This is a genomic window from Mesorhizobium sp. M1399, assembly GCF_040317735.1.
Classification (GTDB): Bacteria; Pseudomonadota; Alphaproteobacteria; order Rhizobiales; family Rhizobiaceae; genus Mesorhizobium.
Genome location: NZ_JAMYKZ010000011.1, coordinates 112,213 through 227,555 on the forward strand (window position 1 = coordinate 112,213; position 115,343 = coordinate 227,555).

At 61.6% G+C, this 115,343-nt stretch carries 103 protein-coding genes, 6 pseudogenes and 1 riboswitch (2 of these 110 only partly in view); of the genes and pseudogenes, 43 read left to right on the forward strand and 66 right to left on the reverse strand.

Translation table 11 applies throughout. The features are described 5' to 3' along the window. Positions 1-852, reverse strand: partial view of a P-type conjugative transfer ATPase TrbB gene (gene trbB / locus NKH05_RS20385; protein ID WP_352589139.1) — the 5' portion only. 165 nt of this gene lie to the left of the window's left edge; only the first 852 of its 1,017 coding nucleotides appear in the window; its start codon is at positions 850-852; its stop codon lies beyond the left edge, outside the window. A 520-nt stretch (positions 853-1,372) separates the two neighbouring features. Between trbB and NKH05_RS20390 the strand changes: the two genes are divergently transcribed. Then, on the forward strand, positions 1,373-1,630 hold the full coding sequence (locus NKH05_RS20390; RefSeq protein ID WP_352814174.1) for a type II toxin-antitoxin system VapB family antitoxin: 258 nt from the start codon (positions 1,373-1,375) through the stop codon (positions 1,628-1,630). Next, positions 1,630-2,016 (forward strand): type II toxin-antitoxin system VapC family toxin, encoded by a 387-nt coding sequence (locus NKH05_RS20395; protein ID WP_352589137.1) that lies wholly within the window; start codon positions 1,630-1,632, stop codon positions 2,014-2,016. Before NKH05_RS20390 ends, NKH05_RS20395 begins: the two co-directional genes overlap by 1 nt. 227 nt (positions 2,017-2,243) lie before the next feature. On the opposite strand, the gene NKH05_RS20400 is transcribed toward NKH05_RS20395, so the two are convergent. Then, positions 2,244-3,284 carry a GSU2403 family nucleotidyltransferase fold protein gene (locus NKH05_RS20400; protein ID WP_352589134.1) on the reverse strand — a complete coding sequence of 347 codons (1,041 nt, stop codon included), beginning with the start codon at positions 3,282-3,284 and terminating at the stop codon, positions 2,244-2,246. Between the two features lie 268 nt (positions 3,285-3,552). On the opposite strand from NKH05_RS20400, the gene NKH05_RS20405 reads away from it, so the two are divergent. Continuing rightward, positions 3,553-3,813 carry a DUF3072 domain-containing protein gene (locus tag NKH05_RS20405; RefSeq protein WP_352884942.1) on the forward strand — a complete coding sequence of 87 codons (261 nt, stop codon included), beginning with the start codon at positions 3,553-3,555 and terminating at the stop codon, positions 3,811-3,813. 241 nt (positions 3,814-4,054) lie between these two features. Here the strand turns inward: NKH05_RS20405 and NKH05_RS20410 are convergent, their stop codons facing one another. Both NKH05_RS20410 and NKH05_RS20415 read right to left on the reverse strand, forming a co-directional pair. Further along, positions 4,055-4,180 (reverse strand): hypothetical protein, encoded by a 126-nt coding sequence (locus NKH05_RS20410; protein WP_352589128.1) that lies wholly within the window; start codon positions 4,178-4,180, stop codon positions 4,055-4,057. Between the two features lie 409 nt (positions 4,181-4,589). Next, positions 4,590-4,790: a DUF2905 domain-containing protein gene (locus NKH05_RS20415; RefSeq protein WP_352589125.1), complete on the reverse strand. Its 201-nt coding sequence runs from the start codon at positions 4,788-4,790 to the stop codon at positions 4,590-4,592. An 857-nt stretch (positions 4,791-5,647) separates the two neighbouring features. Here NKH05_RS20415 and NKH05_RS20420 point away from each other — a divergent pair. Next, a complete protein-coding gene (locus NKH05_RS20420) occupies positions 5,648-6,532 on the forward strand; it encodes a hypothetical protein (RefSeq protein ID WP_352589260.1) in 885 nt (294 codons plus the stop codon). A gap of 1,603 nt (positions 6,533-8,135) precedes the next feature. On the opposite strand, the gene NKH05_RS20425 is transcribed toward NKH05_RS20420, so the two are convergent. The 4 genes from NKH05_RS20425 to NKH05_RS20440 all read right to left on the reverse strand — a co-directional run bounded on the left by NKH05_RS20425 (position 8,136) and on the right by NKH05_RS20440 (position 12,105). After that, entirely contained in the window at positions 8,136-8,312 is a 177-nt protein-coding gene (locus NKH05_RS20425; protein WP_352479403.1) for a hypothetical protein, read from the reverse strand. Positions 8,313-8,694: 382 nt separating this feature from the next. After that, positions 8,695-9,150 carry a CopG family transcriptional regulator gene (locus tag NKH05_RS20430; protein ID WP_352661268.1) on the reverse strand — a complete coding sequence of 152 codons (456 nt, stop codon included), beginning with the start codon at positions 9,148-9,150 and terminating at the stop codon, positions 8,695-8,697. Then, positions 9,134-11,131, reverse strand: a complete 1,998-nt coding sequence (locus NKH05_RS20435; protein WP_352589119.1) for a conjugal transfer protein TraG — start codon at positions 11,129-11,131, stop codon at positions 9,134-9,136. The genes NKH05_RS20430 and NKH05_RS20435 overlap by 17 nt, the downstream gene beginning before the upstream one ends. Positions 11,132-11,649: 518 nt before the next feature. Beyond that, on the reverse strand, positions 11,650-12,105 hold the full coding sequence (locus NKH05_RS20440) for a YybH family protein (protein ID WP_051409569.1): 456 nt from the start codon (positions 12,103-12,105) through the stop codon (positions 11,650-11,652). Positions 12,106-13,254: 1,149 nt separating this feature from the next. Between NKH05_RS20440 and NKH05_RS20445 the strand changes: the two genes are divergently transcribed. The 8 genes and pseudogenes from NKH05_RS20445 to NKH05_RS20480 form a co-directional block, all read left to right on the forward strand. Beyond that, the gene (locus NKH05_RS20445) at positions 13,255-14,799 is read left to right on the forward strand and encodes a Fic family protein (protein WP_023717068.1); all 1,545 of its coding nucleotides are present in this window, start codon (positions 13,255-13,257) and stop codon (positions 14,797-14,799) included. A 182-nt stretch (positions 14,800-14,981) separates the two neighbouring features. After that, positions 14,982-15,098: riboswitch (TPP riboswitch) on the forward strand. Positions 15,099-15,201: 103 nt separating this feature from the next. Next, positions 15,202-17,037, forward strand: a complete 1,836-nt coding sequence (gene thiC / locus NKH05_RS20450; RefSeq protein WP_023717067.1) for a phosphomethylpyrimidine synthase ThiC — start codon at positions 15,202-15,204, stop codon at positions 17,035-17,037. Beyond that, the gene (gene thiO / locus NKH05_RS20455) at positions 17,034-18,035 is read left to right on the forward strand and encodes a glycine oxidase ThiO (RefSeq protein WP_353025955.1); all 1,002 of its coding nucleotides are present in this window, start codon (positions 17,034-17,036) and stop codon (positions 18,033-18,035) included. The genes thiC and thiO overlap by 4 nt, the downstream gene beginning before the upstream one ends. Beyond that, positions 18,004-18,201 (forward strand): sulfur carrier protein ThiS, encoded by a 198-nt coding sequence (thiS, locus tag NKH05_RS20460; RefSeq protein WP_023717065.1) that lies wholly within the window; start codon positions 18,004-18,006, stop codon positions 18,199-18,201. The genes thiO and thiS overlap by 32 nt, the downstream gene beginning before the upstream one ends. Positions 18,202-18,204: 3 nt before the next feature. Further along, positions 18,205-18,978, forward strand: coding sequence for a thiazole synthase (locus tag NKH05_RS20465; protein ID WP_352494344.1), 774 nt, complete (start codon positions 18,205-18,207; stop codon positions 18,976-18,978). After that, complete coding sequence (locus tag NKH05_RS20470; RefSeq protein WP_023717063.1) at positions 18,975-19,580, forward strand: thiamine phosphate synthase; 606 nt, start codon at positions 18,975-18,977, stop codon at positions 19,578-19,580. Before NKH05_RS20465 ends, NKH05_RS20470 begins: the two co-directional genes overlap by 4 nt. Continuing rightward, on the forward strand, positions 19,571-20,332 hold the full coding sequence (locus tag NKH05_RS20475; protein ID WP_023717062.1) for a hydroxymethylpyrimidine/phosphomethylpyrimidine kinase: 762 nt from the start codon (positions 19,571-19,573) through the stop codon (positions 20,330-20,332). Before NKH05_RS20470 ends, NKH05_RS20475 begins: the two co-directional genes overlap by 10 nt. Continuing rightward, positions 20,328-20,471 (forward strand): annotated as a pseudogene (locus NKH05_RS20480) (ribosome small subunit-dependent GTPase A); the annotation flags it as partial. The gene NKH05_RS20475 and the pseudogene NKH05_RS20480, both read left to right, overlap by 5 nt. A 228-nt stretch (positions 20,472-20,699) precedes the next feature. On the opposite strand, the gene NKH05_RS20485 reads toward NKH05_RS20480, so the two are convergent. Together NKH05_RS20485 and NKH05_RS20490 are read right to left on the reverse strand one after the other, a co-directional pair. Beyond that, the gene (locus tag NKH05_RS20485) at positions 20,700-21,758 is read right to left on the reverse strand and encodes a tyrosine-type recombinase/integrase (RefSeq protein WP_352494345.1); all 1,059 of its coding nucleotides are present in this window, start codon (positions 21,756-21,758) and stop codon (positions 20,700-20,702) included. Then, the gene (locus NKH05_RS20490) at positions 21,755-22,186 is read right to left on the reverse strand and encodes an excisionase (RefSeq protein WP_245278500.1); all 432 of its coding nucleotides are present in this window, start codon (positions 22,184-22,186) and stop codon (positions 21,755-21,757) included. Before NKH05_RS20490 ends, NKH05_RS20485 begins: the two co-directional genes overlap by 4 nt. A 507-nt stretch (positions 22,187-22,693) precedes the next feature. On the opposite strand from NKH05_RS20490, the gene NKH05_RS20495 reads away from it, so the two are divergent. The 6 genes from NKH05_RS20495 to NKH05_RS20520 all read left to right on the forward strand — a co-directional run bounded on the left by NKH05_RS20495 (position 22,694) and on the right by NKH05_RS20520 (position 34,120). Next, positions 22,694-23,635 (forward strand): ArdC family protein, encoded by a 942-nt coding sequence (locus NKH05_RS20495; RefSeq protein WP_353025957.1) that lies wholly within the window; start codon positions 22,694-22,696, stop codon positions 23,633-23,635. Positions 23,636-23,872: 237 nt separating this feature from the next. Beyond that, positions 23,873-25,993: a ParB/RepB/Spo0J family partition protein gene (locus NKH05_RS20500; protein WP_023717058.1), complete on the forward strand. Its 2,121-nt coding sequence runs from the start codon at positions 23,873-23,875 to the stop codon at positions 25,991-25,993. A 362-nt stretch (positions 25,994-26,355) separates the two neighbouring features. Further along, entirely contained in the window at positions 26,356-30,711 is a 4,356-nt protein-coding gene (locus NKH05_RS20505) for a strawberry notch-like NTP hydrolase domain-containing protein (protein WP_353025958.1), read from the forward strand. Further along, the gene (locus NKH05_RS20510; RefSeq protein ID WP_023717056.1) at positions 30,711-31,757 is read left to right on the forward strand and encodes a DUF7146 domain-containing protein; all 1,047 of its coding nucleotides are present in this window, start codon (positions 30,711-30,713) and stop codon (positions 31,755-31,757) included. The genes NKH05_RS20505 and NKH05_RS20510 overlap by 1 nt, the downstream gene beginning before the upstream one ends. Before the next feature lie 312 nt (positions 31,758-32,069). Then, positions 32,070-33,005, forward strand: coding sequence for a DUF2493 domain-containing protein (locus NKH05_RS20515; protein ID WP_023717055.1), 936 nt, complete (start codon positions 32,070-32,072; stop codon positions 33,003-33,005). A gap of 785 nt (positions 33,006-33,790) precedes the next feature. Then, entirely contained in the window at positions 33,791-34,120 is a 330-nt protein-coding gene (locus tag NKH05_RS20520; RefSeq protein WP_023717052.1) for a DUF736 domain-containing protein, read from the forward strand. A 194-nt stretch (positions 34,121-34,314) separates the two neighbouring features. Here the strand turns inward: NKH05_RS20520 and NKH05_RS20525 are convergent, their stop codons facing one another. Then, entirely contained in the window at positions 34,315-34,530 is a 216-nt protein-coding gene (locus NKH05_RS20525) for a helix-turn-helix domain-containing protein (RefSeq protein ID WP_023717051.1), read from the reverse strand. A 126-nt stretch (positions 34,531-34,656) separates the two neighbouring features. Between NKH05_RS20525 and NKH05_RS20530 the strand changes: the two genes are divergently transcribed. The 9 genes from NKH05_RS20530 (at position 34,657) to NKH05_RS20570 (ending at position 40,679) form a co-directional block, all read left to right on the forward strand. After that, entirely contained in the window at positions 34,657-34,935 is a 279-nt protein-coding gene (locus tag NKH05_RS20530) for a DNA -binding domain-containing protein (RefSeq protein ID WP_023717050.1), read from the forward strand. Between the two features lie 167 nt (positions 34,936-35,102). After that, positions 35,103-35,288, forward strand: a complete 186-nt coding sequence (locus tag NKH05_RS20535; RefSeq protein WP_352483886.1) for a transcriptional regulator domain-containing protein — start codon at positions 35,103-35,105, stop codon at positions 35,286-35,288. Positions 35,289-35,334: 46 nt separating this feature from the next. Beyond that, complete coding sequence (locus NKH05_RS20540; RefSeq protein WP_353025960.1) at positions 35,335-35,859, forward strand: DUF2285 domain-containing protein; 525 nt, start codon at positions 35,335-35,337, stop codon at positions 35,857-35,859. 114 nt (positions 35,860-35,973) lie between these two features. After that, complete coding sequence (locus NKH05_RS20545; protein WP_023717048.1) at positions 35,974-36,264, forward strand: helix-turn-helix transcriptional regulator; 291 nt, start codon at positions 35,974-35,976, stop codon at positions 36,262-36,264. A gap of 16 nt (positions 36,265-36,280) precedes the next feature. Next, positions 36,281-36,712 (forward strand): replication initiator protein A, encoded by a 432-nt coding sequence (locus NKH05_RS20550; RefSeq protein ID WP_023717047.1) that lies wholly within the window; start codon positions 36,281-36,283, stop codon positions 36,710-36,712. Beyond that, positions 36,709-37,269: a S26 family signal peptidase gene (locus NKH05_RS20555; RefSeq protein ID WP_352494348.1), complete on the forward strand. Its 561-nt coding sequence runs from the start codon at positions 36,709-36,711 to the stop codon at positions 37,267-37,269. The genes NKH05_RS20550 and NKH05_RS20555 overlap by 4 nt, the downstream gene beginning before the upstream one ends. A gap of 45 nt (positions 37,270-37,314) precedes the next feature. Then, entirely contained in the window at positions 37,315-37,641 is a 327-nt protein-coding gene (locus NKH05_RS20560) for a DUF736 domain-containing protein (RefSeq protein WP_352494349.1), read from the forward strand. A 286-nt stretch (positions 37,642-37,927) separates the two neighbouring features. Beyond that, the gene (locus NKH05_RS20565) at positions 37,928-38,692 is read left to right on the forward strand and encodes a lytic transglycosylase domain-containing protein (protein WP_352494350.1); all 765 of its coding nucleotides are present in this window, start codon (positions 37,928-37,930) and stop codon (positions 38,690-38,692) included. A 244-nt stretch (positions 38,693-38,936) separates the two neighbouring features. Beyond that, positions 38,937-40,679, forward strand: coding sequence for a relaxase/mobilization nuclease domain-containing protein (locus tag NKH05_RS20570; RefSeq protein WP_353025962.1), 1,743 nt, complete (start codon positions 38,937-38,939; stop codon positions 40,677-40,679). A gap of 128 nt (positions 40,680-40,807) precedes the next feature. Here NKH05_RS20570 and NKH05_RS20575 read toward each other — a convergent pair whose 3' ends face one another. From NKH05_RS20575 to NKH05_RS20620, 10 genes and pseudogenes are all read right to left on the reverse strand, one after another. Continuing rightward, positions 40,808-41,857 carry an L-idonate 5-dehydrogenase gene (locus NKH05_RS20575; protein ID WP_352483861.1) on the reverse strand — a complete coding sequence of 350 codons (1,050 nt, stop codon included), beginning with the start codon at positions 41,855-41,857 and terminating at the stop codon, positions 40,808-40,810. Further along, positions 41,854-43,260 (reverse strand): TRAP transporter large permease, encoded by a 1,407-nt coding sequence (locus tag NKH05_RS20580; protein ID WP_352483860.1) that lies wholly within the window; start codon positions 43,258-43,260, stop codon positions 41,854-41,856. Before NKH05_RS20580 ends, NKH05_RS20575 begins: the two co-directional genes overlap by 4 nt. Before the next feature lie 3 nt (positions 43,261-43,263). Further along, positions 43,264-43,836, reverse strand: a complete 573-nt coding sequence (locus tag NKH05_RS20585) for a TRAP transporter small permease (protein WP_023717040.1) — start codon at positions 43,834-43,836, stop codon at positions 43,264-43,266. 143 nt (positions 43,837-43,979) lie between these two features. Next, positions 43,980-44,954 (reverse strand): sialic acid TRAP transporter substrate-binding protein SiaP, encoded by a 975-nt coding sequence (locus tag NKH05_RS20590; RefSeq protein ID WP_023717039.1) that lies wholly within the window; start codon positions 44,952-44,954, stop codon positions 43,980-43,982. Positions 44,955-45,005: 51 nt separating this feature from the next. Continuing rightward, positions 45,006-45,725, reverse strand: a complete 720-nt coding sequence (locus tag NKH05_RS20595) for a FadR/GntR family transcriptional regulator (protein WP_031193403.1) — start codon at positions 45,723-45,725, stop codon at positions 45,006-45,008. A gap of 148 nt (positions 45,726-45,873) precedes the next feature. Then, the gene (locus NKH05_RS20600; RefSeq protein WP_023717038.1) at positions 45,874-46,836 is read right to left on the reverse strand and encodes a DMT family transporter; all 963 of its coding nucleotides are present in this window, start codon (positions 46,834-46,836) and stop codon (positions 45,874-45,876) included. Between the two features lie 31 nt (positions 46,837-46,867). Then, positions 46,868-49,468, reverse strand: coding sequence for a TRAP transporter permease (locus NKH05_RS20605; protein ID WP_353025964.1), 2,601 nt, complete (start codon positions 49,466-49,468; stop codon positions 46,868-46,870). A gap of 56 nt (positions 49,469-49,524) precedes the next feature. Next, positions 49,525-50,477, reverse strand: a pseudogene (locus NKH05_RS20610) (TAXI family TRAP transporter solute-binding subunit). Positions 50,478-50,571: 94 nt separating this feature from the next. After that, entirely contained in the window at positions 50,572-51,903 is a 1,332-nt protein-coding gene (locus NKH05_RS20615; protein WP_353025966.1) for an aspartate aminotransferase family protein, read from the reverse strand. Then, positions 51,900-52,805: a MurR/RpiR family transcriptional regulator gene (locus NKH05_RS20620; protein ID WP_352589091.1), complete on the reverse strand. Its 906-nt coding sequence runs from the start codon at positions 52,803-52,805 to the stop codon at positions 51,900-51,902. Before NKH05_RS20620 ends, NKH05_RS20615 begins: the two co-directional genes overlap by 4 nt. Before the next feature lie 96 nt (positions 52,806-52,901). On the opposite strand from NKH05_RS20620, the gene NKH05_RS20625 reads away from it, so the two are divergent. Both NKH05_RS20625 and NKH05_RS20630 read left to right on the forward strand, forming a co-directional pair. Further along, entirely contained in the window at positions 52,902-53,750 is an 849-nt protein-coding gene (locus tag NKH05_RS20625; protein ID WP_353025967.1) for a beta-keto acid cleavage family enzyme, read from the forward strand. A gap of 167 nt (positions 53,751-53,917) precedes the next feature. Further along, positions 53,918-54,310, forward strand: coding sequence for a GFA family protein (locus NKH05_RS20630; protein WP_352589085.1), 393 nt, complete (start codon positions 53,918-53,920; stop codon positions 54,308-54,310). Positions 54,311-54,341: 31 nt separating this feature from the next. Here NKH05_RS20630 and NKH05_RS20635 read toward each other — a convergent pair whose 3' ends face one another. Next, positions 54,342-55,850, reverse strand: a complete 1,509-nt coding sequence (locus NKH05_RS20635; RefSeq protein ID WP_353026002.1) for a winged helix-turn-helix domain-containing tetratricopeptide repeat protein — start codon at positions 55,848-55,850, stop codon at positions 54,342-54,344. Between the two features lie 148 nt (positions 55,851-55,998). Here NKH05_RS20635 and NKH05_RS20640 point away from each other — a divergent pair, with 148 nt between their 5' ends. Next, a complete protein-coding gene (locus NKH05_RS20640; RefSeq protein ID WP_352589083.1) occupies positions 55,999-56,241 on the forward strand; it encodes a DUF1127 domain-containing protein in 243 nt (80 codons plus the stop codon). Positions 56,242-56,315: 74 nt separating this feature from the next. On the opposite strand, the gene NKH05_RS20645 is transcribed toward NKH05_RS20640, so the two are convergent. Together NKH05_RS20645 and NKH05_RS20650 are read right to left on the reverse strand one after the other, a co-directional pair. After that, the gene (locus NKH05_RS20645; RefSeq protein WP_352814192.1) at positions 56,316-56,648 is read right to left on the reverse strand and encodes a DoxX family protein; all 333 of its coding nucleotides are present in this window, start codon (positions 56,646-56,648) and stop codon (positions 56,316-56,318) included. Between the two features lie 29 nt (positions 56,649-56,677). Next, a complete protein-coding gene (locus NKH05_RS20650; protein WP_031193399.1) occupies positions 56,678-57,040 on the reverse strand; it encodes a VOC family protein in 363 nt (120 codons plus the stop codon). 210 nt (positions 57,041-57,250) lie between these two features. Here NKH05_RS20650 and NKH05_RS20655 point away from each other — a divergent pair, with 210 nt between their 5' ends. Next, the gene (locus tag NKH05_RS20655; protein WP_352958680.1) at positions 57,251-58,102 is read left to right on the forward strand and encodes an AraC family transcriptional regulator; all 852 of its coding nucleotides are present in this window, start codon (positions 57,251-57,253) and stop codon (positions 58,100-58,102) included. A 108-nt stretch (positions 58,103-58,210) separates the two neighbouring features. After that, positions 58,211-58,642 (forward strand): VOC family protein, encoded by a 432-nt coding sequence (locus tag NKH05_RS20660; protein ID WP_023717026.1) that lies wholly within the window; start codon positions 58,211-58,213, stop codon positions 58,640-58,642. Between the two features lie 127 nt (positions 58,643-58,769). Here the strand turns inward: NKH05_RS20660 and NKH05_RS20665 are convergent, their stop codons facing one another. From NKH05_RS20665 to ehuB, 5 genes are read right to left on the reverse strand one after another with little or no spacing between them, the layout of a single operon-like run. After that, the gene (locus tag NKH05_RS20665) at positions 58,770-59,513 is read right to left on the reverse strand and encodes a GntR family transcriptional regulator (protein WP_023717025.1); all 744 of its coding nucleotides are present in this window, start codon (positions 59,511-59,513) and stop codon (positions 58,770-58,772) included. Continuing rightward, a complete protein-coding gene (gene ehuA / locus NKH05_RS20670) occupies positions 59,510-60,289 on the reverse strand; it encodes an ectoine/hydroxyectoine ABC transporter ATP-binding protein EhuA (protein ID WP_023717024.1) in 780 nt (259 codons plus the stop codon). The genes NKH05_RS20665 and ehuA overlap by 4 nt, the downstream gene beginning before the upstream one ends. Further along, the gene (ehuD, locus tag NKH05_RS20675) at positions 60,286-60,945 is read right to left on the reverse strand and encodes an ectoine/hydroxyectoine ABC transporter permease subunit EhuD (protein ID WP_352547624.1); all 660 of its coding nucleotides are present in this window, start codon (positions 60,943-60,945) and stop codon (positions 60,286-60,288) included. Before ehuD ends, ehuA begins: the two co-directional genes overlap by 4 nt. Further along, a complete protein-coding gene (ehuC, locus tag NKH05_RS20680; protein WP_352483851.1) occupies positions 60,942-61,670 on the reverse strand; it encodes an ectoine/hydroxyectoine ABC transporter permease subunit EhuC in 729 nt (242 codons plus the stop codon). Before ehuC ends, ehuD begins: the two co-directional genes overlap by 4 nt. Before the next feature lie 54 nt (positions 61,671-61,724). Further along, the gene (gene ehuB, locus NKH05_RS20685) at positions 61,725-62,594 is read right to left on the reverse strand and encodes an ectoine/hydroxyectoine ABC transporter substrate-binding protein EhuB (RefSeq protein ID WP_023717021.1); all 870 of its coding nucleotides are present in this window, start codon (positions 62,592-62,594) and stop codon (positions 61,725-61,727) included. Positions 62,595-62,834: 240 nt separating this feature from the next. Here ehuB and NKH05_RS20690 point away from each other — a divergent pair, with 240 nt between their 5' ends. The 6 genes from NKH05_RS20690 (at position 62,835) to NKH05_RS20715 (ending at position 70,257) form a co-directional block, all read left to right on the forward strand. After that, on the forward strand, positions 62,835-64,025 hold the full coding sequence (locus NKH05_RS20690; protein WP_023717020.1) for a M24 family metallopeptidase: 1,191 nt from the start codon (positions 62,835-62,837) through the stop codon (positions 64,023-64,025). 74 nt (positions 64,026-64,099) lie between these two features. Continuing rightward, positions 64,100-65,248: a M24 family metallopeptidase gene (locus tag NKH05_RS20695; protein ID WP_352788284.1), complete on the forward strand. Its 1,149-nt coding sequence runs from the start codon at positions 64,100-64,102 to the stop codon at positions 65,246-65,248. Positions 65,249-65,258: 10 nt separating this feature from the next. After that, entirely contained in the window at positions 65,259-66,515 is a 1,257-nt protein-coding gene (locus NKH05_RS20700; RefSeq protein ID WP_352788286.1) for a sarcosine oxidase subunit beta family protein, read from the forward strand. Positions 66,516-66,528: 13 nt separating this feature from the next. After that, positions 66,529-66,810: a sarcosine oxidase subunit delta gene (locus tag NKH05_RS20705; RefSeq protein ID WP_023717017.1), complete on the forward strand. Its 282-nt coding sequence runs from the start codon at positions 66,529-66,531 to the stop codon at positions 66,808-66,810. Further along, positions 66,807-69,761, forward strand: a complete 2,955-nt coding sequence (locus tag NKH05_RS20710; RefSeq protein WP_352937136.1) for a sarcosine oxidase subunit alpha family protein — start codon at positions 66,807-66,809, stop codon at positions 69,759-69,761. The genes NKH05_RS20705 and NKH05_RS20710 overlap by 4 nt, the downstream gene beginning before the upstream one ends. Next, positions 69,754-70,257 carry a sarcosine oxidase subunit gamma family protein gene (locus NKH05_RS20715; protein WP_023717015.1) on the forward strand — a complete coding sequence of 168 codons (504 nt, stop codon included), beginning with the start codon at positions 69,754-69,756 and terminating at the stop codon, positions 70,255-70,257. The genes NKH05_RS20710 and NKH05_RS20715 overlap by 8 nt, the downstream gene beginning before the upstream one ends. A gap of 66 nt (positions 70,258-70,323) precedes the next feature. Here the strand turns inward: NKH05_RS20715 and NKH05_RS20720 are convergent, their stop codons facing one another. The 10 genes and pseudogenes from NKH05_RS20720 to NKH05_RS20765 form a co-directional block, all read right to left on the reverse strand. Then, positions 70,324-70,788: a cupin domain-containing protein gene (locus tag NKH05_RS20720; RefSeq protein ID WP_352937139.1), complete on the reverse strand. Its 465-nt coding sequence runs from the start codon at positions 70,786-70,788 to the stop codon at positions 70,324-70,326. A gap of 214 nt (positions 70,789-71,002) precedes the next feature. After that, positions 71,003-71,878 (reverse strand): aldose 1-epimerase, encoded by an 876-nt coding sequence (locus tag NKH05_RS20725; protein ID WP_353025970.1) that lies wholly within the window; start codon positions 71,876-71,878, stop codon positions 71,003-71,005. A 5-nt stretch (positions 71,879-71,883) separates the two neighbouring features. Next, on the reverse strand, positions 71,884-72,684 hold the full coding sequence (locus NKH05_RS20730; protein ID WP_245278497.1) for a FadR/GntR family transcriptional regulator: 801 nt from the start codon (positions 72,682-72,684) through the stop codon (positions 71,884-71,886). A 2-nt stretch (positions 72,685-72,686) separates the two neighbouring features. After that, a complete protein-coding gene (locus NKH05_RS20735; RefSeq protein ID WP_023717011.1) occupies positions 72,687-73,688 on the reverse strand; it encodes an ABC transporter permease in 1,002 nt (333 codons plus the stop codon). Further along, positions 73,685-75,205: a sugar ABC transporter ATP-binding protein gene (locus tag NKH05_RS20740; RefSeq protein WP_352788300.1), complete on the reverse strand. Its 1,521-nt coding sequence runs from the start codon at positions 75,203-75,205 to the stop codon at positions 73,685-73,687. Before NKH05_RS20740 ends, NKH05_RS20735 begins: the two co-directional genes overlap by 4 nt. A gap of 104 nt (positions 75,206-75,309) precedes the next feature. After that, positions 75,310-76,293, reverse strand: coding sequence for a substrate-binding domain-containing protein (locus NKH05_RS20745; protein WP_352494355.1), 984 nt, complete (start codon positions 76,291-76,293; stop codon positions 75,310-75,312). A 32-nt stretch (positions 76,294-76,325) separates the two neighbouring features. Beyond that, positions 76,326-77,102: an SDR family oxidoreductase gene (locus NKH05_RS20750; RefSeq protein ID WP_023717008.1), complete on the reverse strand. Its 777-nt coding sequence runs from the start codon at positions 77,100-77,102 to the stop codon at positions 76,326-76,328. A gap of 5 nt (positions 77,103-77,107) precedes the next feature. Next, positions 77,108-78,280, reverse strand: coding sequence for a galactonate dehydratase (dgoD, locus tag NKH05_RS20755; protein WP_352494356.1), 1,173 nt, complete (start codon positions 78,278-78,280; stop codon positions 77,108-77,110). Positions 78,281-78,461: 181 nt separating this feature from the next. Then, a pseudogene (locus NKH05_RS20760) lies at positions 78,462-79,515 on the reverse strand (alpha/beta fold hydrolase). A gap of 339 nt (positions 79,516-79,854) precedes the next feature. Beyond that, entirely contained in the window at positions 79,855-80,505 is a 651-nt protein-coding gene (locus NKH05_RS20765; RefSeq protein ID WP_353025972.1) for a glutathione binding-like protein, read from the reverse strand. Positions 80,506-80,862: 357 nt separating this feature from the next. Between NKH05_RS20765 and petA the strand changes: the two genes are divergently transcribed. From petA to NKH05_RS20785, 4 genes are read left to right on the forward strand one after another with little or no spacing between them, the layout of a single operon-like run. Then, the gene (petA, locus tag NKH05_RS20770; protein WP_352788416.1) at positions 80,863-81,372 is read left to right on the forward strand and encodes a ubiquinol-cytochrome c reductase iron-sulfur subunit; all 510 of its coding nucleotides are present in this window, start codon (positions 80,863-80,865) and stop codon (positions 81,370-81,372) included. Positions 81,373-81,388: 16 nt separating this feature from the next. Beyond that, complete coding sequence (locus NKH05_RS20775; protein WP_352788306.1) at positions 81,389-82,681, forward strand: cytochrome b; 1,293 nt, start codon at positions 81,389-81,391, stop codon at positions 82,679-82,681. A gap of 23 nt (positions 82,682-82,704) precedes the next feature. Continuing rightward, the gene (locus NKH05_RS20780; protein WP_352788309.1) at positions 82,705-84,222 is read left to right on the forward strand and encodes a mechanosensitive ion channel family protein; all 1,518 of its coding nucleotides are present in this window, start codon (positions 82,705-82,707) and stop codon (positions 84,220-84,222) included. Between the two features lie 26 nt (positions 84,223-84,248). Next, a complete protein-coding gene (locus NKH05_RS20785; protein ID WP_023717000.1) occupies positions 84,249-85,160 on the forward strand; it encodes a pirin family protein in 912 nt (303 codons plus the stop codon). 66 nt (positions 85,161-85,226) lie between these two features. Here the strand turns inward: NKH05_RS20785 and NKH05_RS20790 are convergent, their stop codons facing one another. The 11 genes and pseudogenes from NKH05_RS20790 to NKH05_RS20840 form a co-directional block, all read right to left on the reverse strand. After that, positions 85,227-85,658, reverse strand: a complete 432-nt coding sequence (locus NKH05_RS20790) for a DUF1810 domain-containing protein (RefSeq protein WP_023716999.1) — start codon at positions 85,656-85,658, stop codon at positions 85,227-85,229. 41 nt (positions 85,659-85,699) lie between these two features. Next, complete coding sequence (locus NKH05_RS20795; RefSeq protein WP_352483845.1) at positions 85,700-85,981, reverse strand: GNAT family N-acetyltransferase; 282 nt, start codon at positions 85,979-85,981, stop codon at positions 85,700-85,702. 55 nt (positions 85,982-86,036) lie between these two features. After that, positions 86,037-86,771: a sensor histidine kinase gene (locus NKH05_RS20800; RefSeq protein ID WP_023716997.1), complete on the reverse strand. Its 735-nt coding sequence runs from the start codon at positions 86,769-86,771 to the stop codon at positions 86,037-86,039. 128 nt (positions 86,772-86,899) lie between these two features. Further along, positions 86,900-87,337, reverse strand: a complete 438-nt coding sequence (locus tag NKH05_RS20805) for a CBS domain-containing protein (protein WP_352483844.1) — start codon at positions 87,335-87,337, stop codon at positions 86,900-86,902. A gap of 138 nt (positions 87,338-87,475) precedes the next feature. Further along, the gene (locus tag NKH05_RS20810) at positions 87,476-87,997 is read right to left on the reverse strand and encodes a carboxymuconolactone decarboxylase family protein (protein ID WP_353025974.1); all 522 of its coding nucleotides are present in this window, start codon (positions 87,995-87,997) and stop codon (positions 87,476-87,478) included. Between the two features lie 270 nt (positions 87,998-88,267). Further along, on the reverse strand, positions 88,268-88,915 hold the full coding sequence (locus NKH05_RS20815; RefSeq protein WP_352716304.1) for an HD domain-containing protein: 648 nt from the start codon (positions 88,913-88,915) through the stop codon (positions 88,268-88,270). Between the two features lie 51 nt (positions 88,916-88,966). Then, positions 88,967-89,368 (reverse strand): cupin domain-containing protein, encoded by a 402-nt coding sequence (locus tag NKH05_RS20820; protein ID WP_353025976.1) that lies wholly within the window; start codon positions 89,366-89,368, stop codon positions 88,967-88,969. A 49-nt stretch (positions 89,369-89,417) separates the two neighbouring features. Next, positions 89,418-90,176: an SDR family oxidoreductase gene (locus NKH05_RS20825; RefSeq protein ID WP_353025977.1), complete on the reverse strand. Its 759-nt coding sequence runs from the start codon at positions 90,174-90,176 to the stop codon at positions 89,418-89,420. A 64-nt stretch (positions 90,177-90,240) separates the two neighbouring features. Further along, a complete protein-coding gene (locus NKH05_RS20830; RefSeq protein ID WP_352751035.1) occupies positions 90,241-91,032 on the reverse strand; it encodes an alpha/beta fold hydrolase in 792 nt (263 codons plus the stop codon). 466 nt (positions 91,033-91,498) lie between these two features. Then, positions 91,499-92,247 (reverse strand): annotated as a pseudogene (locus NKH05_RS20835) (glucose 1-dehydrogenase). 500 nt (positions 92,248-92,747) lie between these two features. Further along, a complete protein-coding gene (locus tag NKH05_RS20840) occupies positions 92,748-93,731 on the reverse strand; it encodes an alpha/beta fold hydrolase (protein ID WP_502913251.1) in 984 nt (327 codons plus the stop codon). 756 nt (positions 93,732-94,487) lie between these two features. Between NKH05_RS20840 and NKH05_RS20845 the strand changes: the two genes are divergently transcribed. Continuing rightward, positions 94,488-95,225, forward strand: coding sequence for an alpha/beta fold hydrolase (locus NKH05_RS20845; RefSeq protein WP_353025979.1), 738 nt, complete (start codon positions 94,488-94,490; stop codon positions 95,223-95,225). 264 nt (positions 95,226-95,489) lie between these two features. On the opposite strand, the gene NKH05_RS20850 is transcribed toward NKH05_RS20845, so the two are convergent. From NKH05_RS20850 to bglB, 16 genes and pseudogenes are all read right to left on the reverse strand, one after another. Continuing rightward, the gene (locus tag NKH05_RS20850; RefSeq protein WP_353026003.1) at positions 95,490-96,194 is read right to left on the reverse strand and encodes a response regulator transcription factor; all 705 of its coding nucleotides are present in this window, start codon (positions 96,192-96,194) and stop codon (positions 95,490-95,492) included. Beyond that, positions 96,184-96,573, reverse strand: a complete 390-nt coding sequence (locus NKH05_RS20855) for a response regulator (protein WP_352483835.1) — start codon at positions 96,571-96,573, stop codon at positions 96,184-96,186. The genes NKH05_RS20850 and NKH05_RS20855 overlap by 11 nt, the downstream gene beginning before the upstream one ends. A gap of 2 nt (positions 96,574-96,575) precedes the next feature. Then, positions 96,576-97,217, reverse strand: coding sequence for a response regulator transcription factor (locus NKH05_RS20860; protein WP_352449842.1), 642 nt, complete (start codon positions 97,215-97,217; stop codon positions 96,576-96,578). Next, positions 97,214-97,609, reverse strand: a complete 396-nt coding sequence (locus NKH05_RS33170) for a sensor histidine kinase (RefSeq protein WP_502896350.1) — start codon at positions 97,607-97,609, stop codon at positions 97,214-97,216. Before NKH05_RS33170 ends, NKH05_RS20860 begins: the two co-directional genes overlap by 4 nt. A gap of 87 nt (positions 97,610-97,696) precedes the next feature. After that, a pseudogene (locus NKH05_RS33175) lies at positions 97,697-97,873 on the reverse strand (histidine kinase dimerization/phospho-acceptor domain-containing protein); the annotation flags it as partial. Positions 97,874-97,903: 30 nt separating this feature from the next. Then, positions 97,904-99,676: pseudogene (locus NKH05_RS20865) on the reverse strand (MASE1 domain-containing protein); the annotation flags it as partial. A 366-nt stretch (positions 99,677-100,042) separates the two neighbouring features. Further along, entirely contained in the window at positions 100,043-103,171 is a 3,129-nt protein-coding gene (locus tag NKH05_RS20870) for a PAS domain-containing protein (protein WP_353025981.1), read from the reverse strand. Between the two features lie 423 nt (positions 103,172-103,594). Next, a complete protein-coding gene (locus tag NKH05_RS20875; RefSeq protein ID WP_352483675.1) occupies positions 103,595-105,175 on the reverse strand; it encodes an MFS transporter in 1,581 nt (526 codons plus the stop codon). Further along, complete coding sequence (locus tag NKH05_RS20880; RefSeq protein ID WP_352483676.1) at positions 105,172-106,266, reverse strand: HlyD family secretion protein; 1,095 nt, start codon at positions 106,264-106,266, stop codon at positions 105,172-105,174. Before NKH05_RS20880 ends, NKH05_RS20875 begins: the two co-directional genes overlap by 4 nt. Before the next feature lie 507 nt (positions 106,267-106,773). Beyond that, positions 106,774-107,862: an ABC transporter ATP-binding protein gene (locus tag NKH05_RS20885; protein WP_352483677.1), complete on the reverse strand. Its 1,089-nt coding sequence runs from the start codon at positions 107,860-107,862 to the stop codon at positions 106,774-106,776. Positions 107,863-107,869: 7 nt separating this feature from the next. After that, positions 107,870-108,922, reverse strand: coding sequence for a carbohydrate ABC transporter permease (locus NKH05_RS20890; RefSeq protein ID WP_023716976.1), 1,053 nt, complete (start codon positions 108,920-108,922; stop codon positions 107,870-107,872). Beyond that, the gene (locus NKH05_RS20895; RefSeq protein WP_023716975.1) at positions 108,919-109,941 is read right to left on the reverse strand and encodes a carbohydrate ABC transporter permease; all 1,023 of its coding nucleotides are present in this window, start codon (positions 109,939-109,941) and stop codon (positions 108,919-108,921) included. The genes NKH05_RS20890 and NKH05_RS20895 overlap by 4 nt, the downstream gene beginning before the upstream one ends. Further along, positions 109,938-111,206 (reverse strand): ABC transporter substrate-binding protein, encoded by a 1,269-nt coding sequence (locus NKH05_RS20900; protein WP_352494366.1) that lies wholly within the window; start codon positions 111,204-111,206, stop codon positions 109,938-109,940. The genes NKH05_RS20895 and NKH05_RS20900 overlap by 4 nt, the downstream gene beginning before the upstream one ends. Before the next feature lie 87 nt (positions 111,207-111,293). Beyond that, entirely contained in the window at positions 111,294-113,813 is a 2,520-nt protein-coding gene (locus NKH05_RS20905; protein WP_352788339.1) for a hypothetical protein, read from the reverse strand. Next, positions 113,810-114,643 (reverse strand): 5-dehydro-4-deoxy-D-glucuronate isomerase, encoded by an 834-nt coding sequence (gene kduI / locus NKH05_RS20910; protein ID WP_051409560.1) that lies wholly within the window; start codon positions 114,641-114,643, stop codon positions 113,810-113,812. Before kduI ends, NKH05_RS20905 begins: the two co-directional genes overlap by 4 nt. After that, a protein-coding gene (gene bglB / locus NKH05_RS20915; protein ID WP_352494368.1) for a beta-galactosidase BglB crosses the window boundary here: on the reverse strand, positions 114,640-115,343 show its 3' portion. It continues 397 nt past the right edge of the window; 704 of the gene's 1,101 nt are visible here — the last part of the coding sequence; its start codon lies off the right edge, out of view — the gene reads right to left on this strand; the stop codon is at positions 114,640-114,642. Before bglB ends, kduI begins: the two co-directional genes overlap by 4 nt.

Consider the following 115,343-nt stretch of genomic DNA (forward strand, 5'->3'; position numbering starts at 1 on the left):
TATGGTTTCGCCAATCAGTGCGCGCGGAACCGTAACGACGGCCTCCTGCACGAGCTGCTCCAGTCGGCGCAGTGCGCCAATGGCAGAATTGGCGTGAATGGTGCCGATGCCGCCGGGATGGCCGGTGCCCCAGGCCTTCAACAGATCGAGCGCTTCCGCGCCGCGTACCTCGCCGATCGGAATGCGATCGGGCCGAAGTCGCAACGACGACTTCACCAGATCGGAAAGCGAGGCGACACCATCCTTGGTGCGCAGCGCCACAAGATTGGGCGCAGCACACTGCAACTCGCGCGTATCCTCGATCAGCACGACGCGGTCGGCGGATTTGGCCAGCTCCGCCAAAAGCGCGTTGACCAGCGTGGTCTTGCCCGTCGATGTGCCGCCGGCCACCAGCACGTTCTTCCGTGTCTCCACGGCAAGCTGCAGGACGTCAGCCTGGCCTTCGGTCATGATGCCGGCGGCGACATAGTCTTGAAGCGTGAACACCGCGACTGCCGGCTTGCGGATGGCGAATGTTGGTGCCGCGACAACAGGCGGCAACAGACCCTCGAACCGGTCGCCGGTTCCAGGCAGTTCAGCCGAAACGCGCGGCGAGCCCGAATGCACCTCCGCACCGACATGGTGCGCCACCAGCCTGACGATCCGTTCGCCGTCGGCCGCGATCAGGATTTCATTGCTTGCAACGAGTCCTTCGCTGAGACGATCAACCCACAGGCGACCGTCGGGATTCAGCATCACCTCGACAATGGCTGGATCGTCAAGGAAGGCTGCTATGGCCGGGCCGAGAGCGGTGCGGAGCATGCGCGCGCCGCGCGACACCACTCTCTTGCTGGCATGATGGTTGGTCGCCATGCGGGGTCCCCGTTTCTCGCCACGAACTGTTTCGTGCCGCGGTCGGGGATCATTAGAAAAGGCAGGAGCGTCGGCCTTGCAACAAGCAAAGCCGGCGATCGTGCGATGACGTGCAGAGACTTGCGAAATGCGGTGCCGCGACCGCGATAGCTCAGCAACCCGGTGCCCGACTGGCCATCGCCGCTCAAAAAGAACAGGCGGCTATATCTACGAGAAGGCATATCTGCTGCTGGCATCGACCAACAAGGATCGCTTTCGCCGATCGAGACCCACCGACCAGTGTCATCGACCGCCCGACACTTCAAGGGGTGATGTCTTCCATCAGCAGCGCCACCATCTCGTCGGCGTCCCTGCCGCGAAGTTCGGCGCCGCCGCGAGCAGCCGGTTGGCGCGACGAGCCACGTCCACACAGAGGTCGGCCCCCGGCGCGGCGCGGCTGTAGGCGAGGCTAGCAGGTATGTTGAAGAGCCTAGAGAACTATGGTAGAAATTGTCAGAAAGGTAGATTTTTGGAGTTTCTCGTGTCCCTGAACATCAAAAATCCGGCCACCGTTGCTCTCGCCGATGAACTCGCACGCCGCCAGGGTATCACTAAGACAGCAGCCATTCACCAGGCCCTTAGCGAGCGCTTGCATCGCTTGGGCTTTGGAGAGACCGCTCAGGAGCGTCTGGTGGCAGAATTGCGCGCCATCCGAGAAAGAGTGGCACGATTGCCTGAACTGGATAATCGCAGCGACGAGGAGATCATCGGGTATGACGAGCATGGAATTCCTAACTGATGGTGATCGATACCTCAGCTGTTGTAGCGATCCTTCGGAGCGAGCCTGAGGCAGCAAGGCTGGAACGAGCGCTGGTCTCCGACCCAATCCGTCTGGTCCCGGCAACCTGCGTGCTCGAGGCACGCATGGTGCTGGTCAGCAGGCGCGGCGAACACGCGTTGGCCGAGATCGATCTTTGGCTGCGCAAAATCGAGGCCGACATCATTCCTGTCGACTCCGAATTGGTTGATCTGGCGACCCAGGGTTGGCTGACCTACGGCAAGGGCCACCACCCGGCGGCACTGAATTTTGCCGATTGCCTCTCCTATGCTTTGGCAAAGCGTGCAGACGAACCGCTGCTTTTCATCGGCAAAGACTTCTCCCAAACGGATATCGAACCGGCATGAGCACGAGACTCTAAGATCATCGGCTGTCTCCAGCTTGAACCCTGTAATAGCGCCCAATCAGTTTCGATTCTGTCGGCTGGGCCTGCATCAAGGGGCGTCATGCCAATTGGTCCCAAAGCAGAGCAAGCTGGCGTCTTTCGTCCCTTCGATCTGGCGCTGCTGGGCCGCGTCTTCGATCGGTTGGAAGTTGAGGGCCAATCCAGCCGGCCAACATGTAGCTCAGACATTCACGGCCGCGACGCTGGTCGCGCGAATAAATGATGGGCTTCGTCGAAAACGGCCCTTGGTAGGACCCGAAGCTCGCTTGCTTTGTAGGGGAGATGCTCGAGATATTGCGTCGTCAGCCAGGCAACCACTTGCGCTTGGGCCAGGTCGCGACGGCGCTTGATTGGCTCGCGATCAGCTCGTTTTGAGACCCAGAATTTGTGAGCGGCAAAAATACGCGGATCGGGAACCACGAGCCGCAACGGTCCGCCTTTTTCATCGATGGCGATTGCTTCGAAAGCAGGGGCATTTTCCAACCATGCCAGGCCGGCGATCTCGGCGGGCACCAATTCGTCGTCGGCCTTCCCGACAGTTTCCCGGCTCGGCTTCCACGCCGGGTTTGCAAGCGGTTTGATCAGATCCACGAGGTATCCGTCGCGGTTCACCGCGCGGAACGTGGCGGATGAACGCTCGAAAGACCGATCGACCTTGCGCAAAAGGTTGATGAGCGCTCCATGTTCGACGTTGGCGCCAGACATGATCCGGAGGGACTGGCGCGAGTCCATGAGGAGATCGATATCTTGGGTCGATGTGATTCCGGGATCCACGAACACTCCGGCCGCCGCCTCATAGGCGTAGATCGCATTCGTGCCGGCAATACGAATGCCTTCCCCGAGAAGACCGGCGTTATCTATTGCCCTGATAATTCTTGCGGCGATCAGGGGAACACGTCCAAGTCGGAGCGCGCGATTGACAGCAGATTGGCGCTCCATCTGCTCCTGTCGCGCAGAGAGCGTTTCTTGGGCGGACGCGCGAGCTGTTTCCCAATCCGCCTTGACAGCTTCGCTCGCCGGCGAGCGCCGACCCTCTGCCTTTTGGTGTCGTACGCCAGCGGCGTCGTAGTAGCTTCGCATCAAGTGGTCAATGCCGTTCACGGTGTGCCAGACGAGGGATCCCCGAAAGCTCTTCGCCTTCCTTTGGGCCTCCTTGAGCGCAATGAAGCGTTGGTCGGAATTGACTTTTTCCCGACGCTGATCGTTATTTAATTCAACAAAATCAGCCAATTCAACAGTTACCCTGCATTTAGCTCCGAGCTGTTGCAATACACAATAGGCGGCGGAGCGGCCAGTTGCAACAGCTCTCACGTGATTCCATTGCGACTGTTGAAGTAGCTGTATTAATTAAAAAATATGACGACAGAGCAGCTTTTCTACGGCAACGCAGTCGAAGCAAAAGCGCCGCTCGGACACGGCCTTCGCTGGTTCCATTCGATCCGCAGACCGGGCCGGTGCAAACGGTGTGAGAAAGGCTACCAAAGTGGCGGAACAAATCATGATCATTTCTCATTGTGGTGATCATCAAGGGAGATTGATCATGGCCGACCGGCACAACCCAAAAATCGAGACATCGGCAAATGTCGAAAAGGACCCGGAAGATTGGGTCAGCGGAGATGACCCAATGACTCCCGCACAAGCCTCCTATTTGAAAACTCTGGCCGAACAGGCCGACGACCCTGACGCCTATGCTGGCGGCCTCAGCAAGGCGGAAGCTTCTAAACGCATTGATGTACTCCGGGAGAAGTTGGGCCTGTAGCGTCCGCTCGTGGGCTTTCGTATCCAGCGAAGGACAGCTCGAGCGGGTCGAATTTGGACAGTTTTGCTGCAGGTTGTGACCCGTGCTATTTAATTTTTCTGATTCAGCGCATTGCCGCTCGACTCGCGATCGAGACGACAGACGGCGGATGGGAGCGGCTTTTAGGGTGCAGCAGCCCGGCATCCGCCCTAAGCTCACCAAGACCTCGCGCCCGCTGGTCCAATCCTGCTGTCGAAACAGATCAGGACGTCCCGATGATGGCGATGGTCTGCAGAGACACAAAAAGGACAAGGGCGATTGCAGCGCCCCAGAAGAGAACTTTTTCGGTGCCGCGTTGCTCTTCCTCGCGAGATATGTCTTTCGCCATTGCATGCATCCTTTGCGAAGGTCAACGACTTAGCAACGTGCCGCGCGAAGACTGAGTTCCTGCAACTATCTTGCCCCTTCGGCACTGAGAGAAAGCTCTCGGAATCAAGCCTCGTGTTGTCCAACCGTCGGTTGGTGGACGCATTGCAGCTGATGCATCTAAAGTCCCTGTGATCCACGCGCACAGGGCATGCCGACCCCGAGCCCCCGCCCGGTGCAACAGCGCTTGATCGCCCCCGCCGCACCAACCTGTGCGGCGGGCTTTTTTACTCACGCGATGGAACACCGGCGCGCAGGGAAAGTTCTGCCCACGCAGCAACTCTTTCCCTCATATTTTTGCTGCCAGATCGGATATCTCCGATCGGCCCGCGTCGTTCTTATCCTCCGGCGACGCGGGCTCGCCGTCCTCGCTATCGGTTGAGTAGCCACAGAACAAACGAAAGCACGATGCTGATCAGAATCCCGGTGCCGATCGGAACATAAAACGTGAAGTTCTCACGTTGGATCACGATGTCACCGGGCAATCTGCCCAGACCGATCCGAGACACCCAAGGCCACAATAGGCCTATGGCAACTATGATCAAACCAACGACGATCAGAGTTCTGGACATGGCGGCATCCGACCGGGACTATGGTGGCTGCCCTTGGCTGGGCTCATTCTCATTGCTGTTTTGCTGTCGTTGCGCCTCAATTTCTCTTGGTTCTTCCTGTCTATCTTCGCTGTCTCGTAGTCAGCATCGCCGACTGCGCGAAGCAATTCGTCCTGGTCAGGGCCTACGGTGTCCCAAATGCTCAGAGTCGTCGATGCCTTATCACCAATCCGTCCGAATGCCGTTCTCCTCGTTGATCGCCGCCGAGGATACCTGGTATCGTTGCGGGCACCCAAAGGAACTTCTCGTCCGGCGTCTTTAATTCATGGAGGCAAACAATTCGTATGCAGTCATTGGGCAGTTGACGACGCCCTTTACGTTGAAGGTTGCGACGGTGGTCATTCTCACCTCAAGCCGATCCGCTCCATCGCACCCGCGGATTGCCGTGACAATGCCCCCTTTCCCCGCCCGGCCTGAAGTGCTTAGCTGTCGTCCTTATAAGACTTGGCGGCTTCATCGATCTTACGCCAATCGTTTCCGTGGCGCCGCACAAGCTCTCGCGCTTGGGCTGGCGACACACTTTGCGTTTCGACGATGTGGTTCACTTCCGTCTCCTCGCCTTTCAGGGGACGCGAACGAGGGCTAGTTGGCCGTCTGGCCGTTGGGTTTTCTGCATCTCGTCTGGGCATGAGTGGACCTCTCCTGGAGCAGAATAACGATCCGGCGCGGCGAAGGTTTCGCCACGCCGGGCGCGTTGAGCAGTTTCACCGATCGCCTCATTGGCTTCCCCTTGCGGCTCTGACCGTACGTTCTGGTGTTCTTGGACCCAAATGAGCTGCACCGCGTTGTTTGAGAGCAGTGCTGTGCTTTGCAATCTGATGAAAAAATCCGACGCCCCTGGTGCACCGCAGCCAGCTCCTGGTGCCGAAGCGCGCTTTCCGTACGATCGCGCGGCGGTTGAGCGGTTTCGACAGGCATTCCCGCGCGCCAGGTGGAGTGACGAGCGCAGAAGCTGGTTCGTGCCGGGAAAGACTGCCGCGCGGCGCGTCCAGCGCTGGATGGCGCAAGAGGCGGATCTACGAGTAGCATATGATGACAGCAAGGGACGGGATGCCTTCGCCTTCGATCCCCTGTCGAGCCGGTATCTGGAAATCGCGGACGACCTGCGCATCCGCACGCCATATTCGCGGACGGTCCTCGAGGAACTGCGAGCCGTTCCATGGGCGAGCTGGGACGACGAACTGCGGGCCTGGAGGGTGCCTTTCCGCTCATACGAGGAGTTGAGGCGCCATTGGCCAAGCATCGAAAGGGCCGCAGGCCGCGCAGAACCGGACGAGAGGAAACGGCGACGGGAAGCGTCCAAAGACTCCGAGGAAGATAAAGCCGCTAGATTGCGGTATGCCGAACGCAGGCGACGTCGCTATCCATTGCCTGCTGACGATTTACCCCGGCTTGGCCTTACCGTGGCGACGGAGCAATACGGCATCGTCGTCTTCACCGACATTTCGGGTGAACTCGTAGACGCCTCGGAATTAGCAGCGTTCTATCCGCATTTGATCGAGGCGGACGTCGACCATGTCTGGGGCAGATGGCGTCCGGCGACGTTGGCTGAATTGATTAGAACATGGCCCGCTCGGCGTGCTGCCGAGTTAGCGGAACGGCAACGAGGCTGGTGGCAGCCAACGCTGCCCGAGCTCAGGATCGCTCGCCAAAAAGCTCGAAGCCTGGCGCGAAGAAGGGCAAAGCTTGTGTCATCGTTCTAGCCTTTCAGGCCCGGCGCTTCCAGCGTCTGTCCGGTTGCCATTGTGATTGAAATGTCCCCCGATCGGAGCCTCCCATGTGCAACGATAGCGAACAACATATGGCCTGGCTGAATATTACCGGATGATAGCGCCGCTGGCCTTGAATATCCCGAGCCTGAAAACGAATTTGACTTGCGCTTAGGCGCACGACACCCGCATTGACTATTCGGCTCCAATAACCAGCGTGGCAGGTAAAGCCGTCAAGCGGCTTCTATGACGTTTGGAAGCCGGACCTAACGGTGGGCCTGTGTTCAACTTCCGCTCCGAGGGAGCCGTCACTTTGGGAACAGCACGCGATACCTGTTTCCGGCGTCGGCGTTCCTCCGCTCCACGCACCCTTTATGGCCATCGCCGGACCGAGAGGAAGTCCGTCGCTCCGCTAACACGTGGTTGGGCAAGCGCGCCAAGGTCATCGCTGAAATGTTAAACCATTTCTGCAGAATTTGACGCACACAAAGGCCGATCCGAGGCCAACTGGGAGTGCATACCCCAGCTTGGAATTGTGCGGAACCGTACGAAGCCGATTGCAAGCAACCAACCTGGTTGGCCGGGCATTAATTTAGCAAAGCGTGAATTAGGAAAGCATCGGGAGGAACACCATGCTGCACGTTAACATGCCTGGTGAATTTGAGGTCGGCGATGAGGTTGCGCTAGCAGGTATCGTCATCGCGATTCTCCCCAGCGGGCGCGCCAGGGTGAGCATTCCTTCGTATGACCATCCTTATACGATTGATCCGCCACCGAAAGTCCGGGCCGGCGACCGAGTGGTTCTTGTTGGGGACGTTACCCGCATCGATTGCGGAGGGAACAAACTCACTGTGCGCATTGACTGCGGCGGGGTGATTACTGTCGATAAGTCGGCGATCACTAGGCTGAGAAAGCCCCGCCGGGCTCCAACGGGTTAACGCTCCGGCGAGACAACAGCCGGTGTCGGCGCGGGGAAGATGCAAGCGCCTTTGAACAGCCCAAGGGTGCCGCGCTGTCCAGTCGGATATGGAGCGGACGAACGGATAAATGGGAGCTCGACGCTAGGGCAGGCGCCCAGCGTAGCGCGTTCCTGGCGCTTTCGGATTACCGGTGAAGCAAGTCAGATCTTCGCATTCGCGATCGTCGCTCTCGGCAACAGGCGGCGCGCCCGTCCAGGACGCGTGGCACGTGTGCGCTGTGGAAGGAGACGACCAGCACATCCCGTGTGAAGGCAACGCGGCATCCCGCTCGACGGGAACTTTTCTCTGCAGCGAGCGCTTGGTCGCCGGTCAGACGCGATGGGCGCCGGCTCGTATCCATTATGGAGATCACATGTTCGTCCCGCCACCGATGCCCGCAAAAAGTCTGCTTCGGTGCGTCGCGACGGAACTGGACGACATGGTTGCGGTGGAGTAAGCGCCCTCCCCTGGGTTAACAACCGGTCGGTGACAGCCACGGCCACATCGACAACAACCGCAACGGCAATCAAGTCGTCGCTGAAAGCCTGCAAGGTGTCTGTCACGACACAGCGTGCCGGCAAAGCTACGCCCTCGCGACAGGGATTCGTTGTAAGCTGACCCGACGGCAACGCCGGCGACTACGAGTCGAGGTCGTAGGGCTGATGGCCCAGCTCGTTGTGATGAAGCGCCTCTGCCATACACCTGATGTCGAATGCCTGGCCGCACGCCGGGCAGACGACGAAATACTCCTCCTCCCGAAGTGGCAATGCGTCGTGGTCTTGGGGGATGACGATGTCATTGTATTCGTCGGGCATTGGGTCCTCCGGAAACCCGCCCGCTATGCTGGAACGCCTGCCAGCAGGATTTGTTTCAAAGTTATTGCGCCAAGGAAAGACCTGATGTCCGGTTCGGCAGCGATACCGTGCCACCGGGCAGTTTCAAAGTGATTATCAATCTTTGGTACGGCGCGGGCAAGAACCTGTTCCTCGGGGCGGCGAGGCTCGAATTCAACCAAGCATGCGCGGTCGAAAGAACTCCAATCCGGCAAGGCACACTGCTAGCCGAGATCGACTGTGGAGACGAATGCCGAGGTCCGCCGCTCCGATGAAAGGTGATCTGATGGGTATCAGCTGCGCAAAATAGCTCCGCAATCGGGCACCGGGGTTGGGCTTTTGAAGCGCCTGTCTTGCCGGCACCTCATCCAGTTGCCGGCGGCGCTGGCGGAACATCGTCGGCTATCTCCTGCCTGAGCCTTGGTCCTTTGCTGAGCCGGCGACCGAGCGCATCGACGAAATTGTCGTAGCGCTGCAAGCCCTTGGCACGCGCCTCCGCTTGCGCCGATTCCGGCAAGGCTGGAGTCGAGTTGAGCCAAAACCGGACGAACAATGCTAGCGTCTCAATAGCAATTCCGACGTCACGCTCGACCCGCTGCACGCGTCGATCGATCTGGTCGAGGCGGCGAGTGATCGCCGCTTGCTTTCGTTCTTCGGCGTCCGGCGACAGGAACGACGCGAGCGCAGCCTCGGCGACCAGTGACAGCGAGACCTCGCGCCGCCCAGCGTAATCTGCCAGTGCCCTCATTACGTCAGGGTCGAGATAGGCAGACAGACGTCTTTTCTTGGCGTTCTTCATGCGCTCAAAGCTCAATGCCATCATTGGGGTCAAGGGCGGCCTGACGAGCTGCGCGTCTCATGGCTTGATCGACACTGCGGCGACGAACGGCGTCATCATCGGGCTCGTCCCTGTCGAGGTCGAACTCATCGTCGCAGCGTGGCGTTCGTTCCGGCGCGATGTCTTCGTGTTCGGGAAGCTCGGGCTGGCGGCGAATGCCGCCATTGGCCGGATCCTCGTCCTGCTGATCCCTGGCAAGCCTCAGCTTGCGAGATTTGCCTTCCGGCTCAGCAAGAAGTGTCGTGTCGGTCCAGTCCTCAGAGCGAGCGTTCTGCATTGTCCCTCCGGTCCTTGGCGGCGGCAAGACACGCTCGGCAAGACGCGGGTCGGCAAAGTAGCGTGCCTTCGTCGCACGGATTGGGAACTGGCCCGAGATCATAATGATCGCCTCGGTCGGGGGCAGCTGCATGATCTCGCCCGGCGTCATCAGTGCACGCGCCGTTTCCTGCCGCGAGACCATCAGATGCCCGAGCCAGGGCGACAATCTGTGCCCCGCATAGTTTTTCATGGCGCGCAACTCGGTCGCGGTCCCCAGAGAGTCTGAGACGCGCTTGGCCGTCCTCTCGTCATTCGTGGCGAAGCTCACCCGCACATGACAATTGTCGAGGATGGAATTGTTCGGTCCGTAGGCCTTCTCGATCTGATTGAGCGATTGTGCAATCAGGAACGACTTGATGCCATACCCGGCCATGAAGGCCAGCGCGCTTTCGAAGAAATCGAGCCTGCCGAGCGCGGGAAACTCGTCCAGCAGCATCAAAAGACGCTGCCGGTGATCCTTCGCGTGAAGATTTTCGGCGAGCCTGCGGCCGATCTGGTTAAGCACGAGTCGCATCAGCGGCTTTGTGCGACTGATGTCCGATGGCGGCACGACCAGATAGAGCGTCGTCGGCCGTGCCTCCTCGACAAGGTCTGCGATCCGCCAGTCACAGTATGACGTCACCTTGGCCACAACTGGATCGCGGTAGAGGCCCAGAAAACTCATGGCCGTCGAGAGCACGCCGGAACGCTCGTTCTCGGACTTGTTAAGCAGTTCCCGAGCAGCCGACGCCACGACGGGATGCGGGCCTGCATCACCCAAATGCCGCGTCAGCATCATGGCGCGCAGCGTTGCCTCGATTGGCCGCTCTGGATCAGAAAGGAAGTTCGCCACGCCTGCGAGGGTCTTGTCTTTCTCCGCATAGAGCACGTGCAGTATTGCGCCGACCAGCAACGCATGGCTGGTCTTCTCCCAGTGGTTGCGGCGTTCCAATGTGCCTTCTGGGTCGACCAGGACATCCGCCACGTTCTGCACATCTCGAACTTCCCACTCGCCCCGTCGCACCTCCAGCAGAGGATTGTAGGCTGCGGATCCAGCATTGGTCGGGTCGAACAGAAGCACCTGGCCGAAACGGGCCCGCCATCCGGCCGTCAGTTCCCAGTTTTCGCCTTTGATGTCGTGGACGATTGCCGAACCCGGCCAGGTCAGTAGTGACGGCACGACCAGGCCGACGCCTTTGCCGCTTCGGGTCGGTGCGAAACATAGCACGTGTTCCGGACCGTCGTGGCGTAGATAGTGTCGGCCCAACATACCCAGGATCACCCCATCCTGACCGATCATCCCAGCGGCCTTGATTTCGTCTCGCGTCGCCCAGCGCGCCGAGCCGTAAGTCGTGGTATCCTTTCCCTCGCGCGCCCGCCACAGCGACGTCCCGATCGCTGCGACGATAGCCATGAGGCTTCCGCTCGCCGCAATCGCCGCGCCCTCCAGGAAGACGTTCGGCGCGTAGGCGTCGTAGAAAAACCACCACCAGAAAAAGGCTGGCGGCGGATAAACGGGGTGTCCAGCCAATTCGAACCACGGCGGACCGAGTTGGCTTTGAAAGTCGAGCCGCCCTGCCGTCCACTGTGTTGCTCCCCATGTTGTCGCGACGACGATCAGAAAGGCGGTGAGTATCTGGCCCCATAAAACCTTGCTTGCCGGCATCGGTCGTTTCCCAAATGGATGATCGGAACAACCGAAAAGCTCGAATTCCTAAATCCGCAAGAAAAAAGGGGCGGTCGAAGCAGCATGGCGTACCCGCACGTGGAAAGACTTGCCCGATGCGATCTCGAATGTTGAACGAGCATAGGGGGGCTGCTTTCTTCTGGAGCCGTTCAGCCGCTACTTGCCCAATGATAGTTAGTTGTCTCGGCTCAGATGGCATTTGACGAGATGGACGGGTTCTTGGAGAACCACGGATTGCGCATGACCAAATGAACAAGAGTCCTCAGCGGCGCGCCGAGCCGGAGAACACTCTAGTCCCGGCAAGTGGTGGTCAGCCGTTCTGCTGAGCTCGAATCTTACCGCCTCCCTGATCGGTAGCGCGATAGATCCAGAGCCGACTCGATGAGCAGACCCATCAAGTCTGTTCAATTTTGTTAATCAATTCAGTCACATCAACTATTGCCATGGACTTTCGTTGGAACTGTTGCAAGCCGCGCCGGCCTCACGGATCGCGGAATCTATTGGGCCGCACCTAAGTTCCAGATGTCCCGATGCAGGCGCCATGTCCCGTCGCCCCCTTTTTTCCAAACGACAATGTACTTGCCCGCAACGGTGGAAGGGGCACCGCCTTTGCTCGGCACACTGAGCGTAAATGCGCCAACTTCGTAGGCGAGATTCCCGCTCCCTTCCACTTCCAGCGCCTTCAGGGTGAGATTCTTCATCCCGGCCTTGATTGCGCCCTGCCAGAATTCTTCCACGCCCTTGCGGTCATCGACGCGTTTGCCGTCGGGTGGCAGCAGAGCGGCATCGTCGGTATACATTTGACCTACCGCTGCTGCGTTTCCGCTGTTGAAGGCGTCCATGAATTTTACCAACGCCGCTTCGATGTCCTCACGAGCCGAGTGGGCGGCCGCAGACAATGCAGACGAAAGAAGCAGCACAGCAGCAAATGCAAATGACTGAACCAGTCTCATTTCGTCCTCCCTTGCGTACCCGACATGCCCACCCGATGAATAGCGCCGACCCGAGGGCGCCGCGGCGTTCGATGGCTAGGCGCGGATTATATTAGACTTATCTGATATGACGGCGCAAGCGCAGCTGCGACCCTCTGAACGACCAGCGTAGCAGCTGCCGGAGAGCTTCAAAGCGGCGGCTACCGCCTCACTGCCCTCCTCGTCTCGACGAAAGAGTTCGTTCGAATGATGCTTTTCCGTGGCTTTGCTCGCAAGTTTTCGTCAGCCAGCGCAGGGCCTCCTCTTACGCTCGCTGGTCGTCAAGGCCCAGCGGCCACTAGCTGACAGTCCCCCCGCAGCCAAGCCGCTGGGCCCTCGACGTGGGGAACGAGCATTGGAGACGATGTCGCGCTTTCCGTTACAGCCCGAAGGCGGGTGACAGATGACCGTGTCAGCCTCTCCACCCGAGCTACGATTTCACGCATTCGATCAGGCACAGCTCTCTCGGGCTAGCGCGCCAAGCATGAGTTAGCTCCCGAATGAGCAGGTGCCACCCAGTTCAACTTCGGCCCTTGCGCGCGCAAAGTATTGGGCGAGATCGATCGGCAGTCCGGTCGGCAAATTGGGGCAGCGATGGCGAGAATGAATGCCAGGAACTTCCCTTCGGTGCCGCTTCGTCGATCTGTTTGCCGAGAAGACGCGCGCGCTGCGTGCCGTCCCCCATACCGCAGAGAACTCACTTCAGGTCACACACACACACACACGACGCCACCGAGATCCTGCATCAGTTTTCTACTCCGACGCCGCCACGTCACCAAGATCAGTCGCGAGCGTGATCGCGGCTATCAAATCGGGATCGCGCGCCGGAGCGCTCTATGAGTGAGCCCCGAACGGCGCGGTTCTCCTCGAGCAATCCGGCTCGACGTAAGGCGGGCCATCCGTGCCGGCCTCGTGACTAAGAGACGGGCGAATGGCGGTTCCTGGACTCACCTTTTTGTCATGAAGTCGCTTCCTTGAGCCGGTGGCGGAGTTCTTGCTTGATGACTCCAGCACCGTTTAGAATCGGTTTTCGGAAAATTTGTCTTGTGGCATCAATTTTCATGGAATAGGATCATTTTTCACAGGTGTTGGCCCAGCTGAACCAAAATTCGATGAAAGGATTCGCTTTTCATGCCTCCGGTGCAAGAGCACCAATTTTCAGGTCCTGTTACCGTTTTTCAGGAAATCCGCCTTCCTGAAACGGCGACCCCGGCCGGGTACAGCGCCCTGGTCGGAGCCTACAGGCTCGCCGTGCCCTTGCCCCGTAGGTTGTTCGCCACGGGCGAGCATCATCGCATTACCGAACGGGATGGCTGGCGGATCATGACCCCCCGCCACGCCCCAAATCCTACCCTCGAAGGCCACCTGACCTTTGCGCTCAAGTACGAGGGACTGGACCTTGCCGTCCTCAAGCGGCTGTTCCAAGTGACCGGTCCCGCGCCGATCGAGGCGCTGGTCCGTGAAAGCCCGACCGGCAGTTATGCCCGCCGCATCTGGTTTTTATATGAATGGCTGAGGGGCGCCCGTATCGATCTGCCGGACGCGGCGGCCGGACGATACATTCCGGTTGTCGATCCCGAGCTGCAGTGGCCCGGACCCGACAAGACCGCTTCGCGCTACCGCGTAAGGGACAATCTCCCCGGCACGCGTGAGTTCTGCCCTCTGGTGTTCCGCACCAAGATTCTCGAAAAATTCATCGGCCTTGAACTACCGCGGCGCGCGGAGGCAATCGTAGCGGACGTGCCGCGCGACCTTCTTGCTCGGACCGCCGCCTTTCTTTTGCTCAAAGACTCGCGATCAAGCTATGCGATCGAGGGCGAGCGCCCGCCGCAAGATCGCATCCAGCGCTGGGGCCGCGCCATCGGCGAAGCCGGCCGCTGGCCGATCGATCGCGATGAGCTGCTGCGTCTGCAAAGAATTGTACTTGGCGACGCCCGTTTCGCAAGACTTGGCTTCCGAAAAGAAGGAGGTTTCGTCGGTGAGCATGACCGAGACAACGGCACGCCCTTGCCCGATCACATCAGCGCTCGGCCCGAGGACCTGCCGCGGCTAATCGATGGAATGGCGGCGTTCGATCAGGGCCCCGCGCAAAACCTTGATGCAGTCGTAGCCGCCGCAATCCTCGCCTTCGGCTTTGTCTACATTCACCCGTTCGAGGACGGAAACGGCCGCATTCACCGCTACCTAATCCACCACGTCCTTGCCATGCGCGGCTTCAATCCGCCGGGAGTGGTCTTTCCCGTCTCGGCCGCGATCCTGGACCAGATCAACGAGTACAGGGGCGTGCTCGAGAGCTATTCGCAGCGCCTTCTGCCATTGGTGGAATGGGAACCGACGCCGCAATTCAACGTCCGGGTGCTGAATGACACCGGTGATTTCTACCGGTTCTTCGATGCAACCCCGCACGCCGAATTCCTCTATGCCTGCGTTCAGCGGACGATCGAACGGGACCTTCCCGAGGAAACCGCATTTCTGCAGCGCTACGATCAGTTCCGGCAGCAGGTGGACGCCTTTATTGACATGCCCGAGCGGTTGACCGATCTGCTCTTCCGTTTTCTTCACCAGAATGATGGACATCTATCGAACCGCGCGCGCGAAAAGGAATTCGCCACGCTGACCAGTGACGAGGCAGGAAGAATCGAGGCGATCTACGCGCAAACCTTTGGTGCCCATTGAAGGTGTGATCATCAGGATCGATTTTTAGTCCGACGGTTTGTAATTCCCTTGTCCCTGCCTTCATCTCCGAGGCTTGACTTGTCGCCGAGACATGCACGATTTTTTCCGCACGGTCTGACCGGCCGCCGATCAGCCGCGGCCAGAACGCGCTTGACAAACCGGAGCCGTCCCGTCCAACCTCACGCATTCACCAGGGGAGTCCCGGCAAGGGGCTGAGATACTGCTGGCATTCGCGGCGCAGTGACCCGTTGAACCTGATCCAGTTCATACTGGCGTAGGGACGGTGCAAGCGCTTGCGGGAGTTTACGCCCGAGGTCCTGTTTCGGCAGGTCGACAGAAGCGTCTTTTCATCCTCCCGGCACAGAACTGGGTCTCCAATGCAACGAGCAAAGGAGCCTCAAGATGAATGCCCTCACCCCCGCAGTCTCGACGGGACCGCTGCCCGCCTCACGAAAAATCCACAAGCCCGGTGCCATCCACCCGCAGATCAGGGTGCCGATGCGCGAAATCTCCGTCCATCCGACGGCCGGCGAACCGCCCGTCACCGTCTACGATCCGTCCGGCCCCTATACAGACCCGACTGTCGAAACCAGCATCGAAAATGGCCTTGCACGGCTTCGCCACGAATGGATTACGGCGCGCGGCGATGTCGAGGCCTATGACGGCCGCCATGTCCGGCCGGAGGACAACGGATTCGCGACGGGCGAACGCCTGACGCCGGAATTTCCCATTCGCCATCAACCGCTCAGAGCCAAAGCAGGCAAGGCGGTGACGCAGCTTGCCTATGCGCGCGCCGGCATCATCACACCCGAAATGGAGTTCGCCGCCATCCGCGAGAACCTTGGTCGCGAGATCCTGCACGGCAAGCTTGAGCGCGACGGCGAGGCTTTCGGCGCGACACTGCCCGATTTCGTCACGCCGGATTTCGTGCGTGATGAGGTGGCGCGCGGACGCGCAATCATTCCCGCCAACATCAACCATCCCGAGAGCGAGCCGATGATCATCGGTCGCAATTTCCTGGTCAAGATCAACGCCAACATCGGCAACTCCGCCGTCACATCGTCGATGGCTGAAGAGGTCGAAAAAATGGTGTGGGCGATCCGCTGGGGCGCAGACACGGTGATGGACCTGTCGACCGGCCGCAACATCCACAACATCCGCGACTGGATCGTCCGCAACGCGCCGGTTCCGATCGGCACGGTGCCGCTCTATCAGGCGCTCGAAAAGGTCGGCGGCATCGCCGAGGACCTGACCTGGGAGGTCTACCGCGACATGCTGATCGAACAGGCCGAACAGGGCGTCGACTATTTCACCATCCATGCGGGCGTGCGGCTGCACTACATCCCGCTGACCGTTGACCGGGTCACTGGCATCGTCTCGCGCGGTGGCTCGATCATGGCCAAATGGTGCCTGCATCATCACCGGGAAAGCTTCCTCTACGAACATTTCGCCGAGATCTGCGACATTTGCCGCGCCTATGACGTGTCCTTTTCGCTGGGCGACGGCCTTCGTCCTGGCTCGATCGCCGACGCCAATGACGCAGCACAATTCGCCGAGCTGGAGACGCTCGGCGAGCTGACACAGATCGCCTGGGCGAAGGATTGCCAGGTAATGATCGAAGGCCCCGGCCACGTGCCGATGCACAAGGTCAAGGAGAACATGGACAAGCAGCTCGCCGTCTGCGGCGAGGCGCCGTTCTATACGCTTGGGCCGCTGACGACCGACATCGCGCCGGGCTACGACCACATCACCTCCGGCATCGGCGCGGCGATGATCGGTTGGTTCGGCACCGCCATGCTCTGCTACGTCACGCCCAAGGAGCATCTCGGCCTTCCCGATCGCAACGACGTCAAGATCGGCGTGATCACCTACAAGATAGCCGCCCATGCCGCCGACCTGGCAAAAGGTCATCCGGCGGCGAAAGTCAGGGATGATGCCCTTTCCCGCGCGCGCTTCGAATTCCGCTGGGAGGACCAGTTCAACCTGTCGCTCGATCCCGAAACCGCGCGGTCCTTCCACGATCAGACCTTGCCCAAGGAGGCGCACAAGCTGGCGCATTTCTGCTCGATGTGCGGGCCGAAATTCTGCTCGATGCGAATTTCCCACGACATCCGCACCGAAGCGCAGAAGGAGGGCATGGCGGCGATGGCGGCGAAATACCGCGAGGGCGGCGATCTCTACCTGCCGGCGGACGAGACCGGCGCACCGCTCATACCTCAGCCACGTGAGCCATCATGAAGGTGCTGGTCAAAGGGGCCGGCGTTGCCGGCCTCACCGCCGCCTTCGAGCTCGCCGCACGCGGCGCGGCGGTTTCCGTTGCCGAGACAAGGCCTGGCCTTGGGGGCAATGCGTCGTGGTTCGCCGGCGGCATGTTGGCGCCATGGTGCGAGCGCGAAAGCGCCGAGCAGCCGGTGCTGGATCTCGGGCGCGGTGCCGCCGACTGGTGGGATGCCGCAACCCCCGGCCAGGTGACGCGGGCCGGAACGCTGGTCGTGGCCGCGCCGCGCGATGCGGGCGAGATCGACCGCTTCGCCAGCCGCACCTCGGGCCATCGGCGTGTCGATGAAGACGAAATTGCGCTCCTGGAGCCCGACCTCGCCGGCCGCTTCCGGCGCGGAGTGCTCTTCTCCGACGAGGCGCATCTCGACCCGCGTCAGGCGATGGCAGCGCTTCATGACAAGCTCGCAGCCATGGGTGTCGAGTTTCACTTCGGCACCGAGGTCTGGCATGTTTTTGGTTTCGATCATCAGATCGACTGCACGGGAATGGCAGCCATCGATGACCGGCTACGTGGCGTTCGCGGCGAAATGCTGATCCTGCGCACGCCCGACATCTCGCTGTCGCGCCCGGTCCGGCTGCTTCATCCGCGCTTTCCGCTCTATGTGGTGCCGCGCACCGGCCAGTGTTTCATGGTCGGTGCGACCATGATCGAGAGCGGGTCCGCCGAGCCGGCCACGGTGCGTTCGATGATGGAGCTTCTGGGTGCCGCCTATGCCCTCCATCCGGCATTCGGCGAGGCCGGGATCGTTGAAACCGGTGTCGGCGTCCGTCCTGCTTTTCCCGACAATCTGCCGCGTGTCGAGGCACATGGAAGCACCGTCGCAGTCAACGGGCTTTATCGCCATGGCTTTCTTCTCGCCCCTGCCATGGCGCGCCAGGCGGCCGACCTGGTCTTCCATCAAGACGGAACGAAGGAGCTTGCTCATGAAACTGACGGTCAACGGCAAAGTGCATGAGGTTGCAGCCACCACGCTGGCCGAGCTGCTTGCGGCGCTCGACTATGAAGGCGATTGGCTGGCAACGGCCGTCAACAGCGAACTCGTGCACAAAGCCAACCGGGCGGAATTCCGGTTGAGCGACGGCGACCGGATCGAAATCCTCTCACCGATGCAGGGAGGCTAGGCCATGTTCGATCTTCTCGGAACGTCGCTTGCCTCCCGCCTGCTTCTCGGCACCGCTCAATATCCATCGCCGGCCATCCTTGCCGAGGCCGTCAAGGCGTCGGGCGCTTCGGCGGTAACCGTCTCGTTACGCCGTGAGATGGCAGGCGGCAGGGCCGGCGAACAATTCTGGTCGTTGATCCGCTCGCTCGGCGTCAGAATCCTGCCCAACACTGCCGGCTGCCACTCCGTCAAGGAAGCGGTCACGACCGCGAAGATGGCGCGCGAAGTTTTCGGCACCAACTGGATCAAGCTCGAAGTGATCGGCAACCACGACACGCTGCAGCCGGACGTGTTCGGGCTGGTCGAGGCCGCCCGCATCCTGTGCGAGGACGGTTTTGATGTATTCCCCTATACCACCGACGATCTTGTCGTCGCCGAGCGACTGCTGGAGGCGGGCTGCCAGGTTCTGATGCCGTGGTGTGCACCGATCGGTTCCGCCCTCGGGCCGATCAACATTCCGGCGCTGCGCTCGATGCGCGCACATTTCCCAGGCGTTCCGCTGATCGTGGATGCGGGGCTCGGACGGCCGTCGCACGCGGCAACCGTCATGGAGCTCGGCTTTGACGCCGTACTCCTGAACACCGCAGTCGCCAAGGCGGCCGATCCGGTCGGCATGGCGCGTGCGTTCGGCAAGGCGGTCGAGGCCGGTCGTGAAGCTTTCAACTCGGGAATGCTCGAACCGCAGGACGTCGCCGTGCCGTCGACGCCGACAATTGGCAGGGCAGTTTTTTCATGAAGCTCGACCCCTTCTACCTGATCGTCGACAGCGCCGCCTGGATCGAACGGCTGGTGCCGCTTGGCGTCAAGCTGGTTCAGTTGCGCATCAAGGATAGGGACGAGGCCACGTTGCGGACGGAAATCCGCCGCGCGAACGGCGTCTGCGCGGTCCATGGTTGCCAACTGATCGTCAACGACCATTGGCGGCTCGCCATTGAGGAAGGCTGCGACTTCGTCCATCTCGGCCAAGAGGATTTGGCTGCGGCCGACCTGCTGGCGATTAAGTACCCCGGATTGAAGCTTGGGCTCAGCACGCACGATCATCTCGAACTGGAAACGGCCATCGCTGCCGAGCCCGACTATATCGCGCTCGGCCCCATCTATCCCACCGTCCTGAAGCAGATGAAATGGGCGCCGCAAGGGCTCGAGCGGATCAGCGAGTGGAAGCATCGGGTGGCGCCGATCCCATTGGTCTCCATCGGCGGCCTCAACCCCGACCGGCTCGACGGTGTCTTCGAGGCTGGTGCGGACAGCGCCGCGGTGGTCACCGACATCACCTTGAATGCCGATCCCGAAGCGCGCACGCGAGAATGGATCGAAAAGACAAAGCCATGGCGCTGAGGCGAGAACCGCATGTGCTCGTGGTCGGCGGATCAGACTCCAGCGGTGGGGCTGGAATTGCACGCGATATCGAGACGATCTCTTCCATTGGCGTGCGCACCTGCCTCGCTGTCACCGCGCTCACAGTGCAAACGCACGACGCCGTACTGGAAATCCTTCATTCGCCACCAAGCCTGGTGGCTGATCAGATGCGCGCCGCGCTGCAGGCCAACGAAGTGGCGGCAATCAAGATCGGCATGCTCGGAACAGCCGAGACCATCGCTGCGGTTGCCGCCGTACTGCGCGAAAATCGACAGGTGCCGGCAGTACTCGATCCAGTGCTGGCCTCCACCTCAGGCCGGGCGCTCTTACAGGCAGCCGCTATCGCTGTCATGAAGCGCGATCTGATGCCGCTTTGCTGCCTTGTCACGCCCAACCTTCCCGAACTGGCACACCTTATTGGCTCCGAACTGGCAGTGGATGAGGACGATGCGCTCCGACAAGGACAAAGACTGTTGGCCGCCGGCCCTCAGGCCCTGCTGATCAAGGGTGGGCATGCCTCGGGACTCCGATCGACCGATATTTTATTACGCTCCGATCATGAACCCATCCACGTCGATACACCGCGCCTTGCCACATCAATGCGCGGAACAGGTTGCATACTGGCCAGCGCGATTGCGGCGCATCTGGCGAAGGCGAAGCCGCTTGAAGACTGCGTGCGCGAAAGCAAGCGGGTTGTCTTCGCCACGTTTCAGAGGAATGGAGCAGAATGAACCCGGCTATGCGGTACAAGCAGCTTTGGCCGCTAGTATGCTGGATCCTGAGCGTCTTGCTCGCTGGCGCAAACTCTTAGACGAAAATCGCAACAACACGGCGGTTCGAACCGGACCTCGTGGAAGCAATTCGGCCGCGGTCGCAGCGATCATTCATGAAGGAGGAGAGCTGGTCCTCTTGTTTCGAGGGGATCGGCAGCTCGTAGTTCGCAGTTTCGTTCAGTCCGGGGAGTCGGAGTGGATTCGAACGGCGTGACCGCCCAACCCAAATTAGAGAAAGTGGTGCGGGTGGCAGCGTGAACCTGCGACCCCATCGTCCCGAACGATGTGCGCTACCAGCAAAGCCGCAGCTTTTTGGGCCCGATCGTCACGCTTGCTTCGCAATGATCGCGTTTCCTTTCGAGCTTTGGGTGGGAAACATAGGGCCCCCCCTGCCGAGTTCATGTTTCATTGTCATCTGTCCTGAGACCGATTTCGTCGCCTCGGCGGCGACCTGCTTCTTGGCGATCTTCTCGGCGGCGTCTGCCTGGAAGTCGGGATGATGGTGGCCATAAGTATCGATCAGGACATCCACGGTGATGCCCAGAAAGCCCGCCGCCTGCCACATGTCGGCGCCGGCCCGCATCAGCCAGGTCGCAGCGGTGTGGCGAAGCGTGTGCGAAGTGACGTCGGGACCGAGGCCGGCTGCCTCGCGAGCTCTCCTGAAGCTCTTCTTTACCGACACCACCGGCTTTCCATTCCATTCCACGACAAAATCTTGCGATATTTTTCGGCCGATATTTGCGCTTTTGCCGCGCGCCTTGGTTCTGATATCGAGATCCGTGCACGCCCAGCGGCGGAGGTGAGCCAATAGCCGGTCCGGCAGGCGCACGGGCGGCTGGCGTTTTTTGGTCTTCTTTGCGCCATCGGCACGGCGGTAAAAGATGCCGCGGTCAAGGTCCACATAACCACGCCCTTTGGTTGGACGGACGGCGGCGCCGCAGACTGCGGCAGAGCGTGTTCCTGTATAAAGCGCGACAAGCATGAAGCGGGCGAGGTGTCGTCCGGTACGCCGGCCGCTCTCCTGGCCCTTCCATTTCTGCTTCATACGCCAAGCTGCCCAGATGAGAGCGGCCGCTTCACTGCGCGTCAACCAGCGCTCGCGTGCACCAGCCTTGTCGGGCAGGACAATCGTCGGTGCGGCAGTCGTGTAACCTTCCCTGCGATAGTAGTTGATGGCTGCACGAAAATCCTCGAGTTGGCGGCGCGCAACGGCTTCTGTGGGACAGGACGCGGCGTAGTCGCGGCAGAGTTTGCCGTTAATAGCGGCGAGGGTCTTTTCACCGAAGAAATCGAGGATGTTGTCCAGCCGAGCCGCCGTCTCTTCCGGCGCGGCATGCTTCGGTGCAACCTCTCTCAGGTAGACGCTGACGACATCGGCTATCAAGACATCTTCGGCACCGCGCGCTCGGTGGTACTTGCTGGCGATGTAGACCGCGAGCGCCTTTTCAGCTTCAGGTCCTGGATGGCCCTTTTCGCCGCTGCCAGCGCTGATGAACGTTGTTCGATCGCGGATAAACCATCCAGCTTTGTTTCGGAGTGTTCCGTCCTTTTTCCAGCTTTCGCCGCGCCAGACGAGGCGTGGCCCTTTCGACGCCCGCGGCATAGTTCCCTCATTCTGGTGATCGCCAGCAAGGTGACGTACTCCTTTCCTGCGATTAGCTCGGTTTCAAGTCGGCCGGCGTCACGTTCCTTGCGTAGGCCTGCTGCGCACATCGAGCCATCGGGAAAGGCAATTCGTGCTGCAATCGCGACGCGCAGGGGCGTGGTCTCGTCGAATTGGTCGGGGATTTTCAAAACGGAGCCCTCAGCCAATCTCTATGGTCCGATAGTTTCGCTCGGAAACAGACGGATCGCGGTTCGCATTGAGCACACTTTTCTGTCTCGCCATTCCGGATGCCCTGCCGCACGATCTTTTCTCTGAATATACGGCTGCGAAAAGCGCCGACTGGAGCGCCTGCGGCAAAGATGCTCCTTTGACCTGCTAATCGGAACGGTTGCGCTGACGCGCACTCCACGAGCCTTTCGGCTGGCTCCCCACTTCCGTGGCCGGTGGAACCGCTCCTGACTGGCTTCGGCTGTCTGTGCGGCTTCCGTTTTCATGGACTCACTGCCGGGTCGCTTGGGCCTACTCCCGTGCGCCCGGCTTAGTGGGTTCTGCTGATCGCCTCACGCTGCGGTTTCGAATGGTGTCTTCCACCTCGGAGTTGGTCGGCAACCGAAATCTTCATTTGAGTTCATAAAGTTGGAGGGCCGCGCTTGGCGCACTGACGGGTTGAAGGCTGGGAGAGAGGCTCCCGGCGCCCGGCGCGGAGACTCGCAATGACCAAGCATCGGCACCAAGCTGCCCCGACGCGGGCCAGCGTATATGAGGACATCACCAGCAAGATCATCGGCGAGCTGGAGGCCGGTCGGCTGCCCTGGGTTCAGCCATGGGGAATGGCAGCTGCGAAGGCGCCGCTCGCCATGCCGAAGAACGCCGCCACCGACCGGCAATACTCTGGAATCAATGTCCTGATCCTCTGGGGTTCGGTGATCGAGCAGGGCTTTTCAGGACAGAGCTGGCTGACCTTCCGCCAGGCGCTCGCGCTTGGCGGTAGCGTCCGCAAGGGTGAGCATGGAACGACAGTCGTCTACGCCCATCGGTTCGTGCCCGACGACGAGAAAAAGCGTACCCGCGAAACCGGCGAGCAAGCCCGATCGATCCCATTCCTCAAACGCTTCACGGTGTTCAACGCCGCGCAGTGCGACGGGCTGCCCGACGATGTTGCGATGGCCACGCACCCGCCCCTACCCGGCCTGATCGAGCCGAAGGTCGAGAGGCTGATCAAGCAGACGGGGATCGATTTCCGGGTTGGTGGCAGCCGCGCCTTCTACGCTCCGGCCCACGATTATGTGCGGGTCCCGCCACCCCAAGCCTACTTCGAGCCGATCAATTGGCACCGGACCGCCCTGCATGAACTCGGGCACGCCACCGGTCATGCCTCACGCCTCAACCGGGATTTGTCTGGTTCCTTCGGCACCAAGAAGTATGCCTTCGAAGAGCTGGTTGCCGAGATATGTGCGGCTTTCTGTTGCGCCTCGCTGGGCATCACGCCGACCGTGCGTCACGCCGACTATATCGGCTCGTGGCTGGAGGTGCTGCGCGAGGATGACCGTGCGATCGTTCGCGCCGCCTCTCTGGCAAGCAGGGCTGCGGATTATCTCTTGGGTTTTTTGCCGGACAAAGTGGCCGCTGACGACGATCGGCGGGAGGCAGCGTAATGGCCGCCCGCTTCCAGTTCGGCGTCTTCCTGCGGATGCGTTCATGACCGAAGTCTGCCTCGATGCCGGACCCCGCTGCGGCGAAGTCGTTGCAGAGCGCCAGGACCGACCTGCTGCTCCGCGACAAGTGTCGCGTGGCTGCCGAGCACATCAGAGGGCGAGGAGTGACGGAATTCTCATGACGGGTTTGGAGGTCGAGAGAGAGGCTCTCGGCCGCCCGTCGCGGAGTACATCCCGATGGCTACTGCCGTTCAGAAGATCACCCTGTCGTCCTCGCGCGACATTCCGTTCAACAAGCTGGTGCTCTCCCAGTCCAATGTCCGGCGCGTCAAGGTCGGCATCTCGATCGAGGATCTTGCGGCCTCGATCGCCCGCCGCGGCTTGATCCAGAGCCTCAGCGTCTTGCCCGTCGTCGACAGCGACGGTAACGAGACTGGCATGTTTGAGGTGCCTGCCGGAGGCCGGCGCTTCCGCGCGCTTGAGCTGCTGGTGAAGCAAAAGCGCCTCGCCAAGACCGCCCTCGTGCCCTGTGTCGTGCGCGCCCGTCACAGCGCGATCGTTGCCGAGGAGGTGTCGCTCGCCGAGAACATTGAGCGAGCGCCGCTGCACCCGCTCGATCAGTTTCGCGCCTTCCAGGACATGCGCCAAAAAGGCATGAGCGAGGAGGAGATTGCCGCAGCCTTCTTCGTGCCGGTCAACGTTGTTAAGCAACGGCTTAGGCTGGCTTCTGTCTCCCCAGTGCTGCTCGATGTGTATGCCGATGACGGGATGACGCTGGAGCAACTCATGGCTTTCACGGTCTCTGAAGACCGCGCTCGCCAGGAGCAGATCTGGGAGGCAATCAGGGATGCCTGGTCGAAAGAGCCCTATCAAATCCGGCGCATGCTGACCGAAACGACGGTGCGCGCCTCCGACAAGCGCGCCGTCTTCGTGGGGACCGACGCCTATGAGGCCGCGGGTGGTATCGTCATGCACGACCTGTTCCAGTCGGATGACGGCGGCTGGCTGCAGGATGCAGCGCTGCTGGACCGCCTGGTCACAGAGAAGCTCAAGGCGGTTGCCCAGGAAGTTGCAGCCGAGGGTTGGAAGTGGGTCGAGGTCGCCATCAGCTTCCCCTACGACGCAACGCGTGGGCTGTATCATCTGCAGAGTGATCCGCTCGATCTCTCTGCCGAGGAGCAGGCTACCATCGATGCCCTCAACGCCGAGCATGCCAAGCTTGAAACCGAATATGAGGGTGCTGACGAGCTGCCCGAAGACGTCGATCAGCGACTCGGTGAAATCGAGACCGCGCTCGCCAATTTCGACAAGCGCCCAAGGCAATTCGATCCGGCCGACATCGCCGTCGCCGGCGCGTTCGTCAGCATCGACACTGACGGCTCACTCTCGGTCGACCGCGGCTTTCTCCGGCCTGAGGACGTGCCGCTGATGTCATTTGACGGCGCGAATGAATCGAAAAGGGACGGCAGGTCCGGAGCTGCCGACAGCTCGTCGGTGCACCGTGCCGTTGTCACCATTGGCGGCCAGGCTGTCGAGTGCGAGGAAGACGAGGACGATGCGGTCAAGCCCCTGCCGGACCGACTGATGACAGAGTTGACCGCACACCGGACACTGGCGTTGCGCGATGCGGTTGCCGGCAACCCTCACGTCGCCATGACAGCGCTCTTGCACAAGCTGGTCACTGACACGTTCCAGCACCGCACCACGAACGGGTGCCTGGAGGCCTCGATCCGTCACGTCTTCTTCCCTCTGCAGGCAGGTGACCTGAAGGACAGCCCCTCGGCGAAATCGGTGGCCGAACGCCATGAGGGCTGGAAATCGGACCTGCCGACCGAGGACGATGCACTTTGGGACTGGATCGCCTCACTTGATGAGACCAGCCGCGCGGCGTTGCTCGCCCATTGCGTCAGCTACGGCGTGAACGCGCTCCACGAGAAAGGCGACCGCTATGGCGGCGCTGTCTCGGCACACGGCGTTCGGCAGCGGATCGCGCAAGCTGATCGACTGGCACGCGCGGTCGGTCTCGATATGGTTGACGCCGGCTGGACACCGACAGTCGAAAACTATCTCGGCCGCATCACCAAGTCCCGCATTCTCGAGGCGGTGCGAGAGGCGAAGGGCGAACAGGCCGCGCAGCTAATCGAGCATCTGAAAAAGGGAGATATGGCGAAGGAAGCCGAGCGCTTGCTGACCGATAGTGGCTGGCTGCCCGAGCCGCTGCGCCTGGTCGACCTCGACGGCAGCGCTGGCGCTGATAACGGCGCCGGCACCGACGGCTATGGGGAAGAGCTGCCCGAATTCCTCTCAGACGACGATGCGCAGATTGAAGACAGCGAACCGCACATGGCCGCTGAATAGATCGCCTCGCGCGGAGCGGGTTCGGCCCGCTCCGCGCCCTTTCCTACCGCTGCCGGACGCTCACTTTCTCAGACACGGGCAAAGCTAATTGGCCGCTTCAGCCGCGTCCTTCTCGCTCGGCGGCTGCTGCCCCGCCGTCCCCACTGCGTGCCAAGATATCGCCCCGGGCTGCCAACCGCGTTGCCGCTGTCGTCGTTGGGCTGACGGCGGGTAGCGGCGCAGCGCCTGGATCGAAGAAGGATCGTTATCGGCAGGACCGCAGTCCAGAGGGGAGAGGCCGGCCAGGGCGGATTTGAGCCGGATTGGTCGAGAGAGAGGGCCGCCCGGTTCATTCCCGTTCCGCTCTCCTCGAGGTTTTCTCCATGTTTGATGTTTCTTCGAAGACTGCCGCTCCGGCAGTGCCGCTTCCGCTTGTCTCATCCCCGGCTGTCGAACCAGCTGCCGCCATCCACAGCGCGGCGCAGTTTCTTCTGCCCCATCTCGAACGCGGTCAGCGCGTCGACGTCTCGAGCCTTCGCTCGGCCATGGAAGCTGCCTTCGGTGCCTCCGATGCGTCCGGCGCATGGGACTGGAAATCAGCCTATGACGCTTGCGAAGTCGCGACGGTGCTGTTCCTGCGCAAATACGGAAAGTCGCTTTTCCGCAAAGCCGGTTCTGCGGCCGCCGCACTTCCGATGCTGGGCAAGATCGCCGGCCTGTTCCCAACTCACACGCGCCGCTCCGAAGAGACCGAAGCGCTTCAGCAGTTCAGCACCCCCATTCCGCTCGGTCTGGCGGCCGTTACTGCCGCGGCAATCACCCCTGCCGACCGCGTGCTTGAGCCCTCCGCCGGCACCGGGTTACTTGCTATTCTGGCCGAGATCAGCGGCAGCACGTTGCTGCTCAACGAACTGGCCGAGGCCCGCGCCGGGCTTCTCTCATTGCTCTTTCCGGCCATCCCCGTCACTCGCTTCAACGCAGCGCAGATCGATGATTATCTCGATCCCGGCATTGCACCAAGCGTCGTGCTGATGAACCCGCCGTTCTCGGTGCTTGCTAACGTCAGCGGCCGCGTGTCCGACGCTGCCTATCGTCACGTCGCCTCTGCGCTGGCCCGGCTCGCCGAGGGCGGGCGGCTTGTCGCAATCACTGGCGCAAATTTTTCCCCAGAGCTGCCCATCTGGCGCGAGTCCTTCGTCAGGCTCCAGGAGCGCGGTCGCGTCGTGTTCACCGCCGCGATCGACGGCGCCGTCTACGCCAGGCATGGCACCACCGTCGAGACCCGGCTGACCGTCATCGACAAACTGCCGGCCGACAAACGAGGCACCCTTCCAGCATCGGCCGGCATGGCGCCCGATGTCGCCACACTGATCGCCTGGATTGACAAGCATGTTCCCGCGCGACTGCCGGTCAGCGCTTCGGCTTTCGTGCCCGCCGTCAAGGCGACGGGGCCCACCGCGCGCGGCGTGCGCGGCTATCTCGCCAGATCCGCCGGTCCCACTCCGGTGCGCAGCCTTGCCGAGCCGGAAGGCACCGCGCTTGCTTACGAGACATTGGACTGGACGCCTGCCGAAAGTAGGCGCATCACCGATGGCATCTATGAGTACGGGTTGCAGGCGATCCGCATTCCGGGCGCCCATCCGCATCCGACCAAGCTGGTCCAATCGGCGGCAATGGCATCCGTTGCCCCGCCGAAGCCGAGCTACCGGCCGATTCTTCCTGCCAAGGTTGTCAGCGACGGCCTCTTGTCCGACGCGCAGCTAGAAACAGTCATCTATGCCGGCGAGGCCCATTCGGAGTTCCTCACCGGTTCCTGGACGGTGGACGACACCTTCGACCTTGTCTCTGCCGCGCGCGACGATGCCGCGCACGCCGTGCGATTCCGCCGGGGCTTCATGCTCGGCGACGGGACGGGCGCCGGCAAGGGCCGCCAGTCAGCAGGCATCATCCTGGACAGTTGGATGCAGGGCCGCCGCAAGGCGATGTGGATCTCCAAATCCGACAAGCTGATCGAACACGCCCAGCGCGACTGGTCTGCTCTCGGCATGGAGCGCCTGCTGGTCACGCCGCTGTTGCGGTTCCCGCGGGGCAAGGCCATCCGCCTCGATCAAGGGGTCCTATTCACCACCTACGCCACGCTGCGCTCCGACGAACGCGGTGAGAAGATCTCGCGCGTGCGGCAGATCGTCGAATGGTTGGGCACCGACTTCGACGGAGTGATCATTTTCGACGAGAGCCACGCTATGCAGAACGCGGCAGGCGGGAAGGGAGAACGCGGCGACGTCGCCGCCTCACAGCAGGGACGCGCCGGGCTCCGCCTCCAAAACGCCCTGCCGAACGCCCGCGTCGTCTATGTCTCGGCGACGGGAGCAACCACCGTCCACAACCTCGCCTACGCGCAGCGTTTGGGCCTGTGGGGTGGCGACGATTTGCCCTTTGCGACCAGGGCCGAATTTGTCGAGACGATCGAGGCTGGCGGCGTTGCCGCCATGGAAGTGCTGGCCCGAGACCTCCGCGCAATCGGTCTCTATACGGCCCGATCGCTCTCGTACGATGGTGTCGAATACGAGCTGGTCGAGCACCAGCTTACCTCCGAGCAGACCCGCATCTACGACGCCTATGCCGGAGCGTTTAGCGTCATTCATAACAATCTCGACGCCGCGATGCGGGCCGCCAACGTCACAGGCGAGACCGGGACACTGAACCGTCAGGCAAAGTCGGCTGCACGTTCGGCTTTCGAGAGCACGAAACAGCGCTTTTTCGGCCATTTGCTCACCGGCATGAAGACGCCGACCCTGATACGCTCGATCGAGCGCGATCTCCATCAAGGCCATGCCGCCGTCATCCAGATCGTCCCGACCGGCGAGGCGCTGATGGAACGGCGCCTCGCGGAAATTCCAACCGAGGAATGGAACGACGTTCGCGTCGACATCACGCCGCGCGAATATGTCCTCTCGTATCTGCAGCATTCCTTCCCCGTGCAACTCTACGAGCCGTTCACCGACAGCGAAGGCAATTTGTCGTCACGTCCGGTCTATCGTGACGGCCAGCCCGTCGAGAGCCGCGAAGCGGTCGCCCGCCGCGATCACCTCATCGAGCAACTCGCTTCACTCGCCCCCGTCCCGGGGGCACTCGATCAGATCGTACAGCGCTTCGGCACCGACCTCGTAGCGGAAGTGACAGGCCGGTCGCGCCGCATCGTGCGCAAGACCAGCACTCGAGGCATCGATCGCCTTGTCGTCGAAAACCGCGCCGGATCGGCCAATCTCGCCGAGGCACAGGCATTCATGGATGACTGCAAGCGCATATTGGTGTTTTCCGACGCCGGTGGCACTGGCCGCAGCTATCACGCTGATCTCACTGCGAAGAACCGCCGCCTTCGAGTTCACTATCTGCTCGAGCCGGGCTGGAGGGCCGATGCCGCCATCCAGGGCTTGGGGCGCACCAACCGCACGAACCAGGCGCAGCCGCCGCTGTTCCGGCCGGTTGCGACCGATGTGAAGGCTGAGAAGCGCTTTCTCTCGACGATAGCCCGGCGCCTCGACACATTGGGCGCCATTACGCGCGGCCAGCGCCAGACCGGCGGCCAGGGCCTATTTCGCCCTGAGGACAATCTGGAGTCGCACTATGCCCGCGACGCGCTGCGGCAGCTTTACCTGCTGCTGGTTCGCGGCAAGGTGGACGGCTGCTCACTCCAGATGTTCGAGGAAGCGACCGGCCTAACACTGACGGATTCCACCGGCATCAAGGACGAGCTGCCGCCGATCACGACCTTCCTCAATCGGCTGCTGGCGCTTACCATCCCGCTTCAAACCGCCCTGTTTACGGCCTTCGAGCAATTGCTGAATGCGAAAATCGAGGGCGCCATCGCCTCCGGTGCCTACGACATCGGCTTGGAAACACTGCGTGCGGAGAGCTTCGTCGTCACCGAGCGACGCGTCATCCATGTCCATGCCGCCACCGGTGCGGAAACGCGACTGCTGACCATCGCCCAGCGCAAGCGCAACCGACCCGTTTCACTTGCCGATGCCCTTGCTCAGCTTCACGATCCCCGCGCGAAGCTCCTGGTCAACAACCGATCCGGCCGCGCCGCCGTACAGGTGCCAGCGCCAGCGCTGATGCTCGACAACGGCGAGATCGAATGGCGAGTCCGGCTGATCCGGCCGATGGAGCACCATCAGGCCTCATTGAAGATGATGGCGGAGAGCCACTGGGTTGAGGCTGAGCAGGCTGCATTCGCTGACGCCTGGAGTGCCGAGACGGCTGACGTGCCCGAATTCACGGACAGCACTATCCATGTCGTTGCCGGCATGCTGCTGCCGATCTGGAAGCGTCTGCCCAGGGAATTCTCACGTGTGTACCGGCTCCAGACTGACGATGGCGAGCGCATCATCGGTCGTCAGGTCCCGCCAGCATGGATCGCGGGCGCACTGGCAACAAGCTCGCCTTCGATCACAGCCAGTGATGCTTTCGTTGCGCTTCTGGGCGGTCGAACGATCCTCGACCTCGTCGATGGTCTGCAGCTTCGGCGCAGCCGCCTCATGGGCGTCAGCCGAATCGAGCTGACGGGCTTCAACGACACAATGCGTGACCGTCTTTCGGCTTACGGCCTCTTCCGAGAGATCATCTCCTGGAAGCTGCGCATGTTCGTGCCCGCCGACGCATCTGGACCCGCAATTCTGGGCAAGTTGCTGAAGGGTTATCCAGTCCAGCGCATCGACACGCGGGAGGATGCGTGATGGCCCGCCACGATGCGTCAGAACTGGCGCACCGCCTCGGCCGGCACGCTGAGGCGGTTTGTCGCTACTATCTTTCGAACGGGCATCGCGAGGGCCGCTACTGGCTTGTCGGCGATGTGCAAAACACGCCGGGCCGCTCAATGTTCGTGCGGCTCGTCGGGTCAGCGAACGGAAAAGGAGCCGCCGGCAAGTGGGCCGATGCGGCGACTGGCGAGCATGGCGACCTTCTAGACGTCATTCGCGAAAGCCGCGGCTTCAGCAACTTCAAGGACGTTGCGAATGAAGCAATGACGTTTCTCGGCTTGCCGCATCCCGAACCAGAGCAGATTTCTCCCCGGCCGAAATCGGTAGACACGCCATCCGGATCATCGGAAGCAGCGCGTCGGCTGTTTGCGATGTCGCAGCCGATTGCGGGTACGGTCGTAGAGGCGTATCTGCGCAACCGCAGCATTGCCGCTTTGCACGGGACCGAAAGCCTGCGTTTTCACCCGCGCTGCTACTACCGGCCCCACGAACATGCGCCGACTGAGACCTGGCCGGCGATGATCGCTTCCGTCACCGATCTCGACGGCCATTTGACTGGCGCACATCGCACCTGGCTTGATCCTTCCGGCAGGGGCAAGGCACCGGTCGGTACGCCGAAGCGCGCGATGGGCGATCTTCTCGGTCACGCGGTTCGCTTTGGCCTGCCGGGCGACGTCATGGCGGGCGGCGAAGGCATCGAGACCGTCTTGTCGCTTCGGTGCATCCTGCCCGATATGGCTATGGCAGCGGCACTCTCGGCAGCCCATCTCGCTGCCATGCTGTTCCCCCTCACGCTGAGACGGCTCTACATCGTGCGCGATGCCGATCCAGCCGGCGACAGCGCGCGTGACACCTTGATCAAAAGAGCGAATGCTGCCGGGATTGAGGCGATCGTGCTCTCGCCGGCACTTGGAGACTTCAACGAAGATCTCTGTACGCTTGGCGTGGATGATCTTCGAGCACGCGCGCGTGTCCAGCTCGCCCCGCAGGACATCGCCCGTTTCATGGCAGTGGCGGGATAATTCGAAACGAACAACCTGTCCGCTGTCGCTTGCATCGCTCGAATGCCCCCCGAAGTCGGAGAGAACCGCGCCTGCGGGCCTTCGAGAGGGCGATCGGCCAGCAAACGACCCGGACCCGCAATGTCTTCGGCCGACTATTTTCCGGCGCGCTCCCAAGGGAGCGCTTTCCATCGCGAAGCAAAATAGCCGGCCTTCCCCCTCCTCCGCTGACACTCCGGCCCTTCGCTTCGCTGCGGGTGCAGGTCCGTCCCGTCCGCCGGCTTCCGTCGCCATGAAGGCCGCGAGGTCGCGGTCCAACCGGCGGAGCATCTAATGAGCGAGCATGACGACTACGAACCACAGCACTCGTCTTCACCCATCGACCAAGTCCTCACCGAACTCCAGCTCTATGGCTACCGACCCTTCGCAGATGAGCCTGATCCTCGACCGCTTCCAGAGGGGCACTGCGTCGCCGGCGCGATCGCTGACATCTTCGACGCCCTCATCGTGGCACTGCAAGACAGTCGCCTCGAGCCCGATCTCGACGATCTTCTGTGGTCGACCGTCAACATCTTTCACCGCGCCGCAGATCGAATCGAGCGCGAACTCGACCACAACGAGCAGGCGCAACGCCGCAGCCAGCGTGAGCAAGACGGCAGCGAAGTGAAATCCGTCGAGCTGGAACACCTGACAGCCGAAGGGCAGACGCTGATCGAACGCCAATGCGCCTTCGAACTGATGCGTGATCAGGCCGCGGAGCACTACGAGCGCCACACCGGATCAAGTTGGCGACCGCGCAGCGGATCGATGGTCAACCACCGCAACCTGACCTCTGCGCTGATCGACAGCCGCGACTTTCTCAGCGCCAAGAAACGCGCCTCGCAGGAAGTCCTTCTGCCACCTGGCCCGAAAATCGCCTTCACCGCTGGGCTCGACTTCAATGACCACCAGCTGATCTGGGCCAAGCTCGACCAGGTCCACGCCCGGCATCCAGACATGGTCTTGATGCACGGGAAATCGCCGAAGGGTGGCGAAAAGATCGCCTCCTGTTGGGCAGACCATCGCAAGGTACCCCAAATCGGCTTTGCCCCTGATTGGACAAAGCATGCCAAAGCCGCCCCGTTCAAGCGCAATGACGCAATGCTGGAGTTGCTGCCGATAGGCGTCATCGTCTTTCCCGGGACCGGAATTCAGGACAATCTTGCTGACAAGGCAAAAAAGCTCGGCATCCCAGTCCTCGACTTCCGCCCCAAGGGAGGCGGCGCGTAAGCGCTGCCCGCCCCTACCCTTTTTTCGATTGTACGATACGGCCGCGATGGGGCAGCGCGGCGCCGCCCGTCTTATGCGATACTCAAGTCCGCGCCCTAGCAAAGGCGCGCGGCGCCGTCACGCTTGCCGTCAACGTTTCAGCTGCGTCGCAGCTGGCATCACAGCTGCGAATAACGAGGCCTGTTCAACCGAACAGGGGCTGGATCTGGGCGAACTCACCGAACAACCGGCGTGGGCAGGATGCTTGTTTCTGACCGGCCGTCGCATTGTTAGCGTTGTCGCTGACACGGCATGGCGCGACGCACAGCTCGAATCCACCACGGCGTGCCGTCTCGTTCCAAAGATCGCGGATATCCGGCGATGCACGTCAGCCGTGACTTGAACCGTGTCTTAAGCGCGGTGCTGACAACAGCTTGCGACTCGCGATGCCTGTACAGAGGAGCATCGACGCCGCTGATCGTCGTAGCCGGGATTTCGCCAGCGACGGTATCGCCAGGTTCTCCGTTGATGTCTCTATCTGGTGGGCCGCTCCAAACGGCCTCTTTAATGGGCTGATCTGGCCGAAGGTCGGCTGCGCCTCGATCGCCTAAGCCGCAATGGCGCCGATCGACTTTCTTCCCCTGCCGGCTACGCCGTCATTCCTCGCCAAACAACAAAGTCGCCTGGCTGCCATCCTCCGCTGGCGCTGCGGTCGCAAGCGATGCGGCGTCGATCGCCCCCGGCCCGCCGATCGCCATCGAGGCCGCAACGGTGCGGGCTCGAAACAGAGTTCAAGGAGAAAACTCATGGCGATAATCGGAACCTTCAAGAGGGCCGGCAACAACGAGTTCACCGGCGAAATCGTGACCCTCTCGCTCCAGACCAAGAACGTCCGGGTCGTGCCCGAGACCAACCGCTCTGGCGACAGCGCCCCCAGCCACCGTGTCTTCGTCGGGCAGGTCGAGATCGGCGCCGCATGGTCCAAGCGCTCCAATGACGGCCGCGACTATCTCGGCATGAAGCTGGACGATCCGAGCTTCACTGCTCCGATCTACGCCAACCTCTTCAACGATGAGGAAGGCGAAGGCTTCAGCCTCATCTGGTCCCGCCCCAACGGGCGCCGCAACGCCGAGTAAGGGCCCGACCAAGGCTCCGCCCGGACGAACAGGGCGGGGCCGATCTCCTTTCATCCGACAAGTTGAGCGCAGTCGCTGCGCAACGAGCTCCGTCGGACTGTGGGGCGACTACCGGTCGTGTTCGCGACTGGCGACTTCATTCTTGCATGTTGCCTCGCCGATCATCGAAAATTCGCGGTGCTTCCCGCGTCAACTCACGGTGCCGATTTTCTGATCAACTCGCAAGGCTCCACATTCAGCGCAGTGGCGATCCTCCCAAGAACACTGATGCTGGCCGAGACCCGAGCGCGCTCGATCGATCCCACGTAACGCATGCTCAGTCCAGAGCGGGCGGCCAGTTCCTCCTGCGTCACGTTCTGGTCATGGCGCAGACGACGCATGTTGGCCGCCATGATCTCCTTGAGATTCATGACGGATTAGGGACCAGAAAGGGAACTATCGTTCTAGGAATGATCGTTCCTATTCGCTATGATTGGTGCTCGATCTAAAGGACGGCTCCTTCGAGATCGCGATCGAAATATGAACGGTCAAATACCATGCTTAAACCGCTGCTCGATCCTGATGTCGCCGACATTGCGCCGGATGCCCCGGTCCTGACCGGCTATGACGAGGAGCGTCTGCTCACCTACATTCGCCTGCTTGATGCGGCAGCGGAAGATGCCGATTGGCAGGAGGTGGCCAGGATCGTCTTGCATATAGACCCGGAGCAGGAGCCGGAACGAGCGTTCCGGTCCTGGGAGACCCATCTTGCTCGCGCGCGATGGATGACGACCAGCGGCTACCGATATCTTCTCGCTGGCGGCGCTCCGCACTGACGCGACCGGCGCTCCACCTTGCTGAATCGGCATAATGGTTTGCCGATTCTCCAACTATCCAACTTCCTTATCCCCCTGAATGTTGACGCCGACGCCTCACATCCGGGTACGCGGAGAGGACAGGAGCAGTGCAAGGCGATTGGACCGATCCGGCGGCGTATGCACATATGTGCAGCTACCAGGCTACGGAGTTCGCTGCCGAGTATCTGATCCGGAATGACGAATTCGTGGCAGAGTGCAGCCAGCTTGCATCGCAATCCGCTGGTTCTGGAGAACCTGCCGGTCAGCCCGACCTCGCCGCCCGTTGGGGCGCGCGATTTCAAAACTGCCGCTGCCGGACTTCCGAAAGCTGACAATATCATCTGGACGGAACAGGCCTCGCCGCGCGTGCTCCGGGTCATGCGGGTACCTGCATCCCACCAGACAGTTCAACCTTCCAGCCTTGGCGGAGCCAGCGTTTGGCCGCAGGACGAAGGCCTTCACATTATTTGGTCTACCTTAATTGGGAAAAGTCATCTCGTCGCTGACGACCGCGCCGGTGAATTCAACGCTATCCTTCTGCCGCTCGACGCTGCATTCGAGACGCGGCTCGATGCAGCGCGCCGGTTCTGGCGCGCACTGAACGGCCGGGCAGCCAGTCCATCTTACGGCGCGCTGCCGCAACAGACCAGGACCAGGCATATCCTCAATTTACGCGCACATGATGGTCAACGCACGGGTGCAACCTATCGTCAGCTCGCGGAGGTGCTGTTTTCGCAAGAGCCGATTGTGCCGCGAGATTGGCGTGATCATCATCTCCGCCACAAGGTCCGAGCTATCTTACGCCGTGCAGCTTTTTTTGTCGCCGGCGGCTATCGCGATCTTCTCTTCTACCCCCACAACCGCAGCGAAAGGTCCGGCCGCCGAAGTCCTTCTTCGGGGTAGCAAAAACGCACCCCCCCATCTTTGCCCTCCCTCGCCTTTCCTCATTTCGATCATGGTCCACTTCGCGCGTCCCGGCAGGCCAGGACGACAGCAGAACCGAATGGAGATCGAGCGATGTCGAAGGGTCCCGCGGACGCGCCCCAAAAGTATTTGCGCACGAAGGAGGCAGCACCCATCGTCGGGCTCTGCGCCCGCACACTCGAAAAGCACCGGACCTACGGCACCGGCCCAAAATACCGAAAGGTCGGCGGGCGCGTTCTCTACGACATCAACGACCTGCACGCCTGGATAGACCTGGGCGCACGCACCTCCACCAGCGATGCCAACGCGACCTATGTTCCGCCGGCAAAACCCCATGCAGCCCGCGCGCCCGCCTATGTCGGCAGGCGCGACCGCAGCTCCTGATCTGTGGCGCACCGAAATGCCGTATCGCGAGACCGTTCAGCAGCAATTTGCGCTGCCTCATGTCCCCTCATCCGGCTTCCCTCCACCCGGCACGCGGGACGTTGTGGCCTGGCAGCTCGTCTTGATGGTGAAATCCGGCCGCCTGACACCGATCCACTCTCATGCGGGCGAAGAATCGACCTGCGTTGAGGCGGCAAGTGTGCACGGCATGGCAACGATTTGGAACGCTGCCATCCTGGTCTGGGCTGCGTCGCAAACCATCCACGCGCAAGCCAGGAGATTGCAACCGCGCCGCCTGGTAGCGGCGAAACAGCAGCAAACCCTGATCTTCATGTCGCTGCGTAAACGGCGGCATGTCCACAGCCGGATAGCCGCACGCGAGCAGCCGAGTCCATACACGGCCAAGCGTCGTAAAACTTGCCTGCTGCGCCCCGGGATCGAGTCATGAGCAAGCGCACAAAGATCATCGCCACGATGGTTGGCGGCGTAGTGCTCGCCGCGGCGCCGGCATGGATTAGCCATCCGCCGCTGTCCATCTGGAACGCATCGGCGAGCATCCCCGTCGGGCTCTACCGCGTCCAGCCGGCCGACAAAATCGGTATTGCCAATATCGCCGTCATCATGCCGCCCGAGCCATTGGCGGCCTTCATGGCAAGACGCGGGTATCTGCCGAAAAATGTGCCGCTCCTGAAGCGTATTTTGGCACTGGGGGGCGCAACCGTCTGTCGCCAAGGCACAACGATCATCGTCAACGGCAAGACGTATGGACATGCGCGCGAGCGTGACGGTCGCGGTCGACCCCTGCCCATCTGGCAGGGCTGCCGCGACATTGCCGAGGCGGACGTCTTCCTTATGAACCCGGGTGCAGCCGACAGTTTTGACAGCCGCTATTTCGGCCCGCTCCCGCTCTCATCAATCGTTGGCCGCGCGCTTCCCGTCTGGACCACGGAGCCCACCACTCCGGTGCTGGAATTCACCAACGATCCCCTTGCTAGCGAGCCGTGACGGCTCGGTTCGACGTGCACTAACACCCATGAAAGGAGCACTGCAATGACTCAGATCGGAATATTCACGCGCAACGATGACGGCTTCTTCGGCAATCTCTCCACGCTAACGATCGAGGCGAAGATTGCCATTCTGCCTGCCGAGAAATCCAAAACCGAAAACGCGCCCGACCATCTGATCTATTGCGAAGGGACGGCGGTCGGTGCGGCTTGGGACCGCGCCGGAGACAAGGCTGGGGATTACCTCTCCGTCTCAATTGACGACCCGTCCTTTACGCAGCCGATCCGCGCCAAGCTGTTCCGGTCCGATGCAGAGAACAGCGTCTGGAGCATGCACTGGAACCGATCATCGAAGCGCGACGGGCGAGGCTGAACAAATGCTTCTGGAGCCCTTCGACGAATCTTTCTCGCCAATCCTTTTGATCCATTGGGCGCCGGTTAAACCCTTCGACCCGACCGCCCGCGAGGCAGCCCACAGAGGGCCGGACACTTGCTTGTGGCTCCGGACGCAGATTTCATCACAGTTTTGGCAAAGCCGGTTCGATCGGCGAGCCCCTGCCCTTAACGGAAGCGAACACCGTCGCAGGCTGGCGGCGCATCGGTTCTGCGGTCTGCGGGATGCAGCCCACAGAGGCATGACGACGTTTGCCGCATGTGTCATGCTCGGCTTCGTGGCGCCCGAAACTGTTGCAGCGGCTTCCTCTGCTGGTGAACGGCCGGCGCACTCCGAGTCGACGATCTTGTCGGCAGGCCCGTGGTCGCGGCATATCCGGGAAGCGTCAAAACGCTTCGCCATTCCAGAGCGGTTGCTGCGCGGCGTCATGCATGTTGAGAGCGTCGGCGATGTTCGTGCGCTTTCAAGCAAGGGCGCAATGGGCTTGATGCAGATCATGCCGGCGACCTGGGAAGAACTGCGCATCAAATACCGTCTCGGTGACGATCCCTATCAACCGCGTGACAACATTCTTGCAGGTGCAGCATATCTTCGCGAAATGCTCGACAGCTTCGGGCGCAGCGGCTTTCTTGCCGCTTACAATGCCGGTCCTGGTCGGTACAGGGAACATCTCTCAACCGGCCGGCCGCTGCCACGCGAGACGGTCGACTACGTCAGGAAACTCGCGCCGCTGCTCGATGGTGCAGTTCTCAGTCCGCGGCGCGCGCGGCAAAGAAGGGGCAGAGCCAGCTCACTCCGTGCAACGATCTTTGCGCATCCCCATGACATTCGGAACGCCGCTGCATCGGATGGCAATGGTTATGCCGAGACGATCTTTGCGGCGATTCATTCGTCCGCGATGCGGTCGCCAATGGGCCATCCTGTTGCGGACCTGACTGCGATCGAGCCACGGCCGGGTGAAACCGATTTCCAATCGAACCACGCTGTTTCCGGCCTATTCGCTCAGCCCTCTTTAGTCATATCGCGATGATCGCCACGTTCCTCCTCAATTCCATTCCGGCCTGTTCCGTCGCGGAAATTGCGGCGGAAGGGTTGTCCGCAGATGGGGACAGAGAGAGTGGCAGGATAAAGGGCCGCGAGGTGCGGCTCGGATCGGCCGATTGTTTTCCTTACAATTTTCGACTCATTTCGCGATGTGCTGCCACAATCAGCGATGTGCGCTATTCTCATTTTTTCAGTCTTTCAATGGAAACCGCACCTCGTGGCCGCCTAGCATGACGCGTGACGATAGCTTTCGCGTCCGCCCGGGTCGTATCCGCTCCCGCGCCGGCCAGCGCGCACGACCCTTCATCTTCCAGGCTCTTGCGGCCACACAGCGCGCCGGCGGTCACCTTACACGCGAGGGTCGGATCACCTCCCCGCGAGCTTCAACGTTTGGCCGCGGCAGATCAGCGAGCATCCGCGCCAGTCGCCTCATCTCTGACCGCTCACGCGGCGCCGTCGTCAAGACCCGTGTGGTGCGGCAGTTCAGAGGGTCTGCGCCACTCGCCACCCATCTCAAATATCTTCGCCGCGAAGGTGTTACACGGGATGGTGAGAAGGCGAGGATGTTCGGCCCTGACACCAAAGAGGCAGATCATGACGCCTTCTGCGATCGCTGCAAGGACGATCGGCATCACTTCCGTTTCATCGTTTCACCGGACGACGCAATGGAGCTCGGCGAGCTCAAGAACTTCACTCGTGACCTGATGGTCGACATCGAGCGCGACCTCGGCACGAGGCTTGACTGGGTAGCCGTCGATCACTGGAACACCAAACATCCGCACGTTCACATCCTCGTTCGCGGCGTTGCCGACGATGGCGAGAGTCTTGTCATCTCGCGCGACTACATCCGCCAGGGCATGCGCGATCGGGCGAGCGACATTCTCACCCAGACGCTTGGGCTCCGCACCGACCTCGACATCCGCCAGGCCATCGAGCACCAAGTCGACACTGAGCGCTGGACGCAGCTCGATCGCCAGCTTGCTCGTGACGCCGACCGTCATGGTATCATTGATCTCGCGCCACACCCTGATCGCCATCCCGACCAGTTCCTGGGGCTCAAAGTCGGCCGGCTGCGGCAACTGGAACGCCTGGGTCTCGCGAACGAGATCCGTCCCGGCCAATGGATGGTGGTCGAAGAGGCCGAGGCCACTTTGCGCGCCCTCGGTGAACGCGGCGACATCATCAAGCGCATGCACCGCAGTCTCACCGTGCATGAGCTAGAAAAGGGGACAGCCGACTACGTGCTGGCCGCCGAAAAAATTGATGCGCCCGTGATCGGCCGACTGCTCGAACGCGGCCTTGATGACGAACGGCGCGGCGCGGCCTATGCCATCGTCGATGGCATCGATGGACGCACGCACCACATTCGCTTCCATGATCCTGATGCGGCGGGAGATTCCGACCCGGGCTCGGTCGTGGAGTTGTGTCGCGATGCGAGTGCAAATGGCGGTGGCCGGGTCACGCTCGCCGTCCGCTCCGACCTCTCAATCGAACAGCAGGTCCATGCTTCCGGCGCGACTTGGCTCGATCGCCAACTCGTTGCACGCGAGCCCGCCGAATTCGGTGACGGCGGCTTTGGCAAGGACGTAGGACAGGCACTGCAAGATCGGGTAGATCACCTTGTCAGCCGCGATCTGGCCAGGCGCGAGGGACAGCGCGTCATTCTTGCCCGCAATCTGATCGATACACTACACGATCATGAGGTGGAATCGCTTGGTGCCCGCATCGCCGCCGAGACGGGCCTGTCATTCACGAAGGCTCCCAACGGCAATCATGTGGCTGGGATTTACCGGCGGCGTTTTTTGCTGGCTTCAGGCCGGCTCGCGATGATCGATAATGGACTCGAATTCAAGCTGGTGCCCTGGTCGCCGTCGCTCGAAAAGCGATTGGGTAATCAAGTTACCGGGGTCGTGTGCTCAGATACGGGGGGCGTGGATTGGAGCCTGGGAAAGAAGCGCGGCATCGGCTTATGATGGTTACACGCGTATGCTCTATCCTGATGCTGGGAAGCCGGCACGGTCCGTCGCACATCCTCTGTTTGTACCTGCACGGTGAAGCGCCAAATGGGCTCGTAAAAAACAGGGACGTTGCGAATCCTCAATCAGTCCGCGGTCAGCACGACCTTGACACTCTGAGTGCGGTCGGCGGCAAGTCGGAACGCATCGGGGGCGGAGGAAAGCGTGCGCTCCGCCGTCACCAGCTTCAGGACGTCCACCTCCCGCGACACAATGAGGTCGACTGCGCGACCGAACTCGCTGCCGAAGCGGAAGGTGCCTTTGAGGTCGATCTCCTTGGCCATCACCGCATTGGCGGGCAGCGGGATCTGGCCACCGGGAAGATTGCCGACCTGGACCACCGTGCCGCCGCGCCGGACGCTGGCGATTGCCGCGGCAAGGCCTGCGGCAGTGCCTGAAATCTCGAACGCCACGTCAAGCGAACCGCCGGCGGCGAGCGCCTGGAGCTCGCCGTCGCCGCTGGCAATGTCGATCGTCCTGTCGGCACCCAACCTGCCGGCGAAGGCGAGCGGCGCGGCGGCGATGTCGGCGACGGTCAGTTCAGCGCAGCCGGCAAGCCTGGCCGCGAGCATGGTCAAGAGACCGATGGGGCCGGCACCGAACAGGATGACGTTGCGGCCCCTGATGTCGCCCGCCCGCGCGACGGCGTGCAGGCTGACCGCCAACGGCTCGGCAAGCGCCGCCGCCTGGTAGGCCACATCAGATGGAACCTTGAAACATTGCGCGGGCTTGGCGTCGAACAGACTGGCGAAACCGCCCTGCATATGCGGCGTCTTCGATGCCGAGCCCATGAAATAGATGTTCTCGCAGAGATTGGCGCGGCCTTCCAGGCATCGCGCGCAATGCCCGCACCAGCGCGACGGATTGACCGCGACGTGGTCGCCGACGCCCAGGCCGGGTGCCGCGCCATTGATCTCGACGATTTCGCCTGAGATTTCGTGGCCGAGGACAAGCGGCGAGGTCACCACGAAATCGCCGGTACGGGCATGGCGGAAATAATGCAGGTCGGAGCCGCAGATGCCCCCGGCCTCGAAGCGCACCCGCACCATGCCTGGCGCCAGCGGTTCGAGCGGACGCTCCACGACGCGCAGGTCCTGCGGGCCGAACAGCGTCGCGGCAACCACCTGGCCGCTCACCGGATCAAGCCCATCTCGGTCGGCAGCCAGAGCGTGATGGCGGGTATGAAGGTGATCAGAAGCAGCGCCACGATAAGCGGCACCAGCCACGGCAGGATCGCCATGGTGGTGCGCTCGACAGAAAGCTTGGCGACACGTGACAGCACGAACAGCACCATGCCGAGCGGCGGGTGCAAAAGCCCGATCATCAGGTTGAGCGTCATGATCAGCCCGAAATGCACCGGGTTGATGCCGTAGACGGCGGCAACCGGCAGCAGGATCGGCACCAGAATCGTGATCGCGGCGATCGTATCGAGGAAGCAGCCGACCACCAGCATCAGGATGTTGACCAGGATCAGGAACACCCACTTGTTTTCGGTGAGCGCGAAAATGAAGTTCGAAAACAGCTGCGCTGCCTGGCTGACGGTGAGCAGCCAGGCGAAGATCGATGCGGCGGTGACGATGAAGAGCACCGAGGCGGTCGTTTCGATCGTGTCGAAGCTGGCCTTGGCAAGCAAACGCAGCGTCATCGTGCGGTAGCGCACCAGCCCGAGGAAAAGCGACCAGATGACAGCCGCCATCGCGGCTTCGGTTGGCGTGAACCAGCCCATCGTCATGCCGCCGATCAGGATGACCGGCGTCATCAGCGCCATGACCGCGGAGAAGTCGAAATACCAGTCCGCCGCGACCAGCACCAGCAGCGCGATGCCGACCGCGATATTGATCGACAGGCCAAGCTGCACAAGCACGTAACAGCCAATCGGAAAGGCAGCCACCACCAGCACCTCGCCTGCTGCTTCGGCGAGCCGCCGAAGCTCGAAAGGTGTGTCGGAACCCCAGCCGCGACTGTAGGCAAAGATGGCAACCGTAATCATCATCAGCACGGTCATGACCACGCCGGGCAGGATGCCGGCCATGAACAGCGCACCGATCGAGACATTGGCCATCATGCCGTAGATGACGAAGGGCAGCGAGGGCGGAAAGATCGGCCCGAGCGTGGCGGAAGCGGCGGTGACGCCGACCGCGGCGTCGATAGGATAGCCGTGGTCCTTCATCGCCTTGATCTCGATCGTGCCAATGCCGGCGGCGTCGGCGAGCGCGGTGCCCGACATGCCGGAAAAGATCACCGATCCGATGATGTTGACCTGCGCCAGACCGCCCTTCATCCAGCCGACCAGGGCAAGGGCAAAGGAATAGATGCGCCCGGTGACGCCGGCGATGTTCATGAGGTTGCCGGCCAGGATGAAGAAGGGAACGGCGAGCAGTGGAAAGCTCTCGACCCCGGCGATCATGCGCTGGGCCGCAATGATATCGGGCGCCACGCCGTAGATGACGAGGTAAAGGATCGAGGCGGCCGCCATCGAAACGGCGACCGGCACGCCGATGAGCATCAGGACAAGAAAGCCCCCTACCAGAAGCAGCATCGCTCAGACCCCCGCCGTCTCGAACGCCCCGGGACGCTCGAGCACCGAATAGCCGCGCCTGTAATTGCCGATGAAGACCTGGATCGAGCGCAGAAGCATCAGCACGAAGCCAGCCAAGACGGCGTAGAAGAACCAGCGCCGCGGCAGGTTGACTGTGACCATGCGCTCATGCGCCACGATCGTGACGTAGCGCCACATCAGCCATGTTCCGTAGGCGAAGAATGCAATGCGGATAATATCGACGGCGAGCGCCAGCCAGCGGCCAACGCGCTCCGGCAGATAGTGGTAAAGCACATCGACATGGATATGGCGCGAAAGGCGCACGCACATGGCGGCGCCGAGAAAAACGACGACGACGAGCGCGTTGATGGCGATCTCCTCGGTCCAGGCAAGGCTGTTGTTCAGCGCATAGCGGGTGAAGAACTGCAGGAAGACACAGACGACCATGCCCCAGAACACGGCAAGCGTGATCCAGTCCTCGATACCGTGGTCCGACAGGTCGACGTGTACCGGCACCTCCTCGAAGGCGTGGGCGATCTCTTCGACGGTGATCTCGGTGTGGTGTTCCTCGGCCATTGGCGCGGGCTCCCGAAGCTGGTGGTCGTCAAGGATTGGAAAGGCCGTCCGGCACAATTTCAAGCCGGACGGATGGGCAGGTTAAAGCGGCGAATCCGATTGCCGCCCTATCCTCTTGATTGAGCATCCGATTTCCCGATGCCCTATTTGATGGCGCGGATCGCTTCCCAATCGGCCTTGTTGTAGCCGAATTCCTCGAAGGTGACCTTCTCCAGCACATTCTTCTCGAAGTCGGCACGGTCGACATCGGTTACGCTGATGCCGCGGTCCTTGAATACCTGCACCAGTTCCTTTTCGCGGGCGACGATCTTCGCCGTGGCGCGGGCGGCAGCCTCCTGCATCACCTCGGTGAAGATCTTCTTGTCCTCGTCGGAAAGCGAGGCCCAGCGCGACGCCGATATGATGGTGTTGAGATGATCGACGATATGGCCGGTGAGCACGATGTTCTTCTGCACCTCGTAAAATTTCTTCGCCTCGATGGTGGTCAGCGGGTTCTCCTGGGCCTCGACCGTGCCGTTCTGCAGGGCGAGATAGACCTCGGCGAAGGCAATCGGCGCGGTGTTGGCGCCGCAGGCACGCGGCATGGCTAGATAGGCGGGCACGTCGGGGACGCGCATCTTCAAGCCCTGCATGTCGGAGCACTTGGCGATCGGCCGGTTCGAGGTGGTCTGCCGCGTTCCATAATAGGTGGTGGCGGCGATGTGATTGCCGGTCTTGTCCTCGTAGCCCTTGGTCAGGGCCTTGTAGACGTCGCTCTTGGTGTATTTCAGCAGATGGTCGGCATCGCGGAAAGTGTATGGGAAATAGGTGACGCCGATCGGTGGATATTCGCGCGCTGCGAAGCTCGATCCGGAAATGATGATATCGACGGTGCCGAGCATCAGGCCCTGGTTGATGTCTGCTTCCTTGCCAAGCTGCGAGGCCGGATAGACGTCGATGGCGTAGCGGCCCTGGGTGCGCTTCTTGATCTCGTCGGCCGCCCACACGGATTCGGTGTGGAAGGGCTCCGTCGTCTCGTAGACATGTGCCCATTTCAGGACCGTTTCCGCCGAGGCCGACGCCATGGGTATGGCAATTGCGGCGATCGCACCGAGCAGAACTGCGTATTTTCTCAGCATCTAATTCCTCCCTGGTTGGATTTGACGGCCGGATCTCCCCCCGGCCAACTGCTATTCCGCAACCTCCTTGGCTGCGGCTCTCTCATCGAAATTGCGTGAGAATCTGATTTGCGACTGGCGCAGATGCTGCTGCATGGCGGCCTTGGCCCGCTCGGGGTCGCGCGCGGCAATCGCATCGCGCACGGCACGATGCTCCTTTGCCGCTATCTGCCAGGAATCGTTGGTCTCGAAATAGATCGACAGGCGTTCGAAGTACGGGTTCATGCGCTGGTCGAAGAGCTCGCCGATGAAGCGCACCAGCACCGCGTTCTCGAGAATGCCGGCGACTGCAGTATGGAATTCCCGGTCGAGCGTAATGGTCATCTTGTTGGGGTGACGCATGGCCTCCATCCGGCGCAGCACGTCGTCGAGCCGTTCGATATCTGCAGGCCGGACGTGGAGAGCAGCTTCGGCGGCGATCGCGCCTTCGACGAATTCGCGCGCGCGCAACAGCTCGAACGGGCCTTCCTCGATTTCGGGTTCGGAGGCGGGGGCGCTCGGCGGATCGGTGACGTAGATGCCCGAGCCGACGCGGATGCGTATGCGGCCTTCGACCTCCAGCGCTATCAGCGCTTCACGGACCGTCGGGCGGGAAATTCCGAGCTGGTCGGCCAGATCCCGCTCGGTCGGCAGACGGTCGCCGACGGAAAACTCGCCGGCATCGATCAGTTGCCTGAGCTGATCGGCGACCTGTCGGTATAGCCGGCGTGGTTCAACGGCCTGGATCGGCATGCGTGTTTAGTTCCCTCCCCGGCTCGCCCCTGGTACATTGGTCTGACCCATTGACCGCAAGCTTAGACAGACCATGCAGAGAGTCAAGCTCGACAGAACCGCGGCCCGCGCACCGGAAGGCGGCGGCATTCGGCAGGCATTCCATGCGTCAGCGCCGTCCTCCGCGAATGACCAGGACGTTCCCGGCGGCGACGAGGACGAGCCCGATGATCGCGTAAGCGGTCCAGGCATAGCCTTCCAGCGCCGTGGAGATCAAAAGCGCAAAGACGGGAAATATGACGGTCGCATAGCCGGCGCGGGCGCCGCCAATGCGTCCGAGCAGCGTCAGGTAGGCGGCGAAAGCCATGACCGTCGATATGACGGCGAGGAAGACCAGCGAGCCGATATAAGAGGCGGTCGTCGCGAACACGAACGGCTCACCGAGCAGGAAGGCCAGGAACGCCGACCACAGAGTGCCGTAGAGCATGCCCCAGGCGCTGGTTGAAACGAGCGGCAGGCCGCGGCGCTGGTTTGCGACGGAGACGAGATTACCGGCGCAGAAGCTCAGCGTGCCACAGAGGCACAGCAGAAGGCCCACCAACGTCCTGCCTGAAAGCCCGTTCGCGGCAATTTCGGGAAAGAACATCAGCGCTATGCCGGCGAAGCCAATAACGCCGCCGGCGAGAATGCGCGGCGCCGGGCGCTCGCCGATGACCAAGGCACCGAGCAGCATGTTGATGACCGAGGCGAGCGAGAAGACGACCGAGAGCAATCCGCTGACGAGATAGCCGGCGCCGTAATAGAAAAACAGGAAGTTCGATGAGAAGATGAGGATGCCGAGCACAGCAAAGCGCAGATGATCGGTGATCGGAAAGCGGAGCCGCCCGCCGGAAAAACCGGCCCAGGCAAACATCAGCAGCGTGGCGATGGCGAAGCGCCAGACCAGATTGACCTCGTTCGATACGCCGCTGCCGACCTGAAGTTCGATCGCGAACCACGATGCGCTCCAGGCGATGACCGTCAGCGCGTAAAGCCCGTAGTCGACGGGTTCGAAGGGGCGGTCGCGCGTCGTCGTGCGCTTTTCCGCGGTAGCCGGCTCCGGGGCGCCGTTTGGTTCTCTTGTTACCGACATGCTGGCCAAGACTCTTCCGCTCATAAGGCGCTTATAGACCAACCGTCCGCCTTCGCCGCTTCTGACCCCAGACGACGAGACCGAGCAACAGCAGTGCCGGGATGGCGAACCAATAGCGCGACGGCCGTTCCGCAGGGACTAGCACCTGATTGATTTCGTCGCCCGGCTGCAGGCCGAATTTGGCCGCCTGGCTGCCCAGTCGCACCACGCCGACCGTCACGTTATCGCCAAGCGCACTGACGTCCAAGCCCGCGGCCTTCAGGCGTTCGGCCGATGAATTTCCAGGCCCGAGTTGTAGTCGCACCAGCTTCGATATCTCATCGCCGTTGAGGTTCAGTGTCGTCAGGCGCAAGCGAACTGCGCCCCCCTCGGCTGTCTCGTCGACGATACGGCCGAGTTCGGAGGCAGGCACTGCCCGATAGGGTTCGCTCACCTGATCGAGCAAGAGTCCCGGCCTGAACAAGATGAAACAGGCCAGCAGCAACGCAATCGTCTCGTACCAGCGGTTGCGCACGAGCATCCAATTCTGCGTCGCTGCTACAAACGAGACCATGGCCAGCGTCGACGTCACCACCATCGCGACGAAGTCGAACGGACCTTCGAGATCGATCATCAGCAGTCCGGTGTTGAAGATGAAGATGAACGGCAGCAGGCCGGTACGGATCTCGTATTTGAAACCCTGAATCCCGGTCTTCACCGGATCGGCGCCGGAAATTGCCGCAGCAGCATAAGCCGCCAGCCCCACTGGCGGCGTCACGTCTGCCATCAGCCCGAAATAGAAAACGAACATATGGACGGCGACCAGCGGCACGGCAAGATCGTTCTGCGCCGCCAAATCGACGATGACCGGCGCCATCAAGGTGGCGACGACGACATAGCTTGCAGTGGTCGGCATGCCCATGCCGAGAATGATGCAGATCACCGCGGTGAACAAGAGCATGACGATGAAGCTGCCGCCCGAGATGAATTCGACCAGCTCGGTCATCACCAGCCCGATGCCCGTGAGCAGAACCGTGCCGACGATGATGCCGGCCGTCGCAGTGGCAATGCCGACCGTCGTCATGTTCCCTGCAGCGGCGGACAGGCCACCGACCAGATCGTCGAAACCGCGAAGCCAATGCCGTGCCAGCGCACGGTCCTTGCGGAAAAAGGCGGTGAGCGGCCGTTGCGTCACGATCAGCGCCATCAGGGCGACAGCGCCCCAGAATGCCGACAGGCCGGGCGACAGCTCCTCCACCATCAGGCACCAGATCAGCAGGATCACCGGCAGCAGAAAATGCAGGCCGGTGCGCGCCGTCTCGCCGAAATGCGGAATCCTTACGATCTCGCCCTCCAGATCCTCCAGCGGCAGGTCGGGATAGCGCGCACGGTAGGCGACAAGGCCGATGTAGACGGCGATCAGCGCGGCAGTGATCATCCAGGTCGCGGCCGCGCCGAAAACGATCTTCGTCCAGCCAATGCCGTAATAGACAAGCCCTGCGAGGACGATGAAGCCGCATATGCCCATCAGCCCACGCAGCGCACCCTGAAATGCGGAGTGCGTGCTGCGTGACGGCAGGCCCTTCATCCCCGTCTTCATCGCCTCGATATCGACGATGTAGAACAACGAGCCGTAGGTCAGCAGCGCTGGATAGAAGGCATGCTTGACCACCTCGGCATAGGAGATGCCGACATATTCCGCGATCAGGAACGCGGCGGCGCCCATCACCGGAGGCATCAGCTGACCATTGACGCCGGCCGCGCATTCGATGGCGCCCGCCTTCACCGCAGAATATCCGACCCGGCGCATCAGCGGGATGGTGAAGGTTCCGGTGGTCACGACATTGGCGATCGACGACCCAGAAATCATGCCGGTCAGGCCGGAAGCCACGACACCGGCCTTGGCCGGACCGCCGCGGTATTTGCCGAGCAGCGAGAAGGCAAGCTGGATGAAAAAGCCGCCGGCGCCGGCGCGCTCCAGCAATGTTCCGAACAGAACGAACATGAAGACGACATTGGTGGACACACCGAGGGCAACACCGAAGACCCCCTCCGACGTCAGCCACATCTGCGAGGCTGCGCGCGATAACGTCGCGCCCTTGTGGCCGAGCAGGCCAGGTAGGTGAGGCCCGGCGAAGATATAGATCAGCATGATCGCCGCGATGACGGTGATAGCAGGCCCGACGGCGCGACGCGCGGCCTCGAGCAGGATGAGGACGCCGGCGATCGAGACGACCAGGTCAGCCGTAGTCGGAAGACCCGGCCGATGGGCGATATCGCTGTAAAAAACCAACAGATAGAGGGCGGACGCCGCCCCGGCGATGCCTAGCACCCAGTCGGGCGGCGGCACCCGGCTGCGCGACGAGGTCTTGAAGGCCGGAAACGTCAGCATCGCCAGAAACAGGGCGAAGGCCAGATGAATGGAGCGGGCGATGCCGTCGCTGACAACTCCAAAATTGAGCATGAACGGAAGGGGCGAGGCATACCAGAGCTGGAACAGCGACCATGCCAGCGATACGCCGAGGATCAGCTTCGCGGTGCGGCCGGTCGGCTTGCGCCCACCGGTGTCGGCCTCGGCGACGATCTCGCTGAGCTTGTCAATGTCGATAACGGGTTGGTCAGGCGCTGCCGCCCGCTGGCTTTGATCTGTCATCGTTCCCCACAATTATTTGCGATGCGAGGTGCCCGTTGCGCCTCGCATCGGAGGCCTCAGAGCCAGCCCTTTTCCTTGTAGTAGCGCTCCGCGCCCGGATGTACCGGCGCCGACAGACCGGTCTTGATCATCTCCTTGGGATCGAGATTGGCGAAGGCCGGATGCAGTTTCTTGAAGTCGTCGAAATTTTCGAAGACCGACTTCACCAGTTCGTAGACCACCTCATCGGGCGTGCTGGCGTTCGCCACGACAGTGGCGCGGACGCCGAATGTCTTCACGTCGTCCGGATTGTTGGCGTACATGCCGCCCTTGATGGTGGCGACTGAAAAGTAGGGATGGGCTGCTAACAGCGCGTCCACTGCCGGACCGGTCAGTGGGATGAGTTTGGCGCCACAGGCCGTGGTCGGATCCTGGATCGCGGCGGAAGGATGACCGACGCCATAGAAGAAACCATCGATCTTGTTGTCGCACAGCGCGCTGCCCTGCTCGTCCGCCTTCAGCTCAGCGGCAAGCGAGAAATCGCCGAGCGTCCAGCCAATCTGCTTGAGCAATTCCTCCATCGACGAGCGGGTGCCTGATCCGGGATTGCCGACGTTGAAGCGTTTGCCTTGAAGTCCTCGAATTTGGTGACGCGGGCGTCCGGCCGCGCCAGCACGGTAAACGGCTCGGGATGGACGGAGAACACGGCCCGCAGATCCTTGAACGGCTTGCCGTCGAAATTTCCAGTCCCCTCATAGGCCTGGTACTGGACGTCCGATTGGGTCAAGCCGAAATCGAGGTCGCCGGTCTGGATGGAGTTGACGTTGAAGACGGAACCGCCGGTCGACTCGGTCGAGCATCGGATGCCGGTTTTCTGCCGGTCCTTGTTCATCAGTCGGCAAATGGCGCCGCCCACAGCGTAGTAGACGCCGGTGACCCCGCCGGTGCCGACCGTGACGAAGCGCTGCTCGGCTCCGACGGATGGCAGCGCCAGCAGCATGCAGGCCGCCGCGCCGATCAGGGTTTTCATCGAACTATACATGGTTGCTACCTCTCTGGTGGTTGTCCCGGCCCGTCGCCGATGACGCGTTGGAATTGGGTTGAGACGATCCGCGTCGTGCGGGTCAGGCCGCTGAAGCGATCGCAGCGTCGATCGCCTCACCGAGCCGTTCGACTATCCGATCGATATCCTGTTTGGAGATGATGAAAGGCGGCGCCACAAGCACATGAACGCCGCGCACACCGTCAATCGTCCCGGCCATCGGGTAAATCATCAGGCCGCGGGCCATTGCTTCGCGCTTGATGCGGGCGTTGAGTTCAAGCCTCTGGTCGAACGGCTCCTTGGTGGCGCGATCAACCACCAGCTCGATTCCCCTAAACAGACCCCGCCCGCGAATGTTGCCGACGTGATGGTGGTTATCGAAGCGTTGGTGCAGGCGTTCGTCCAGCTGCGCGCCCATTGCGCTGACGTTGTCGAGCAGACGGTCACGTCGGATGACCTCCTGCACGGCAAGGCCGGCCGCGGCCGCCATTGGATGCCCCATATAGGTATGCCCATGCTGGAAGAAGCCCGAGCCTTGGGCAAAGGCGTCGAAGATATGCCTGCCAAGCAGCACCGCGCCAATCGGCTGGTAGCCGCCGCCGAGCCCCTTGGCGACGGTCAGCAGGTCGGGAGTGATGCCGTCCTGTTCGCACGCATGCAGCGTGCCGGTACGGCCCATGCCGCACATCACTTCGTCGAGGATGAGCAGCACGCCGTAGCGGTCGCAGATCGCGCGAATGTGCTTGAAATAATTGGCAACCGGCGGCACGGCGCCGAGTGTGGCACCCACCACCGGCTCGGCGACAAAGGCGATGACCTCGTCCGGGCCGAGTTCGAGGATCTTGTCTTCGAGCTGCTGGGCGGCGCGCGCCGCATAGGCTTCGTCGCTTTCGCCATGCTTTTGATAGCGATAGGCGTAACAGGGGTCGATGTGATGGGTCTCGATCAGCAACGGCCTGAATTGGGCGCGCCGCCATTCATTGCCGCCGGTGGCGAGAGCACCGAGCGTATTGCCGTGATAACTCTGCCGGCGTGCGATGAGATGGCGCCGTTGCGGTTCGCCTTTCTCGACAAAATATTGCCTGGCCATCTTGAGCGCGGCCTCGACCGCCTCCGAGCCGCCGCTGACCAGATAGACATGGTCCAACCCTTCCGGCGCGTCCTCCACCAGCCGATCTGTCAAGCGCTCCGCCACCTCGGTGGTGAAGAAGCTGGTGTGAGCGTAGGCGATGCGGTCAAGCTGGGTGTGCAGTGCAGCGATCACGTCGGGATGACCGTGGCCGAGACAGGACACGGCGGCGCCGCCCGACGCGTCGATATAGGACTTGCCCTCGGCATCGAACAGTTCGATGCCTTGGCCGCGAATGGCGATCGGCAGCGTCGAGTGGATGGTTCGATGAAGAATGTGTGTCATCGACGGTCCCTCATGGGCATTTTCTTCGGCGGACGTTGGTTCAGATGGGTCTTGAGGGCGGCGCCCTGCTCATCGAAACGTCGCAGCGACTCAACAGCGCCCTCGCCTGCCTGCCCTGCGACAAGAGCACCGAGGACCTCCGCAACGATGAAAGCTGGCGTCATGGTGTGGAAAAAGGACGGGCTGCCCGTCGGCACGATGACCAGGTGATCGGCAAGCAGCGCCAAGGGCGCTACCCCGCTGTCGGTGATCGCAATGACCGGTACGCCGCGGCCGGCAGCATACTCGACAAGCTCGATGGTGAAGCGCGTGTAGGGCAGGACGCTGGCGGCGACAAGCACGTCGTCCTTGGTCGCGTGGGCCAGAGCGTCGCCGTCGGTTCCGCCGATGCCGTGCAGCAGCACCGACTTCTCGCCGATCAGCGACAGGATGTAATGCAGATGCCAGGCCACTGCGTGGCTCGAGCGCAGGCCGAGGCAATAGACGCGCCTTGCCGCACTCAGCGCCCTGGCCGTGCCGACCAGACGGTCGATCGACCTGCTTTCGGCGAGATGGGCAAGCTGGCTGGAAATTGAATCCAGAATATCGGCCGCCAGCGCGTGGTCGCCCTTGAGCTTTTGGCTGGCCACCTGGAGGCCCGCCTTGCCGGCAAAACCGATTTCGCCGTCCCGGATCGCGGCGGCGTAGATATCGCGTACGGTCTCGTAGCCATCAAGGCCGAGATGCTGGGCCAGCCGCGTCATCGTGGCCGGCTGCACTCCCGCGTGCCGGGCCTGCTCCCGCATGGACAACAACGCGACATCATACGGCTTATCAAGGACATAGCGCGCGGCGGACCGAAGCTGCGCCGACATGCCGTCGAAGGCACTGACGATCTGTCCAGCAAGCTCTCCCTGATCCATGGATATTGCTAGCTCGCCAGACCAGCGATTGCAACGTCTGTTTCAGTGTGGTCAAAGATTGATTCATATGAATCTTGTCACTCACAGAGCGTCTCCATGAAGCCGGCCCATGGTCTCGATCGCGTCGCCATAGCTGTCGCGCCGAACGGGGGACGTCGCAGCAAGGCCGACCATCCGGCGATTCCGCTGACACCAGCCGAACTTGCGCGGACGGCCGCGGAATGCGCCGATGCCGGTGCGGCTATGATCCACGTCCATGTCCGCGACAGAAGCGGCAATCATCTGCTCGACGCCGACGCCTACCGCCAGGCGATCGCCGCCATCCGCGGTGCCGCCGGCGACCGCTTGGTAGTTCAGATCACTTCCGAAGCACTCAGTATCTATTCGCCGGCCCAGCAGATGGCCGTCGTACAAGATGTGAAGCCGCAAGCTGTCTCCCTGGCGCTTCGCGAAATCGTTCCTGATGCCGGATCGGAGCTCGCATTCGCGCGCTTCATGGCCTGGCTGCGCACCGAGGGAGTAGCGCCGCAGATCATCCTCTATTCGCCCGAGGAGGCCGTCAGGCTTTCGGACATGCAGCAGCGCGGACTGATCCCCTGGGCAAGCATACCGGTTCTCTACGTGCTGGGCCGCTACACGCCGGGACAGACGTCCGTTCCTGCCGATCTCCTGCCATTCCTCGCGGCGAACACGCCGCGCTTCGACCGTTGGAGCGTCTGCGCCTTCGGCCGCAACGAAGCGGCGTGCGTGATCGCCGCCGCGTTGCTTGGCGGCCATATCCGGGTCGGCTTCGAAAACAATCTCTTCCTTCCGGACGGCAGAATAGCTTCGTCCAACGCCGAACCGGTAGCGACGGTCGCACGCATACTCGCCGACTGCGGCGTCAAGATCGCCTCGGCCGCCGAGTTGGCGGCTCAATGGAACGCGCCGTTTCGTTCCATATGACAAACCAAAGCCTATTTTCGGCGGCAAGCTCGCGTAAGGCATAGAGAGGCGGCTGCAATGTCATCGCCACGGAAGAACGACGTGTCCCCGCCTACGGCGCGGCGATTGCAACAACAGTGCCGGTCGTTGTAACCATTCCGGCCGCTTGATTTTGGAGGAGACGCAGCATGGACCGATTCACCGGCGGGTGCCTGTGTGGCAACGTCCGAATTGTCGCGTCGGGGCGCCCATACCGGGTCGGCCTTTGCCACTGTCTCGACTGCCGCAAGCATCATGGCGCCCTTTTTCACGCTTCCGCGATATTTCCTGAGGATGCGGTGACGATCGACGGCGAAACACGCGACTATGCCGGGCGGTTTTTCTGTCCGCGCTGCGGCTCGTCGATTTTCGGACGCACCGCCGACGAAATCGAAGTGAACCTGGGATCCCTGGATGCGCCTGACCAACTGATGCCGACCTACGAAAGCTGGATCGTCCGTCGCGAGTCCTGGTTGCCGCCGTTTCCGCTCACCAGACGATACGAGCGCGATCGTGACGCCACGGGTCGCTTTGAGGAATAGGTCGCACGAACGGTGCGACGGCGCCGGCGCGTCACTCCGGAAGGCCGGCCTTGCGGAAGCCGTCAACGAAATGCTCAAGCGTCGCAGCGTCGCGGAATGGCTCCGTCGTCGCCCAGTGCCGGGTTGTGAAATGCGGGTTGCCGACGAGGAACAGTTCGACCTCTGCACGCGCCTCGTCGAGCCGGCCGAGTTGGGCAAGGCTTGCCGCCAGGAAACGGCGTGAGCTTGTACGATAAGTCTCGTCCCTGCGCAGTGTCTCGACAGCAGCCTCGTATTCGCGGGCCGCGTATTGCGCCTGCCCGAGCGTCAGATAATACCAACTTGCCGGAAACGGGTTCAGCCGGAAGGCCTTGCGGATGTGCTCAAGGCCCTCCTCGACCTGCCCCGCCAAGATCGCGATGTCGGACAGTGCCGCCCAGGCATCGGCCTCGTTCGGGTCGAGCTCGATGGCCTTGGCGAATTCCGCATCCGCCTCGGCGAAGCTGCGCTCATAGGCAAGCAGGTAAGCCAATACCCAGCGGCAGCCGGCATCGTTGGGATCGATCGCCACGGCTTTGCGCGCCAGCTCCAAAGCAACGCTACGGGACGTTTCGGTTGGTCCGCCGGAATGCACCCATCCCATCCAGTGGTTCATGGCAAGCCAGCGATAGGCCTCGGCGTATTCCGGATCGAGCGAAACCGCGCGGGTGAGCATCAGATGCGCTTCCCGCGCCGTCTGCGGCGAATCATCCATCAGCTTGCGCGCCCGCACGCAGAGATCGTAGGCCTCGAGATTTTTGGGCCGATTGCGCGGCGCTGGTGCGCGTAGCCGGCCGAGCAGCGCCTCGACGATCTTGCCGGTGACCTCGTCCTGAACGGCAAAAATATCTTCCAGGCTGCGATCGAAGCGTTCCGCCCATAGATGATCGCCGCTCGTCGCGTCGACCAGTTGTGCATTGATGCGCACCTGCCCGGCGGCGCGTCTTGCGCTTCCCTCCAGCAGGTAGCGCACGCCAAGCTCCCCAGCGATCCCGCGCACGTCCATCGCCTTTCCTTTGTAGGCGAAGGCCGAGTTGCGTGCGATAACGAACAGGCCGGAGATCCTCGACAGATCCGTGATCAGGTCTTCGGTCAACCCATCGGCGAAGGATTCCTGCTCGGGATCGTTGCTGACATTAACGAAGGGCAGCACGGCTATCGATGGTTTGCCGGGCAGTGGCAAAGGTTTTCGCTTGGCGCCGCCGAGCTGTTCGACGGCGCCCGTGAAGCGGTAGCCGATGCGCGGAACCGTGACGATCCATTCACCGCCGTCGGCGGCCGGACCAAGCAGCTTCCGCAGCAGCGCTATCTGGACGGTAAGGTTGCCCTCCTCGACGGCGGTGCCCGGCCACGTCGCGTCCATCAACTCAGCCTTGCTCAGGATTTCGCCGGACCGTCCGACGAGCGCCGCAAGCAGCTTTAGCCCGCGGTAGCCAACGGCAACGGGGACACCGTTCCGGAGGAGCGTTCCCGCGCCCGGATCAAGCGCGAACGGTCCAAAGGCAAAGCGCGATCCCTGCATACGGCGCATCTATAGCCCGTTTGGAAGTTTTGAGAACTATTTGGGAGAGCTTAATTACGGCGCTGTTCGTATCCTGCAGAATTCCTCCTCTTTCAGGTCGAGGGTCCTCCCAAATCGTATTGGACCTCAAACCATATGGAGGTTTGCCATGAACGATATTCCCACCTTTGCCTCGGGCCAGCATAAGGCAGCTCGGCTGGCGGAAGTGTCGCGTCGGCACTACAGCCTGGCGACGCTGCAAAGCATTGTCGCGACATGGCGCGAGCAGACACGCTTTCGCTGGGACCTCAAGCGATTGGCGGAGACCAATCCCCATCTGATCGACGATATCGGCCTGACGAAAAGGCAGGCCGAGGAAGAGATCGCCAAGCTGCCCTTCTGGCAACGATAAGGCGAGTTGCAAAGACACCGGATCACCAACGAGCAGTGGCAGGTGAAGACGAAGCCGCCGCCTCGAAACGATGATCACAGGCTAGTGGTCGCGGCGACAATCAACCCGCCCAAGACGGCAACATTGATGGTGAAGCCGGTACGAAGCACTTCGCGTTCATCGCCGCTGTAGCGCCAGAAGTTGAGCGCCATGAAAGACGCCGCAATGGTGAACACGGCCAAGGCCGCGGCGGGAAAGGGTCCACCAAGGCCCGTTGCGAGGCAAAAGCCGCCGCCGATCTCAAGCACCGATCCGGCCGCGAGAAGAGGCTTGGGAGCAGGAAAGCCCCGTTCGGCCAGGGACGCTGCAATCGCCCGGAATCTGAGGAAATGCTCGGCGCCTGCCCAGATAAAGACGCCGCCGAGCAAAACCAGTCCGAGGTGGTGGAGGACCGCGATCATTCCTTGGTGCCGTCTTCGGTGTAAACCGCTAGCTCGTAACCGTCCGGGTCCGCAAAATGAAAGCGCCGGCCGCCGGGGAACCCATAAATCGGCCTGACGATCTTGCCTCCCGCTTGCTCGACACGCTTGACCGTTGCCGGCAAATCATCGGCATAGAGAATGACGAGCGGGCCTCCTCCGGACCTCGCTGGGCCAGCCGCAAAGCCGCCTGACAAGCGCCCGTCGTTGAACTCGCAATATTGCGGGCCGTAGTCAGTGAAGGTCCAGCCGAAGGCCTTTCCGTAGAAGTCGCGTGACCGCTGAATGTCTTTCACGTTGAATTCGACGTAGTCGATCCGTTGGTCGTTGTTGTTGCTCATGACGCATACCTCTCGTGTGATGTACGACACCGAAAGATAAGCACGTATCTCGCTTGCCGGATTGAACAAAACGGCCATCGACGTATGAGCAGCAAACGGCGCTGCCGATGGCGATGCACGTGACATCACCCCTCATCTGCCCTCTTCGTTCCGGCCGGAAGAAAACAACCGATTCTTGCAACCGTTCTCGATTGGCAGACGTTGTCGGTCGTGCAGATTGTTGTCTCGAGCGACGGCCGGGCGCAGCCGCTGCGCCGTAGGTTCACCGCCGCTAATCCGAAGGGGAGCGAGATGAGCGATCCCGTCCCAGCGCAGGCAACGGGCACATTTCAGCAACGTCCAGTGTCGGCGCGGCTTCGCGGGACCTTCGCTTCGGTGTGGGTGCATCGAATGGACCCGGCGGGCTCACCGCCAATCGTCGTCATGCCCGACGCAACGATCGATCTGCAATGGATCGGAGGCAGCTTCCGAATTGCCGGACCTGACAAGGAGCCGCAGACCGAGGTTCTAGCGGCGGACGAGGTCGTGATCGGCTTGCGCTTCCATCCTGCCACGGCGGCGGCATGGCTCGGCGTGCCGCAAATCGAGCTGGTCGGTCAGCGGCTGTCGCTCGACGATTTGTGGGGAGCGCGAGCTCGGCGCCTCGCCAGCCGCGTGCGCGCCAGCGACAATCTCGAAGATCTGGCCTGCTCGCTCCAACAGGTCGTCGCCGAGGAGATGGCCTCCGACGCCCCAGACGTTCCCATGCAGGCGGCATATCGCTTGATCGAGCGCGCTCCGCCACCCGACGCGCCTCTCGTCCCTTGGTTGATGCGCGCCCTCGAGATGAGCGAAAGGACGTTGCGCCGGCGCTTCGACGAGAGCTTCGGCTATGGCCCCAAGACGCTTGAACGTATCCTCCGCTACCAGCGCTTTCTGCGGCTTTCGAACCAATCGAACAGCACTACGGCCATCCTGGCAGCCGAGGCGGGCTATTCCGACCAGGCGCATCTTGTTCGCGAGAGCCGACGCCTGACAGGAAGCACCCCGCGACAGATTCATCACCTGCTGCACGGCGAGTGAAACCTCGGCGCGTTCTTCGACTTGGCGGCACGCTTTTGGCCGTTTTGTTCAAGTCTTCACTGTCGCCCGACTTTATCCTGGTGTCTCCGACAACCAGAGGAGACTGCCATGAAACCGCGCATTTCGGTTTTGACGATCGCTGTCGCCAACCTCGAGAGTTGCCTCGTGTTCTACCGCGACGGCCTCGGCTTGCCGACGGAAGGGATCATCGGCCGCGAATTCGAGCATGGCGCCGTCGCGTTCTTCACGCTGTCCGGCGGGTTGAAGCTCGCGATCTGGGCTCAGGACGACCTCGCCTACGACACCGGCCTGCCCAAAGCGCCGATCAGTTCGACCTCGTTCACAATCGGCCACAACGTTGTGCGCCGCGAGGAAGTCGATCAAGTGATGGATGAGGCCGCCCGTGCCGGAGCCGAGATCATCAGGCCTGCCCGGGACACGTTCTTTGGCGGGTATGCCGGATACTTCCGCGACCCGAACGGACACCTGTGGGAGGTCGTCTGGAACCCCGCCAACATACCGAGTGAGGATCCTCTTTAGGGCGGCGCGGACCTGCAGTATCGAACGGCGTTAGTCATCCCCAGTGCTGGCAAATTCTGTCGGCATCGGGGCGGGCGGCCATGCTTTCCCTGGCAAACGAAGCCAGCTCGACGGCAGTCCACCAGTCTTAAGGGGCTGATTGTGTAGCTTTATCCAGATTCGCCTCGCCTGCATGGCGCATCATGCGGCGGAAGCTCATTGAGATATGCGCCCGCCTTATGTGCCCTATGGACTCCCAGTCGCCGATCTCGGCGGCGGCAAGGACCTCTTCCATTTCGCGGCGGAACGCGGTGAATTCCTCGACAAGGCCCAATTGCGGCATCAGCTTCAGGACGACGCGCGCAACCTGAAAATACAGGCGCTCGCTGATCTCGCGCAGTGGCTGGTTGCCGGTCATCGCCGTGAGCTCGTAAAAGAAGTCCATGTTGAGGCGCAGGAAAGCGCGCTGGTCGGGATTGAGTATATCGGCATCGCAGCGCGCGATGAGCGCCCGTATCCGGTCGAGGTCGTCCGCCGTGCGCGGGATCGGTGAAAGCTTGCCGACGAGGAGCGCCAGCTCCAGGCGCAAATGATAGACCTGCTGCAATTCCTCGATATCGACGTCGGTGACGATCGTGCCGACGCCGTGGACGGATTGAACCAGACCCTCGGATTCAAGGCGCGCCAGGACACGCCGGACCGGCGTGCGGCTGATCTCGAATTCCTGGGCAAGTTCTTCCTCGGACAGACGGCTTCCCGGCGCATAGACGAGCAGACAGATGCGGTCGCGCAATATCCGGTAGATGCGCTCGAACCGCTCTCGCGCGGAGAGCGGGCGCGGCGGCGCGGCGGTCACCGTCGTGGGCGGCTTGGCCTTTGTCTCGATCGTCACCCAGCCTCCAGGACAGCGTGCAGGAATTGCCGTGTCCGCTCGTTCTTGGGAGCACCAAACAGTTCGCTTGGCGGCCCCTGCTCGCAGATCTTGCCTTGATAGAAGAAGCAAACGCGGTCGGAAAACTCCTTGGCGAAGCCCATCTGGTGGGTGACCATCAGCATGGTTAGATCATGCTCGCGGCCGATCTGCCTTATCACCTGCAGCACTTCGCCGACAAGCTCCGGGTCGAGCGCAGACGTCACCTCGTCGAACAGCATGATCTTGGGCCGCATGGCAAGCGCCCTGGCGATGGCGACACGCTGCTGCTGGCCGCCGGAAAGCTGTGACGGATAGTGGTCCTTCTTCTGGGCCAGACCGACCAGCTCCAGCAGCTCCGCCGCTCTTGCCTCGGCGTCCGCCCGCTTCATGCCGAGCACCGTTATCGGCGCCTCGATGCAGTTCTGCATCGCCGTCATATGCGGAAACAGGTTGAACGACTGGAACACCATGCCGATCTTGGCGCGGATTTTACGGATATGGGCGAGATCGGCGGGAACAAGCTTGCCGTTCCTCTCCATATGGGTCAGCGGCTCGCCTTCGACCCAGATGACACCGTCATTGATCGTTTCCAGCGTCATCAGCATGCGCAACACCGTCGTCTTGCCCGAACCCGACGGACCGATGACGGAGACTTTTTCGCCGCGCGCTATTTCGAGATTGAGCCCGTCGAGAACGGTTAACGTGCCGTAGCGTTTCGATACATTGTCGAAGCGGACCATCGGTTGTTCCGTCATCGCGTGGTCCTCCGGTTGAGCAGCCCTTCGAGGGAGCGGATGAGCGCCGCCGAAACCAGGCTCATGGCAAGGAAAAACAGGCCGACCAGCGTGATCGGCTCGGTGTAGCGGAACGTTTCGGAGCCGATGATCTTGGCAGTCTGCATCAGTTCCATCACGGCGATTGCGGAAAGCAACGGCGTCTCCTTGAACAAGGCCACCAGATAATTGCCGAGCGCCGGAACGATCGGCGGGATCGCCTGCGGGATGATGATGTCGCGAAACGTCGTCCAGGACGAGAGATTGAGCGCGATCGAGGCTTCCCACTGGCCGCGATGGATGTTGTCGAAACCGGCGCGATAAACCTCGGAGCAATAGGCGGCGTAGTGGATACCGATGGCCAGCACCCCGGCGGTGAAGGCGTCGAGCACGACACCGAATTTCGGAAAGACGAAATAGAGAAAGAATATCTGGATGAGCAGCGGGGTCGAGCGGATCAGCTCGACCAGCACCGAAATCGTCCAGCTGGTCCATGGCACGGCGATGCGGACGACCGCCAGCACCAGGCCGAGCGAGGCCGCAAGCGCAAAACCGATCAGCGTCGCCTCGATGGAAATGATGGCGGCGCGGGCGAGCACCGGCAGGATTTCCAGGGCAAATCCCCAATCCCAGATCATGCCGCCTTCCCCCGCGCCAGTCCGAGCGACGCCCGCCTTTCGAGAAGCCGCATGCCGATGGTCACAACCAGCGACATTGCCAGGTACATCAAAAGGACGAGGGTGAAGATCGGAATGGTCTTGAACGTGTTCTGGTTCATTTGCTGCGCCTTGAAGGCGAGGTCCGAAAGCGTGATCAGCGAAACCAGCGCTGTCGATTTCAGAAGCTCGATGAACAGATTGCCCCAGGGCGGGATCATCGCGACAAAGGCCTGCGGCAGGATGATCCGGCGCAACATCTGTGGGCGGCTCATGTTCAATGCCGTACACGCTTCCCACTGCCCGCGGGCGACGGACTGGATCGCGCCGCGCACGCACTCCGATCCGTAGGCGCCGACATTCAGGCCGAGTGCGAGCACTGCCACCACGAACGCGTTGATCGTGACGCCGAATTGCGGGAGGACGAAAAACAGCCAGAACAATTGCACCAGCGCCGACGTTCCGCGAAAGATCTCGACATAAACCGTGGCCAGCCATCTGAGCGGCGTTGGACCGTACATCCTTGCAAGTGCTGCAAGCACGCCCATGATAATTGCGAGCAGGCTGCCGAGGACGGCGATCTCGACCGTCAGGACCGCGCCTTGCAGCAGCCCCGGCATGAACACTCGGTAGCTTTCCTGTGTTGCCAAGGCGCCGATCACGACGAGCGCGATGACCAGCATGGCAACGAGCGTACGGATACCCATGCGATTCCCCCGGGGAAAAAGGGCGGCGCTTTCGCGCCGCCAGCAGTTGGGAACCTATTTGCCAGCACAGAGCTCTGCGGTCGTCTTGTTGGGGAGATAGTCCTTGCCGAAGCCGAGTGGCTCGACCAGCGCGATATGCTCCGGCGAACCGAGGAACTTCTTCAGCTCGGCGTTGAACGCCTCCTGCAGGTCGGTGTCTTCCTTGCGGAAGCCGAAGCCGCCATGACCTTTCACCGACTTGCCGGCGACCTCGCCGAAGGGCTTGGTCGATTCGACGCCGTCGGCTTTCTTGGCCATGTCCGCGATCGAAAGAGCGGTCAGTGCGGCAGCGTCGGCGCGGCCCGACTGGACGGCGGCGACCAGGCTGGACTGGTCGGGCAAGGAGACGATCTGCCCACCGGCAACGCCCGCTTCCTTGGCGAAGCCGCCTTCGACGGCGCCGGCCATCACGGCAAGCTTGAGATCCGGATTGTCCTTGATGCTGGAAAAATCCTTGATGCCTTTCGGATTGCCTTTTGCCACCAGCATAGCCTCGCCGATGCCGTAGGACGGCTCGGAGTAGTTGATCTCAGCGCAGCGCTTCGGAGTGATGAACATGCCGGCGGCGATGATGTCGAAGCGGCCGGCCTTGAGACCCGGAATGAGCGAGCCGAATTCGGTCAAAACACCGTCGACCTGCGGTATGCCCATCTTGGCGAGCACCGCCTTGGCGACTTCCGGCGCTTCGCCGGTCAGCTTGCCGTCTGGCGTGGCGTAACCGAACGGCGCCTCGTTGGCGAAACCGACGCGGATGTAGCCGTCCTTCTTGGCCCGTTCGAGGGTGGTTTCCGCGTGAGCGGACAGCGACGTCAATGACGTCGCGGCGAGCGCGATGCAGGCAGCCGCTTTCACGACCATGCGGCGCGATATCGATGATTTGAGCATGCTTTTCTCCCATTGAACAACTGTGGATGGTTCCCAGGGCGCGGCCTTCTTCGAGGTCGACGCCTGCTTGATCAGACGTATACAACTGCCCTAGACATTTCGCAAGCAGAGATATAGAAACCATGTAAATTCGGCGCTAATTCGTAGTTATCCAACAAACTTGACGTCGAGTTGTGCACAATTTCGCCTGGTTTGCCCATTTACAAGAGGGCAACAGCGTACCCAGAAGGCAGGACTTCGGTGGCGACCGCGAACGAGTTCGGGACATTCACGCAAGCGGAGTATGGGCAGCGCCTGGCCGGCGTGAAGACACGCATGCAAAAAGCCGGCTTCGATCTCGTCGTCTGTCAGGATCCAGCCAACATGTGCTGGCTGACCGGCTATGACGGATGGTCGTTCTACGTTCCGCAGTGCGTGCTCGTCCATCTGGAGGAGGACCGGCCGATCTGGTTCGGCAGGGCGCAGGATGCCAAGAGCGCACGCCTAACCACCGGCCTGCCCGAGACAAACATCGTGCCGTTCTCGGAACGGCTGGTGCAGCAGCCGGTCGAACACCCTTATGACGAACTCGCGCAACTGATCCGGTCGCGCGGCTGGGGAAAGGCCCGCATCGGCGTCGAGATGGACGCGCATTATTACACTGCGCGCTGCCACGCCCACCTTGTCGAGGGGCTGCCCGACGCGCACTTCGCCAACAACCACGATCTCGTCAATTGGGCGCGGCTGGTGAAATCCGAAGCCGAGCTGGTGCTGATCCGCGAGGCGGGTGCGATCTGCACGCATGCAATGAACCGCGCCATCGAGAAAATGCGACCCGGTGTGCCTCAGAACCATGTCATTGCGGAAATCTATCACGCACAGATCATGGGCGTGCCCGGAGCGGGCGGCGACTATGCCGCGATCTGTCCGCTGATGCCCGTTGGCGAAGGCACCAGCACGCCGCATCTGACGTGGTCCGACGCGCCGCTGCCGGACAGCGGCCTCGCCATTCTGGAGATCGCCGGCGTGCGCCGCCGCTATCATGCAGCCCTGACCCGGACGGTACATTTCGGCAAGCCGCGGCAAGCCATCCTCGACATGGCCAAGGCGATCGTCGAGGGCGTCGACGCTGGCCTCGAGAAGGCGCGCCCCGGCAACACCGCCGAAGAGGTGGAAGCCGTCTGGCAGGCAGTCCTGCGGAGGAACGGACTGAAGAAGGAAAGCCGCGTCGGCTATCCGGTCGGGCTCGCATACCCGCCCGATTGGGGTGAACGCACCGCAAGCCTTCGTCCCGGCGACACCACCGAGATGCAGCCTGGGATGTGCTTCCATTTCATGGCCGGCGTTTGGCTCGACGATTTCGGCATCGCCATCTCGGAATCGTTCGTCGTCACGGAACGCGGCGGCGAACGCCTCTGCGATGTGGCGCGCGAACTCATCGTTATCGATTGACATGGCGGCCGGGAAGCCGGCTGCCGAAAAGACCATGCCTGCCACCAAGCCGGCAACAAGCACGAGGACGCCCGATGGACCGTAATCCCTTTTCCGAAGCCGAAATCGCCGGCCGCCTTGCCAAGGTCCGTACTACACTGGCCGAGCGTGAGCTCGACGCGGCGGTCTTCGCCTCGCCGGAGAACGTCTTCTATCTCACCGGGCTCGATCACTGGGGGTATTTTGCCCCTCACCTGCTGATCGTCCCGCTCCAGGGAAAACCTGTCCTGGTCACCCGCTCGATGGAAAAGGTGACCATCGAGAAGCGGGTGAAGGCAGCGGAATTCCGTGGCCACTCCGACAGCGAAACGGCGGCCGACCTTGCCGCGCGGGTCCTTGCGGAGCTCGGCCTGTCCAGCAAGCGGATCGGCCTCGAATACTGGACGGCCGGCCTTAGCCATGGACTTGCCGTAGCACTCCAGATGCAAGCGGATGCCAAGTGGAGCGACGTCTCCGGTCTGATCGACAAGATGCGGCGGGTGAAGAGCGCCGAGGAACAGGTGCTGATGCGGCGCGCCGCAAAGGTGACGGACGCCGCCGCCGGTGCCGCGATCGCCGCGATCTCGGACGGCGCTTCCGAACAGGAGGTCGCCGCCCAATGTGTTGCGGCAATGATCCGCGCCGGCGGTCATGCGCCGGGCTTCGGACCGTTCATCCGCCCGGCCGCGCGCCTCGGTGAAGAGCACACGACCTGGGGCGACGGTATCTACCGCAAGGGCGAGCCGGCCTTCGTCGAACTGTCCGGCTGCATCTCACGCTACCACGCGCCGCTCGGCCGGCTCGTTCGCATCGGCCACATCAGCGACGAAGACGCCACAATGGCGACGGTGACCGCCAAGGCGTTCAACGCTGTCGTCGAGGCGCTGCGGCCGGGCGCCAAGGCGCGCGATGTCTACGCCGCCTGGCAGGCCGTCGCCGACGAGGCCGGTCTTTCCCACTATCGCCGCCATCACTGCGGTTACCTAGTTGGCGCTGGCCAGCCGCCATCATGGACCGGCGGCAATTCGGTGACCGGCTTGAGGCACGATTCCGACCTTGAGATCGAGACCGGGATGAGCTTCCACATCCTGTCGTGGCTGATGGGAACCGGTCGCGGCGATGACTTCGTCTCCAACACGGTGCTTTTGACCGACGCGGGTGCTGAAGTGCTCACCCGCACGCCGGCCGGCCCGATCGTTCGATAGGCCCGCACGTATGGCGCGCTACTCGGCACTCTCGATTTTCCGCAACGCGCTGTCTGGCCAGAAGAATTGGCAGCGCGCCTGGCGGGCGGCGGAGCCAAAACCGTCCTATGACGTGATCGTCATCGGCGGCGGTGGACACGGCCTCGCCACCGCCTTCTACCTTGCCGATAACCACGGTATCCGCAACGTCGCGGTGCTCGAAAAGGGCTATGTCGGCGGCGGCAATGTCGGCCGCAACACCACCGTCATCCGCTCCAACTACCTGCTCGACGGCAACACCCAGTTCTACGAATTCTCGATGAAGCTCTGGGAGACCATGTCGCGGGTGCTGAATTTCAACGTCATGTTCTCCCAGCGCGGCCAGCTCGTCACAGCGCATTCGGCCGATCAGCTCGACGGTTTCAGCCACCGCGCCAACGTCATGCGGCTGAACGGCATCGATGCCGATATCCTCGACCGCGAAGAGGTGCGCCGGCTGGTGCCCTATCTCGATTTTTCCGACACTGCCCGCTTCCCGATCCATGGCGCCATCTTCCAGGGCCGGGCGGGCACGGCACGCCACGACGCCGTCGCCTGGGGCTATGCGCGCGCCGCCGATAGCCATGGCGTCGACATCATCCAGAACTGCGAGGTGACAGGCTTCCTCCGCGACGGCGACAGTATCGTCGGCGTCGAAACGACGAAAGGCCGGATCGGCGCCGGCAAGGTCGGCCTCGCTGTTGCCGGGCATACATCCGTGCTCGGTGCCAAGGCCGGCCTTGAACTGCCGATCGAAAGCCACGTCCTGCAAGCCTTTGTCACCGAACCGCTGAAGCCGCTGGTAGATCACGTCGTCGCCTATGGCGCCGACCACTTCTATGTCAGCCAGTCCGACAAGGGCGGGTTGGTCTTCGGCGGCAATCTCGACGGCTACAATTCCTACGCCCAGCGCGGCAATCTCGGCGTCGTGCGCGAGGTGGCGGAGGCGGCGATTGCATTGATGCCGTGTATTTCGCGCGTCCGCCTGCTGCGCCACTGGGGCGGCGTCATGGACATGACCCCCGATGCCAGCCCGATCATCTGCCGGACGCCGATCGACGGCCTCTATCTCAACGGCGGCTGGTGCTATGGCGGCTTCAAGGCAACGCCAGCTTCCGGCTGGTGCTTCGCCCACACGATCGCCACCGGCAAGCCGCATCCCTTGATCGCGGCCTACGGGCTCGATCGTTTCCGCACCGGCCACACGCTCGATGAGGCCGGCGTCGGCCCTTCCGCTTGGCTGCAATAGGAGGCGGAACAAAATGCTGCGCATCGAATGCCCCTGCTGCGGCCCGCGCGACCATGACGAGTTCCGCTACGGCGGCGATGCCTCGGTCACGCGTCCGGCCCATGACGATCCCGATCCGGAGGCCTGGTACCGTTACGTCTATATCAGGACAAACCCGGCCGGCCCGCACCGTGAATACTGGCAGCACGTGACCGGTTGCCGGCAATGGCTGGTGGTCGAACGCGACACCCGCAACCATGCCGTCGCATCAGTCGACTTCGCCAGGAAATCAACTCTCAGGAAATCCCCGGCATGAGTTCGAACCGCAAACGCCTGCCGGTGGGTGGCCGTATCAGTCGCGAGGTGCCGCTCGATTTCACCTTCGACGGCCGCAAGCTGATTGGATATCGCGGCGACACCCTTGCCTCCGCGCTGCTCGCCAACGGCGTCACTCTCGTCGGGCGCAGCTTCAAATATCATCGCCCGCGCGGCATCTTTTCCGCCGGGCCGGAGGAACCGAATGCGCTGGTTACGCTCGGGATCGCAGGCAGGCGCGAGCCGAACCTGCCGGCGACGACACTGGAACTCGCCAACAGCATGGACGTGGAAAGCCAGAATCGCTGGCCATCGCTGGCCTTCGACGTACAAAGCGTCAACGGGCTGTTGGCGCCGTTTCTGTCCGCCGGCTTCTACTACAAGACCTTCATGGGCCCGACGCGCCGCGCCTGGATGTTCTACGAGCACTTTATCCGCAAGGCGGCCGGTCTGGGCAGAGCCGGCACCGGCCCGGATCCCGACCGCTACGAGGTTCGTCATGCTTTCGCCGATGTCGCAATTGTCGGCGGCGGCCCGGCGGGATTGTCAGCAGCGCGGGCAGCCGCCGCGGCCGGGGCGCGGGTCGCGCTGATCGAGCAGGATTTCCTGCTTGGCGGCCAGCTTCTGGCGGAACCGTCCGACAGCGCAGCGGCCGCATGGTTGAGGCAGGCCGAGGCCGAGTTGAAGGGCTTCGAAACCGTCGTGCTGATGAAGCGGACAACCGCTTTCGGCAGCTATGACGGCAATGTCATCGGGCTGGTCGAACAGCGCGATCCAACCGGTCCGAAGCCGAACGGCGAGGCGCGGCAAACGGTCACCATGCTGCGCGCCCGCTCGATCGTTTTCGCCACTGGCGCCATCGAGCGACCGATGGTGTTCTCGAACAATGACCGGCCCGGCGTCCTGCTTGCCTCAGCCGCCCGGACCTATCTCAACCGTTTCGCTGTCCTGCCGGGCAAGAAAATCATTGTCGCCACCACCAATGACGGTGCCTGGCGCACCGCCTTCGACTATGCCGCAGCCGGCGCGGAGGTGACGGTTGCGGATCTGCGCGCAGTCCCGCCCGCAGCACTTGCCGCGGAAGCCGCACGGCTCGGCGTCGTGGTGCGGGCCGCAACGCGGATCGTCGACCTGCACGGCGGCCATGCCGTCAGGCACGTAACGCTCAACGGGCCGGAGGGCCAGTCCTCGGCCGCCTGCGACCTGGTCTGCGTGTCCGGCGGCTGGTCGCCAACCGTGCATCTCACCTCGCACCTCGGTGTCAAACCTGTCTATCGCGACGATATCGGCGGCTTCGTGCCGGGCGCGTTTCCGGCCGGCCGGCTAGGTGCCGGCGCGATGATTGGGGCCTATGCAACTGCCGATGCCATCGAGGACGGTCATCGCGCCGGCATCGACGCGGCAGCCTCCGGCGGCAAGTCGGCGCCGGTTCCCGCTCCGGCCAAACTCGATCTCGGCGACACCGCCACGACGCTACTTCGCGAAGCGCCTTCCGTCGGACATGGAAAAGCCTTCGTCGATTTTCAGATGGATGTGACGACGAGGGATATCGAACTCGCCCATCGCGAGGGCTATGAATCGGTCGAGCATCTGAAGCGCTACACCACGCTCGGCATGGGTACCGATCAAGGCAAGACCAGCAATTTTGCCGCACTTGCCGCGATGGCGGCGCTGCGCAACGCAACGATTCCCGAGACCGGCGTCACGACCTTCCGCCCGCCCTATACGCCGGTTGCCATCGGGGCGCTTGCCGGGCGCGCCATCGGCCATCATTTCAAGCCGATCCGCCGCACGCCAATGCACGACTGGCACATGGCCAACGGCGCCGAGATGCTCGAGGTGGGGCTCTGGATGCGGCCCTATTTCTACCGGCAGTCCGGACATGACGTGAATGAAGCCTATGTCGCCGAAATGCGGAATGTACGTCAGGCCGCGGGGCTGATGGACATCTCCACGCTCGGCAAGATCGATGTCCAGGGCCCGGATGCGGCAATCTTCCTCGACCGCGTCTACGCCAACGGCTTTGCCAAGCTGGCGGTCGGCCGCGCCCGCTACGGCGTCATGCTGCGCGACGACGGCATCGTCTTCGACGACGGCACCACGACGCGGCTGGCGGAAAACCGGTTCTTCATGACCACTTCGACCGCCAAGGCCGCCGATGTGCTGTCGCGTCTCGAATTCCTGCTCGACACGGCCTGGCCGGATTTGCGCGTGGCCGTCACTTCGGTCAGCGACGAATGGGCGGCGATGTCGGTTGCCGGGCCTGCCAGCCGCGCGATCCTGAATGCAGCGTTTCCCGCTCTCGACGTTTCCGACGCGGCGCTTTCGCATATGGGACTACTCGAAAGCGGATGGGGGGGCCGTGCGCTCCGCATCCTGCGTCTCAGTTATTCCGGCGAGCGCGCTTACGAAGTCTATACCGGCGCCACTGCCGGTGAACAGCTCTGGAGCCGTCTGCTCGAAGCCGGCAGACCATTCGACCTGAAGCCTTACGGCGTCGAGGCGCTAGGTGCGCTGCGCGTCGAAAAGAGCCATGTCGCCGGACCTGAAATCGATGGACGCACGACGCTCGACGATCTCGGCCTCGGCCGCATGGCCGGCAAGCGCAGCGGCTTCGTCGGCGACGTCCTGCGACGGCGCCCTGCCCTCCACGCGCCCAACCGGCAGCGCCTGGTCGGACTGGAATGCATCGAGGACGGAAAACGCCTGCGCGGCGGCGCCATCCTGTTCCTGCCGGATGAGAAACCCTATGGCCATGGGCGCGGTCGCATCACCTCCGTCACTTTCAGCCCCGAGCGCGGCCATTATGTCGGGCTGGCCCTGCTTGCCGGCGATGTCGCGGCAGAAGGAAGCGAGGTCGTGGCGGTCTATCCGATGAAGGCCGAAACAGTTCGCGCCCGCATTGTCTCGCCAGTATTCCTCGATCCACAGGGAGAACGGCTGCATGGCTAGCTTGACCTCTTCTCGGGATTTCAGCCTGTCCGTGGCCGATTGTCCGCTTATCCAGATCGAGGGCTGGGACGGGACACTGAGACAATTCGAAAAGAGCGTCTCGGCGTCGCTCGGCACGAAACTTCCCGCTTCGGTCGGAGAGACGGTTCGCCACAAGGGGCTTCTAATCATCCGCATTGCACCTCGCCGCCTCTGGCTGGTTCTCGACGAAGGCACGCAAGCGCCCGCGCTTTCCGTCGACCCCGATCTCGGCTGTTCTGTTCCCCTCGGCGAAGGTCGTGTTCGTTTGAAAATGGCCGGCCCTGACATCGCAAGGCTTCTGTCCGGCTGCATTACCGTCGACTGGCACGCGCCGGCCGCCGCTCCGGGCCGCGCCGTGCAGACATCCTTCCATCATGTCTCCGTGCTCTTCCTGCGCACCGGCGAGGCCGCGTGCGAACTCATCGTGCCGCGAAGTTTTGCCCGCAGCCTCTCGGATTGGATTGCGGATGGCTAGCCAATGGTGGTTTCTCGGGCAAGGATCGGCTTTAGCGGCCGATCCAAGCCGCTATCACGAAACCGTTTACTCTCTTGCTGGCCAGTCTTGCAGAAGCGTAATCCCAAATTTCGGCGCGGCTGCTTTGAGCCGCTCGATATCGGCAGGCGTCGGCGGCCCGACCACCTCTCCCTTGCCGAGTTCATGGCCACCTTCGGCGAGGAACTGCTCGAACACACTTGGCGTGTCTATCAGGATGTAGCGAACGGGCTGGTTGCCGGGATTCACGAGCTGGTGCGGGATGCCGCGCTTCAAAAACATGCTCTCACCGGGCGAGAGCGTTCGGACCTCGCCGGCCACAATTGCGGCCAACTGCCCTTCGATGACGTAGACTGTCTCGTCGTCATTCGCGTGAACATGGATTGATGTTTTCGTCTGCCCGTCGCTTCGGTTTTCGAAGAGACTCAACAAGCCTCCCGTCTGTTCGCCGGAGACCAGTCGCTTCATGACGATGCCTGCGAGCACGAATTCCTTTGGGTCAACATCTGTCATTGATCCAATCTGCCAGGTACATTCGGAGTAGGCCCGTACCGTGCCGTCAAGCAGACAAACTGCGCAGCGACATCCGGCAAACGTCGAACGGGCTCACGGGTTCCCGGTTGCCGGAGTTCCCTCTTCCCAAGCTCACTTTGGACGAAAAGCCGGCTAACCGGACATGCTGGCCGACACCGACATACGCCAACTCGAGGGCGCCGCAGAGGTCCGTCTAATTGACGGCGAAGCTGCAACGGGCTGCCAGGCTCTCGCCAGGCCCAAGCACCGACAGTCCATTCCATTTGTCGATCGAACCACGATTGTGAGCATCGACCGCATGACTGACCGGTTCAAAACAGAAGAAGTCGCTCTCGTCCGATGGCGAATAGACCAGGTAGAAGTTCAAGGGCGATGAAGCTTCAATCCGCAGGCTGCAACTGTGCTCCGGCCACGATATGGTAGCGACGCCGTCCCAGCCGGCAAACAGATTGTTTATCCATCCGCTCGGCAATACGGCCGGGGCGCCGAAATCCCAATCGGGACGGGTTTTGACATCCACAAACCGTTCGGGGAGATGGCTGGGCAGTTCGAGACAAACCTGCGAGGCCGGCGCATGAAGCGCGGTTCGTGCCGTTCTCGTGAACCATGGATGGATGCCAAGCCCGAACGGCAATCTGATCGAGGCCCGACTGACGATGCGAAGCTTCAGCTCGAGCCCCTGTCCGGTCAGAGCGTAACTCACCTCGGCGCGATATCGATATGGGCCGGGTCCGTTGCTGATGAGCGACAGCTTTGCGTTGTCTTGCGCTACGCTGTCGATGTCCCACTCGCTCGAAAATCCATTGCCGTGAACGGGAAATGGCTCGCCTGCAACATTGGCAGGCAGTTCGTGGAATTTGGAGTCGAATGTGAATCCGCCGCCCGAGATGCGATTCGACCACGGCAAAAGCAGGTTGCAGGCAAGGTCGAATGGGTTGCTGCTCCCGCCGTTTGGCCAAGGCCTGAAGATCGGCACGCGCCCATGGTCCAGTCTCGCAAGACCTGCCCCAAGCGACGGGACGATTTCAGCGGACAGGTCTCCGCTTCCGATTTTGATCGTTCGGACCATCAGTTTCAGACGGTATCGGCCTTGGCAGCGGCGATCGGCTGTGGATGGCGGCCTTTGCGAGCCACTGCAAGGAGGTCGTTCGACGCGATCCCGATGAGCGCCTTCATCTGATCGTGAGCGTCGTCGGCCCTGCGCATCCGGATTGCCTCCAGCACGTCGCCATGCGCGCTCAGCGTCTGCTGGTAGTTAGCGGTGGCCGATGTGGTCAATCGGAAGGAGAAGCTGAGGGCGGCAGCAAGCATATTGCCGAGATTGGCGAACACCGGGTTGCGGCTGGCACGAAGGATGGCGGTATGAAACCTGACGTCGGCATCGAGACACGCAGCAAGGTCGTCCTGCGGAGCAATGCGCATGGCCTCATAGGCGGCTTCGATGACTGCGAGATCGCCTGACGTCGCCATCTTGGCCGCAAGGTGGGCGGCCGCGGGTTCAATGATCAGCCGCGCCTCGATCAATCCGCGGACGAAATCGAGATCGGGCTCGATATCGCGCATCCATTCCAGAACCTGTGCATCCAGCCTGTTCCATTCGCTCGACACGCGCACACGCGTCCCGGCCCGCTTGCGTGCCTCGATCAATCCTTTCGCCGAAAGCGTCAGAAGAGCATCGCGAAGCGCCGTGCGGCTCGCCCCGTAGATAACGCAAAGTTCAGCTTCCGTCGGCAAGACGGAGTGCTGCGCGTAGGAGCCGGCGAGGATTCGCTGTCCGAGATCGCGTGCGATGCGATCCTTGAGCGATGACGTGGCGCCATCTGCGGCAGGAATGTCCTGCTTGCCTTGGCCAGTCGAAGCGATCGCCGTGTCCATCGTCATGTCCTGTTCAAGTGGTACTCGGCAATTACCACAGCAAGTATCAGCAGCGAGCCCTTGGCAAGCAACTGATAGAAGGTTGGCACGGACGTCAGTATCATTCCGTTGTTGAGGACACCAATGATGGCGACGCCCAGTAGTGCGCCGACGATCGTGCCCTTACCGCCCTGCAAGGCGCAGCCACCCAGAACGGCCGCTGTGATGGCCTCGAGTTCCAGGCCTTGGGATCCGGATACGGGCTGCCCCGAGCCGGTACGGGCAGCCAACAGAATCCCGGCCAATCCGGCCGCCACTCCACTCATGATGTAGATGCCGACACGGTAGCGGTTGATGTTGATGCCGGAGAAGCGTGCAACAACGGGATTGCCGCCCAGGGCATAGATGTTGCGGCCAACGATCGAGCGGGCAAGGAAGAGATGGAACACGATCGCGGTCAGCAAAAGAATCCAGATCAGCAGAGGCAGGCCGAGGATTCGTCCGATCCCAATGAAGCGGAAAGTGTCGCTGAAAATCGCGATCGATTGCCCATCGGATATGATGAACGCGATGCCGCGGAAGATCGCCATCGTACCGAGAGTCGCGATGACAGCGTTGACCCGCCCATAGGTGATGATGATGCCGTTCACGAGGCCGGCAAGGCCGCCCAGGACTAGGCCGGCAAGAATGCCCGCCGCCGGCGATCCGGTCGCCTGGATGGCCATTGCCGTCGATACTGTGGTCAGACCGACGATTGCGCCGACGGCAATATCAAGCCCGCCGGCGACGATGACCACGGTCTGGCTCATCGCCAGGACGCCCAGGATGGTAATGCCCAGACCGATGTTCAGCAGGTTTCGGCTCGAGAAGAACACGTCGCCTCTCAGAGTGCCGAAAATGAGCACGAGAATGGCGAGAGCAACCAGGAGGCTTATGTTGTGAATGCCGATGCGCTCTGCCATGCGCAAGGAAGGGCGTCTTTTGCCGGTTTGTGTTGTTGCTGTCCTGAGCTCAAGGCTGTTCACTGAATTTGTCCTCCGAGCGATGCTACAGATTGCGGCATGGCGTGCTTCAGGATCGTGGCCTCATCGATGTCTGGGCGGGAAAGTTCGGCCGTGATCCGGCCTCCAGCCATGACAAGCACCCTGTCGGCGAGCCCGATCAGTTCGGGCATTTCCGAGGAAATCAGGATTATGCCGATACCGCTTGCGGCGAGTTCATCGATCAGGCGATAGATTTCCGCCTTGGCGCCGATGTCGATGCCGCGGGTCGGCTCGTCGAGGATGAGAAGCATCGGCTGCCGGGCAAGCCAGCGCGCGAGAACGACCTTCTGTTGATTGCCACCCGACAATTTCGAAACCTGTTCGTCGAGGTTGGGCGCCTTGATCGACATCTTTACTGCAAGCGGTGAGACGATCTCCAGTGCCTTGCGCCGGTTGAAGAAGCCGAAGGTCGACGTCTTGTCGGGCACGCAAAGCGAGGCGTTGTCAAGAATGCTTCGGAACAGCAGCAGGGCCTCGTGCTTGCGGTCTTCGGGGGCGAAGCCGATGCCTGCCACGATCGCTGCATGCGGACTGTTGGGGCCAACGGGCACGCCGCTCATCGTTATGGTTCCGTCGAGGCGCCGATCATAGCCGACAATCGCCTTTGCCAGCTCGGATCGACCCGCACCCATAAGGCCGGCAATGCCGAGCACCTCGCCGCGGCGGACCTTGAGGCTCACATCGGTGACGTGGTCGGTGGTCAAGCCCGCCACCTCCAGCAACGGTAGCCCCGATTGCCACGTCTCGCGCGTAAACAGATCGGCGATGTCACGGCCGACCATGAGTTTGGCTATGGTCTGCTCGCTGGCACCGTCCGCGCGGGAATCGTCGACCAGCCGGCCGTCCCGCAAAACGACAATGCGATCCGCAAGGTCGATGACCTCGTTCAGCCTATGAGAGATGTAGACGATCGAAGTGCCCTCTTCGCGCAGCCGCCGAATTACTGAAAACAGACGGCGCGCTTCGTCGTCGGTCAGCGACGAGGTCGGCTCATCAAATGCGATCAGCCGGCCGCCGGCCCGTATGGCGCGCATGATTTCGATCATCTGACGCTGCGCCGGACCGAGCGTGCTGCAGAGTTGACGCGGCCGCATATCCTGATGCATGCCGAAGGTCGCAAGCACCTTGTCGGTCTGCTCCTCGAGCCTATGCCAGTCGAGCAGGACGCCTGCCAGCCGCGGCAGTTCGCCGACGAAAATGTTCTCGGCCACGGTCAGGTTCGGAACGATCTCCGGCTCCTGATGGATGACGCGTATTCCGGCTCTGTGGCTGTCGCGCGGTTCGCTGAAAACGATCGGCGTGGAGCCATGCAGCACGGTGCCGGTGTCCGGTGCGAACACGCCCTCGAGAATTCGCATCATTGTCGATTTGCCGGCCCCATTCTCGCCAACCAGGGCGAGCACCTCTCCTGGCCGAAAGGCAATCGAGACATTGTCGAGGGCCTGCACGATGCCGAAGCGCTTCGATATCCTGTCGAGCGAGAAGAAATCCGATTGCATCAAAGCTCACTCCCGAGAAGCGATCCCGTGTCGGTGGCGTGTGCCCGCTGACGAACTGCCGATTTGAGCGTCATGCGCCTTGCGGCGCATGACGCGTGGCCGGTTCAGTGGCAGAGCTTGGCTTTATAGTCCGACGCAAAATTGTCGGCGGTGATGTATTCCGGGTCCGTGAAGGACTGAACGGGAAGCTTCGTTCCGTCCTTGATGGAGGCCAAGAGAATCTTCACCGCCAGCGCGCCATGATTTTCCGAATTGAGCCACATCGTACCACGGAACGCCGAGGGCTTTCCGGATCCGAAGGCGTCACAAGCGCGGCTCCCGTCGATGCCGATCCCCATGCCCTGGTCTGGGGTATAGCCCGCATTCTCCAGGGCTCGCGCACCACCCAGCACGCCATCATCGTTGCATGAATAGAATATCCAGTTCGTGACGCTGGGATTGGCCGTCAATGTGGTGGTCATCACGTCGATGGCGTTGACCATCGTATTGTCGTAGGGGACGCGAACGATATTGCCCGGCTTGAAATCGGGCACCGCCTTCAGGAATGCTTCTTCCGCGCCCTTGTTGCGCTGCATGCAGGTATCCGCTTTGCGGTCCTCGATCGAGGCGATGCGCACCTCTTTGCCGGCCCAGCCGTCGGCCTTGTAGAGCTTGGCAAGTTCTTCGCCCACCCGCGCACCGATGTTGTAGGCATTCATGCCGACATAGGGGACCTGAGTGCCGTCCTCGTAGTAGATGTCGTCATCGACCGCCACCAAGGGAATTTTTGCGGCCTTTGCTTTCTCGGCGATGACCGGTCCCAGCGCCTTGTCGGGGACGACAATGGCGATGCCTTTTACGCCATCGCCGACCATCGTATCGAAGGTCGTGATCGTCAAATTGGCGTCGAACTGAACGTCCTGCGACACGAACGCAGCCCCTGCCGCCTCGGCCGCTTTCTTGGCGCCGCCGACTTCGGCGACAAACCATGGATGGTCTCCCATCTTGTTGATGTAGCCGATCTTGATGTCGTCTGCGCTTGCTGCGCCACCCATCAGTCCGGCAGCCAGTACCGCAAATGTCGCCAAAGCCTTTGTTGTGGTTTTCATGAAGATCCTCCCTGAGAGCTCGATGGTCGTTGCTAGTCGTGGTAGAGAACCGAGCGCCCACCATCGATGGTGATCGTCTCGGCATTTATGAACGGCGCTTCGTCCGAAGCGAGGAAAACCGCCGTCATTGCAACCTCGTCCGGCCGGCCAATGCGCTTGGGCGGATGAAGGTCGTAGGCTCGCCGCTTCTCCTCGGCGGGGTTCGGGAATGTGTTCCAGTAGGCTTCCGCGATCGGCGTCTCGATATAGCCGGGGGCGATCGCGTTCACCCGGATGCCGCGCGCGGCATATTCGATGGCCAGCGAACGGGTCAGGCCCAAAAGTGCATGCTTGGCGACCGGATACGGGAATGTATGGGGAATGATCTGGAACGCGTGACAGCTCGCTATGTTGACGATAGACCCCGAGCCCTTCGCCAGCATCGTCGGCAAGACTGCCTTGGCGCAGAACCATGCGGCCTGGAGGTCTAGCTTGAGACAGCGGTCCCATTCCTCATCCGGCATCGCCAGTGGTTCGTAGAAGACGTTGGCACCGGCATTGTTGACGAGAACGTCGACGCCGCCATAGCTCGTGATCGTGCGGGCGACCATGTCCGCGACCGCGGATGCGTCCGTGACATCCGTCTCGACGAACGATACGTCGGCGCCTCCGACACGCAGTTCGTCGGCGATCGCTTTGCCGCTTGCCGCATTCAGTTCGGCAATGACGGTCTTTGCCCCATGCATCGCAAAAGCCCGGGCGGTGGCGGCACCGATGCCTTGGCCGGCGCCTGTGACGATTGCGATCTTTCCTTGCAGCCGGCCTGCCATTGCATTCACCAGTCGACCACGGTGCCGTCCGGCATGACGGCGTTGCGGGCATGCAGCACTTCCTGCTTGAAGGGGTGGCGCGCGATAACGTCCTCATTGACGGTGACGCCAAGGCCCGGCAGTTCGGGCAGATCCCAGCGGCCTGGCTTGCGCCGAATTGGCCAGGTAACGACATCGTCGTACCAGGCGACGGCACCGGACATCTCCTCCTGAATGACAACGTTTGGGGTCGATATGCCGAAATGAAGAGCAGCCACACCGGCGATCGGACCGAGGGGGTTGTGCGGCGCAAGGCCGATGCCTGCGGTTTCCGCCATGGCCGCGATCTTCTTTGTCTCGAGCAGACCGCCAGTGTGGCAAATATCAGGCTGGGCAATGTTGAAGGCGCGGGCTGCGATCGAGTGCGTGAATTCGCGACGTCCAATCAGCCGCTCGCCGGAAGCGATCGGCACGGCCGATCGCGCCGTAATGTGCGACAGTCCGGCAACATCTTCGGGCGGCACGGGTTCTTCCGCGAACATGATGCGGGCCGGCTCGATTGCCTTGAGGTAATCCATCGCCGCGTTAACGGATGCAGGGCGTCCGTGGAAATCGACCATGATGTCGATATCCGGGCCAACCGCCTCGCGAAGTGAGCCAACCATGTTGGCAACAGAATCGACTGCCTTCGCAGGAGACACGTAGTGGGTGTAGGGAATGCAGACGACCTTGACCGCATCGTAGCCTGCTTGCGTCACGATGCGTCCGCGTTCCACGATGGCATCCGCGGATCCGGTCTCATAGACCGCCTTCATGTCCCCGAGGCCGAGATGCGTATAGGTGCGCAGATAGTCGCGGACCCGACCGCCCAAAAGGCGCCAGACGGGGACGCCCAATGACTTGCCCAATATGTCCCAGAGCGCGATCTCGATGCCGCTGACGGCGGACATTCCCTCGACGCCAAGACGCCAAAAGCCGTGCCGCGTAAGTATCTGGTAGCACTGCTCCACATTGCGCGGATCTTGCCCGATGAGCAGGGCCTCAAGGTCCTGAAGCGCCCCAACGACGGCTCGGGTCTTCCATTCCAGCGTTGCCTCACCCCAGCCAAACAGCCCGGGCTCGTCGGTTTCGACCCGAACGAAGACCCAGTTGCGCATTTCCGCGTTGCAGACGCGCGCCTTGATGGCCGTGATTTTCATTGGTCCTCCCAGACCTGCCGTCTTTTTTCGAGGCAATATGTATGATTTATTACGAATAATATGGACGAGTCAAGCGCAACATCGATGTGGACCAGCGCCGCGCCTCGATGTTCAGCTCGCAACCATCATGTCCTCGCCACCCATCCAGCGCAGGCATCAGCAGCTCACTCAGCTTGCCTGATCAGTATTCGCCAACGTCGATGACGGCCTGGGCGAAGGCCTGCGGGGCTTCCTGCGGCAAGTTGTGGCCAATGCCGCCGGTGACGATCCGGTGCGTATCTGCCCGAGAATTTCTTGGCGTAGGAGCTGCTGTCGGGATGGGGTGCGCCATTGGCATCACCCTCAAGGGTAATGGTCGGCACTGTGATCACGGGAGCTTCTGCCAGCCGGTTTTCCAGAACGTCATATTCCGGCTCGCCATGTGCCAGGCCGAGCCTCCAGCGGTAATTGTGAATGACGATGCTGATGTGATCCGGGTTGTCCAGGGCTGCGGCGCTGCGCTGGAAGATGTCATCGTCGAAATTCCACTGCGGCGAAGCGAGTTGCCAGATGAGTTTGGCGAAATCGCGCGTGTATTTCTCGTAGCCGGCGCGGCCGCGATCCGTGGCGAAGTAATACTGATACCACCATTGAAGCTCCGCCTCCGGTGGCAGCGGCACCATGCCGACCTGCTGATTTCCGATGAGATAGCCGCTCACCGAGACGATCGCCTTGCAACGCTCAGGCCAGAGCGCGGCAACAACATTGGCCGTTCGAGCACCCCAGTCGCAGCCGGCGATCGTGGCCTTTTCGATTCCCAGCGCATCCATCAGGGTGATCGTATCCGCGGCGAGCGCCGACTGCTGGCCGTTGCGCATCGTGTCGTCCGAAAGGAAGCGCGTAGTGCCGTAGCCGCGCAGGTAGGGCACAATCACGCGGTACCCCTTTGCGGCAAGCAGGGGAGCGACGTCGGTGTAGGTGTGAATGTCATAAGGCCAGCCATGAAGCAGGATCACTGGGGCACCTTCGGCGGGCCCCAGCTCCGCATATCCGACGCTCAGCTTTCCGGCATTGACCTGCCTAAGCGAGCCGAATGATTTCTGCCTGGTTTGCATCGCGGATGCCCTCGCCTCGACCGTCCAAGCGGCTACCGATGCGTTCAAGCCGAGTTCGGTGGCGGCGAACGTCATTGCTGTTGCGCCAACAATGCGTCGGCGGCGATGATCGACCGTCTCGGGAGCCTTATTCGCATTCATGATGAAGCCTCTATGATGACCAACAAGCCGGAACGACCAGACCCGCCCGCCGTATCGGCCGACAGGAAATATTGCGCTTATTTCGACGGTGACTGCGACGAATCCAGGATTGTAACCGCTCGGCCAGGAGGCAGTGCGGCGAATTCTGACCGGATGCCGGTAAGGTCCAGCGTTTCCTCGATTTCCCTCCTGAGAAATTCGAGACGTAGGCCGTCCCCGCGCTTGGAAGCGGCTGGATGTAGCATCCGCAGAAACGGCAGCATGAGAATGACTCCTGATCTTTGTTGGGGTGAGAGGATATATTGCGTCTGATCTTATGCTCGGAGCCACCCTCGGCTTTTAGACGAGGCCCTCACGATCCATTGCGATGCGCACGGCCGGTCGCGCAGCCATTCGGGCGCGAAGCGCTTGCAAAGGCGCGGGAACAGGGACGTGGAAGCGGGCCGCCCAAAGCAGCATCACGAAAAGATAAAAATCCGCGACGCTGGGTTTGTCGCCGAACAGATAGTCGGTCTCGAGCCCGTCAGCGAAGAACTCGAGTTGGCTCGTAATCGCCGCGCTCGCCTTGGCCTTCTCGGCATCGCTGCTTTGGTGCCACATCGGCTTGAAGCTTCGGTGTATTTCAGTTGAGACGTAGGCCAACGCTTCGAGAAGGCGGGTACGGCCCAGCGGCCCCGCCGCTCCCAGTGCCGGGTATTGCGACGCAATCCAGTCGAGGACGGCGATATTTTCCGTCAGCGCTTCGCCGCTATCCAGCACGAGGGCTGGAACATAGCCCTTGCGCGTGACGGTAGTGAAATCATCCCCGGAGCCAGTTCGTTTGGTCTTGAGGTTCACGCTTTCGCGCTCGAAGGAAACACCCGCTTCTTCCAGCGCGATGTGGCCCGCCAGGCTGCAGGCGAGAGGGCTGTAGTAGAGTTTCACCGCTTTTCCCTTTCTGAACCCGATTGAATCGCGCAATTGGTCCTCGCCGGGCGGAAAACCTGCCACGCGAGACAACCGCTCCAGAAACTCGCACCTGGCGGAGACCACGACTACGACACCGACAGCTAGACGTGCCTATGCCGAGGTATGGTCGGGCTGAAGTTCGGGATCGCCGTGCGCAATGCCGGGACGCATGCCAGCTCAGTGACCAACGGTTATCTGGAGGAATCCACGACCTTCCATGATGGCATCATCGCCAGCCCGGCCAGTCCTTCGCTCAGGAAATCCTAAACGAAAGTATTGGACGCACGTGCCGTTGGCACGATGGCTCACACCCGGCCACGGCCGGCATATTTCGGGCGATATGAGCAGACTGGAAAGGCGAAAGCCGTGGCCTGCTTTTGCTCGATTGCCACCAACGCGATGACGCAGCTTCCAGCAACAGGAGTCGCCACCATGGCCGACCTTTCCGAAACCTCCACAGCCGAGCACACATTGCGCGTCGAAGCGCCCGCCGCGATCGAGGTCGACGTCTCCTCGCTGAGGCCAGGAACGTCGCTGATCGTCGACTGGCACGGCAATCCGGTGGTCGTGCGCAACCGCACTGAGCAAGAGATGAAGGACGGCCAGTCAGTCAGTCTCGCCGAGCTCAAGGATCCAATCGCCCGCAACGCCAACCTGCCGGTCGACGCGCCGGCAACCGACGCTAACCGAACTATGCCGGGCAAGGAAGCCTGGGTGGTGATGGTCCAGGTCTGCACCCATCTCGGCTGCATCCCGCATGGTCAGGAAGGCGACTTCGATGGCTGGTTCTGTCCGTGCCACGGTTCACAATACGACACCGCCGGCCGCATCCGCAAAGGTCCGGCACCCGAGAACATGGCGGTACCGGTGTTCCAGTTCGTTTCCGACACCAAGATCCGCATTGGTTGAGGCAGGGGGCATTTCGATGAGCGACAAACACTCGACCTATACGCCAAAAACCAGAATCGCACGTTGGTTCGATGCCCGCCTGCCGCTGCCGCGGCTGGTGCACGACAGCTTCATCGTCTATCCGGTGCCGCGCAACCTGAACTATGCCTATACGTTCGGCGGCATTCTCACGATCATGCTGGTTTCACAGATCCTGACCGGCATCGTGCTGGCCATGCATTACGCTCCTGATACGGGACTGGCCTTCAATTCAGTCGAGGAGATCATGCGCGACGTGAATTCGGGCTGGTTGCTGCGCTATCTCCATTCCAACGGCGCGTCGTTCTTCTTCATTGCCGTCTACATCCACATCTGCCGCGGGCTCTACTATGGTTCCTACAAGGCGCCGCGTGAGCTGCTGTGGGTGCTCGGTTGCACCAATCTCCTGCTGATGATGGCGACGGCCTTCATGGGCTACGTGCTGCCTTGGGGACAGATGTCGTTCTGGGGCGCTACTGTCATCACCAACTTCTTCACGGCCGTCCCACTGATCGGCGACTGGCTCCAGCAGCTTTTGCTCGGCGGCTTCGCGGTCGACAATCCGACGCTGAACCGCTTCTTTGCGCTGCATTACCTGCTGCCATTTGTGCTTGCGGGCGTGGTGACCTTGCATATCTGGGCGCTTCACGTCGTCGGCCAGAACAATCCGACCGGCATCGAGGTCAAATCGAAAACCGATGTCGTGGACTTCACGCCCTATGCCACCGTCAAAGATGCCTTCGGCATCCTCGTGTTCCTGTTCTTCTTCGCCTATTTCGTCTTCTACCTGCCGAACTATCTCGGCCATCCCGACAACAACACGATCGCCAATCCGCTGAAGACGCCGGCCCACATCGTGCCGGAATGGTATTTCTTGCCGTTTTACGCGATCCTGCGGGCCATCACCTTCAATATCGGGCCGATCGATTCCAAGCTCGGCGGCGTGCTCGCGATGTTCGGCTCGATCGCGGTGCTGTTCCTGGTGCCGTGGCTCGACACCTCGAAGGTGCGCTCGGCGGTCTACCGCCCCTGGTATAGGGTGCTCTTCTGGCTGTTCGTTGCCAATGCCCTCTTTCTCGGCTGGCTCGGCTCCCGACCGGCGGAAGGCGCCTACGTCGTCATGTCCCAACTGGCGACGCTTTACTATTTTGCGTTCTTCGTCATCGCCATGCCGGTGCTCGGGCTGATCGAAAAGCCGCGACGGCTGCCGAATTCGATCACCGAAGCAGTTCTCGAAAAAGACAAGGCCAGCGGCCGAGGCCCGATCGCCGGGCCGGAGGCCAAACATTGAACTGTGAATGGCGGTGATCGTTCATGAACTGGTGGAACTCTCCTCTGGTCTACATCGTGTTGCTCGGCCTCGCCGGGATCGTCGTTTGGACCCTCATCCCCAGACGCTTCGCCAATGCGAAGCTGGTCGTCCAACTCAGCTTTTTCCTCGCGATGTCGGCCATGGTTCTCGACCTGCGCGTCGTGCCATACGAGGCCGCAAGGGACAACGAGACAACCGGAGGAGCGATCCTCATGGGCTCGGTCAAGCTGCTCTGGTGGGTTCACCTTGCCTGGGCGCTAATCGGATTTGTCCGTATCTATCTCGTTTTTGAGCGAAAGCCGCGCGAGGCACGTCTCCTGCAGGACGTCGTGGTCGGTATCGTCTATGCTGGAATGTTCCTGTCGATCCTGGCGTTCGTCTTTGCGGTGCCGGTCGGAACGCTCATTGCCACGTCCGGCGTGTTTGCCGTCATCCTGGGACTGGCGCTCCAGAATACGCTCGGTGACGTATTTTCGGGGATCGCGCTTAACCTCGGCCGCCCTTACGTACTTGGAAACTGGATCATTCTGAGCGACGGAACCGAAGGCCGCGTTGTCGAGACCAACTGGCGGTCGACCCAACTCCTGACCCCGACCCACAATGTCGTCGCGCTTCCGAACAGCCTTCTCGCCAAGATCGGGGTAACAAATCTAAGCGGTCCGGACGAGAGCCATGGACTTGCCGTAACCGTCAAGATGGCGCCAACGAAGACGCCGGCGATCATCGTAGACCTCATGCGCACCGTCTTGCTGAGCTGCAATTCAATCCTCCAGGACCCTTCGCCTTTGGTCACAATCAGAAGCCTGGATGCGGCAGCTATCGAGATCGAGTTGTTTTTTCGCGTCGCAAATCTTGACCAGCGAAGTGCCGCTCGGAACGAAATCTTCGATCTCATTTATCGCCATTCAAAGTCGACCGGCATGCTGCTGGCGGAGCCACTTTCGGCTTCGATTGCCATGACCAACCAGCTGAGCGACGAGAAGGCAGCCTCCCAAAGCTTCACCCCGATCGAACTCATCAGGTCCATACCGGTATTCTCGGCGCTAACGGATACCGAGCAGGAGTCGCTCGCCGCAGCGGCCTCGGTTCGCACCTACCATAAGGGCGAGATCATCGCACGACGGGGAGAGATGCTGCCGTCGCTCATGATCGTACGGACGGGAGTTATCGTCCGGCAAATTGGCGAGGACGATGCTCACCTGCAGGAGATCGGCCGGCTTGCACCCGGCGATTTCTTCGGCGAGACCGGCTTGCTCGCCGGCATTGGCGAGATGTCGAGTTTGCGGGCAATGACCCCCGTCGAGGTTTACGAGATAGACCAGGAAAGCTTTGCGCCGCTGCTGCACGAAAGGCCCGAAATGGCTGAAGATCTTGCGGCGATCCTGTCGAAGAGGGTGTCGGCTCTTAATGAAAGCGGCATCGCCGGACAGAACCACGCGAGCTCCAAATTCGCGCTCCTCAAAGCCATTCAGACAGTCTTTCGCGCCGCTCCGTTCAAGCGCGTTCGAGCATCTGGCTGACAAGGCATGCAGAAGGACAGAGATCCATGACCATCCGCCAAAGCGATATCACAGGCATCGATACAATCATCCAGCCGGCTATCCGTGATTTTGCCGACGGACTGAAGATAAGGCGCGTATTGCCCTCCTCGAATCGCCTGATGATCGGGCCCTTCATCCTGTTCGACCATTTCGGCCCCGCTATATTCGACGCAGGTCACGGTTTCGATATGGGACCGCATCCGCATATCGGCGTTGCGGCCGTGACCTACCTGATCGACGGCGAGATCGTGCACCGCGACAATTTCGGTAAAGTGCAGACCATCCGTCCTGGCGAGGTCAACTGGATGACGGCCGGGTCGGGCATCGTCCATTCCGAGCGCACGCCACCGGAAGTCCGGGCGTCGGGAAGCAATCTCTTCGGCGCTCAGGCTTGGATCGCCCTCCCCTCCCGCTATGAAGAAATTGCCGCCGACGTCGCACATTTTGGCGCTCCCGAAATACCCAGGATCTGTGCCGACGGCGTCGAGCTTACGTTGATCGCCGGCGCGTCCGACGGGTTGGTCTCGCCGGTAAGGACGTTCTCCGACATGGTCTATGCCGAAATTGTGCTCACGAGCGGTGCGCGATACCAGGTGAAACCCGAACACCGTGAGCGTGCAATCTACATCGTCGCCGGTGAGGTTGGAATTGTCGGCCAGTTCGGGACGTTTCATGAGGCCGAATTGATAGCTCTGGCGCCCGGCGCTGAGATTGTGCTCCAGGCGCCTGCCTTCCATGCGGCGAGGCTGATGCTGATAGGAGGCGAGCCCTTTTCCGAGCCACGTCATATCTATTGGAACTTCGTCTCCTCTTCAGCCGAACGGATCGAGCAGGCAAAGGCGGATTGGCGCGAACGCCGCTTCTCCGGCGTGCCGGGAGACCACGAGTTCATGCCTCTGCCAGATCGCAGCGTGTGAGGGATAAGGCAGCGGATGGTGACCTCAGCGCCGCGACAGCTTTACGCCGGTGGCGTAGGCAGACCACTACGATATCAAGTAGAGATCGTTCATCGTTTCCTCGTCGAGCAAACCGTCGAACCAGACGTCGAAGATTGTCTCGAGCAGGAACTCGTCGTTGCTTGCTTCGGAAAACAGCGTGAGGGACGCGTGCAACTTCTTCGCATCAACCTCACCGAAGACAGCGCGAGCGCTTAGGCCGGAGAGCCGCTGCAGTGTGCCAACACATTCCCGATAACGGCCTCCTAGGATCGGAAATGAGAGATAAGCGCTGGCTTCGTCGAGCGATGTGATTGAATATGGCTCAGGCGCAGTACCGCTTCGCCTGGTGGCCAACCTTGGGAAGATGAACTCCATATAGGGAGTGCACATCATTCCTTGACGGAGAATAGCCAGCGCGTCGTCGTAGACCGGATCCTGTGCGCTGACGAACCTCTGCAAATCATACTCGTCGTGCATTAGGATAGATCCCTGGGAAACCCTCAACATTCGTGCCCTGACTAGCCGTCGACGACATCTGCATAGTCCGGGTGCTTGGCGAAAAAGCGGCTCATGAAGGGACATTTCAAGATCGCTTTACGGCCGGTTTTGCGGAGCAGCTCGAAGGTGCCCTGCGCCAATCGCGACGCGATCCCTTGTCCGGAAAATTCCGACGGGACTTCGGTGTGTATCAGCGCGACCTTCCCGCCCTCGAGCCGATAGTAGGCCGCCGCAAACATATCGCCGGCGATCGGCAGCTCGAAACGGTCCTGTTCGACGTTTTCAACGACTTGTGCATCCATCTTTTATCTCTCGATTGTATGTCACGTTTGTCACCGGAGGGAGATTGGCCGGCCGCTATCGCACCGCAGGCAACCGCAGAGTGACGGTCGTGCCTGCCCCAAGTGTGCTCTGAATATCGATGCTTCCGCCTGACTGCTCGGCAAAGCGCTTCACCATCGGCAAACCGACGCCGCCGAGGCCTTCGCTTTTGGTGGTGAAGAACGGATCGAAGGCGCAGACCATCGTCTCGCTGGTCATCCCGATACCGCTGTCCGCGACACGGATATCTACCTGACCGGCGGTAGAGCTTTCAGAGGCCAAGCCGGCATCGATCGAGATGAAGCCGCCGTCAGGCATTGCATCGCGCGCGTTGAACAGAAGATTCAGAACCGCATTTTGCAATCCAAGGCGATCGCATCTCACCAAAGGCAGGTCCGATCCAACCCGAAGCTCAAGACCGAAATTGGCATCCAAGGCGCTCCGCACGAGGGTTTCGATCTCAGCCAGGCAAGCACCTACGTTTGTGTATTCGATTTCCGCGGGGCTCTCTCGGGCCAGGCTGATGGTTTGCCGGACAAGGCCACCAGCCCGTTCCAAAGCCGTTTTGGCGCCGGCAACTACAGGCCCAAGCGCCGGAGCCGCTTGGATGCTCGGATCGCGGGCCAGGTGGTTCAACGCCGACGAGGCGACCTGAATGAGATTGCCCAGGTCATGGACGATGCCGGCCGTCGACATTTGCACGGACATACCACTTCCAGGACCATCGGATGGGCTGTCGAAGACATCTTCTTTTATGTCCGGACGAAACATTTCATTACCCCGTTGGCTCAGCCGACACCTATTTGCTTCAATACACTATAATTTATGGTATTTATTATCCATTATGTCTAAGAAGACTCCGATACATACTTCTATATATCCAAACGCGAGACCATGATCTATTGATAGCCGATCCCGCTGATGTAGTTGGCAAGCAGCCGTTCCTGCAGTTCCTCTTGTTTGAAGAGCGCCTTCATCGCATCACGGATATCGAGGACGCCTAGCGGTTTCGAGTCAGCCCCGAGCACCGGCACATTCTGCAGGCCTTGCGCGGCCATGGTCTGCCAGACTGAATGAAGATCATCATCGGGACCACAAGACACGATGGACCGGCTCATCAATGCCGCAATCGGCGCTTCTGTTGGCCCTGAATTCGCTAGATGGCGGACAAGGTCGGACTTGCTCAGCACGCCTGCCGCCTCCCCACTGCCGTGGCACACCACGACCAGGCCTATTGCGGGCCTGGAAAGTGAGAGTGCTGCACTGCGGAGTGGAGCGTCGACGTCGATCACCATGAGACGGGCCGATATTACTGGATGCAGACTGTCAATGCGCATGACGCCCTCCTGAGAGCGCCTCGCGGCCGCGGCCGGGAGGCTGGGATCGGTTCCAGGGTTTGGTCGCCGAGGTCGGCGCCTTTGCCTGGCCGGTCAGAATGGCGCGAAAACAAGCGCCATTCTGACCCATTCCAAAGATTAGCTTAGCGCTGCTTTGCTCAGGCCAAACTTCGCATCCCCCGAGCCCGGGACCGGTTTGAAGCCGATGTTCAGACGGTTCCAAGAATTGACCGCCATGACGACGAAGGTCAGATCGGAGATTTCCTTCTCGGAAAGCTGCGACCTGACCCGATCGTAGATCTCGTCCGGGACACCCTGCTCGGGCAGCTTGGTCAAGACTTCCGTCCATGCCAAGGCTGCACGCTCGCGAGGAACGAACAGGGTCGAATCCCGCCAGGCTGCCAGGTGGTAAAGGCGCAGTTCGCGCTCGCCATGAATCTTCGCCTGTTTGACGTGCATATCAAGGCAGAAGGTGCACCCGTTCAGTTGCGCGGCTCGGACGGCAACAAGGTCGCGGATCGGTTCTTCGATCGACCCCTCTCGCGTCTCACCAAGAAATTCAATAAATTTCTTCAGACGTTCCGGCGACTGCTCCGCATAACTCGCGCGTTGGGCGACGGCTTTTCCTTTCGGAGCGACCGGTGACGCTGCAATATTCATTACTTATCTCCTTGAGGTGTTTGCAATCCATTGCATCGTAAGAATGACCGGTGAGCCAAACTGTTGCTATCGTGCCGATGATATGTATTGCCATTCGATCGGTTTGGGGCGCCTAAACCGAAGTATAGGAAGCGGTGGAAATTGGCACCCTGAACGCTGCCCTCGGCAATTCGCTTTGCCGCAGGCATGCGACAGGTGCGCGGCGTTTGGGTCACTTGAAGGGCGAGGCTGAACCGACCGGTGTCGATAGAACCTGGATCGAAACTGCGTTCACTCTTCGAAGGGAGCGTTCATCACAAGATCAACTGCCGAAGTCGCCTTGTAGCCTGAAACAAAGCGCTCGCCGAAGTCCCGGGCAAAGTTGTCGTAGGTGGTTTCCGGCCTGACCTCGGCGATATGGCAAAAGCATCGAGTCATCCGTCGCTTCATTTGGAGGCGTGGAAACTCACCGATGATCTTTGCAATCTCGGCTGACGAAACGAGGCTGTATTGCAAGCCGACGACATCGAGGCAGATGCCGGCTGTGCAAAGCGCCACCTCAGCCTCCTTGTAGAGGCCGATCGACGGCGTCGAGTTGAGGGCGATGCTGTCCCAGATCAATTGGGCGCGCCGCTCGTCGAAGCCGCCTTCCCGAACGAAGGTGCGGGCGAGATCGGCGCCTTCCACTTCGAAACGGCGCGGCCCGGCGAAGTCCTCATTGAGCGTGACGTCATGCAACAGAGTTGCAACGGCAACAACCTCCGCGTCGTGCTGGATATTCTGAATCTGTCCGATCCGGGCCGCGAAAAGCCAGGATCGGACCACGTGGTTGAACAAGTAAGGTTCACATCGCTGGCGGGCATGCTCGATCGCCCGGCCAACAAGCGGTGTATCGGGGACCGAAATCCCCGCAAGTGTGCGGCTGGCGATCGAATTCATGTCACTGACCGTCCCTTCGCATACGCCCCGATGGTCCGGGGGGCCACGATTTCATTTCGCGTTCGTCGTCAGTTCCTTTTCGCTGGTGTCGACGACGAAAATAGCAAGCAGACGAGCGCCTTCCGTGTTGCTGGCGTTTTCGCTGACGGCATGACGGTCGCCCGGGAATTCCGAGAAACTCTCGCCGGCGCGATAAGTCTTCACCGGCCCATCGTTGACCTGGCTTCGGATCGTCCCCTCCAGGACCGTGGCATAGATGAACGCGGATTTGGGATGGGTATGGGCCGGCGACGTACCCCCCGGCGCGTACTCGACGAGCACGGCTTTCATGCTCTTGCCAGGCACGTTTGGAAGAACCTGGTCGTAGACAAGCTTCACGCTGGCGGCGTCTTTGGCCATTGCTGCGGTGACGGAAGCGGCGGTGAGCGCGGCGCAGAGAAGTGTTTTGATCATGTCTGGTCTCCTTGTTGTAATGCGAATGGTGGGCCCATCCGATGATTGCTTACTTCGGTGGTGTGTATCGGCTGAGCCAATCATCGAAACGCACGGCGCCGATGCGCGCATTCTCGCCGGGCACAAGCGTTCGATCGTCGATTGCCACCTGGCCATAGTAGAGCGCGCCGGGATCCGAGACGACTTTGCGAGGGTCGTTGGTGGCCTTCAGGAAGCGCTCGACAAGTTCGCTCATGCGAACGCGCTCCGGGCCGGCAATTTCGATCATGCCGTTCAACGGCGCGGCAAGCGCGACGTCCGCCATCGCATCGGCAACATTATCAGCCGCCATGGGTTGGAAGTAGGCCGGTGACATATGAATGGTATCCCCGACGGCGCCCGTGTTTGCGATGGCGGCGGTGAATTCGAAGAACTGAGTGGCGTGAACGATGGTGTAAGGAATTCCGGATTCCCTGATCAGCTTTTCCTGAAGCAATTTGCCGCGGAAATAGCCCATGCCCTGCAGCCGGTCGGTACCGACGACCGACAGTGCCACGTGATGACGGACGCCGGCGGCCGTTTCGGCCGCAAAAAGATTACGCCCGGATGCCTCGAAGAACTCCAGGGCAGCCTTTTCCTCGAACGACGGCGAGTTCGCGAGGTCGACAACAACCTGCGCACCGGCAAGCGCGGCCGCCAGACCCTCTCCCGTAACGGTGTTGACGCCCGAATTCGGCGACGCGGCAAGCACGTCGTGTCCTTTGTTTCGCAGTCTCTCCACGGTCTTTGAACCGATCAGCCCGGTTCCGCCGATGACGACGATCTTCATGTCTAGCTCCTGGTGTTGCGTGTTTATTTTCGTTGCTCGATCGGATGCAGGCGCTTCCAGCCTGCTACTGACTGACCGATGCAGCAGCATCCTCGATGAGTGACGTGACCTCGTCGGGATGCGAAACCATGAGCGCGTGGGATGCACCCTCGATGACGACGGTCTTTACCGCGTGCGCACGCTTGGCCATGAAGCTCATGACGGCTGCCGGGATGTTGCGGTCATCCGAGCCGTAGATCATGTAGGACGGCAGCGTCTTCCATGAGGCGACGCCCGAGGCTTCAGCCAGAGCCGCCTGAGCAACAGGACGTTGAGTGGCAGCCATCAGCAAAGTCTGCTCTTGCGGAACGTCGGCGGCGAACTGGGCGCGGAACTTGGCCGGCTCGATGAAGAGGTCTTGCCCGCCGTCCGGCAACGCTACCGGAGCAAGCGCGCTCCCCAAGGTGCTGCCGGGAAACATGCTTGACAACGTAAGGCTCGATTCGCCGGTATCCGGCGCGAAACCCGCCACGTAGACCAACGCCTTTACATTGGGATTGCCATTGGCGGCCTCGGTGATGACAGGCCCGCCGTACGAATGCCCCACCAGCACGACCGGCCCGGAAACCGACCGGACGATGGCTGAGACTGCTTTCGCATCGCTGGCAACGCCGCGGAGCGGATTAGCTGCGGCTATCGCTACATAACCGTCTTTGCTGAGCTTGGTGATGACTGCGTCCCAGCTCGACGATTCCGCGAAGGCGCCGTGCACCAGTACGATCGTCGGCTTGGGCTGAGAATTGGCGGCCTGCGCCATCCCGCCGCCCGACGCGGCCAGCGCTGCGGTGAGCGCCAGGGCTCGAGTTATGTTTCGCATTTGCTTTCTCCCGTGTGGCCTGTGGTGACCAATGCTCAGGAGAATGCGCCGACGCAGCCCGCCAACCTATTGTGCGGAAGGGTCTGTCATACAATGCCAAGGTGCAGGGTAGGTCACCGGGGAGATCAGGTGCCCTGCAGCATAATTGAGGTATCTACTATGCCGGGTGTGCATTGTCGGCGGACGCCGGAACAGACACTGAGGGCGCGCGGCCGGAGAGCTGTGTTTGCAAGACGCCGCTGCCGCCGTGGCGAGAACCTGGCGAGCCGACTTCTCTCTTGCGCGTCGATCCCTGCAATGCGACTTGCTATTTACGTGGCTCAATTTGCGCCACGTCGACAAAACGTGTCGCCTCCGACCTATTTGGCGCGACTCGTGCGGCAGCTTCCCAAAAAATTTTTCGTGAGGAAGACCGATTGCTCAGCCGATAACCGGCGGTCTATTGGCGCGATCTCGCAGTCATGGCTCAGAGCACTGCCATCCCGCCATCCACCCGCAGATTGATGCCCGTGATGAAACTGCTCGCGTCCGAGGCAAGGAACAGGGCGGCTTTTGCCAGCTCGTCCGGCTGGCCCATCCGGCCCAGGGGTATTGCCTCCGCCATCGCCTTTTCAAACAGCCCGCGCTGCTCAAACGGTATGCCTAGCTTATCGAGAATAGCCGTATCCACCGGACCTGGGCTGAGCACGTTGACCCGGATGCCGCGAGACTTCAGCTCGATCGCCCAAGCGCGCGCAAAGGCATTTATGGCCGCCTTCGAGCCCGCGTATACAGCATGACCGTCCAGAACTTTCTCGCTGGCCAGCGAGCCTGGAGGATGATTGCGCCGCCGTTCCGCATGATCGGAATCAGCTTCTGGACGCCGAAGAAGACGCCTCGCGTGTTGACGGCAAATTGCGCATCATATTCTGCCTCGGAGACGTCGGCCGAGTGCGTGATGGTGTTTATGCCGGCGTTCGCCATATAGATGTCGAGCGCCCCGAACCTCTGGCGGATCTGCTGCGCTACCTCGTTATGGTGCGACACGTCGGCCACATTTCCCTGAATGCCCAGCGCACCTGCCCCGATCTGTACGACCGCTTCCTCGACCGCCTGCCGCCGGCGGCCGGTAATGACGACTTGCGCGCCCTCGGCCGCAAAGATTTTTGCAGCCGATAGTCCGATCCCGCTGTTTCCGCCGGTGACCACCGCGATCTTGCCTGAGAGTGCGCCCATGTCGCTCCTGCCTTCGAAAAATTGTGCCGGTGCTGCTGCGATGGTCGCAACTGCTGGCCAAGAAAATTTCACGCCGAATTGAGACCGCCAAAATGAGCGGCAATCGCAAACGGCTACCGATTGATAAACTCCCGGCGATTAGCCAGTTTGACGTCCTCGAGAGCGCTTTGGCCTTCAAGGCGACAGTGCGACGTAGTGTCAAACGCCGACGATCGCCTCCGCGCTGCACAGGCGCAGTTGCCCGAATGGCAGCCCTGTCGCAGCCTATGTTTGCCGCCTTTGCCAGCGCTCCAACTCGATGGCGCAGTGGTTCGGTTCCACAATCCGGGACATGAGCCGACAGAACCGGCATTCAGGCCACCGCTCGGCTATGCGAGCGCACAAGGTTTGACCTGGCGCGCCACCTGAAATGCTGTTCAGGGCGCGCGAAATATTGCCAAAGGTGGTCATCGGCGGCTCCGAGGAAGTGCGGACAACATGCGGTCGTATCTGAGGGCGTACTATCCTTTGATGAAGGCGAGCAGGTCAGCATTGACCTGATCCTGGTGTGTGGCCGTGATCCCGTGGGGCGCGCCGGGGTAATAGATATCCTTTGCGCCTTTGATCAATCGGGCCGACTTGACTGCCGAGTCCTTGACGGGGACGATCTGGTCGTCCTCGCCATGCAGGACCAGGGTTGGTACGTCGAACTTTTTGAGGTCCTCGGTAAAATCGGTCTCGGAGAACGCCTTGACGCTTTCGTACGCGTTGACGAGACCCGCCTGCATGCTCCAGAGCCAGAACTGATCAAGAGTCCCCTGGGAAACCTTGGCGCCCGGCCTGTTCGCGCCATAAAACAACGGTGCGAGGTCGCGGTAGTACTGCGAACGATCCTTGACGAGGCCAGCTCTTATGCCGTCGAATACCTCGATCGGCAGGCCTTCCGGATTGGCCGGCGTCTTCACCATGATCGGCGGAACAGCGGCGATAAGAACTGCCTTGGCCACCCGCTTCGTCCCGTGCCGTCCGATATAGCGAGCAACCTCGCCTCCTCCGGTGGAATGGCCGACCAGCGTGGCGTCCCGGAGATCCAGCGCCTCGATCACGGCTGCAAGATCGTCCGCATAGCCGTTCATATCGTTGCCGGACGTCGCCTGGCTCGATCGGCCATGGCCGCGCCGGTCATGCGCAATGACGCGAAAGCCGTTATGGGCAAGAAAGAGCATCTGTCCGTCCCAGGCGTCGGAATTCAGCGGCCAGCCGTGCGAAAATGTGACGACAGGACCCTTGCCCCAATCCTTGTAGTAGATTTCGGTGCCGTCCTTGGTCGTGATGGTGCTCATCGTCTTGGTTCCTTTGATGGAAGGGGAAGAGGAAAGCTTTTGTTTTCGGCTCGCGGCCGAAGCAGCGCGGGGCAGTCCGGCGGCTACCGTAGAGATCAGGCCTGCTAACAAGACATCGCGGCGAGATCCGCCGACGGAGAAAAGTCCGTCTTTGTTCATCATGTCCATCCATGTGCTTTGAACATCCTGCTCACCATCACGACCATCGAGTCGGCCTGTGCGGTCGCGTTCGGGGAGGAGCGAGCGAGGAGCGGTAGAAACGCGACGGTCGTGATGGCTTGCGAGGAACAGGATGCACCGATCCGGGCCGCGAACCTATTCTACCGAAGCATCTGTCATACGATGCCAAGGTGCAGGGCAGGCACGCCGAGATCCTGGAGCTGTCGCCGTGCGCGACCCGCCGCTCGTGCGGCGGCCGCTACAAACCGAACCTATCAATTCGTATGAGGATCCGCTTCTCAAACGAGAAGCGGCTGATCACGAGCAAGTCACCGCCCGAACGGACCGCGACAAGATACGCCAATGTGGTCCTTATATTGAGGAATCAACTCGCCGCCGGTTAGAGGCGTATATACTTACGTATACTGCGTGTGATTATCAGGCCAAAGTCTGCTGGCTTTCGTTTTATAGACATTAAGCGGCATTTGCCGCTCTTGGAGGCCTTTGGACCTCACAATCCCGGAGTGCTTTAATGCGCCTTAGCTTTCTTTCTGGTTTCCTCATTGCGGTCCTTGCTGCCGGACCATCGACTTCTGCCAACGCTCCGCACTCAGACGTGCCGCTCGGACAATCGACTGACCTGTCGGCACGTATCGTCGACGGCAAGGCCGATGTTAACGGTGTGGTCTATCACTATTTGCTGGCGGTAGGCGGCCGAAAACTGTTGTGTTGTTGCATGGTTGGGGCACGACCTCATACATGTGGCGCTTTGTGATGCCACAACTGGTGGCGCGCGGTTACACTGTATTTGCGCCCGATTTGCGCGGTTTGGGGGACACCGCCAAGCCTGCGGCCGGCTACGAAAAGGCGTCGATTGCCGAGGATATTCACGCACTCGTCAATCAGTTGAACCTTGGTCCGGTCGTCAATCTTGTCGGCCACGATATGGGTGGCATGGTGGTTTATTCCTATGCGGCGCAGCACCCGGAGGAAGTCGCCACACTAGCCATCCTTGACGTCCCACTGCCAGGCATCGAACCATGGAACGAATTGATCCAAGGCCCTCGCACTTGGCATTTTCGCTTCCATTCCGTACGCGACGTACCGGAAATGCTCATTGCCGGTCGCGAGCTTGAGTATTTAAAGTGGTTTCACAATGCAGAGGGGGTAAATGCTCGCGCGTTCGACAACGAAGCCGACGAAGTCTACGGCCGTTCCTATGCCCAGCCTGGCGCATTGCGCGCAGGCTTCGAGTATTACCGGGCTTTTCCCCGTGACGAAGAACAGAACAAAGCCTTTGCAAAACACAAGCTAACGATGCCGGTACTCGGTATAAGCGGCTCAGGTGGCTTGGGATCGATGTACGAAGACCATCTCCGCCACGTCGCCGAAAACGTACACGCCGTAGTAGTCGAGGGCTCAGGCCACTGGGTTCCGGAGGAGCAGCCAGCCGCCGTCACCAAGGCCCTGATCGAGTTCCTGCCACCAGCATACTAAACTTCGCTGATGCCTGAAGGCACGACATTAGCGATAGTCGTCGTGATGGAGATACGGCCGCTCCAAAGCTTCCCAATGCGCCGCTGCTAGCTGGCGACGCGCGGCAGGAGCTTGGCAGTGCAGCGCAACATCAGATTACACGCGGCGGTTATCGCTCTAAGCTCTATAAAGGTTTTTCTGAGTCCGGATCGTCCTGGGCAAGCTTTTCTTAGCGAAGAAGCGCCCGCCGCCGGGGAATCTTATCGGACGGAGGCATGGTTCAGCCTATTCGAAAGTCTTGGCCGCGCCGGCCTCGCGCATCGGCGCGGGCAGCGTTTCCCACGCCCGGATCAGTTCACCGATGGAAGCGGCTTCCATCTTGCGCATGACATTGCCGCGGTGAAGCTTGACGGTCACTTCACTGATGCCGAGGTCGAAGGCGACCTGTTTGTTGAGGCGCCCGCGCGCCACTTCACGCAGGACCTCGCGCTCGCGCGGCGTCAGCGTCTCGACGCGCTCGATGTTGCGCTTGACGATCACGGCATCCGCCCGCCGTTTGGCGTCCACCGCAATGCCCGCGATCACGGCGTCAAGCAGCGTCTGATCCCGCACCGGTTTCGTCAGAAAGTCCACGGCGCCGGCCTTCATCGCCTGGACAGTCATCGGGATGTCGCCATGCCCGGTCAGGAAGATGATTGGTTTGGGGTTGCCGTTTTTCGCAAGATGGTGCTGCAGATCGAGACCGCTCGTCCCTGGCATGCGCACGTCGAGGATCAAACAGCCGGGGCTCTCCAACACGTCGGCGTCAAGCAATTCACGGGTCGAGGTAAAGCACACCGGCAGAAAACCCGCCGACAGGATCAATTCAGACAGCGCCTCCCGAACAGAGGCATCATCATCGACAATAATGACCAGCGGCTGCTCGGCTTCAGCCCTCCGCTGCTGTGATGACGGCGTCGATCTCCGTAAGGGCAATTGGTCAACTCTCATGTTTAGCCTCCGTTTCTGGGTTGCGTAAGGCGTCGCCGATCGCCGCAAGCAGTGCCTGGCCATCGAACGGCTTGCGGAAAAGCCTGCCAATGCCCTTGGCGCGGTGCTGATCCACTATCTCGTGGCGGCCGGTGATCAGGAACACGGGCAGATCCGGACGCGCTTTCTTGACCAGGTCGCGAAGTTCAAAGCCGTCCATGCCGGGCATCCCGATGTCGGTGATAAGCATGTCCAATCCAGACAGGCCGCTGACCAGCAACGACCTCGCCGACGAGAAGCTGCGGGCCACATAGCCGGCGGACTCCAAGAGGTCCTCCAGCGACTCGAGCAGTCTTGGGTCATCGTCGACGATCGCCACGACAGGCCTCCGCTTGCTCACCCTCAGCTCCCCCCTGCCCGGCGCGAGTGCGTGATCGGTATTCCCAATCGCTCGGCGATGCGCACGAGGTCGGCGAGCGACGCCGCGACCATCTTCTGCATGACGTTCCTTCTATGAATTTCCAGCGTAACTTCGCTGATCCCCAGCTCAGCGGCCGCCTGCTTGTTGAGCAGGCCGCTGACCACCAGCGGCAGCACCTCACGTTCGCGCGGCGTCAGTTCGAGATAACGTTGCTTCAACACGCCCAGCTCAGCGCGCTCCGATCGCTGTACCCGATCCTGGGCAATCGCTGCATGGATTGCGGCCATGAGGTCTGCATCGCTGAAGGGCTTAGTCAGGAAATCTACGGCGCCGTGCTTGATCGCACGCACGGAGGACGGGATATCGCCATGTCCTGTCAGGAAAACGATCGGCGGATGATCGCCCTCGGCAATCTGCCGCTGCAGATCGAGGCCGTTAATATCCGGCAACTCGATATCGAGGATGAGGCAGGCAGGGACGTCCGGCTTGTCAGCGCGGATATAATCGCCCGCCGATCCGAACGCTACGGCACGCATGCCGTGCGCCGCCAGCAGCTCACTGAGCGCCTCCCGGATGCGTTCATCGTCATCTACGATGAAGACAATTTGGCCGTCCGTCGTCATGACGCCGCTTTCGCTTCAATCGGCAACGTGAAGATAAACGTCGCTCCACGTGGTTCGTTCTTCTCGACCCATAAACGCCCGCTGTGCGACTCGATGATCGAACGGCAGATCGCCAGTCCCATGCCCATCCCTTGCTCTTTCGTGGTAAAGAACGGTTCGAATATCCGGTCGGGAAACTCGACGCCCCGGCCGTGATCGCTGACTTCGGTCTGGACAACATCCCCGATATGGCGCACGCGGATTTTGATAACTCCGTCGTCCGCACCAGAGTCCATCGCCTCCATGCCGTTGCGGATGAGATTGACCAGAACCTGCTGGATTTGGACGCGATCGAACGCGACTAGCGGAATGTCGCTTCCGATATCAACGCTGATGCGAACGCCCCGCCGCATCGCTTCCTCGGTCACGAGGTCGCGTGCCTCTGCGATGACACTGCTGAGCGTCGCATTGGTTCTCGTCTCCGTGGATTGCTTGAACAGCGCGCGAATGCGGCCGACGACGTCCGCCGCCGAGTTGGCGTCCCGGATAATGCGCTCGGCCGTAATCTTCGCGCGTTCGACGTTCGGCGGTGCTGCGGACAGCCAACGGTGGCATGCATGGGAGTTGGCGACGATCGCAGCCAGCGGCTGATTCACCTCGTGGGCGATCGAAGCCGAAAGCTCGGCGAGACTTGCAGCCTGAGCCGCTTGCGCGAGTTTGTCGGACGCTTGTCGCAGCGCTTCCTGGGCGCGCACCTCTTCGTCGATGTCGAGGGAAACCCCGTACCATTGCACAACCGCCCCGTCCTCATCACGCCGCGGCTCCACCCTGCACTCCGCCCAGCGATAGCCATCTGTTTCGCGCCAGCGAAACCGCATCGCGGAACCGCCGCCTGTTTCGAAACAATTCAGCAACGTGCTCAGCACCCCGGGAGCATCTTCGGGATGAACCAGTTCTTGCAGCAATTCCTCGATGCGCGGCTCTCCGAGTGCTTCGAAGTCAGCGATCACGGAGCGGAAATGGTCCTGGTACCGCTTGTTGAAGTAGACCGGCCCGCCGGTCGGCACCGCGCTCCAGATGCGGACCGGCACAGCGTCAATCATCTGCTGAAGCTGCAATTCGCTCCGCCGCAGGGCCTCTTCAGCTTGCATTTGATCGTCTATGTCGTGACAGAGGCCGTACCACTGGACGATGCGGCCAGTGTGATCGCGCATCGGCTCCGCCCGGCTCGACATCCAGTGATAGACGCCATCGGCGCGGCGCAAGCGATACCTCATGGAGAAGCGCTCGCCGGTGGCGAGGCAGTGACTGAGCGTATCGCCGAATGCTGCTGCGTCGTCCGGATGGATGCCGGCCTCTATCATCGCCGCCAGCCGGCTGATGCCCGGTTTGTCCAAATCCGTTACGTCCAGGCCGAGAAAGTCGACCATGCGCTTGTTGAAAAAGGTCGGATCGCCATCGGGCCTCAGGCGCCAAACGTGGCTCGGAACCATGTCGACAAGCTGCGAGAGCTCCCGCTCCCGGTCGCCTAATGCCTCAAGGCTTTCACGCAAAGTGAGCACCGCCGCCTGATGCTGCCGGGATATGGCGGCCACGACGAGCGCCGAAAATGCCGAGATGGCCAGAAAAAGCTGCAGCATGATCTGGTTGTGCTTCTGGGACTCGGGATCGCCGGCAAATTGGCTGGCGCCGGATATCGTGAATACCGCCGTGATCAGAGCGAGGACGGTCAATGCTACGGCGGCGCCTCTGAACTCAAAGCGCACTGCGGCCCAAAGAAGAGGCGGCATGATGATGTAGGCGAAGGGCAGATAGCCGCTCAAGGAAAGGGCGGCGATACCAAGAAAGATCAGCCCCAGGACGCAAGCTTCCATCCACCGCGCTGCTGAGAGCTGCGCCTTGCCGCGCCAGTTCTGGAACACGACCAGCGCCAGTGGCGCTACGATCAGGACCCCCGTCGCGTCTCCGATCCACCACAGCGGCCAAGCCGTCGCAAAGGTTTGCGATTGTATGCCAAACCACGCAAGCGCCGCACTTCCCACCGTCGCGCTTGCAACTGGCGCAATTCCAGCGGCCAGTACGACGAATGCCAGAACGTCCCGCAACGTTTCCAGCCGAACTGGGCGCTTGCAGGTCTGGTTCACGAGCCATGCGCCGGCCACCGCTTCAAGAGCGTTGCCAGCAAAGATCAGGAAGGCCGCGGGCAGCGGAGTGTGGAACCACAAGAAGTTGCTGAACAGTTCGGCCAGACAGGCCCCCAGCACCCACCACGGCCAGCTATACCTGGAGGCGAAGACAAGCGTAGCGATGAACAGCCCGCTCGGAGGCCAAATGGAAATCCCTGTTCCAGGTATGATTGCGAGCGACTGGGCGAAGCCGCAGCCCAGGACATAGGCCGTAATAAAAAGCCCCAGATGCAAGAATTGGGGATGGTGCGACCAGACGCGCGATAACCTGCCTCTTTCAAGATCGCTGATCATGTTGCCGCGAATCAGGCCCGGTTCATTCGTCGCGAAAGGTCGGCCACTTCCCGGTCCGGATCGGTCCAAGTCATGCGTTAACGCGCGCGTTGCGTTGGAATCGGTCTCGCCAAGTGAGTTGGGCGCTGTCGTCATCGGGTGCCCCTGACGGACAAACAAACTCTGGGGATTGTCGGCGCTTCGTATAGCACTTGCTCTTGGTAGCTGGATCTGGGCTGACGGACTCACACCGCCACCCTAATCCCGCCACGCCCCAACCGCACCTCATGGAAATCCATGCATTGCGCGGGGCGGCGAGGCCCTCACCGAAAGCTGAATAAACCAAGCGTTTGCTGAGCGCCGCCGGTGGCCGAGGTGTCGCCCGACTTATTGCGCAGCTTTCGCTTCAACCGGGAGAGTGAAGATGAATGTCGCCCCACGCGGCACGCTATTTTCCACCCAAAGGCGTCCACCGTGAGACTCAATGATCGAACGGGAGATCGCGAGCCCCATGCCCATCCCGTTCCCTTTCGTCGTAAAGAACGGCTCGAATATCTTATTAGGACGTTCGATACCCGGGCCGCGGTCGCTGACCTCGGTCTGGATCGTGTCCTCTATCCGGCGCACGCGCAGCCCGAGAACCTTGTCGCCCGCGGTGGAGTCCATCGCCTCCATGCCGTTGCGAATGAGGTTGACCAAGACCTGCTGGATCTGGACGCGATCGAACGCAACCAGCGGAAGGTTGCTTTCGACGTCGATGTCCATGCGAACGCGACGCCGCATGGCTTCCTCGGCCATAAGGTCACGTGCTTCGGCAACCACGCTGGGGATCGGCGTGCTAGTTCTCATTTCAAGCGAAGGTCTGAACAAGGCACGGATGCGGCTGATGACATCCGCTGCCGAGTTGGCATCGCGGATGATGCGCTCGGCCGTGATCTTCGCGCGCTCGACGTTCGGGGGCTCGGCGGACAGCCAGCGGTGGCATGCATTGGAGTTGGCGACGATGGCGGCCAGCGGCTGGTTCACCTCATGAGCGATGGATGCGGAGAGTTCGGCAAGGCTCGCCGCCTGGCTCGCACGCGCAAGTCTCTCTTGTGCCAGCCGAAGCTCCTCTTGTGTCCGCACCTCATTTTCGATGTCGAGGCAGATAACGTTCCACTGCACGATGGCACCTTCAGCGTTGCGCATCGGCGCGGCGCGCGTCTCGACCCAGCGATATTCACCATCGAAGCGCCGCAGACGGTGCCGTCGCGCATACGGCTCGCCGGTGGACAAACAATGGGCATATCTCTCTTTGACACCTGTCAGGTCGTCGGGATGAACACCGGCGTCGAGTGTGCCAGCCAGCCGGGACTTTCCCGCTTCGTCCAATTCCTCAAGATTGTATCCGAGGAATTCGCGGAGCTGCTGGCTGCGATATATCGGTTCGCCATCCGGAGCGGCGCAATCGATCATTGCCGGCAGCGTTTCAACGAGCTGCCAGAGCGCACGTTCTCTCTCGCGCAGCGCCTCTTCGACGCGCAGCTGGTCGTCGATGTCGTGCGTAAGGCCGTACCATTGGACGATGCGTCCACCTTGGTCCCGCAGCGGCTCCGCGCGGCCCTCCATCCAGCGATAAACGCCGTCGGCACGCCGCAGGCGATACTTCATGAAGAAGCGCTCGCCGGTGGCGAAGCAGCTGTTGAGTGCTTCCCTCAGGCTGGCGGCATCGTCGGGATGGACGACGTTGGCAATGAAGGCCGCCAGCCGGCTCGTGTCCGGCTTTTCCGCGTCCGCTATGTCCAGGCCGAGAAAATCTATCAGGCGCCTGTTGAAAAAGGTCGGCTCGCCGTTCGAAGACAGCCGCCAGAGGTAGCTCGGAACCATGTTGACGAGCTGCGAGAGCTCTCGTTCGCGGTCGTGCAATGCGGCCTGCGTGGTCACCAGATCATGGATGTCGACGCTCACGCCGTACCACTGGAGGATGCTGCCATCTTCGTCGCGCAGCGGCTCGGCGCGAGTCTCGGTCCAGCGATAGCCGCCGTCGGCCCTCCGTTGGCGATATCTCTGAACGTAAGGCACGCCCGTTGCGAATGAATGGCGGATCGCCTGCCGTGCGGTGTCGATATCGTCTGGATGGATCACGCTCAGGGACGGCGAGCCGTCCGGGGCGGTGATGTCACCGAGCGTGGCCCCGGTTACGTCGGTGAACCGCTTGTTGACGTAGGATGGCCTTCCCTCCCGTGTCGTACTCCAGATCAAAGCGGGCACGGTGTCGATAAGCTGCTGAAGGCGCCGCTCACTTTTGCGCAACGCCGCCTGCGCGCGCACCTCATCGTCGATGTCGAGAGAAACCCCGTACCATTGCACGACCGTTCCGTTGTCATCGCGCCGCGGCTCCACCCTGCACTCAGCCCAGCGATAGGTGCCGTCTTTTTCGCGCCAGCGAAACCGCATCGCGGAGCCGCCGCCAGTTTCGAAACAATTCGATAACGTGCGCTGCACCTCGGGAGCATCTTCGGAATGAATAACCTCGTGCAGCAGCGTTTCGATGCCCGGCTCGCCGAGAGCATCAAAGTTCGCGATAACGGAGCGGAAATGGTCCTGGTATCGCTTGTTGAAGTAGACCGGCCCGCCGGTCGGCATCACGCTCCAGATGCGGACCGGCACGGCGTCGATCATGTGCTGCAATTGTCGCTCGCTTCGCCGCAACGCCTCTTCGGCGTGCATCTGATCGTCTATGTCGTGACAGAGGCCGTACCACTGGACGATGCGGCCGGCGTCATCGCGCATCGGCTCCGCCCGGCTCGACATCCAGCGATAGACGCCATCGACACGGCGCAGGCGATAGCGCATGGCGAAGCTCGCACCGGTAGCGAAGCAACCACGGAGTGCATCGCCGAATGCTGCTGCATCGTCCGGATGGACGCCGGCCTGTATCATCGCCGCCAGCCGGCTCATGCCCGGTCTGTCCATATCCGTTACGTCCAGGCCGAGAAAATCGACCATGCGCTTATTGAAGAAAATCGGCTCGCCGTCCGGATCGAGCCGCCAGATGTGACTCGGTACCATGTCCACGAGCTGCGAGAGCTCCCGCTCGCGGTCGCGCAATGCTGACTCCGCCCGCTTCTGGTCCTCAATGTCTATTGTCGTGCCGTACCATTGAATGATGCGGCCCTGACTATCGCGAAAAGGTCGTCCTGAGCTTCGAAACCAGCGATAGACGCCATCGGCGCGCCGCAGACGATGCTCGGTGTCATAGTGATCGCCGGTTTCGAGGCAATGCCGCCATCTGGCGGCGACACGATCATAATCGTCGGGATGGACGGCTCGACGCCAGCCGAACTCATCGTCGTCTTCGGAGGTGTTAAGATCCTCATGCGTGTTGCCGAGGAACGCCACGGTGTTTGGGCTCACAAAGGTGAATCGTCCGGCGGCATCGGCTGCCCACGCGTGGCCGGGCATACTCTCGATGATTTGCAGCGCGAGCGTTGCTTCGGGGTCGATTTCGCCAAGTGAGTCGGACGCTGCTGTCATTGGCTTCTCCTGTCGGACAAAGAAAGCCTGGGGACGGTCAGCGCTTTATATAGCACTTGTTTTCAATATCTGGACAGGCGAACTCACCGCCTAAATCTAGTCCCGCGATGCCCCGGCTGCATCTCATGGAAATCCATGCATTGCGCGGAGATATCGCCGCTGCGGCGGCCCGGCCGCTACGGCGCGCCTAACGATCGCCTCGGGCAAGAAGCGACGCGGATCGACGCGTCAACACCCACCACTGGGAAATACGAGCCGGACAGGTAAGACGCTCGGCTGCCTCTTCGTCGGCTGCAGAGTGAAACCGGAAAAACCTCTGCATTCGTCATCCCTGTCTCGTCCGGTTAACACGGCTCATGAGATGATCTGGAAGCCTCGCCCGACCAAAACATCTGTTCCAAAGTATAGGGCCTGGACGCGGTTTTAGTTCTGCGGAGCGGCTTGGCGGGCGAGCAATTGTTTGGCGACAATGAGACAGGGCGCAGCGACCGCGAACAGCAGGACGAGCGCGAAGAAAGCTTCGTCGAACGAGATAGTGGCGACCTGCTTCTCAAGCGCGCGCTGCAGCAGCGGCAGCGCGGCCTTGGTCGCCGCGGCGCTGTCGATACTATTCGCCAGAACGTTCGCAGTGGCTCTCAAGCGCTGGTCCACGGCTGGATCGCCATTGACGAGGTGGGACGTCAGTATCGTCCGGTTGTGGACATTCTGGTGATCAATATACGTTTGCAAGAGGGCTGTGCCGGTCAGACCGCCCGCCTGCTTGCCGAAGTTGAACAGCCCGATGCCGAACGGCAGCGCATCAGGGGCAAGGCCCTGCAGTGTAATCAGCGTCAGTGCCACGAACAGAAGGCCGAGGCCGAATCCCCGCAGCAGCAGAGCAAGGGTCAGGTCCGGTGATCCGCTACCGCTCGTCGAAGCGGACAGCAGCCACATGGCGCCTGCGAAGAGCAGAATGCCAAACGGAGCAAGCGTGATCGGGCGCATCCCGGTCTTTTGGATGAGGAAGCCGGACAACAAAAGTCCAAGCGCGAGCATGGCTCCGCTTGGCAGCAGAAGCACTCCCGCGCCCGTGGCGGTAAAATCGAGCACGTTGAGGGCAAAAGCCGGAATGAGATAGGCGCTGCCCGAAAGGGCAGAGCCGGCGACGATGCTGACGAGAAGGCCAAAGCGAAAGTCCGGATTGCCAAGGGGCGAGATGGCCAGCAGTGAGCCTTCTGAACGAAGGCGGGTCTTCCAGACGGCCAGGAGGCCGGCAGCCGTCACACCGGTTGCGGCAAGGAAGGTGATGTCGGTGTCGTCGAACCAGTTGAACCTGCTGCCTTGCAGCAGGACGTAGGTCAAAAGCGCGGCGCTGATGCCGAGCAACGATATCCCGACGGCAGGAAACCTGGTTTTCCGCCAAAAGGTCCGATCGCCGTCCGCCGCCAACAGGACAAGGGAGACGATGCCGAGCGGAATGATGCTCAGGAATATCCACTCCCAAGTCAGATGGTCGACAAGCCAGCCCTGCAGGGCCGGCGTGACGGTTGTCGGAGCCATGACGGCGCCTACGGCAAAAACCGCCTGAACGACCGGCTGATGCCGATGAGGGAAGCGAAAGAACAGCAGCGTCTGGCCGGCGACGAGAATTGTGCCGCCAGCCAGCCCCTGGACAATGCGGCAGATGCAAATCCAGGTGAGGTCCACCGACAACGTCAAGGCCGCGGATGCCAGCAGAAGGGCGACAACCCCCGCGCGCAGGCAGACGGTCGGCCTGGCTGCCGTTACAAGAAGCGGAGCGACAAGGAACGCCGTCAGCTTCGCCGCGATGAAAACCACGTCGACCATCGCCAGCTCGTCCGACGTTGCGTAGGTGTCGCCAAGCATGTCGATCCGGCCGATGGACAGTGCGGTGGATGCGACCGCGTCCATGAAGGCGGCCAGCACGACGCCGGTTGCTATCAAGGAAGCGCGCAGGGTACCGGGATGGCGCTGCACAGCCGCCGTTTCGGCGAGGTGCATCATTGCGCTGAGCGCCCGTTCGCGGTCCCGCCTGTCTGCATTTCCTGCGCTACTGCCGGAGCATCCCTGGTGCCGACGGTGATGACAACACGAGCCGAGAGTCCCGGAACCAGGCGGCCGGGCAACGGATTGCGCGTCATCCTGATCTTGACCGGCACGCGTTGGACGACGCGGATGAAGTTGCCGGTGGCATTGTCCGGCGGCAGCAGGCTGAAGGCTGCGCCGCTGCCAGGAGCGAAGCTGTCGACAAGGCCGTCGATTTGCAGATCTGGATATTCATCAACCATGACGCGGACCCGTTGGCCGATCTCAACCTGCTTCAGCTGCGTTTCCTTGAAGTTTGCGACGATCCAGACATCGTTAACCGGAACGATGTCCAGGGCTGCCGTCCCTGGGGTGACATAGCGGCCGACCCGGATCTGGCGATTGCCGACGATGCCGTCGACCGGGGCCCTCACGACGGTGTTGGCCAGGTCTAGCATTGCCAGGTCGAGCGCTGCCTGTGCCTGCGACAGGGCTGCCTGCGCGCCGGACAATTGTGCATCCAGGACGCCGAGCTTCAACTTCTGAGCCAACAGATTGGCCTCTGCGCCGTCCAGCGATGCCCTTGCCTTGTCATGGCCGGCCTGCGCATCCTGCAGCTTCTGATCGCTTGCGGTTCCGTTCTTCTGCAGCGTGACGTAGCGGCTTAAGTTGGCGCGGGCGAATTGCAGGTCGGCTGCGGCAGATTGCTTCTGCGCCTCGGCCTGCGCGATCAATGCGTCCTGCAGTTCACGGGTCGCCTTGATGTTGGCGATTTCCGCCTGCCGGGCGGCGACGTTGGCTTTCGCCTGCTCCGCCTTGGCCTTGTAGTCGCTGTCGTCGATGCGAAACAGGACAGCACCTTTTGACACATTGGCATTGTCGTCTATGTCGACTTCGACGACGTAACCGGCGAGCTTCGGAGCGATGCTGGTAATGTCTCCGCGGAGATAGGCGTTATCGGTCGTTTCCTCGAACCGGCCCCTTGTAAACCACTGCCAGCTCCAAATAGCTGCCATTGGCAGCACCATAAGGGCAACGAGGGCGATCGCGATCTTGCGGGGTTGGCTCATGATTGCCTCGACCCCAAGTCGACGCGCTCACTATCGAAGGAGATCTCCGCCTGCCGAAGAGCGAGCCGTTCGGCAAGGCTGCAAACCCACGGTGCGCAATAGAGTCTCACGAGAACGTCTCCGTCGAGCTGCGGCTCTGCAACAAGGCAGAACTGAAGAACGATCGCGGATTTCACGGCCTCGCCGCTATCATGCGGACGAACATCCCATTTGCCCTGATCGGTAGTTCGTACTGAACCTCAGCACAGGTCGTATTGTCAGTCGGCCGGATTCAGGCGCGCGAACGTGGCGGCGCGGATCTCCGTATTGCCGAAGACCGTCCACGAGAAAATCCACTTTGAAGTAAATTCCGGACATCCCGTGGCAGCAATGATCGCAGAGAGCGCCCTCTTGAAGAGTTTGGTTGTCTTAACGTTCACCTATTTTGTGTTTTGACAAGCGCGCAACACGCGTTCGCTGTGCAGCAGTTGCGACAGTTCATGAAACAACCCGCTATCTTGCCTCCGGCTAACGCGGTGCGACACGCAGCCCGGCGGCATCGAAGAGATGCATGCGCTCCGGCGGCAGAGCGAGGTGGATCGGCGGCCCTTGCGATTCAACGCCCTGCTGCTTGAGAACGGCGATAAGTTTGCTGTCGCCGGCAATGGTGGCGTGGACAACGGTTTCCGGTCCCAGCGCCTCGGCCAGCGTTATCCGCGCTTCCACCGATCCCTTGCTGCCATCCGAAAGTTGGATGTCGTGTGGTCGGATGCCAAGCGTCGCGTCGTCTCCCGGTTTCAGCGCGACCCCGTCGGCGGCGACCGAGGCCGACAGCCCGCCCGGACCTTCGACACGCACCTCGGCGCCGCTTGCCGAACGCACCTTCACCGGCAGCAGGTTCATCCGCGGCGCGCCGATGAAGCCGGCGACGAACAGGTTGGCCGGCGCGTTGTAGAGATCGAGCGGCCGGCCGACCTGTTCGATCCGCCCCGAGCGCATGACCACGATGCGGTCCGCCAGCGTCATCGCCTCGATCTGGTCATGGGTGACGTAGATCATCGTGGTTGCCAGCCGCCGGTGCAGGCCCGCCAGTTCAGCGCGCATGGTGATGCGCAGTTCGGCATCGAGGTTGGACAGCGGTTCGTCGAGTAGAAAGGCGGTCGGATTGCGCACCACCGCACGGCCGATCGCCACGCGCTGCTTCTGGCCGCCCGACAATTGACCGGGCCGGCGGTCTAGATAGGAAGCAATTTCCAGCATGCGCGTCGCTTCCGTGATCCGCGCGTCGATCTCGGCTTTCGGCATACGGATGTTTTCGAGCCCGAAGGCGAGGTTCTGGCGCACGCTCATGTGCGGGTAGAGCGCGTAAGACTGGAACACCATCGCCAGACCGCGCTGCGCGGCCGAAACGTTGGTGACGTCGACCCCGTCGATCTCAATCTTGCCGTCGGTCGGCCGATCGAGCCCGGCAATCAGCCGCAGCAGCGTGGACTTGCCGCAACCCGACGGGCCGACGAGGACTAGCATCTCGCCGTCCCCGACGTCGAGGTTGATGCCGTGCAAGATCTTCATCTTGCCGTAAGCGCGATCGATGTTGGTCAGCGTTATCCGTCCCATGACATCCTCACTTCAGTCCGGTGCCGGCAATGCCGGAAGTGATGTAACGCTGCAGGAAGACGAAGACGAGGACGACGGGGATCATCGTCACCACGGTCATCGCCAGGATGTAGTGCCACTGCACGTTTAGCTGGCCGGCATAGGTGTTGAGGCCGACCTGGAGTGTGTAGAGTTCCTTGCGCGACAGCACCACCAGCGGCCACAGAAAGTCGTTCCAGCGCCAGACGACCGAGAAGATCGCCAGCACGGCGAGCGCCGGTGCTGCAAGCGGCAATACGATGCGCCAGTAGATCTGCCATTCGGAAGCGTTGTCCATGCGCGCCGCATCGAGCAGCTCGTCCGGGATGGTCAGCATATATTGGCGCAGCAGGAAGACGCCGGTCGGCGTCGCCACGGTCGGCAAGATCACGCCCCACAGCGAATCGAGCAGTCCGACGGCGCCCACCACCGAATAGAGCGGCACCAGGATGACCGACAGCGGCACCATCAGCGTACCGACGATCACAAGCATCGTCAGATCGCGGCCGCGGAACTTGTATTTCGACAAGGCGAAGGCGGCCATCGAATTGGTGAGCAGCGTGATCAGCGTCGCCATTGCCGTCACAAAGACCGAATTGCGCAGATAGCGCAGGAAGTCGAAATGGACGAAGGGCTCGGTGTAGTTCTCCGTTGCGAAGCCGATTTCGCGCACCGGCTGCCGGTCGGCGATGTTGACCTTGACGATATCGTTCGGCGCCTGCGGGTCCACCATTTGCGCCATGATGCCGATGCGCCGCACCTCGGCCAGCACCTTGGTCGAACCATCCGGAAGCTTCACCCTGTAGAGGGCCAGCGGCTTATCGTAGCCTTCGACCCTCGCCTGTTGGCTGACATAAGGCATTATGGTCGGCGGGAACTCGGCGAGCTGTGCCGGTGTCTTGAATGACGAACCCACCAGCCAAACGGCCGGACCGAACATGATGACAACGCCGCCGAGCAGCCACAGCCAGCTCACGATATCCGTCCAGTGCCAGCCGCGACCGCCGCGCCGGCGGGTCAGGAATGTCATGACGCTGCTCATTCGCGGGCTCCTTTCCGCTCACCCCGGCGTCCGACCTGCAGCTGAACTAAGGTGAGCACGACCAGCACCAACCCCATCAAGATCGAAGCCGCCGAAGCCAGCCCCGGATTGCGCAGCAGGGAGGCGAAGCCGATCTCATAGATGTACTGCGTGATATAGAGGGTCGAGGTTCCCGGCCCTCCACCCGTCAGCACATAGACTTCGTCGAAGATCTGCACGGCGCGGATCAGCGTCAGCACGATGACGACAAGCAGGTTAGGCATCAGCAGCGGCAGCGTGATGCGCCAGAACACCCGCGCCGGCTTCGTGCCGTCCATCTCGGCCGCTTCGTAAAGGTCGCGCGGGATCGCCTGCAATCCGGCAAGCAGGATAAGCGTATAAAAGCCCATATGGGCCCAGACCGAAACGCTGACGGCGGCGGTGAAAGCCCAGAAGCGGTCGGTCAGCCAGTTGTGCGGCTCGCCGCCCAGATCATGGACGATCAGGTTCAGCAAGCCCTGGCGTTGCAGGATCCAGCGCCAGATCAGACCGGTGACGACGGGCGACAGCAGCACCGGAAAGAAGAACACCGCGCGCCAGAAGCTGCGCCCGACGATCTCACGGTTGAGGATCAGCGCTGTCGCCATCGACACGACCGTCATCAGCGCCACCTGCACGACGACGAACAGGCCGGTATTGTGCACGGCCTTCCAGAAGAGATCCTCGTGGCAAGTGGCAGTGTCCAGGTAGTTGCCGCAATCGAGCAGGCGCTGGTATTGCTCGAGCCCGACATAGGTTCGGTCCTGCAGGAAGTAGGCCGTTCCTGACGTGGCCGAATAGAAGAAGTTGATGATCATCGGCACCAGGACGAAAATGCCGAAGATCGCCATGTTTGGGGCCAGGAAGAACGCGGCCATGCCGCCGGTGCCCGTCGCGCGCTGCCAGAACTTCAGCGGCACGTTGACGATCGATGCCAGCCACACGACCGGCGCCGCGAGGGCGGCGCCAATCCATGCCTTCAGTGTCGCGGCGGCGGTCACTTCGCCTCGGCAACCTTGTCGGCGATATCCTGGTCGATCCTGCCCCAGGCATCGTCGAGGCTGAGCTCGCCGGCCATCACCTGGCTGACGCGCGTCACCAGCGCGGCGAAGTAAGCATTGGCCCACTTCCACGGCGGCAGCGCATCGGCCGCCGGCAGGGTTTCACCCGCCGCCTTGACGAATTTGTCGAGCGCCGGACCGACATTCTTGTCGGCCGAGACCCATTTCAGCCCGCCCTTGTCTACGACGCCCTTGTGCGCGGGCAGAAACAGCGTGCGCTCGCTGAACTCTTCCACCACGTCTTCACGGGCCAGATAATCCATGACCTTGGCGACATCCTTGGGATTCTTCGTGTATTTGATGGCGACCAGCGCCGCGCCGCCTTTCACGCCCGAACAGCCTGTAGTACCGCAGGGCGAGCCGGTTGCCACCCAGTCGAAACTGTCGCCGATCTTGGTCGACAGATTGGCGACCTGCCAGCTGCCCGAATAGTAGAACGGGATCTGGGCGTTGATGAAGTCGTCGGCGGCCGCGCGGTAGGTCGAGCCTGCCGCCGACACCCAGGTATCCTTCAGCATCAGGCCCTTGGCGGTCCAGTCGACGAGCTTGCCGACGAACGCCTTGGTGCCGTCGTCCACTTTGGCCGGCATGCCATTGGGGCCGATATAGTTCGCTCCGAAGGAGACATTCGGACCCGAAATGCGGTGGCCGGAACGGTCGATGGCGAAGGCAGCCGGAAGCTGTTGGCTCTTCGCCACCTCGGCGGCGGCGTTGATCCAGTCGTCCCAGGTCGCCTTGTCGCCGGGCAGCGGCACGCCGGCCTGTTCGAACAACGTCTTGTTGGCGAAGCCGCCGGTGAGCGTGAGCTGGGTCATGAAACCCGGGATGGCGTTGGAGCCGTCGGGGCGCATCCAGTCCAGCGTGTCAGCGAAATTGTCCTCCCAATATTTCGGATCGGCCACCAGTGGCCTGAGATCGAGCCAGTGCTGGGCAAGCTCCTTGATGTTCGTGACGCGGGCGATGTCCGGGCCCTGGCCGGCTTCGAGCTGGATGGGCAGCTGCTCCTGGATCACCTTGTAGGCGACGTTGTCGAGCGTGACGTGGATGTCGGGATTGTCCTTCATGAAGCGGTTCAGAATGTCCTGAATGACATCGCCTTCGACACCGTCCGAATACCACATGATGCGCACGTCGCCGGCAAACGCGCTGGTCGATGCGAGCAGACTGACCGATAGCGCGGCCAGCAAAGTGCGGGACTTATTCATGCTTTCGTCTCCTCCTTTAGCGGGGCGGCGCCCCGATAGTTCAAGCCGCTACGCCCTCTCCTCTTGAGCGTCGCAGCCGATTCCTCCCTACTCTCTGTGCTTCATGCGCATCGCCTCACCGCGCACGGTCCAGTTGGCCGGATCGAGTGTACGTCCCTCGGCCACGATCCTTGCGTCGGCGAGGAAATGCACCGTGCCGTACTCCGGATCCTCGACGATCAACTCGCCGTCGGGACCCGACCGCACCGACAGGCCGGCAAAGGCGCCCGCCCAGGCGTCGAGCGCCGGCAGATTGGCATCCCTGTCACCGAGGCGAACGATCCATGTCGTCCTGCGTCCCGCCGCCCGCAACTCGTTGCCGGCCGTCGGGCCGGCCTCTACCTGCGTGAGCGGAACATCCGTCTTCAGCATGACGAAGGCGTCGCCGGATTGCGCGAACGCCCGATCGCCACCCACTCGCACGGCATCGAAGGCACGTGCGGGGAACCAGGCGTGCGTGAAGTCGGGCTGTTCATCCGAGCAGGAGAAGCTGACGATGGCGAGGTCGCGGTATTGGTGAAGCCGGGGCAACGTGCCTGAGCCACCCCAATATGATGGTCTGCCATATCCCGACTGCAGCACTTCGCCGGGGTGGTTGATCCAGATCTGCGCATCCGGATTCTTGCCCAGCCGGGCGTGAATGACGGTCTCCTGATAACCCCATTGATTCCAGCGATAGCCAGCGGCGCTGCCCATCGCATGGCCGCGCGTCTTGTAGTGGTAGAGCCGCGCGAAGCGGTCTTGTCCCTGCGCGAAAGTCCATTCCCACGCCGTATCGTCGGTGAGGGAAGCAATTGCTGCCAACCCGTCCGGAACGCTCAAATCGTGATCCCGCAGGCACAATGCCAGCTGCGGCAGCGCGTGAAAGCGCATGCCGTAATTGCCCTTGCCCCAAAGCATGCGGCAGATGCCGGACAATTCCAGGGAACGCGCGGCGCGCAGCGTGTGCTCGTAGGAGCGGCCCTGCGCCCCGGTGAGGATGCCGCGATGCGCCGAGCGGGCGACGATTTCAAGCAGGCGTATGACTGCGTTGCCGGCACGTTCGGCGATGTCCTTGTCCGGGGCCAGCGCGTAGAGCGCGCACAGGCCCTTGAGGTCGATCGGAAAATAGGGCGCCGAGTTGAACTCGGCCATCTCCCATGCCTCGAAATGATCGAGCCAGGCGCGTACCCGCGCGGCTCCCACCGCGGACTGTTCGCGGCCAAGGCGGCCCGACCGCACGAACCGCACATCAGGCAACAGGCTCCCAGCAATATAGGCGGCGGTGTGGAAGAGCAGCGCGTGGTTCTCGGAGAAGTACCACTGCACATCATTGCCGGGCTCGTCCATCCAGTAGCGATAGCCGAGGATGGCGTTGTCGATGCGCGCGCGCAGGCTCACTTCCAGCCGATCGCCATAGGCCTTGCGGCACCACAGCAGCGGCACCAGGATGAAGTCGGCGCAATCGTGACAATCCTCGATCGCCGGCAGCGTGCCGGAGATCATGGCGTCGGTCTCGGCGCCCTGCTGCCCGATCGCCAGGCGCGCCAGCGCGCGCACCGTATCGGCCTCGGCGTGATCGGCGACCTCGCGCAAAGCCTCATCTATACGCGCGGTAAGCGTTTCCGGCGCATCGCCCTGACGGTGCGCGTGGCATATCTCGACGCCGAAGACACGCGATACGGCATGGTCTGCGACCCTCAGCGACACCTTGAAATGGCGAAAGTCGGCCGGCAGCTGCTCGGTATCGGCGATCGGCAGCCGCGTCTGGCCCGTTGGCAGATCGAAGGCGAAGCGCACCGGCGTCTCGATCGACATGAAATCGCCTTCGATCTCGATCTCGACTTGCGCGTCGCGCGGCAGGGCCACGCCGGTGACGAGCGCCACCTCGCCGCCGTCATAGGCGGGACGGTCGAAATGCATGTCGTCGAGGGCTGCTTCCATCGCATCGGCAACGCCGCTCTCGACTTCGATCGGCAGTGCGACCGAAGCAGCCGGACCGGATAGATAATCGAGCTGGAAATAGTAGCGGGCGTCGCGCTCGGCGAGATCGTCGAACCATATGCGAATGTCGTTGCGGCCGACCCTCAGCACGATCTTGAAGTGCTCGGCACTTTCCAGATTGCGGCCGTAGGGCGCCATCCAGCCGGCTTCCTCGCCATTGGCGAAGAGTATGGCGCCGCCGCATGTACGCAGCCGTACCATCACCTCGCCACTCGAGGCCGCCTCGATGGTGGTCTCGGCCCAGGTCCCAAGCACCGTCGGCCGGAACCAGAAGCCCGACAGGTCGATGCGTGGCGAGGCGAAGGGCAACCAGATGCGCTCAGCGCCGAATTCGGCGCTGACCTGTGGTCGCTTGCCGCGTCGTTCCGCTGCGAACTGCGTGCGGCACGGATATTCATGGGGAATGAAATTCTTGTGCTTGGTAAGGAAGAAGAAGGGATCCATCTCGCCTTGCATGGGCTGGTCGGCCACGTCGTAGCGTTGCTCGGCGATAGACCCGAGCCGCCAATAGACGATTGGCTGCCCCGCCACGAGCGGCCGGCGCAGCGTAAAGTCCGTCCGAACGCTTTGCGCGGCCTCGCTCATCGCAAATCCTTCACGGGTACTGGATCGACATCGGTGTAGGCCTGGTTCTCGCCGGTCATGCCCCAGACGAAAGCATAGGGGCCGGTGCCGGCACCCATATGGATAGACCAGGCGGGCGACAGGACAACGTCACCGTCCGCAACCATCAGGTGGCGCGTCTTGTCAGGCCGGCCCATCAGATGGACCACACGGTCGGCCTCGGCGAGGTCGAAGTAGCAATAAGCTTCCATGCGCCGCTCATGCAGATGCGGCGGCATGGTATTCCACACACTGCCCGGCGCGAGGTCGGTGATCCCCATCAGCAAGAGGCAGGACGGGGCCACTTCGGGATGGATGTACATGCGCAGCGTGCGCCTGTTCGCGCGAGCCTCCTCGCCGAGCACAAGCGGCTTGGCTTCGCTGTTGACGATGAGACGGTGCGCAATAGCGGCGCCGGCCGGCACCGAGTTCATATAGAAGCGTGCCGGCCTCTCCGGATCGTCGCTCTCCAGCGTCACCTCGCGCGCTCCGCGTCCGATATAGACGATGTCGCGGTTAGCCACGGGAAAGCGCCTGCCGTCCACCGCGACGGCGCCATTGCCGCCGAGATTGGCGATGCCCATCTCGCGCGCGTCAAAGAAGAGCGGCGTGCCGACTTCGGCCCCGTTGCCGAATGTCAGCGGGTTGGCCAGCGGCACCGCGCCACCGACGATCATGCGGTCGACATGGGTGTAGACGAATTCGATCGCGCCGGGCCGGAACAAGCCGTCGACCAGGAACTCGGCCCTCAGCCGGTCCGTGTCCATGCCGGCAATATCGCCCGGCGACACGCCATAGAGCGTCCGCATCATGCCGCCTCCACCTTCGACTGCAGATGCCGGGTCCCTTCGGTCAAGCACAAAATGGCCAGCGCCTGTCCGTAGCCCGTCGGATGGATGGGTATATCGCGATAGAACTGCAGGTCGGCGCCCATGCGTGTGCCATAAGACACGTTCGCCACCACACCTTTGTCATCGATGTTGGCCACCACGGCTTCCAAGGCGCGGAGGCCGGCGGCACGGCACTCTGTCGAGCCGATTCCGAGCCGCGCGGCCTTCATCAACCCGTAGCCGAAGCCGGCCGTGGCGGAAATCTCCTCGTAAGACGTCGGGTCGTCGAGCAGAGTGTGCCATGCGCCCGAACCTGCCTGCACCTCGAGCAGGGCGTTGATCTGCGTCTCCAGCACGCCGAGCAGATAGGCCCGGACCGAGGGTGCAATTTCGGCGAACTCCACCAGTTCGAGGATACCGACGGTAATCCAGGCATTGCCTCTCGCCCAACGCGCACGGGCGAAATTGTGCCGTCCCGCGAACGTCCAGCCGTGAAACCACAGCCCTGATGCCGGGTCGGCGAGATAACGGGCGTGGACCAGGAATTGCCTTTCTGCTTCCTCGACGAAGCGACGCTGACCGGCAGCCTGGCCGTAGGATGCGAGGAACAGCGCCACCATGAACAGCGTGTCGTCCCACAATTCGTCGTCGTTGACCCGGTCCGAAACATCATGCTGGAAAC

Coding starts and splice junctions, on each gene's coding strand:
- NKH05_RS20905 (WP_352788339.1), bottom strand. CDS start 113,813: ATGAGCGAGGCCGCGCAAAGCGTTCGGACGGACTTTACGCTGCGCCGG.
- NKH05_RS20590 (WP_023717039.1), bottom strand. CDS start 44,954: ATGCTGAGAAAATACGCAGTTCTGCTCGGTGCGATCGCCGCAATTGCC.
- NKH05_RS20820 (WP_353025976.1), bottom strand. CDS start 89,368: ATGATCAAAACACTTCTCTGCGCCGCGCTCACCGCCGCTTCCGTCACC.
- NKH05_RS20880 (WP_352483676.1), bottom strand. CDS start 106,266: ATGAGCCAACCCCGCAAGATCGCGATCGCCCTCGTTGCCCTTATGGTG.
- NKH05_RS20875 (WP_352483675.1), bottom strand. CDS start 105,175: ATGATGCACCTCGCCGAAACGGCGGCTGTGCAGCGCCATCCCGGTACC.
- NKH05_RS20515 (WP_023717055.1), top strand. CDS start 32,070: ATGAGCGAGCATGACGACTACGAACCACAGCACTCGTCTTCACCCATC.
- NKH05_RS20635 (WP_353026002.1), bottom strand. CDS start 55,850: ATGCAGGGATCGCGCTTTGCCTTTGGACCGTTCGCGCTTGATCCGGGC.
- NKH05_RS20810 (WP_353025974.1), bottom strand. CDS start 87,997: ATGAATATTGCAGCGTCACCGGTCGCTCCGAAAGGAAAAGCCGTCGCC.
- petA (WP_352788416.1), top strand. CDS start 80,863: ATGACGCAGCTTCCAGCAACAGGAGTCGCCACCATGGCCGACCTTTCC.
- NKH05_RS20885 (WP_352483677.1), bottom strand. CDS start 107,862: ATGGGACGGATAACGCTGACCAACATCGATCGCGCTTACGGCAAGATG.
- thiS (WP_023717065.1), top strand. CDS start 18,004: ATGAAACTGACGGTCAACGGCAAAGTGCATGAGGTTGCAGCCACCACG.
- dgoD (WP_352494356.1), bottom strand. CDS start 78,280: ATGAAAATCACGGCCATCAAGGCGCGCGTCTGCAACGCGGAAATGCGC.
- NKH05_RS20535 (WP_352483886.1), top strand. CDS start 35,103: ATGTGCAGCTACCAGGCTACGGAGTTCGCTGCCGAGTATCTGATCCGG.
- kduI (WP_051409560.1), bottom strand. CDS start 114,643: ATGATGCGGACGCTCTATGGCGTGTCGCCGGGCGATATTGCCGGCATG.
- NKH05_RS20465 (WP_352494344.1), top strand. CDS start 18,205: ATGTTCGATCTTCTCGGAACGTCGCTTGCCTCCCGCCTGCTTCTCGGC.
- NKH05_RS20640 (WP_352589083.1), top strand. CDS start 55,999: ATGAACGATATTCCCACCTTTGCCTCGGGCCAGCATAAGGCAGCTCGG.
- NKH05_RS20560 (WP_352494349.1), top strand. CDS start 37,315: ATGACTCAGATCGGAATATTCACGCGCAACGATGACGGCTTCTTCGGC.
- NKH05_RS20630 (WP_352589085.1), top strand. CDS start 53,918: ATGGACCGATTCACCGGCGGGTGCCTGTGTGGCAACGTCCGAATTGTC.
- thiO (WP_353025955.1), top strand. CDS start 17,034: ATGAAGGTGCTGGTCAAAGGGGCCGGCGTTGCCGGCCTCACCGCCGCC.
- NKH05_RS20715 (WP_023717015.1), top strand. CDS start 69,754: ATGGCTAGCTTGACCTCTTCTCGGGATTTCAGCCTGTCCGTGGCCGAT.
- NKH05_RS20750 (WP_023717008.1), bottom strand. CDS start 77,102: ATGGCAGGCCGGCTGCAAGGAAAGATCGCAATCGTCACAGGCGCCGGC.
- NKH05_RS20850 (WP_353026003.1), bottom strand. CDS start 96,194: ATGAGAGTTGACCAATTGCCCTTACGGAGATCGACGCCGTCATCACAG.
- NKH05_RS20505 (WP_353025958.1), top strand. CDS start 26,356: ATGTTTGATGTTTCTTCGAAGACTGCCGCTCCGGCAGTGCCGCTTCCG.
- NKH05_RS20860 (WP_352449842.1), bottom strand. CDS start 97,217: ATGACGACGGACGGCCAAATTGTCTTCATCGTAGATGACGATGAACGC.
- NKH05_RS20720 (WP_352937139.1), bottom strand. CDS start 70,788: ATGACAGATGTTGACCCAAAGGAATTCGTGCTCGCAGGCATCGTCATG.
- NKH05_RS20745 (WP_352494355.1), bottom strand. CDS start 76,293: ATGAAAACCACAACAAAGGCTTTGGCGACATTTGCGGTACTGGCTGCC.
- NKH05_RS20520 (WP_023717052.1), top strand. CDS start 33,791: ATGGCGATAATCGGAACCTTCAAGAGGGCCGGCAACAACGAGTTCACC.
- NKH05_RS20700 (WP_352788286.1), top strand. CDS start 65,259: ATGGCGCGCTACTCGGCACTCTCGATTTTCCGCAACGCGCTGTCTGGC.
- NKH05_RS20430 (WP_352661268.1), bottom strand. CDS start 9,150: ATGGCATTGAGCTTTGAGCGCATGAAGAACGCCAAGAAAAGACGTCTG.
- NKH05_RS20890 (WP_023716976.1), bottom strand. CDS start 108,922: ATGAGCAGCGTCATGACATTCCTGACCCGCCGGCGCGGCGGTCGCGGC.
- NKH05_RS20435 (WP_352589119.1), bottom strand. CDS start 11,131: ATGCCGGCAAGCAAGGTTTTATGGGGCCAGATACTCACCGCCTTTCTG.
- NKH05_RS20870 (WP_353025981.1), bottom strand. CDS start 103,171: ATGACAGCAGCGTCCGACTCACTTGGCGAAATCGACCCCGAAGCAACG.
- NKH05_RS20815 (WP_352716304.1), bottom strand. CDS start 88,915: ATGAATTCGATCGCCAGCCGCACACTTGCGGGGATTTCGGTCCCCGAT.
- NKH05_RS20790 (WP_023716999.1), bottom strand. CDS start 85,658: ATGCACGACGAGTATGATTTGCAGAGGTTCGTCAGCGCACAGGATCCG.
- NKH05_RS20580 (WP_352483860.1), bottom strand. CDS start 43,260: ATGCTGCTTCTGGTAGGGGGCTTTCTTGTCCTGATGCTCATCGGCGTG.
- NKH05_RS20705 (WP_023717017.1), top strand. CDS start 66,529: ATGCTGCGCATCGAATGCCCCTGCTGCGGCCCGCGCGACCATGACGAG.
- NKH05_RS20420 (WP_352589260.1), top strand. CDS start 5,648: ATGAAAAAATCCGACGCCCCTGGTGCACCGCAGCCAGCTCCTGGTGCC.
- NKH05_RS20725 (WP_353025970.1), bottom strand. CDS start 71,878: ATGGTCCGAACGATCAAAATCGGAAGCGGAGACCTGTCCGCTGAAATC.
- NKH05_RS20800 (WP_023716997.1), bottom strand. CDS start 86,771: ATGTTTCGTCCGGACATAAAAGAAGATGTCTTCGACAGCCCATCCGAT.
- NKH05_RS20405 (WP_352884942.1), top strand. CDS start 3,553: ATGATCATTTCTCATTGTGGTGATCATCAAGGGAGATTGATCATGGCC.
- NKH05_RS20550 (WP_023717047.1), top strand. CDS start 36,281: ATGCCGTATCGCGAGACCGTTCAGCAGCAATTTGCGCTGCCTCATGTC.
- NKH05_RS20785 (WP_023717000.1), top strand. CDS start 84,249: ATGACCATCCGCCAAAGCGATATCACAGGCATCGATACAATCATCCAG.
- NKH05_RS20415 (WP_352589125.1), bottom strand. CDS start 4,790: ATGTCCAGAACTCTGATCGTCGTTGGTTTGATCATAGTTGCCATAGGC.
- ehuC (WP_352483851.1), bottom strand. CDS start 61,670: ATGGGTATCCGTACGCTCGTTGCCATGCTGGTCATCGCGCTCGTCGTG.
- NKH05_RS20500 (WP_023717058.1), top strand. CDS start 23,873: ATGGCTACTGCCGTTCAGAAGATCACCCTGTCGTCCTCGCGCGACATT.
- NKH05_RS20445 (WP_023717068.1), top strand. CDS start 13,255: ATGCCTCCGGTGCAAGAGCACCAATTTTCAGGTCCTGTTACCGTTTTT.
- NKH05_RS20730 (WP_245278497.1), bottom strand. CDS start 72,684: ATGGACACGGCGATCGCTTCGACTGGCCAAGGCAAGCAGGACATTCCT.
- NKH05_RS20620 (WP_352589091.1), bottom strand. CDS start 52,805: ATGGATCAGGGAGAGCTTGCTGGACAGATCGTCAGTGCCTTCGACGGC.
- NKH05_RS20805 (WP_352483844.1), bottom strand. CDS start 87,337: ATGCGCATTGACAGTCTGCATCCAGTAATATCGGCCCGTCTCATGGTG.
- NKH05_RS20740 (WP_352788300.1), bottom strand. CDS start 75,205: ATGCAATCGGATTTCTTCTCGCTCGACAGGATATCGAAGCGCTTCGGC.
- NKH05_RS20530 (WP_023717050.1), top strand. CDS start 34,657: ATGCTTAAACCGCTGCTCGATCCTGATGTCGCCGACATTGCGCCGGAT.
- NKH05_RS20660 (WP_023717026.1), top strand. CDS start 58,211: ATGAAACCGCGCATTTCGGTTTTGACGATCGCTGTCGCCAACCTCGAG.
- NKH05_RS20650 (WP_031193399.1), bottom strand. CDS start 57,040: ATGAGCAACAACAACGACCAACGGATCGACTACGTCGAATTCAACGTG.
- NKH05_RS20570 (WP_353025962.1), top strand. CDS start 38,937: ATGACGCGTGACGATAGCTTTCGCGTCCGCCCGGGTCGTATCCGCTCC.
- NKH05_RS20470 (WP_023717063.1), top strand. CDS start 18,975: ATGAAGCTCGACCCCTTCTACCTGATCGTCGACAGCGCCGCCTGGATC.
- NKH05_RS20780 (WP_352788309.1), top strand. CDS start 82,705: ATGAACTGGTGGAACTCTCCTCTGGTCTACATCGTGTTGCTCGGCCTC.
- NKH05_RS20695 (WP_352788284.1), top strand. CDS start 64,100: ATGGACCGTAATCCCTTTTCCGAAGCCGAAATCGCCGGCCGCCTTGCC.
- NKH05_RS20395 (WP_352589137.1), top strand. CDS start 1,630: ATGGTGATCGATACCTCAGCTGTTGTAGCGATCCTTCGGAGCGAGCCT.
- NKH05_RS20825 (WP_353025977.1), bottom strand. CDS start 90,176: ATGAAGATCGTCGTCATCGGCGGAACCGGGCTGATCGGTTCAAAGACC.
- NKH05_RS20565 (WP_352494350.1), top strand. CDS start 37,928: ATGCTCGGCTTCGTGGCGCCCGAAACTGTTGCAGCGGCTTCCTCTGCT.
- NKH05_RS20840 (WP_502913251.1), bottom strand. CDS start 93,731: ATGATGAACAAAGACGGACTTTTCTCCGTCGGCGGATCTCGCCGCGAT.
- NKH05_RS20625 (WP_353025967.1), top strand. CDS start 52,902: ATGAAGCCGGCCCATGGTCTCGATCGCGTCGCCATAGCTGTCGCGCCG.
- NKH05_RS20425 (WP_352479403.1), bottom strand. CDS start 8,312: ATGCCCGACGAATACAATGACATCGTCATCCCCCAAGACCACGACGCA.
- NKH05_RS20525 (WP_023717051.1), bottom strand. CDS start 34,530: ATGAATCTCAAGGAGATCATGGCGGCCAACATGCGTCGTCTGCGCCAT.
- NKH05_RS20510 (WP_023717056.1), top strand. CDS start 30,711: ATGGCCCGCCACGATGCGTCAGAACTGGCGCACCGCCTCGGCCGGCAC.
- NKH05_RS20830 (WP_352751035.1), bottom strand. CDS start 91,032: ATGCGAAACATAACTCGAGCCCTGGCGCTCACCGCAGCGCTGGCCGCG.
- NKH05_RS20475 (WP_023717062.1), top strand. CDS start 19,571: ATGGCGCTGAGGCGAGAACCGCATGTGCTCGTGGTCGGCGGATCAGAC.
- ehuD (WP_352547624.1), bottom strand. CDS start 60,945: ATGATCTGGGATTGGGGATTTGCCCTGGAAATCCTGCCGGTGCTCGCC.
- NKH05_RS33170 (WP_502896350.1), bottom strand. CDS start 97,609: ATGCGGCGGGGCGTTCGCATCAGCGTTGATATCGGAAGCGACATTCCG.
- NKH05_RS20410 (WP_352589128.1), bottom strand. CDS start 4,180: ATGGCGAAAGACATATCTCGCGAGGAAGAGCAACGCGGCACCGAAAAA.
- NKH05_RS20545 (WP_023717048.1), top strand. CDS start 35,974: ATGTCGAAGGGTCCCGCGGACGCGCCCCAAAAGTATTTGCGCACGAAG.
- ehuA (WP_023717024.1), bottom strand. CDS start 60,289: ATGACGGAACAACCGATGGTCCGCTTCGACAATGTATCGAAACGCTAC.
- NKH05_RS20600 (WP_023717038.1), bottom strand. CDS start 46,836: ATGTCGGTAACAAGAGAACCAAACGGCGCCCCGGAGCCGGCTACCGCG.
- NKH05_RS20495 (WP_353025957.1), top strand. CDS start 22,694: ATGACCAAGCATCGGCACCAAGCTGCCCCGACGCGGGCCAGCGTATAT.
- NKH05_RS20615 (WP_353025966.1), bottom strand. CDS start 51,903: ATGACACACATTCTTCATCGAACCATCCACTCGACGCTGCCGATCGCC.
- NKH05_RS20555 (WP_352494348.1), top strand. CDS start 36,709: ATGAGCAAGCGCACAAAGATCATCGCCACGATGGTTGGCGGCGTAGTG.
- thiC (WP_023717067.1), top strand. CDS start 15,202: ATGAATGCCCTCACCCCCGCAGTCTCGACGGGACCGCTGCCCGCCTCA.
- NKH05_RS20595 (WP_031193403.1), bottom strand. CDS start 45,725: ATGCCGATCCAGGCCGTTGAACCACGCCGGCTATACCGACAGGTCGCC.
- NKH05_RS20845 (WP_353025979.1), top strand. CDS start 94,488: ATGTGGCGCTTTGTGATGCCACAACTGGTGGCGCGCGGTTACACTGTA.
- NKH05_RS20440 (WP_051409569.1), bottom strand. CDS start 12,105: ATGAGACTGGTTCAGTCATTTGCATTTGCTGCTGTGCTGCTTCTTTCG.
- NKH05_RS20710 (WP_352937136.1), top strand. CDS start 66,807: ATGAGTTCGAACCGCAAACGCCTGCCGGTGGGTGGCCGTATCAGTCGC.
- NKH05_RS20795 (WP_352483845.1), bottom strand. CDS start 85,981: ATGGATGCACAAGTCGTTGAAAACGTCGAACAGGACCGTTTCGAGCTG.
- NKH05_RS20540 (WP_353025960.1), top strand. CDS start 35,335: ATGCGGGTACCTGCATCCCACCAGACAGTTCAACCTTCCAGCCTTGGC.
- NKH05_RS20585 (WP_023717040.1), bottom strand. CDS start 43,836: ATGGCCGAGGAACACCACACCGAGATCACCGTCGAAGAGATCGCCCAC.
- NKH05_RS20605 (WP_353025964.1), bottom strand. CDS start 49,468: ATGACAGATCAAAGCCAGCGGGCGGCAGCGCCTGACCAACCCGTTATC.
- NKH05_RS20900 (WP_352494366.1), bottom strand. CDS start 111,206: ATGAATAAGTCCCGCACTTTGCTGGCCGCGCTATCGGTCAGTCTGCTC.
- NKH05_RS20775 (WP_352788306.1), top strand. CDS start 81,389: ATGAGCGACAAACACTCGACCTATACGCCAAAAACCAGAATCGCACGT.
- ehuB (WP_023717021.1), bottom strand. CDS start 62,594: ATGCTCAAATCATCGATATCGCGCCGCATGGTCGTGAAAGCGGCTGCC.